This is a genomic window from Leptospira mayottensis 200901116, assembly GCF_000306675.2.
Lineage (GTDB): Bacteria > Spirochaetota > Leptospiria > Leptospirales > Leptospiraceae > Leptospira > Leptospira mayottensis.
Genome location: NZ_CP024871.1, coordinates 3,577,501 through 3,677,500, shown reverse-complemented (window position 1 = coordinate 3,677,500; position 100,000 = coordinate 3,577,501). Strand labels below are relative to the sequence as shown.

Here is a 100,000-nt window from a genome sequence, read left to right as displayed (position 1 = left end):
AAGTTTCACTTTCAAGACGGGATCCAAGCCGATTCTTTTTTTGTGCGTAAGGACGTCACAGACGAGATCATGCTCAAAGAAAAAGAAACGATAGAAATCGCCCGTTCTTTATACGACCTTCTTTCTAGAAAAAATCTTCCTTCTCGTTTTGCGAGTAATCTGTGTTCTCATCCGAGAAACTGTTTGTATCCGGAAACCTGTTTGACTCCTAACGTTCCGGGAGACATTTTCACTCTTCGTGAGGGAAAAGAAGAATCAATAAGATTTTACAAACAAGGGATTCTGAACCTGAAAGATATTCAACAAACAGAAGGCCTGACTCCTCGTCAAAAAACTCAGATTCAAGTGATGAAAACGGGAACTCCGTTTACGAATCGAAAGGTTTTTACCGAATTTTTTGAAAAACTTCATTATCCGATTTATTTTTTGGATTTCGAATCTATCAATCCTCCGATTCCGATTTATCCGGACTCCCACCCGTTTCAGCACGTTCCATTTTTGTTTTCGTTGCACGTTATACGGGAGGATCTTTTTGAAGAACCCGAAAGCTTTTATTATATCGATGACGGAATTGAAGACCCTAGGAAAAAAATATTAGAAAAATTGCAAGAATGGATTTTACCCGGAGGGACCATTCTATGCTACAATGATAAGTTTGAAAGAAGATGTCTGGAGGAATCTGCGGCGGTTTTTTCCGAATTCAAACCCTGGCTCCAATCAATCCAAGAGTATTTCGTCGATCTTTCGAAACCTTTTTGGGAATACGATTATTATCATCCCGATCAGAAAGGAAGTACATCGTTAAAAACCATTCTTCCCGTAATTACAGGTCGAGATTATAAAGATCTTGGAATCCAATCGGGTCAAATGGCGAACTTCGAATTTTTGAGGATAAAAACGGAATTTATGACGGAATTCGAAAAATCGGAGATCGAAAAAAATCTTATCGAATACTGCAAACTTGATACATATGCGATGATTCTCATTCTTCGTAAAATCAAAGAATGGATCGAAACGCCATTATAATTCTCTAAAACCCTGTTTCAGAATCGGGAAAATCCGGTTGTCCACAGACCTGGATCGATTTTCAGTGTTCTCAGAATGGCGCAAAGTAAACCTGTTAAAAAAATCGTCCTCGCTTATTCCGGCGGTTTGGATACGTCGGTAATTCTTACCTGGTTGAAAGAAACATATAGCTGCGAAGTAATCGCTTTTACTGCGGATGTGGGTCAAAAAGAAGAACTTTCCGGTTTGGAAGAAAAGGGAATTAAAACCGGAGCTTCCAAAGTTTATATACAAGACCTTCGTTTGGAATTCGCTCGAGATTTTATTTTTCCTGCCATTCAAGGGAATGCACTTTATGAAATGCGTTATCTTCTCGGAACTTCCCTTGCCCGGCCTCTTATCGCGAAGGCGATGGTGGAAGTCGCTGAAAAGGAAGGTGCTGACGCCTTCGCTCACGGTGCGACCGGTAAAGGAAACGATCAGGTTCGTTTCGAACTTGGCGTTAAATCGTTAGCTCCCGAAAAAACAATCATTGCGCCTTGGAGAATCTGGAATTTCGGCGGCAGATCGGATCTGATTGAGTATGCAAAGTCCAAAGGGATTCCGGTTTCCATTACCGTGGAAAAGCCGTATTCTATGGATAGAAATCTTATGCATATTTCTTACGAAGGTGGAATATTAGAAGATCCTTATAGAGAACCGGATGAAAAAATGTTTCTTTTGACAACTTCTCCCGAAAAAGCTCCCGATGCCCCCGAATATTTGGAACTTGATTTCCAGGAAGGAAATTGTGTCGCGATCAACGGTAAAAAATTGAATCCTTACGAAGTGATGGAGACCCTCAACACGATCGCGGGCAAACACGGAGTGGGTAGAGTGGACATCGTCGAAAATCGTCTTGTGGGAATCAAGTCCAGGGGCGTTTATGAGACTCCGGGCGGAACTGTGTTATTTTTAACTCACAGGGATTTGGAATCGATCACGATTGATCGGGACACACAACATCATAAAGATAAACTTTCCATCGAATTCGCCGAACTTATCTATAATGGCCACTGGTTTTCCTCAAGAATGAAAGCAGTTCGAGCTTTTATTACTGAAACTCAGAGATACGTAACCGGCACCGTAAAAGTAAAACTCTACAAGGGAACTTGTTCAATTGTAGGTAGAAAATCTTCCGTTTCTCTGTACAATCCCAAGATGGCAACCTTTGAAAAAGAGGAATTATATAACCAAAAAGACGCGGAAGGGTTTATCAATATCTATGGTTTACCCGCACAAGAAACGGCTAGGCTTCGTAAAAAATGAAACATTTGGCGATTTATCCTGGTTCCTTTGATCCGTTAACGAACGGACATTTGGATATCCTTCAAAGGTCCTTAGGACTTTTCGATAAGGTGATCATTGCCATTGCGGTTAATTCTAACAAGTCTACTTTGTTCTCAATTGAGGAAAGACTTGAATTTATCCATAAAGTCACCCAAGGATTGAAGGGTTTGGAGATTGATACTTTTCAAGGTCTCACCGTGGATTATTGCAATAAAGTCGGAGCGAACAGTATTATTCGAGGACTTAGAGCGGTTACCGATTTCGACTATGAATATGCCATTTCTTTAATGAATAAAAAATTGGCTCCGAATGTGGAAACCGTTTTTCTAATGTCTTCCAGCGAGTATTCTTTTATCTCTTCAACAATCGTCAAGGAAGTCGCAAGACATGGAAGAGATGTTAGCAATCAGGTTCCTGAAATTGTCAGCAAAGCATTACTTAAAAAACTCTCTCAATAAGGAAAAAAAATGTCCAAAACGTTTATCATGATCAAACCCGACGGAGTAAAAAACAAACACGTCGGAAATATTCTTGCAAGGATCGAAAAAGAAGGATTTAAGATCCTAGGTTTAAAGTATCTCAAGCTATCTCTTGAAGATGCTAAACAATTTTATAAAGTACACTCCGCGCGTCCGTTTTACAACGACTTATGTAACTACATGTCTTCCGGTCCGATCGTTGCCGCTGCTCTAGAAAGAGACAACGCTGTTCTTCATTGGAGAGAAGTGATCGGAGCAACCGATCCGAAAGAAGCGGCTGCTGGAACGATTCGTGCTCTGTATGCGGAAAGTAAGGAAGCGAATGCAGTACACGGTTCCGATTCTGATGAAAACGCAGCTCTTGAAGTTTCCTTCTTTTTTAAGGGAAACGAGTTATTCTAAAATAATCTTGGAGAGGGGTTCTACGGTTTTAGAACTCCTCTTTTGTATAATATTTTCGAATTTTTGCAATGATAGATTCTAATTAGAGTTTAGAATATTTTAAAATTAGGTGATTTTTTAGTTGTACTTTTTAGGAAAGAAATTATTAATTATTTTCTAAAATCTGTTATAAAACGGTTTTTTAAACCGACAATTTGAATATGAACACAAACACAAGAGAACAGTTTCAAAAACACAACGAAATCATGAGACAATATAGAGCTAATGATCCTTTTGGGGACCCAAATCATGGAACTCCGGACTGGATGGATGATGTGATGGAACTTATTTATTCCAGAGAAGAATTTCTTGTGGATTCTGAATCAGACTTTGAGGTAGAATAATTTTGTTTTAAATCCTTTCAGCTTTCCTTTGTAAATCGATAGATTTCTTTTAGCCATTTTGTGGGCGTCTTTGTAAAATTCTAAAATAACAATTCTAAAGTCAAATTTCTATATAAAACCACCGTTTTGCGGTCATATGTTTTTTACGAATCTGCACAATGATTATAGCCGCAGATTTATTGTAACGAGAATTCGTTTTTTCGTAAAAACAAAATGTGGGAACGTCATGTTTCAAAGTTCAAGACAATAATACTATTATACGTTGGTCTCTTGATGCGCGGTAAGTTCCCGCAGATTTTTAGTGAGTTTATAGGTTTTTAAATTATCTTTTCAACGTTAAACATAATAGGGGTCTTACAATTTTTGAGGTTTTGAGAGGGACGATTGATTGCGCTCAAGGTTTTTAGATAAATACAGAGTGCAAAATCGGAAGTTCATTTTTGTATGGAAGGAATGAGTTCTTATAAAAATCGGGCCAAGGATTTCCGATTATGAGTTTTGAATCGAAAGAACGACCGAAGATTGCAGTCATAGGAGGAGGGGCTGCGGGATTTTTTGGAGCGATTCAAATTGCTTCCGAAGGGAATTGCGAGGTTACTCTTCTGGAAAAAGGAAAACAATTTCTTTCCAAGGTGAAAATTTCCGGAGGAGGAAGATGTAACGTTACAAATCATTGTTTTGATCCGGAAATCTTGAGTAAAAATTATCCTAGAGGTGAAAGAGAACTCCGTTGGGCTTTTGAAATTTTCGGGCCTAGGGACACGATCCGATGGTACGAACAACGGGGAGTCCTATTAAAAGCCGAAACCGACGGAAGAATGTTTCCGATCACCGATTCTTCAGAAACAGTACTTCAAGCATTGATGCAAGAGGCAAAAAAGACTGGGGTGAAACTGAAAGTAGGAATGGAGATTCATTCTGTAAAACCGATCACCGATTCTAAATTTCAAATCAAACTTAAAAGCGAAGATACATTAGAATTTAATAAAATATTATTTGCGACTGGTTCCGGAAGAAAAGCTTGGAATTGGCTCCAGGCACTGGGACATACTATATCGGATCCGGTTCCTTCTTTGTTTACATTTAAAATCGTCGATCCCCGTCTCGAAGATCTGTCGGGACTTACCTTTGAGAAAACGGAGTGTTCTCTTGCCGAATTCGGTTATTCTCAACTCGGTCCTTTGCTTATCACACATTGGGGAGCCAGTGGGCCTGCAATCTTAAAACTTTCCGCAAAAGGTGCAAGGGAATTATTTAACAAAGAATACGAAACAACTCTAAGAGTCGACTTCGTTCCTGGAATGAAAAAGGACGAGGTTCGAAAAAGGATCGAAAAGGAAAAAGAACTTCATCCCTCCAAATTCATTTCCAACACTCCCGTTTTAGGAATTCCGAGAAGATATTGGGAAAGAATATTAAAAATTCATTCTATAGATTCATCCAAAAAGTGGTCCGGCTTATCCTCTAAAGATTTACATGAAATCACCGAAGAGCTTACAGATGCAAGATTTAAGATCTCAGGAAAAGGGGAATTTAAGGAAGAGTTTGTGACCTGTGGAGGAGTCAATCGTAAGGAGGTGAATTTTAAAACTATGGAAAGTAAGGTTGTTCCTGGAATTTATTTTGCCGGAGAGGTTTTGGACGTGGATGGAGTTACGGGAGGGTTCAACTTTCAGAGCGCGTGGACCACGTCTTATATTGCAGCTCGCGGAATTCTCAATTCCGTTTAAAACGGCCAAGGATTCGGATAGGAAGAATAACCCAGAAGATTGCCGTCTGGATCCTTAAAGTATTTTGTATATTCGGTTTCTTGAATCCATTCTGGAAGATTTTTCAAATCCGCAGACTTTAAACAAGAAGTAGAAAAAATCAAAGCCTTGGGGCCTTTTGTGCTCGTATCGATTTCGATCATCAAAATCGTATCACTCGCCCGAAACCAAACCGAACGAAGAGACTGATCCGGATTTTTATTCTCTTTTATTTTTTTCAAGCCGGGAAGGGATTCGTAAAATTTTTCGAGAATGTTTATATTTGGAGAACCAATCGCGATATGATGTATCATCTTACGACCAAATCGTCATAATTCGGATGCCTATTCAAAAAAGTTACGACGTACGGACAACTCGGAATGATTTTTTTATTTAAGGAACGAGCCTTATCCAAGGCGGTTTGTACAAGATCTGCGGCAAGACCTTTACCGCGAAGTTCGGAGGGAACATAAGTTGAAACCAGATTCCAGATATCACCTTCTTCTTTGTACAATAGATAAGATTCATGACCGTCTAGAGAGGTGTAAAACTTGAATTCTAGCTCGGAATGAACGACTTTCGTATTCATTCTTCAATTCTAAAGATTTGAAAGGAATTCATCAAGCTGAAAGAAGAACAAAAGTTAAAAATTGAGATCAAACGTTCTTTTCGGTTTGAAGATAACTCTATTTTACTTTGAAAAAATCGATTCGAAGAATTTTGGCTTTCCATTTATGGGAAATAAAAGACTTTAAGCCACTGAAAAACTTCGATAGGACTGGACTGCAAATGAGTTTAGATTCGACTTTAAAAAGGAAAGAAATTCTTTATGATTACGATTATATCGTAGTCGGCTCAGGTTTTGGAGGAAGTGTCTCTGCGCTTCGGCTTTCGCAAAAAGGATATAAGGTGGCCGTTTTAGAATCAGGCAAACGATGGAACAGCTCCGAATTCCCTAAAACCAACTGGAATTTACGTAAGTTCCTTTGGTTTCCGAAACTTTTCTGCTTTGGAATTCAGAGAATCAACTTTCTAAACGACGTAATGGTTTTGAGCGGCGCGGGAGTGGGCGGTGGAAGTCTTGTTTACGCAAATACGTTGTATGTTCCTCCCGAACCATTTTGGAAAAAAGCGATCGTCCAAAAGATGGGAGGAAAAAAAGGAATCCTTCCTTTCTACGAACTTGCGAAGAGGATGTTGGGTGTCGTGGAAAATCCAAAGACTTGGGAATCGGATCGGTATATGCAGGAAACCGCAAAAACTTTCGGAATCGAGAATACGTTTAACAAAACTCCGGTAGGGGTTCACTTCGGTAAAAGTGGCATCGATCCTTTTTTCGGAGGAGAGGGGCCGGAGAGAAATTCCTGTAACGATTGTGGTGGTTGTATGGTCGGTTGTCGTTATAACGCAAAAAATACTCTTGATAAGAATTATCTTTATTTTGCAGAGAAAGCGGGGGCAGTTGTTCTTCCGGAAACGAAAGTTTCCAAGTTGGTACCGTTAGGTGAAGATGGTTCGGAAGGTTATGAAGTTTATACTGAGAGAACGACTTCTTTTTTTGGTTATCCCAAAAAAATTTATAGAGTGAAATCCGTCGTTCTTTCCGCTGGGGTTTTAGGGACCTTGGGTCTTCTTTTAAAGATGAAAGAGGAGGGAATTCTTCCTAAACTTTCCAAACAGCTGGGACAAGTCGTTAGAACCAACAGTGAATCGCTAATCGGAGTAACACTCAAAGACAAGAAAGCGGATCTATCCCACGGAATTGCGATCACTTCCAGCGTTTTTCCAGATGAACATACTCACATAGAACCAGTTCGTTATTCGGACGGGGCCGACGCGATGAACAGTTTAGCTGCGGGGGTTCTCGTGGACGGGGGGGAGAGTATTCCGAGGCAACTTCGATTTTTGATTGAAGTACTAAAACATCCGATTCATAGTATCAGTCTGTTAAACCCTATCGGGTTTGCAAGAAGGACAATCATTCTTCTTGTAATGCAAACCGTGGACAATAGTATCGAGATTGTTCGTAAGAGAAGATGGATCTGGCCGTTCAAGAGAACACTTTCTTCCACTCAGGAAAGCGGAGAAAAAATTCCTACCTATATCCCGATTGCAAACGAGTTTGCGAGAAGACTGGCTAAAATCTCGGGAGGGATCGCAAGAAGTAGTATCAACGAAGCTTTGTTGGATATTCCCGCTACCGCGCATATATTAGGGGGATGTAATATAGGAGAGACTTCCGAGACAGGTGTAATTGATCTTCAAAACAAGGTTTATGGCTATCAGAATCTTAGGATTTGTGATGGTTCCATGATTCCAGCTAATTTGGGTGTGAATCCGAGTCTAACGATCACGGCTCTTACGGAAAGAGCGATGTCCTTTGTGCCTCCGAAAGAGAAGGAAATATTTAACTTTAAATTCGAAAAGAAATGGGGCGTTATAGGTCTTTTCGGTAAGGTAAAAAATGCCGCAATTACTACAACCGGAGCCCGTAAAAATAAATCCACCCCAAGAGCAAAAAACAAAAAGTAATTAAAATATTCTAAAATTCAAATATTTTCGGAAAGCCGTGGATTTGTTTTCCGCGGATTTCCGAAAAATTTGGATCTTTATTTAAGTTTCTTTTCGATTAGAGAATCTACGGAAGCTTTTCCGCCGCCTTTGATAAAAAGAACTGCAGAAATTGCAATGCAAAGAAGGTGGAATTCATACCCTTCTCCTTGTTGATTCCCGAACCAGTTCATAAAAAATCCGTATGGCGAATGAATTATGGCTGCCGCTATCATAATGATTCCGATTCCGAATGCGGATAATCTTGTAAGAAAACCAAAGATCAGTCCAAGTGCTCCCAGCGATTCCCCGATGATTATGAGAAATGCGATCGGTGAAGGAATTCCTAACCCAACGAAATAGCCCATGGTTCCAGTAAAACCAAAACCGCCGAACCAGCCTAAAAGTTTTTGTGCTCCGTGCGGGAACATTACAACTCCTGCAACTACTCTGAGAATTAGAGATCCAAGATCTGAATCTGTTTTAAAAAATTTTTGAAGCATTTGTTTCCTCCTAAATGATTCCAAAATGTTCATCCATTATTTTTTAATAGTGAATGACTTCAATTTACAGCATTGAAAACGGTTTTTTTACTCGCCTGAATTTTCCAATGAATTTGTTAAAATGTGTGGACTTCCCTTTTATGATATTAGAACTATATTTCGATGTTAAATCGTTTATATTCAAAGTATAGATCTGAAAGAAAAAGTTCATACCGCCTTCAATCCGATTTCCTTACAATAATCACCAAGATCTAAAAGTTGATTTTCCGATAAAGAATCGAATTTATGAACGAGAGAAACCAAAAGATCAGGAAACGCTTCCTGTACGAGCTTTCGTCCTTTGGGGGTTAGGTGAATGATGATATAACGTCTGTCTTCTTTGTTCCGGATTCTTTGAACGAGCTTTCTCTTTTCGAGATTATCTATAATTTGAGTGATGTTTCCTTCGCAGGAGAATAATTTTTGTCCAATTTCCTTTTGGCACATCGGACCTAAATGGATAAGCGTTTCCAAACAACCAAATTGCCCCGTCGTCAATCCGTATTTCGAAAAAACTTTCTCTTCCAATTGGCGAATTGAGTCGGAACAACGGCTAAGCTTGATAAATGCATTCAGGACCGCCGTTTCTCGATTACTTCCTTTATAGTGGGTTCCCATAAATACTTTGAATTTAAACTATTACTTTAAAACGTGTTTTATAGTCAATGAATTTTTTAATTCAAGATTGTTATTGTGAGAAGTTTCCATATTTTGGAACTGTGGGAAGTTATCCATTTAGTGGGTTTTTAGTTTATGATTTGAAACAGAATCCGGGAGATTTTAGGGTCGAAGAAATTCTTCGTCCCGGTTTTATACAAAAATCTGGAAAATGGATGATCTTCCGACTTCATAAATCCGGTTGGAATACACTAGATGCTCTCTTGAAAATTTCCAAGGAATCTAAGATTTCCATTTCCGAGATCGGATATGCAGGCAAGAAAGATCGGCACGCGACCACTTCTCAATATTTAAGTTGTCAAAAGCCTTTGAAAGTTCCCAAGGAACTTGCAAACGTTTTGCAATTGGAAAAGATCGGCTTTAGCGAAAAATCTTTGAGTCCAGAAGCAAATGCGGGCAATCGTTTCGTTCTTATTCTTAGAAATTTGCCCGAAAAGGAAATTGAATCGGTTCGGAACAATTTTGAAAAGATCGGTAACAATGGTTTCATCAATTACTACGATTCGCAAAGGTTTAGCCGATTTCATCTGGAGTTTAGACTCCCCATTTTCCCGTATTTGAAAGGAGATGCTGAAGCTTGCCTAAAATTGATTTTGACCGATCCCTATGCGGGAGAAAAAAAACAAGCTCGGGATCGAAAGAAAAAAATTCAGGCCGCTTGGGGAAACTGGTCTCAATGTAAAAAATGGTCTAACAACAAACTGGAAAATAAAATTTTTTTCAGTCTAAATCGCGAAAAGAGCCCGACTCAAAAAATGTATTCTGCTTTGATTCTTCAGTTTCCTGAAGAAGAACTGCTGATGTTAATCTCATCAATGCAATCCTTAATCTGGAACGAGTTTGTATCCGAGCTTTTGATCTCAGAAGGATGTTTCGGTGTTCGGATCAAAACTAAGACGGGATTCTTATTTTTCCCCGAAAAATCATCCATCGAATCCTTGTCACCTTTTCGAAATCTTTCGGTTCCAGGAGAATCCGGAATTTATAAATTAGAATATTCTAAAAAAGAAATAAACGTTTTAAGAAGAATTCTCAATTCGAACGGATTGGATGAAACAATATTCGACCATTCTCCTTTTCCGGGTATTAAAATGAATTCCTTCGAACGGAAAATGAAGGTGATTCCGGAAAACTTTCAAATGACGGATTTCGAAGAAGACGATTTGCATCCAGGAAAAAGGAAAGTGAAAATATCCTTTCAACTCCCTTCTGGTGCTTATGCGACGATGCTGGTCAAACGATTGATGCTTAGAGCGAATATATAGAACGTAATCAAAAATAACTTATATATTCATGATGTACCATTTGAGATTTTTTAGATGAGTTTGGAGCCCATTCCAAAGTCTTAAAATAAATCGGCTATAATCATTCAACAAGTTTGTAACAAATCACTGGAGTTTCCACAGGTTACGTCTTCTTGAATAAGTTTATGGGTTTTCAAACAACTTTTTTTGTTGTTAAATTCCGAAGGAGTCCCCGCATCCGAAGATTTTGGGCAGACTTTTCATACAGTTTTCGAATCATTAATAAAAAACTTTGTTCTTGTATATGAAGTAAGCTTAGGCCTCTAAATGACTTCGGAAGGATCCCAACAGGTTCTGAAATTTTCATCCAAAGAATTCAGAATTTTCATATCTTCTTCAGAAATCTTAAAGTCGAAAACTTTTGAGTTTTCAATAATTCTTTCTTTTTTTGTGGATTTTGGGATCACCACAATCTTTTGTTCAATTGCCCAACGGATCAAAATCTGCGCCGATGTTTTGTCGTATTTTTTGGCGATTTCTGAGATCTTCGGATCTTCGACTTTTTGTCCGTGAGCGAGAGGACTATAAGCCTCAAGTTGAATCTTATGTTTTTTACAATATTCGAATAGATCGACCTGGTTTAAAAAAGGATGAAATTCCACCTGATTGACTACGGGAGTGATCTGGGAATTTTTTAATAACTCTGTAAGATGAGAAATCGTGTAATTACTAACTCCGATTGATTTACAGAGTTTATCGTGATACGCTTTTTCCAATTCTTTCCAAGAATCCATTCTTTGTGAAGTTACCGGAAAATGAATGAGATAAAGATCTACTTGATCAATTCCTAGTTTTTCGAGACTGGTTTCAAGAGCTTTTCTTGTTTTATCTGACCCTTGATCCGCATTCCAAAGTTTTGTAGTGATGAAAATTTCTTTTCTTGAAATTCCACTTTCTCGGATCGCTTTACCTACGTCTTCTTCGTTGGAATAAATTTTCGCAGTATCGATATGGCGATAACCCGCTTCTAAAGCGTTTAAAACTGCCTCCCTGCATTCTTTACCGGATTTGGTTTTCCAAACTCCAAGTCCTAAGATGGGCATTGAAAGCCCATTGTTGAGTGTAACTGTTTGGTTTAACACATTTTCCATCATAGAATTTCCCATAATATTATGGACGATTCTGAAATTGAGCCAAAACTTTTAAAGATAAAAACGCTACAATAATTCTATGATATCGTGAATAGAAGAATATTCTAAAGACTTCTTGGCAGATTCTTCGAAAGTTTTGCACTTAGTTTTAAAGTATAAATAAGAAATATCCTACTTTTAAGAAGTAAACTAATCTTTATATTCCAAAGTGTGAAAGTAAATTTCCGATTTACAGTGGAGTCTTTGTGCGATTCGCTTTTTAGCAAGTCTAAGTGACCTAGCCCCCGAATTTAGAACCATTTAGAATGTTTGAAATCCTCTCAAGAACATAAAATTTTGGAGGAAAACATGAAAAAACGTTTCAGTGAAGATCAAATTCATAAGATTCTAAAGGAATCTGAATCAGGGATATCGACTCCTGAACTTTGTCGTAAATACGGAATCAGTGGTAACACTTTTTACCGTTGGCGTTCGAAATACGGCGGGTTAGAACTAAACGATCTAAAACGGATGAAGACTTTAGAGGAAGAAAACAGTAGGCTAAAGAAACTGTATGCAGAGTTAGCTTTAGAAAATGAAGCGATCAAGATGTTACTCGAAAAAAAGTGGTGAGCCGTGAGCAGAAACGAGAGGCGCTCCTGTTAATCAAAACGCGGCTTGGAGAACGGAAATCCTGCCGTCTTTTGCAAATCTCCAGAACCGGCTTTCGACATCGTTCCAGGCTTCAGGACAAAAACATGGAATTGAAGGATCGAATTCTCACTTTAGCGTATAAGCATAAAAGGGCGGGATACAGACAGATTCATGATTTTATTCGGCAAGAAGAACGAGTAAACCATAAACGAATCTATCGCTTGTATTCAGCATTGGGCTTAAAATACCGAATCAAACCGAAACGAAAGAGAGTATCGTTACCTGCGATTCCAAAGATTGTTCCTAAGAAACCGGAGGAAAGGTGGTCGATGGATTTCATGTCGGATTCACTCTACTCGGGAAGAAAATTCAGAATATTGAATATCATCGATGACTTTGGACGATTCGCCGTGGCAACGCAGGTGGAATTCTCAATCACTTCGGAACGATTAGTAAGAATTTTGAATGAAGTATCTGAAGTCCGTAGCCTGCCAAAACAAATCGTTGTGGATAACGGTCCCGAATTCACATCAAAAGCTTTTTTACGATGGGCTTTTGAAAAAGGAGTCGATATTCATTTTATTACGCCGGGTAAGCCTACTGAGAATGCCTTCATCGAGAGCTTTAACGGAAAAATGCGAAACGAATGTTTAAATGAAAATTGGTTTAAGAATATTGAAGAAGCACAGCGCCTTGTCGAGGATTGGAGAAATTTCTATAATTCTGAAAGGCCACATAGTTCTCTTGGGGGACTTACTCCGGAGGAATATTTAAGACGCTCTGCTTAAGTGGATTTTGACACTTTACACTGGTACTAAAAACGGGGGCATCTCATAAGTTAAGAATATAATTGTGAGATTAGCGGGAACTCCCCGATTCATCGTGTCCGCAATAGAACCCTCTAGCTGCAGGAGATAATTGAAAAGATAACAGCGGGATATGCCGTGGCCTATAGCAAAAAGTTTTTAAAAAAGCCCAGCTTGTAGAGTTCACCCGAACGTTGATTCGTATCATCTTTCTATTTCTCGGAACAAGGTTCATCCAGCTTTTTTATCGAGACGTTTTGAAGCGGAAAGAAACTTCCCATACGTTTTCAAAAATTGAGATTTTTTTTTGGAAGAAGTTTCAAATCTTTTTCGGAAAAACGAAGCCAGATGTTCTCGGAATTAGAAGAGTAACCGTTTCGGAGCGATCTTCTTGAAGAATCGAACTGATTTTACAATTGGAACTGAGCTCGAATACGGTTTTTGGAAAGAATAAAAACGGACTTGATCTAGCGGGAATTTTATCGAAGTGAAAAAATTTTTTAAGTAAAATAGTTTATATAAGCTTAAGAGTCTGTCCCAAAACCTTAAGAGAAATCAATTACAATGATTCAGTAAGTTCGTAACAAAACGCCCGGGAGGTTCCCACAGATTTAGGTTTTCAAACAGTTTTTTTCACTGCTAAAATTTCCATAGGAGTTCCCATATTCGTAAGATCTTGAGGCAGGCTATTAACGAGATCACGTACAATTCATTTTGAATCACCCGACGAAATCTCCTCATAATCCATTCGACTAAAGTGTTGTATGCCTTTGTTTATCTGATCTGTCCTCTACAACTAAAACGGAGTTGTTATTTGCGGTGCTTTCATTTCCGTCTGCTCATTCCTTTTTTAATTCTTCAATTTTATATTTTGCATCTTTTTTAGGCTTATCGTATTCGGCTGGTGCGGTATCAATAAATTTCTGATAACTTTCAATCGCTTGCTTTTTATTTCCCATACGAGTATAAATAATTCCTAAATTAAAATATGCTTCTGTAATAGAGTTATCTATATTAACTGTCTTTAGATAGTTTTGAAGAGCTTTTTCATTGTTTTGCTGCTTTTGATGAACGACACCGAGATTGTAAAAAGCTCTTGCATAGGAGGGATTTTTTTCGATCGATTGCGTAAAATAAATGATTGCTTGATCTAATTTACCTTCATTCAAGTAAGTAACTCCGATATTATTCGCATATTCAGGATATTGGGGGTGTAACTTCGAAGCTTTTTCGAAAAAGGAACGTGCTTGGATAAAATCTCCCTTGCTCAGTAAGGTAATACCTTGTTGATTAAATTGAAATGCTTTTGACTGTTCTTCCATTGTCGGTAAGGTATCTCCAAAGTAATTTGTAGAAATTCCGAAAATAACCACGAAAAGAATAATTAACTTTCTTTGATTCATAACTAATTTTTAATTTTCCTATTTAACCAACACTGTCGGAGGGATGTTGATTTTCTAATCAATTTTTCGAAAAAGTAATTTTATAAATTTAAGTCTTCTATAAATTTTTCCTTGAAATTTAAAATAAAATCGAACTGCATTTCATAGCACATAAAATATTCTCCCATAAATTGCAGTATTTAAGATGAAAATTGTAGTTTTGAGTTTTTCTTATAGTAGTAAATCTGAATTTTAGGACAGGTCGTAAGAATTTTTCTTCGTTTTAAACAATTTAAATATTAAAGTGAAGCAATTCTAATTTTGGAGAGAATAAAATCGGAGTAAAACGGGATAAAAGGACTTTGAATAAAAAAGCAGGAAACCCTCATTTGTCCAATCGTATCTTTAAAATCCAATATGAGAAAATAACGAACATGGAAAAGATCCGAACTCTCATCCAAATGCGAACCCCCGGGCCGATTTGGTTTGTCTTCATTCTTCTTGGTTTCAACTCCGGTTTACTCCAAGCCGAAGAGAAACAATATACAAGATATGTTCTTACTTTGGAAGGAAAGTTGAACGTAAGGGAAAAACCGATGGACGGAAAAGTGATTTTTCAATTAGAAAGAGGAGAATCCGTAACAGTCAAAGAAGATTCTCAATTGATGGAATGGCAGGAAGTAATCGCTAAGTCTGGTTCTAAGGGTTTTGTATCTTCGGAATTTTTAAGTAAAACGAAACCGGAAGATCTTGAAAACGCAAAACTTTTCGGTTCCGTATCTTCCAATACGGAAGGTTCCTGGTTCCGTTCTTTAGCGATTCGGATTCAAGGCCAATGGCTTTCCGCAAACGATCATTTGGTAGAAGCGCACTTTCTTGAAAAGAGAATACTTCAAACAAAAGAAAAAGCTTTTGCCTATGAAAGAACGGATATCGCCGGAGAATTTTCCCCCGAAGCAAAAGAGGCTATCGGTTGTCAGGAAGTTAGAGTTGTTAAAGGGAGTTTAGCTGCATTCAAAAAAATAAATACTCTTCGGAATTCCGTTTTTGCGATTTTCGGCTCCAAAATCGGAGACAAAGTTCGATCGGATCTGTACAACCCTTCCGAAAAAATTTCCCAATTATTGGATATTTCTACAAAATCCATTTTTAAGAAAAAACATCTTCAACAGTCCGAACTGAAATTCTTAAGGCGGGGAGACTTTTACACGATTAAAACTCCGACAAATGATTTTCTGTTTATTCGATATGCGATTAAGATTGGATCTGAAGAAAAATCTTATTATGTGGCGATTCGCGAATTCAAAAACGGGGAATTAGGAAAAATAATATTCGAAAAATTTGATATTCTTATCGGCGAACAGACAATTTATGGCGGACAATATTACTTTTTAGATGCTTTCGATCTGGATGAAAACGGAGTTCCGATTCTTATTTTTCACCACAATGGCTACGATGGGTACGTAAACGAATTTACAAGAATCAAAAACAATCGCTTACAATCCATGTTTTTAACGGGTGGGGATGCTTGTTGATCCTGGCGTTTCCGTAAAAAAATCTGTCTTTCGATTTGAGACTTTTAAAAGCAGATTTTGTAATTTAGAAAGATTTCGGAACTTAAATTCTCTGTTATCCAAAAATTGCGAAACTAAAGCATCTTAGAAGAGAGAATTTGTTCTATGTGTTCCGCGAAAGTTTCTGATATTGGTCTATAATTAAGACCCAAATCCTTTTTACTGTAAGAATGATCGATTTCAAAGGAAAATCCAACATTACGCGAAATATACGGCCACGATAACCCGAAAAAAGGACCAATCAGATAAGTTAGGAATTTAGGAAGAGAGATTTTGGGAGTCGGAAAACGATTTCCATATTTTTCTCGAATCATTTTTGCAACGTCCAAAAATTTCAACGCAATGGCCGAAACGATGTGACGTCCTTTTGCTGAGGGAGTAAAACCCGCGAGTATATGAGCCTTTGCTACGTCTCGAACATCCACAAACCCGATCATTATATCCGGAACTCCGGGAGCATATTTTCCGTTAATCATAGAAAGCATAAAGTTTACACTTGTTCCATCCGTTCTATCCGAAACGGAAGGTCCCATCACAAACGAAGGATTGATCGTAATGAGATCCCATTTAGATTGAGTACCCGCGATTTTCCATGCTTCTTTTTCCGCAAGTGTTTTGGAATAGGGATATGGCTGATGAGTTAAACTGCTCGTCGTATTCCAATTCTCTTCGGAAATACGATGATTCGGAATGGAAAGAACTTCTACGTTATCTCCCATGACTGCCGCCACACTCGAAGTTAAAACGATCCTTTTGACGGAAGGACTCACATTTGCGGATTCAAGGACATTCTTGGTTCCAAAAACCGCAGGTTCTACGAGTTCCTTTTGAGGATCTTTAATTTTGTCTATAAAAAAAGGAGACGCGGTATGAAGAATCAATTCCACTCCGCCTTTCTCTTGAATCGCGCTTAAAAAGGACCCTTCTTTTAAAAGATCTGCTTCGTAAAGTTCCAATTTTCCGGGAAAACGTTCAGAAAGTTTGAGAAGATGAGATATCTTTTTAGAATCCGACTTATCCCTTACAGTAGCTCGAACTGGAATTCCGTCTTCGAGCAGATATTGAATGATCCAAGAAGCTATATAGCCTCCGCCTCCCGTGACGAGAACTGGTTTAGAACGGTCGATTTCTTTCATAATTTTTTTCCAAAAGAATTTTTTGAATCATTCAAGATCCCTTAATTAGAATTTACTATTATACTTTGGTGTCCCGGATGTACTTGAATTTCCGGAAACTTTGAAACCAGATTTTTTAAAAAGTCCAAACTTATCCTGTTCTTTTCCTGATCTTCCGTAAAATCTCCCGGAGTCACGTTATTCTCCCATCCCCAACTCGTATGACAAGAATCTCCCAAAACAAGCTGATATCCTGATGCACTTTGGACTAAAAATGCAAGACTTCCTTTAGTATGGCCTTCCATATGAAAAATCAATAAAGATTGATCTCCGAAAAAATCAAGGGTACGAAAAGGGGAGGCTTCTTGACTTTCTTGAAAACTTAATTCGTAAAGAGTCGGGTTTTCACCTAATAGTCGATTGGTGGTTATCTGAACGAATAAATTGAGGAACTTTTTATTGGTCGCCTCTTTAGGACCGACATACATAGGAACGTTAGGTTTAAAGTCTGTACTTCCTAAAATGTGATCCAAATGTAGATGAGTCAGAAAAATACCTTCGACTTTTTTCGGATCTTTATTCAGCCATTCGTCCGTAGTCAGCCGAACCTTGAGAGCTTCGGTGTTCATTAAGGACATAATGATCGTAGAGATTGGCCATTCTTTCGGATCTTTCCGAAAAACTTTTGAAATGCCAGTATCGATTAAATATCTCCCAAACTTGGGGTGATCGATCGCATAAAAATAGATTTGGATGGGTTCGTCCCCGGATTTTAGAGCGGACGCCTTCGGGTCTTTTAAATTGATAAGTCCGCTTCGTTTCACAGCCCAGTCGGCGGCGATCATCTTCTGAAAAAGAATAGGGCCTTTTGAAGTCTGGCTCAGGTTTTGCAAGTCAAACGGTTTTCCCAATTTTATTATGTTGGACGGGTGTGAAGTTACTGTACAAGAACCAAAAATAAAAAGACACGAAAGTTTAAATAAATATCTCATGTTTCGTAAAATTTCAAAGAGATAGGAATCGGCAAGATCTATTTGAATCGGAGTAAGAACTCAACATGTTGCTTTTCCTATTGTAGTATAAGATTGTGATACTGCATCGATAATGACTTCAGAGTGCAAATCTTTTATTTCAGAAGTTGAACATTGTTGGTAAGAATATCGGTGATGAGGTGGAATCCGAAGGAAATCCAAGCGAAATCGGCTTTGTGAGTAAACCGCGCGAGAATTACAACGATAGTTCTATAATTTTTTCTTTATGGTAGAAAGTTGAAATTTTGAAATAACTTATAAAACTTTATTTATACGGTATGGTTTGAAATAAGTGCCCGTCTCAAAACTTCAAAATGTAGGAATTACTACAATCTTAAACGACAGGAAAAATCGCCAATGTGAGTAATCTGTAGGAACTCCCACGTTTTTTAGAAACTTGCTGGATCGTTTAGAGATATTTTTTTAAGGTTTTGAGACGGGTTCTAAGTACCTACGACTCATTCTCTTTGAATTTTGGAAAAATAAAAACCGGTTGAAACAAGGGAAATTAAAGTACAAACAAAAAGAAATTTCAGAACGAATCCTATGAATAAAAAGAAAAAGGATATACATTGGATTGTTGCTTTCGAAAAATCTACTGAACAATTTAAAAATAATTCTCAATTTATGAAACGGGACCCTGGGAAAATTCCTCCGTAAAACGAATGGCATAGAATGAATCTTTTCGAAAAGAAATTTACAAAAAGTTTCTCTCGATTTCACTAACAAAATTCAAAAATATATCGGATACGAAACCGATTCAACACAGATTAAGGAGAATCTATGAAATCTGCCGCTGAAGTTACCAAGGAATTTTACGAAGCTTTTCAGAAAAAAGATGCCGCGAAAATGGGTTTACTCTATTCCGATTCTGTAATTTTCAACGATCCTGTTTTTTCCGATCTCAATGCAACTGAAGCCAGGGGAATGTGGCAGATGTTGGTTGCAAGAGGAAAGGATTTAGAGTTAAAATTCGGAGAAATTCAATCCGATGGAAATACCGGAAAAGTAACTTGGGAAGCGACCTATACTTTTTCGAAAACCGGCAAAAAGGTGCATAACGTAATTCGAGCAGAGCTTGTATGTAAAGACGGAAAGATTGTAAAACATACAGATCGATTTGGATTTTATCGTTGGTCAAGGCAAGCTCTAGGCTTGCCGGGTTTATTTTTGGGGTTTCTTCCTTTCCTTCGAAACAAAGTGAGAACGGAAGCCAGGAAAAATTTGGACTTGCATCTTAAAAGACAGAAATAAACCGAAGTTTCTACTAAGAACCTGTCTTAAAAACCTTAAAAGAAATCAGTTACAATGATTCAGTAAGTTCGTAATAAAATATAGAAGTTCCCATAAATTACGTCCCTTTGGTAGTTTACGAGCTTGCGAGCATATTTTATAACTGTTAAGTTCTCGTCGAGGCTCCTAGATTCCGGTTTTTAAGACAGGCTCTGATTAACACCGATGTCGTTTACGTCGGAAAATTAATATTATAAATTGTACCTTTTTCTTTTTATGAATAAATTCGAATTGTTTTGCATGGGAAATTCGGCATTATTCGATCGGCTCGATTTGTTTTATTCCGTTTTGTTCGTGTCTATACTTTGCAATTGCCTCATATGCAACTTTTCTAACACGATTGATTCCTCCTAGGGGACGATGTTCCGGTAAAGAATGCCAAGGATTCAACGAAAGATTTTCACAGAAACGATCCCGTTCTGGTGTTGCAAACTCCTGTATAGGAATTTCTAACTTAGCAACCGGGACAAACGGAGAATCGTTTTCGTTCCAGTGAACTGCTGGGTCTTCGATTGGCATTGAAATCGGATTTTCCTGTTTCTGAATCATAAATTCGAAACAAGCGGATTTTTCTTTAAGATGAGAAATCATAACTTGACGCAGATAATCGTCTGCGGGATTTTCCGGAACCTCAAGGTTTTTTGTTTCGCAAGGTTTTATTGAGTATTTTACTGCATTGGAGTCTTTTCCCAAACGGTACGGAGTTGTGCTCCAATAGCGAATTTCCAAAACGTCTGGAATTTTTTTTCTTCGAATGGAAACGACTTCTTTTAAGGCGGTCAATTTCCAGTTCCAAGGCATTCCCCCAAAAAAATAGGACATTGGTCGTTTTACGAACGCCGCTTTAAACAAGGCCAGATATTCGTCGGGTGCACCTGCGGGCAGAACAGGATGGTTAATCAATAAAAAATCCTGGGTTCGTTTTTCGTCTGTTGCCAATTTAGGACCGTCAACCTCCAAAAGTTTGATTCCCATTCCTCGAATATCTCCTTCCAGATCCGGTTTTTTCGTAATGGAACCGTTTGAAAAACGAATCCAAGCTGGATATGTTTTAGAAGAATTGAATATTCCGAATTTGAATTCTTCGGGAATAGAAGAGGATATTATGAAACTTGCTTTGACACAACCGTGGGCAAACGGATGTGCGTCCCGTTTTGTTTCGCTACCTTGGGGATGTTTTTCTTTGAGGGAAGAAATTAAAAGTGCGAGCGTGTCTTCTGTTATTTTCTCCTCTCCTGGAAAGGTAAATTCCTCTCCTGGTTCTAGATCCTTCGGGATTTTAACTCTGGGTCCTTGTCCCACTCGATAGAGTAGAAGGAACAAAAGGAAAATCCCAAGCGTTATATATCCAATCTTTTTTCCCATCATTACACTCCGATTGATTCAAAGGATCGAATCATAAACTTCAGAAAAGTTCTTCTCTTTTATTTTGAGGAACGATAAATTTGTAGCGTTTTTGTCTTTTCAGAGGGACAGAAAAGAATTCGGCTTTTTAGATTTAAAATTTGATAAAATGAGAATGTAGGGAAGGTAAAACTTTGTAAAAATTGAAAATTTTTTCTTTCAAAAGGGACATAGAAAAAAGCTGAATTCTCAAAAAACGCACTAAAAATCCGATTCAAATTTCGTTTTTTTGTTGAAAAACAAAATTCAAACAGCCACAGAAGTAACGGGACACCTATGGAAATAACCGTACAAGACGATATTCATATCATAAAAATTGCAGGATCCATTCTTCAATCAGATAGTGAAGAACTGGACCGAAACTTAAGTGAGCACAATTTCGATCCAAGTCCGAAGATTATCATCGATTTGACGGAAGTGAATCATATCTGTTCTACCGCGCTGGGTATCATTGTTTCTTATAAAAAGAAATTTAAAAGTGCGGAAGGTGATATCATCATTGTAGTCAATGACGAGGATCTTTTGCAGCTTTTTGAGATCACGATGTTGGATAAGGTTTTTAAAATAGTTCCTAATATCGAAGACGCGTTCGACGAATTTAAGCTGAATCGCTGATCTCTTTTTGAAACGAATCGTTCTTGCCACAAACAATCAGCACAAAGTAAAGGAAATCGGTTTCATTCTTTCCGAGTTAGGAATTCAGGTCTTTACTCCTAATGATCTGAGAATTTCTTTTAACCCCGAAGAAACCGGTTCTACATTTGCAGAAAATGCTCTCATTAAAGCGAGAGAATTGTTTCGTTTGACGAAACTTCCTTCGATCGCGGACGATTCCGGAATCTGTGTCTCAGCGCTTGGAGGAGAACCGGGAATTTATTCCGCGAGATTCGGAGGTCCTGGGCTAAAAGACGAGGATCGTGCCCTTCTCCTTTTGGAAAAAATGAAAGAAAACTCGGACCGTAGAGCGCATTACACTTGTGTTATCGCCTACGTAGACGAAACCACCGAACAAAGTTTTGAAGGCAGATGTGAAGGAATCATTTCGGAAGAATATGATAGAATTGGAATGTACGGTTTCGGGTATGATCCCATTTTTGTTTATCCTCCTTTTCAGAAGCCTTTTTCTCAGGTTCCAGAAGCGGAAAAAAATTCGGTTTCCCATAGAAAAAAGGCTTTAGAAGAATTTTTAAAATTCTTAAAAACGAAATCGTAGAAACATCTTTCATAATTTATCCAAAAAATTCAAAGTTTGTCCCAAAATCTTAAAAAAATCGGGTTACAATCATTCAATAAGTTTGTAATAAAACGTAGGAGTTCCCACGGATTAGTAGTTATGGATTTTCGAACAAACTTTATTGTTGGAGCACTCGTGGGAACATCTACATTTTGAGATTTTAGGATAGGCTTTTAGTATTTTCTAATTCGAATCAGCTTTGTTCGCAAAGAAACAAGCTTTGTAAATCTCTGTCAACTTTCCGCAAGGACCGGGCCGCCGGATAAACGTTTGTAGAATTCTGCGCCTTCTCTTTCTAAGAAGTCTTCGTAAGTTCCTTTGAAATCACGGATTCCTTCGGTGGAAACTTCGATTACGCGAGTCGCGAGCGAGGACACAAATTCCCGATCGTGTGAAACAAAAATTACGGTTCCTTCAAATATAGATAAGGCGTAGTTTAGCGCTTCAATCGTTTCCAGATCCAAGTGATTTGTAGGTTCGTCGAGAGCTAAAAGATTGTCTCCGGAGATAATCATTCTTCCGATGATCAACCTAGACTTTTCTCCCCCGGAAAGAACGTTCGTGGATTTTTTAGCCATATCTCCGCTAAATAACATTCTCCCTAAAATCGCACGGATTTCCTCCATCTCTGTTCCGGGATCGGCGTATCTGTAAAGCCACTCTACAAGCGTATCAGCATCTTCTAATATGCCTTCCCTGTGATCCTGCGGAAAAACGGAAGACGTAACCGAATCTCCCATCGCGACCTTTCCCGAATCGGGCTCGATCTGTTTCATTAGTGTTTTTAAAAGTGTCGTTTTTCCGACACCGTTGGTTCCGATGATCGCAATCTTTTCCCCTTTGGTGATGTTGATCGTAAAATCCTTGAAGATGGGTCTATCGTAGGATTTTGAAATATTTTCTGCTATGATAACATCCTTCCCGAGAGGCTTTTTCATCTTAAAACGAATGTAAGGAGAGACTCTAGATGAAGGTTTGATATCATCGAGTTTGATCTTTTCGATTTGCTTTTGTCTGGAGGTTGCTTGTTTCGATTTACTTGCATTCGCGCTGAAACGGTTTACGAAGTCTTGAAGTTCAGCGATTTTTTCTTTCTTACGCTTGTTTTCGTCGAGCAGCCTTTCGCGAGCCATCGTAGAGGCTTCCATAAAATCGTCATAATTGCCCGGATAAACGGTTAAAGATTGATAGTCCAAATCTGCGATGTGAGTTGCGATCGAATTGATAAAGTGACGGTCGTGAGAAATCACGATAACGACCCCACGGTAGTTGGTTAAGAACTCCTCCAGCCAGTGAATCGTCTTGATATCCAAGTGGTTGGTAGGCTCGTCTAAAAGAAGAACGTCTGGCTTTTGAAACAATACTTGAGCCAAAAGAACTCGGAGTTTAAAACCTCCGGTTAAAAACGCAAGAGTTTGAGTATGACTCGTCGTGGGAATTCCTAATCCTTCTAAAAGTTCTCCTGCGGTACTTTCCGCTTCGTAACCTCCGAGTTCTCCGTATTTTTCTTCGAGTTCGGAAACCCGCATTCCGTCTTCATCCGACATTTCCGGTTTTGAGTAAATTGCTTCCCTTTCTTGAGAAACTTCCCAAAGTTCTTTGTTTCCCATGATAACCGTATTGAGTACGGTTTCGTTTTCATATTCGAAGTGATCCTGTTTTAAGTACCCGACTTTTATTCCCGCATCAATCGAAACGGAACCGTTGGCGCCTTGTTCTATTCCCGCGAGAATTTTCATAAACGTTGACTTACCGGAACCATTCGCTCCGATCAGTCCGTATCTGCAATTTTCCTTAAACTTCACCGTAACGTTCTCAAAAAGAACTTTTTTACCGAAGTTTAGGGTTAATCCAGAAGTACTGATCATTTGAGAATACCTGCCAGGGGAGAATCATGACCATGATTTTCAAGATAGGGTTTTTTGCCAAGAAAAAGTAGAATTAAGGACTTTCGAAATTTTACCGAAGTTGAAAACGTATGCGCTCTAAACTTCAAGTAATACTGACTTTGTCGATCTTGGGTTTTCCTTTTTTCATAGGTCTTAAGGCCAAGGATTCCTCAAAGAAACTCGGTGACGCGGCTTCTTGGATCCCGGTTCGTAAACAAAGTTCCCTTCAATTCGCATCGCAACAGGAGAAACCGAAAAACACAACGGCAAACATTTCCGGCCGCGAAACATCAAATGTAGAAATTGGCTATAAATTATTGACAGGAAGGATACTCCAGTTTGGAAAATTGCTCAGTACAGAAAACGCATATATTCCAATCGAATCTAATGAGATTACTTCGGAACTTTCCAAACTCAATGATAAAACCGTAAGAATCCTCTGCAGTATGAGGGGTTCCACTTGCAATCCGATTCGTTACGAGATCTATCCGTTTCTTAACTCGAAAGAGATCGAACCTTGGACGATTAAAAAAATTCCAGATTACGTAAATCATAATATTTTTGCATTCAATCCGACTGTTTCCCCGGACGGGAAATATCTTTTCTGGACCGCTTATATCAAACGGGGAAAATCGGGAACTCAGAAGATCTGGTATTCAAAACTAGACGAGAAAGGATTTTGGGAAGACGGAAAAGAAATGAACGCACCTTTGAACAACGAAATGCCTTCCGCCGTTATTTCCGCATTGCCGGGGGGAAACGAACTTTTCGTTTTCGGAACGTTCGGCGAAAAAGAGCTTCTAGACGAACTCGGAAAAGACTTCGAAACAAAGGGGGAATTGGCGGCGCGTTCCTCCAAAAACTCCAACGAATACAGAAAAAGGATCGAGGAACTTAGAAGCGAATACGACGAAAAAACGAAGCAGATCACAAGAAGGGTTCCTCTTTATAAAAGTTTTAAGGAAAAGGATTCCTGGTCTAAGCCAAGTATATTAAAGTTTCCTGATTTTTATAATCTCTACAGAAAGAAAAACGATTCAAGCCAGGAAGTTTTCGGGGGCTCCACTCTTTCTTCTTCGGGAAGAATTTTGATCTATTCTTCCCAACATAAGGATTCCAAGGGGAAACTGGACCTTTATGTGAGTAAAATGTTAAGCGACGGAACCTTTCCTTTGGGAACAAATTTAGGTGAAGTTATTAATACGGATCACGAAGAGATGGCTCCGTTTTTAGCAAGCGATGATAGGACTCTTTATTTTTCCAGCGACGGACGAAAAGGGATTTCCATTTATATGACGAAAAGAATCGGAGACGGTTGGGATCAATGGACAAAACCGGCCGAAGTTTCGGAGAACCTGAAAGGTGTGAATTTTTTTTCGATTCCCGCGAACAGCGACTGGGCTTACATCAGTAAAGACGGTCAGTTGTTTATGGCCTACCTTCCCAAGGAGATGCGTCCTGAAAGAGTAGTGGTTGTAAATGGAAAGGTGACCGACACCGATGAAAATCCTCTCTTTGCCGAGATATATTACGAATCTTTAAAGTCTCATGAGAAAATTGGAAGCACAAAAAGTGATCCTTCCACCGGAAACTTCTCTATTATTCTTCCTTTCGGAGAAAATTACGGCTTTTACGCTCAGAAGAAGGGATATCTTCCTGTATCACAAAATTTGAATTTAAGTTCTAAAAAGAATTTTTCTGAAAAAGTGGAGGTTCTTTTGCAACTTCCTCCTATTCAAGAACGTGGAACAATTCAAATTAATAATTTATTTTTCGAATCCAAAAGTTTTCGAATCGTCCCAGAATCGGAGCCGGAACTTAATCGTCTCGCCGAGGTTATGAAAGAAAATCCAGATATTAAAATTCAAATCGAAGGCCATACAGACAATGTTGGAAAGAAAAAGGATAATCTTCTTCTTTCTGAAAAACGTGCGATAGCGATCGCCGAATATCTTTCCCAAAAACATTCGATTCCTATGGAAAGAATCAAGACCCGAGGTTTCGGAGACAGTGTTCCATTGAGTAAGAACGATTCCGAAGAAGGTCGTAGAAAAAATAGAAGGGTGAACTTTACTATTCTCAAAAGGAAATGAAAATACGTTAATTTACAAAATATCTGAAAGCTTACTAGTGCAATTTTGTTCTCTATTTCGCGGTAAGTTAATATGGTTTTGGAAATTTTAATCATAATGTCCGGATATATTCCGCAGAAAATAATTCTGCAAAATAATGTGGATCTTTTTGAAGAAAAGCAGACCTTATATTAATTCTGAATCAAGGAAGAATGATATCCTTCCGGAGTTTCATATCCCATAACGTCTAAAATTGTGGCCGCAACATTTGCAAGACCCGCGTTGAGAAGATTTGAATTCAATTGGATTTTCCTTTCAGGATCCAGAACGGAAAAAGGAACTGGATTAAGCGTGTGACTCGTCTTAGGAATAGGTTTCCCTTGAGAATTTTTTTCCACGTTTCCCTTTTTATCCAATTGATACATCTCATCTGCATTACCGTGATCGGCTGTAATCAATAAGACAATATTCTGTTTTTTGCATGTTTTCCAAAGACGTTCCAAACAACCGTCTAGAAATTCCATTGCTTGAACTGTGGCCGGATAATTTCCCGTATGACCCACCATATCCCCATTGGCGTAATTAACTCGATAAAAGTCCTGCTTGTTTTCATTTAGGGCTTTTTCCAAAGCTTCTGTGATCAGAAGGGCTTTCATTTCCGGGCTTTGATCGAAAGGAATCACATCAGATTGGATTTCACGATATTCTTCCGAATTTTGATCAAAGTAACCGCTCTTGTTTCCGTTCCAAAAATACGTTACATGTCCGTACTTTTGTGTTTCGGATAACGCGTACTGCGCTATTTCTGAGTTGGCCATGTATTCTCCTAACGTCCGATCGATCGCAGGGGGGGCGACTAAAAAGCGCTCCGGAATTTTTAGATCTCCGTCGTATTGCATGATTCCCGCATATACAATATTAGGGAGAGAGCCACGATTGAATTTATCGAAGTTTTTTTCGGTGAACGTCAAAGAAATTTCGATCGCTCTATCTCCTCTGAAATTCGTAAAAACTACAGAATCACCGTCTTGAATTTTACCGACGGGATTTCCGTTTTCCGCAATTACAAAAGAAGGCAGATATTGATCGATTACTTTCGGATCTTCCGCACGAAAGGTTTCTATGGCCTCTTTGGCAGAGGAGAATTTTCTGCCTTCTCCTTTTACATGAATTGCCCAGCCTCTTTCTACCATCGACCAATCCGCTTCGTAACGATCCATCGTAATCGTCATCCTTCCGCCTCCGGAAGCGATACGAATGTCAGTTCCGTTTTTTCTAAGAAAATCCAGCCAGGTTTCGAAAGGATTCAGATAATCTAATGCGGATTTTTCGGGAACATCTCTCCCGTCCAAAAGAATATGAAGTCTGATTTTCATAACTTTTTCGGAGATCGCCCGTAAAATTAACGCCTTTGTATGATCAATATGGGCGTGAACGTTTCCGTCCGAAAAAAGACCTAACAAGTGTAAGGTGGAGTTATTCTTCTTTGTGTTATCAATAACTTCTTTCCAAGCTTGACCTTGGAAAATGTCTCCTGATGCAATCGAATTGGAAACTAATTTGGCTCCTTGGTCGAAAATTCGCCCCGAACCGAGAACATTGTGTCCGACTTCCGAGTTTCCCATATCCTCATCGGACGGCATACCGACGAATTTTCCATGAGCTTGGATGTGAAGAGTGGGAAATTGATTCCAAACTTGATTTAAAAATGGAAGCTTAGCACCCGCTATCGCGTTTCCAAACTCCGGGCCTTTAGGGGAATAACCGACACCGTCTAGGATAACGAGTAAAACCTTTCTAGATCGAAAGGTATATTTCTTTGAAAGCTTCATGTTAGATTCATGGAACCAGCTGACTATATGGAAAGTCAAGAGATTCAAATATGAAAAAAACTTGGAAATTTGCTTTTCTTTCCTAAATCGAATGAAAAATAAGAATTCATTCTAAGACTGGTTTTCAGTAAGATTTATTCATTGAATTTGGAGTAATGTAAGTGGTTCAAATTCTACAGTCTTGGGTCGATTTTGTAGTGGAAAACTTGAGTTTGGAACTAGTTGTAAAACTTTTTCATCTGAAAAGCTTTTTGAAAAATCTGGAAATAATTTTAATAGTTTAAACAGTGGAGAAGCGATGAGCAAACCGGTTTTAAATCAAGCGTTTGGTGGAGGAAATCAAACGCAGAACTTTTTAAAAGTTAAAAAAATCAATGAAGTAGTTAGTTATTATTTAAACGATCGCCTTACACACTCCGTTTATAAGGCGATCGTTTCTCAAACGAGCCATAAGAACGTTAAATCCCAAAATTTATTTCAAGTAGAATCCAGAGTTCCCGAAGCTTCCGAACTTACGGCTGCGGAAGTGGTGTTTCACATCAAGCGATTATTGGAAGACGAAGTTGTTCTTCAATTCGCGTACTTTTACATAGACCCTGCCACATCCGATTTAAAGTTAAAACCTTGTTACGTCGCTTATACAGATGCAGAGCCTGGCGATCTCACACGTATTTATCTTTCTTTGATTGATCTTTCTATCAATTCGATTTTATCGTATTTGGAAAGCAGGCCGCCCCTTGGAAAAGAAGTCTTATGGGAAGATCTAGAAACGGATTTTAAGGGCGAGAATCTACAGAAGTTGAAACTTTTCTTTAATCCTGAAAGTTTTTTTCAAGCACCGAATATTAGCATTCCCTTAAATCCCGAATATGTAAAAGATATGTTGATTGAGATTACGGATGGATTGATTAAAAAAGGAAGAATTAGGGAAATACCAGAATTTGGATATTTGGTCGTAAGAATCAAAGAACTTCAGATGTTATTTGAACTAGTGGATGAATTCCATTTTAAAAAAGTATTTCCAAAATACAAATGGGCTTTGTCGGATTCGTTTGCCACGATCTCTCATGAAGAAAGGATGCATACAAACGATCCATCCGCAACTCCGACGACGCTCTTCGGTAAAAAAAGGGCCAAAGCGGTCGGGAAAGTTATAGAATCCGATTCAGAAAGAAAATCGAAGCGTAAATTCATGGGAGTCGAACTGATACAGAGTTTAAGTGAAGAGGTTGAAAGTTCGCTTAAAGTTTCCTATCAAGAACAGATTCGAAACCGTTTTCACGAGATGACCGATCATCTTTCCAAACAAACCGGGCGCTGGGATAGACTCGTGTTATTCATATCCGATGAAGAATTTAAAACTTATCCTGCTGGATTGAAAAAACTTTTTACGGAAGATTCACATATCGCTTATTCACCTTGGGAAACGAAAGGAATTACGATGCATTCTTTTATGAGGGTCGACGTGGAAACCGTTAAGTCTGTCATAAAATCGTTAACGATGGCGGCTAACGTAGATGCGTGGAAGGTATTAAGTATTCGTAATTTGATCGAACTTAACGAGGATGCCATACAGACCGTTTTTAATGACGAAGAATTTGTAAAGAATTACGGAAAAGTTCTTCGAAAAGGATACGTAAAGTATTTTCCGTGGTACTTTGGAATTTTGGATTTTGTAGGAGTTGCAAAATTGATTCAGGATATTTTCTTTCAAGCGGCTAAAGAAAAAATTCGATCGGAACAATCATTTTTCAAGTCAAAAAATCGAGATATAGCTTTCAAGTTGGAACAAAAGGAAATCCAGGAAAAATTAAAAGAAGATGAAAAAATCAAATCTTTAGAACAAAAATCCAAACTTTCGGAAGCTCTCAATCAATATTATTTTGAAAAAAATATTCCGCCGGTGTTGAAGGATATTCTTTACGAAGTTCCTGGGTATTCCCCTGAATTGATTCATCAGATTATAGAGCGTGATAAATTCATTCTGGTATCGGATTCTGATCCTGCAAAAGACAAAACGGATTTAATTTTGATTTATCCGGAAGATGAATCCTTTCGTTTCAGGGCGAAAGAAATCCATAAAGTCTTATCGGAAAAAAAGAAAAATTTAGAATTTAAATTGAGCAACAAAGAGGAAGATTTTCAAAAGGAAAAAATTACTAAAATTTTAAAATATTTGGATTCTTGGTTTTCTTCCAAGCCGGAAATTTCTAAAGGTACGAAAAGTGCTTCCGCAAATTCAAACGAAGATCCTTATGAAAATTTTCGAAAGGAAATTGTAAAAATCAAAGGGAAAGAGAAAATTTCCCTATAATTCTAATTGGTCACTTCAAGAAGTTATTTCAGAGATAATTTATGATGTGTTCAATGATCTTTTAAAACAGAGTAAAGAATGCTTTTAAACGAATCTAGAGTTTATGTACTTCCGTCCAAAAAATTAAGGTGAACGATTTCTAGCGAGAACCATTAAAAGTCTGTCTAAAAACCTCAGATGTAGTAACTCCCTATGGGGTGTTTCCAAGGATAAAGTCCATAAGCCGCTAAAAAGACGTAATCTATGGGAACTTCTACGCTTTATTACAACTTTGATTGTAACTGATTTTTCTTTGGAGATCGACTCTAAGAAAAAAGTATATTGTTATAATGGGTTTAGAAATTTCTGATATAAGAGAAAAATACTTACAGTTTATCTTTCCCCGAAACAAAATCTATCTTTTAAGAAAATCAAAATTTAACCGTGTAAACAGCAGTAGGTGTGATTTCCGTAAATCCGTTGATTGGACTTTTTACGGTAACGGCTGAAAATTTCCATCCCTCGGGATTTGAATCGAAAAGTAAGGTTTGTATTTTTTCGTAATCCTTAGCAAATAAAAATGCGTGAATCAATTGTAAGCCGTAAACTGCACCTAACAGCCATTGGGCTTGGTTGTATTGGGATGTCGCGCGATCATAGTTGCTGAAATAAGGATTGGTTATTGTGGCCGTGGTTAAAATTCTCGTAACTAAGGTGGTTGCACGAACCGTTTCGTCAGAACTGACCGGGTTTAAACTTGGATCCATGAAGGCGGCAATAGTGATTGCGGCAGAATTGGATTTATAGTTGTTTTCTTCCGCCGAGGCTTTTTCTTTACAATTATTGGCGTATAACGCCGCGCCGGTGAACAACAAAAAGCTGATAACCGCCCATTTTTTTTGTCCTACTTTCCATTGACCCCAACCAGGAAGAATTGCGGATCTACTGGATATGGACCATTTCGTTTCTTTCCAAGAGGATGAGATTGCTGTTTGTTCGATTTTGTCGTTGGTTTTGGATGGTGGTTTCGTAGTGACTTTTTTTGGCTCATTCTTTTTAGGATCTTTTAAATTGATCTCGGAAATTTCGGTTTTGGGAACGATCTGTATTTTTCCGTTAATTTCTATTTGGACTTCGGTTCTTGATTGGTTTACAATTTTACCCTGAAGAGTTTTTCCGTTTTTAAGAACGATCGTGCTTGCCGACAACGGTAAAGAAATTAGAATTATTAAAGCGAAAATTCCCGAAGAAGATGTAAGTTTAGATATTCGAGACATAGGATTATGGGTGCTTTTTGTTAAGTCTAAAAATGAAAGTTGGTTAGGTAAAATTCCCGTTCAGATTACAATTGATGAACTGGTTTAAATTCATTGAATAGAAAAAATCTTTATGACTCTTAATCGCGAAACTTTAGAATCTATCTTTTTATACAACAAATTATCTTTTTGCTTGAAAAAACAAGTACGAATCGGCGACCCTTCATTACTGTGGCACACACTTCCGAGTTAGAAAAACTCTATAACCACAATAAAGATGATTTATTTCATTATATAAAAAAATCGTTTTACGACGAAAATTCTGCGCAAGATATTTTGCACGATTCGTTTCTAAATTTTTTTCGATATTATGAAGATAAAAGCATTCCTGATCCGACTTCTTGCAGGATGATCCTTTTTAGAATCGCGAGAAATTTAATGATTAACCATGCGAAATCCTATTATCAGCGGAATGTATCTTTGGTAGGCGAAGATGTGAGCAGTAATTTTACATCTAAAACGCCAAGTCCTGAATTTTCCGTATTGGAAAAAATTGACCAATCGGATGTTAAAAATATCATCGATTCTCTTTTAGATACAATTTCCCCGGAATATAAAGAAGCTTTACTTTTAAGATACCAGCAGGATTTAAAACTAGAAGAGATTTCTAAAATTCTTGGGATGAGTATATCGGGCGTATCTAGACTCATCGAAAGGGCCGAAAAAGCTTTGGCTCAAGAAGGTAAAAAGATAGGTTTCCAACCTGAAAATTACATATAGGATATTTTTTATTACGTCTTATATTTTAAAAAAGAAAGAATTCGGACTATTGATGATAAAAAAATCAGAAATGAAAAAAAAAGCTCAAATTGATTTCTTTTAGTTTGTTTAGCAAACAGGAAGCAGGATAGAATGAATCGTAGACCCGGGAAACGTAAATATGGAAAATAAGACGGATACTCCCGAATTTGAAGGATACGCAAGACTCCTTAGGGAAAAGGGGACCGTATCTCAACTTCCGGCTTTCGATCCGAATTGGGTCGGAATGAAACCTCGTTTTAACGTAGAAGATAAAATCATGAGTATTCCTACGAATATTCTTCGTTTTCCGAAGACAGTTTGGTTAACGGCAGCGGCCGTTTTATTACTTATGATTGGCGTTTGGTCTAGTTTTCGGATTCCGAAAGCTAAACCTGAAATTGTTCAAGGGACTCCTCTTAAAGCAGTAGTAGTTTTTGTAAAGGGTCAAGCTTCTATTATGAGGGATATTCAAACAGAGTTACATCGCGGCGACCTTTTGAATGAGTCCGATATTATTCTTACCAATGCCGGAGGAGTCGTGGACATCGGCTTAACCGATTCCAGTGTAATTCGCGTAAAAGAAAATAGCAGATTGATTCTGAAAGAATTGAGAGAAAACAACGGCTCTCAGATCAAAATAAACTTAACCGCAGGTAGATTGTTAAACGTAGTCGAAAAAGAAAAAAAAGGAAGTAATTTCTATGTGGAAACTCCTTCTGCGGTTGCAGGTGTGAGAGGAACTTCTTTCGAAGTAAATGCGTCCCAAAACGAATCCATGGTATTTGTAGTGGAAGGGACGGTGGAAGTGATTTCTTTAAATACTGCTGGGAAAATATATACTTTAGAAACGACTAAGCTTATAACCGTAAATAAAGACGGAGAAATTGAATCGATCAATCTCCCTAAGCTGAATTCTACTCTCCCGGAATATAAAGATATGAGGAAGAATCTTGAAAATCTGGGTAGAGAACTTTTTTTAGATTTGCGGGATTTGAAGTCCGCAAAAACTGAAGAGGAATTGAGTAGAATTTATAACCTTAACATCGAGCATATCATCATGAAAGATGGGAGAGAATTGAGAGGTGTCGTTGTTTCTCAGAAAAAGGGAAAACTAGTGGTCCAAACTCTGAAAGGTACTTATATTCTAGACGAGAACGCTGTAGATAAGATTAAGTACTAATTCAATTCTAAACTTTCTATCTCCAAATAAAATAAGCCGTTTGATCTAAATTTCAAGCGGCTTTTTTTATTTCCCAAAACAAAAAGTAAAACGGAGCAATCCAGAAATTCGAAACCTTTCTGAACAAGGAAAATGTTCTAAAGTTTTCTCATACGTTTAAGAGAAATAGAGAAGTTCAACTTTGTGATTCAGTTTAAAACTCTCAGATAATTTCGGTCAAGTTTTGGTATATTCATCTTTTCTAATTAGGAATCGATGTGATCGTAGATCCAGGAATCTAAAGACCAGGCGCCACCTCCGAGAAGAAAAAGTGCGATTCCCATGGAAACTGTGAGAATGTGATATTCAAATCCTTCTCCGCCTTGATTACCGAACCAATTCATAAAAAAGCCAATTTCTTTGTGAGTCCATCCGGCTATTGCCAAGGTACATGTGATTCCAAACGCCGCTAATCTTGTACAAAGTCCCAATAGGAGGGCAATGGATCCGAAAAATTCCGATAGAATTGCTAATATGGCCAAAATGGTCGGAAATTCGGCGGTATTTACCAGATAATCCATAGAAGCTTCATAACCCGCACCTTCGAACCAGCCTAAAAGTTTTTGGGCACCGTGGGGAAATATGCAGATTGCAAGACCGAATCGAAGAAAAAGAATAGAAAAAAATTCTTGGGTTGAGAAGAAACTTTGAATCATGATGTGCTCCGAGAACTTCATCCTTTATGAATTTTCGAAAGAAGGAAAGAAATAAAAAATTCAAGAAAAAAGCATTTGTAGAAGCTCTTGTTCCTTATAAGCGTTTGATTGTTGGTAGATAAGAATTTGGCAATTTGTTGAAAAATAGGAGTTCTTGCATTTCAGGAATCGATGAAAGTATCTTAAACATTTTTATTTGGCATTCTTAAAGTTTGTCCCAAAACCTTAAAAAAATTGGTTATAATCAAAGTTCGTAATAAAACGTAGAGTGATTTTATCCGAATTTGTCTTGGAATCTTTCGGGGCCACGCCAGTGTATAGTTTGTTCGTAGTAAAGACTTTAAAAATCTATAAAGTAGATAGCTGGTTATTTCAATTGCATAATAAACAGTGAATTTCATTCTCTTCTATTTTTAGTTTTTCTATGAATTTCTTGATCCGAGTCTGTTCATATTTTATCTGTTGTTCTTTTACTATTGCTTTCGATTTGTTCGTCGAATAGTAGATACTACTGATCGCTACATAAAGGAGCGCCGTCAGTTTAGTGAAAATCTCCGTTTAAAAGCAGAATTTTGAAAACTTCATTATAAAAGATCAGTAATCGTTTTTTGTGTAATCCTACATATATTTTTCTTTTCACTCCAATTTCTTCTGTCGATTTTTTGTCTTGTGGTTAACGTATTTCTTGATTTAACTCACGCTTTTCAAGCCCAGAAGGGTGCATTTTGTCTAAAGTTATTTCAAAAATAATCTTTTATGTCCTAAAATGACATTTCAAGATAAAGGAAGTGGGTTCTAAAAAAATTTTCTCTTTTTTCAATACCTTGAATCCAGTTTCCGAAGAAAATTATGTCTTATTTGATCCAGAGATTAGGTTCTCTCAATAAGAATCTTCTTATTCGATGGAGTCCAAATGTTGGACGAAGTGAAATGTTTACGATTTTAATCTAAAAAAGTTCCATTTTCGGTTCTTTGCAAAAACAGAATTCGAACTGGAATTGCAATGGTTGTTTAGGATGAGGGTTTTTAGATATTATTTTGATCGTGTCGAACGATACTTGCCCTTAAAATCGGTTGTCGGATTCCCCTAATTCTAAAAATCTGGCATAAAATTATTTAGCGGGATATCCATGTCTGAAGAAACTCAAGAAAAGAAAAACAAAAAGGTCAACAAAATGACTGTGGCGGAAATTAACGCTGCAATTCAAACTTCGAAAGAAAAAATGAACGGTTCTTCTAGCAAATATATTTTGCATCTCAATGCAAGATTGGAAGAACTTGCGGCAAAAGGTAAGAAGTAATTTCCTTTTTTAATCTGTCGGTTTTCGATGGATTTGGTCTGCGTCGTTTTTACCTCTTTGAACTTTTCGATCCTTGCTTCAATTTATCGATATAAAACATCAATACGCTTCAGCTGTATTGTTTAGCGGATTTTCCTGGCATATAAAACCTGGCTCTCGTGTTTGCCTTGTGGGTCCAAACGGTTCTGGCAAATCTACTTTATTTAGAATTGCAGAAGGGAAATTTATTCCGGACAACGGAACCGTAGCAAAATCAAAAAATACCGAAATTTCAGTTTTTCAACAGATACCGGACTTCGATCCAGAAGCTTCGGTCGTAGATACTGTATTAGACAAACATAAACATTATCGCCAGTATTCGGAACGATTGAGGGAAATCAATTGTAAGTTCGATCTTGTTTCCCACGATTCGAAAGAATTTACAGCAATCCTAGACGAACAAAGTGCTCTGGAAGAGTACGCCTTTACGTACGGAATTCACAAGATAGAATCCAATGCCCGTAAGGTTTTAGGGGGATTAGGATTTTCTAATGCTCAGATGGAAATGAAGGTTCGCGAGTTCTCTCCTGGTTATCAACACCGTCTTGGTTTGGCGATAACTCTTCTGAATCCAGGTAACTTACTTTTGTTGGACGAACCTACGAACCATTTGGATAACGCATCTAAGGAATGGCTTGCAGGTTATCTGAATTCCACAGGACAATCCTTTGTGCTTGTGACTCACGATCCCGAATTTTTGAATGCAACCTGCGATACAATTGCAGAACTTTCCCCTTCCGGAGTCATCGAATTTCGGGGAACCTTGGAAGAATATTTCGAACATAAAAATGAATTTCAGGAAAAGCTCCAAGCCCAATTCGAGAAAGAGGAAGCTTATCTTAAAAATAGAATGGAATGGATAGAGCGATTTCGTGCGAAGGCTACGAAGGCAAGACAGGTCCAATCTGCGATCAAAAAACTTGAAAAAAGAGATAAGGTGGAAGCGCCTCAGGAATCTTTCTGGAATTCCAAGTCCGATTATCGTTTTAATTTTATTTCTTCAGGAAAAATTACCGTAAGAATCGAAAACGGGGCCTTTTCGTATTCCGGTAAAGCTCCTTATATTTTCAACAACGCTGATTTAGAAATCTCCGCGGGAGATAAAATTGCAGTTGTCGGTCCGAATGGAGCTGGAAAGTCTACGTTTCTTCGTTGTCTATTAGAAATTCATAAACTAATTTCGGGAAAAATTTATTACGGACCGAAAACAAAAATCGGTTACTTCTCGCAAAATCATCACGAAGAACTGGATCCTTCCAAAAATTTGCTTCAAACCGTTATGTCCGCTTATCCCGATCTTACGGAACAACAAGCTAGAAGTCTTCTCGGTTATTTTTCTTTTTCAGATGATTCCGTTTATAAACAAACCAATCTTCTTTCGGGTGGGGAACAAAGTCGTCTTCGTCTTGCAATGCTCGTCCATTTTCCGGCCAATGCAATTTTCTTGGACGAGCCTACAAACCACCTGGATTTAGTCGTTCGGGATAATTTACGTCGAGCATTGATGGCTTATGAAGGTTCCCTTTTGATCATCTCTCATGATCCAGAGTTTTTAAAAGATCTCTGTAACCGTACCATTTCGGTAGATAACGGAGAGATCCGTGATTTCAATTGTACTTTCTCTGATTATCTGAATTACAATTTACAAGAAACAATACATCCTAAATTACAAAGAGACAGTTCTACCTTGAAAAAGGGGGAGACCCGTTCTAAAAAAAATTCTGACAAAAATCGAATCAAAAAAATTCAGAAAGAATTAGAGCAGATAGAAACCAAAATCGAACTTTTGGAAAAATCCAAAAAGAATTTGGAAGAAGTGTTGGCTGATCCAGGCTTTTTTAAAAATCGTAGTTATCAATTGGAGATAGACAACTTAAACGAAGTCAAAAATGAAATCACACATTTGACGTCTACATGGGAATCGCTTCAATTTGAGTTGGAAGATCTTTCAGAAAAGTCTAAGTTGTAATTTGATTGGAATTATGAATTCGAGTTACTTGAATTTTAAGTACGATAAGCTGACAAGAAACGGCTGATTCGGCGAATATCACGTTCTATTTTTATATTGAGGAATATTGTCGTATGACCCCTAAAGAACTGAAGTCGAGATTGGATTTGAGAGAAATGAAAAAGGATTCGTTTTATCTTCTCGATGTGAGAAATCCGAACGAGTCGGAAATTTGCACGATCAAAGGAACCGATCTTTTGATTCCTGTAGGAGAACTTCCAAGCAGGCTTCCCGAAATCAATTCTTGGAAAGAATCTGGTAAAGATATGATTGTGTATTGTCGTTCCGGAGGACGTTCTGCCATGGCTTGTGGGATTTTAAAACAATCTGGTTTTACAAGAGTACATAATGTTGAAGGGGGAATTTTACTTTATTCGGACGAAATTGATCCTTCTATTGCTAAATATTAATAAGACTACGCCAAAATCTCAAGTGTAGCGGGAAAACTATATAGTCGTCCCAAAAATTTTTACGAAAAACCAGTTGATAAATCCGTAATAAAAGTGGGTTCCGTATTTTTGTGAAACTCGGATGTCTCGCTTCTATTGGTGCTCGATGGATTTTGGGACAAGTTTTTAAAAGGTGGTTTATCTATTGGAGTTCACGTGATTTGAATTTTACGGTAAACTTAAAATCAGGTTGAAATGAACGTTGTGACGAATCCTAAATTCAAAATTCGATTGAAAATGTCTTAAAGTTCTTTATCTCCTCTGAAGCTTAAATCGTCAATTCGGGGAACCTATTAATTTCGAGTTTTAAAATTATGTGTCGTTTTTTATCAGAGCTAATATATTGTCGAATGATTTTGTTCTTAAAAGTATATGAGAAAAATACGATTTTATATTATAATAATTTTACTTTTTATCGGAGTCAATTGTCTTTTTATTGAAAGGTATTGGGTCCGATTCCAAGAATACGAATTCAAATCCGGTAAAGTTGCAAAAGATTTCGACGGTTATAAAATTGCAGTCGTTTCCGATCTTCACTACGGTTTTTTAAATCCTGAATTTTGGATTCGATGGGTTATAGAAGAAATCAATTCTCGTAACGTGGATTTAATCGTAGGCTTGGGAGATTATGTAAAAAAGCGGGATACGGATGCGGAACTGTTAAAAGTTTGGCCTATTTTAAAAGAACTCAAGGCAAAGGACGGCGTTTATTTTGTTAACGGAAATCATGATCATTGGGCAAACGACGGACTATCGCTTGAACTTTTAGAAAAAAGTGGTCGATCCATTAGAAATAAAAACGTAGTGATACAACGAAAAGTGTCAAGATTGATCTTGGCGGGAATTGGAGATTTTTTGGAAGATCGGACTGACATCGATAAAGCTTTATCCGGTACCTTTCATAAAGATTTCAGGATTGTGCTGTCTCATAATCCTGACGCATCCAATACAAAGCATGAAGAAAAAGTGGATTTGTTTCTGACTGGACATACTCATGGAGGACAAGTAAGAATCCCAATTTTTGATATTTCACCGATTTTACCTGTAGAGGATTTCAACTTTGACGTCGGATTTAAAAAAAATAAATCCGGCGAAGACGTATTTATTTCCGCGGGTATCGGCTGGTCGATTTTACCGATTCGATTTTTTTGTCCCGCGGAGGTTCCATTGATCGTATTGCGTTCTCCATAGAGATTGGATCTTGGTCATAAATGAAAATTTGCCTGAATTTCTTCAAAATGGATTAGAATTATATTATATTTTAAAACATGGAACCTTGAGTTTTTTTCGGGGTTTCGAACTTATAATTAAAAAGCTTATTACTCCTAAAAGAATTTTCTGGAAATAGGAAAAACCTTCTAACAAGGATCGTATTTTCTGCCTTGATGATGTTTAAGTATTATCTTCAGTTGGATTTTTAGAAAAATGAGGAAATGAAATTCTTCTTCCATATTACTTCTGTCTTCATAAGAACGATGATTCTATCCAAAACAATCAGTATGGATTTAAGACAAAATGGCGCCCCTTCTGGGCTTGAAAAGCGTGGGTTAGATGCAAGCATTTACCACAAAACAAGAAAACCAACAGAAGGAACGTAATGAAAAGAAAAGTATATGTAGGAATGGATGTCCACAAAGAAACGATTAGAATTGCGTGTTTAACGAACAATACAAAGGAAATAGTAAAAGAACAGCAGATAAAACATAATGAGGTTCAGATCAAAAAGTTCGTCAATAAACTAAAATCAGAATGGAACGAGATACATAGTTGTTACGAGGCGGGAGTAACCGGTTATCCACTTTACAGAAATCTAAAGTCTTTGGGAGTGAATTGCATCCTTGTAGCGCCAGGAAAGATACCAAGACAAAGTTCGGATAAGATCAAAACCGATAAAAGAGATGCGATCAAGTTAGCAAAATTATTACGAAGTGGAGAATTAGAATCGATTCATGTACCGAGTGAAGAGGACGAAGCGGTAAGAGATTATTTGAGATCCCGTGACAGCCTTCGTTTGGATTTAGGAAGGAATCGTCAAAGGTTAATGAAATTCTTATTAAGAAAGGGTATAACTTACTCAGCAACAAAGTATTGGACAGTCAGTCATAACAAATGGTTGAACAATCTACAGTTTAACAACGAGATCCTTCAAGAGACATTTAACGACTATTATAGTCGGGTAAGAGTTCAAGAAGAGAATTTAAAAGCGATGGATAAGAGGATACAAGAGATAGCGGAAAGTGAACCGTATCGAGAGAAAGTGGGAGTATTAAGATGTTTCCGAGGAGTGGATTATCTAACCGCAATGTTTTTACTTTGTGAGGTTTGTGACTTCAAACGATTCAAAACAGCCGGTTCGTTCATGAGTTTTTTAGGACTTGTTCCGGGAGAATATTCCAGCGGTTCCAAAAGAAAACAAACAGGGATAACAAAAACTGGAAGTCCCAGACTTCGAAGAATATTGACAGAAGCAGCTTGGCAACATCGTTTCCCTGGAACAGGAAGTAAGATTGTAACCGCACGTAGATCGGGACAACCTGCGTTAGTTGTTGCTTTGGCGGAAAAAGCATCTCTCAGATTACACAAGAAGTTTCGTAATCTACAGCAAAGAGGAAAAACTCCTCAGGTAATGATAACGGCAGTTTCAAGAGAGTTATCCGGATTTCTTTGGGCGGCGATGAATCTGGTTGCATAGAGTTAGAGTAATGTTTCATCCAATAATTGAATTCGTTAGAGAAGATGTACGATAAAGGAGGAATACTTGTTGGCTCAGTGTTGAAGCAAATTTGAATTTCAAATTTGACCTTCGTTTTAAGACTAAGAACGAGGGTGTCGTGTCGATTGTGTAAATGACTTGTGAATAACCAAAAAGTAACAAGGATAAACCCAATATGAGCAAACCCAAAAATCGAGCTGAAGAGCTACTCGATGAATTAATCAAAGATAAGAGTCCTGAAGATCTACTGGGAAATGAAGGCCTCTTAAAGCAACTAACGAAATCACTGATAGAGCGAGCGATGCAAGGTGAGATGACGCATCACCTTGGATATGAGAAGAATTCCTCGTTGGGCAATAACACAGGAAATTCTCGGAATGGCAAAAGTAACAAAAAGCTCAAAGGAGATTTTGGAACAATCGATTTGGAAATACCTCGAGACAGAAACGGCAGTTTCGAACCGCAGATCATTCAAAAAGGACAGACACGCTTTACCGGCTTCGACGATAAGATCATTTCGATGTATTCACGCGGAATGACCACACGAGAAATTACCCAACATCTCCAAGAAATCTATCAAGTGGAAGTCTCAGCGGATCTGATCTCAGAAGTCACCGATTCGGTACTGGAAACGGTGATCGAGTGGCAGAATCGCCCCTTGGATAAAGTATATCCAATTCTCATCATGGACGCGTTAGTCGTAAAGGTGAGAGACGGCCACCACGTTCAAAACAAATCCTTCTATTTGGCTTTAGGAATCAATCTACAGGGCACAAAAGAGATACTTGGGATTTGGGTGGAGCGCACCGAAGGAGCGAAGTTCTGGCTTCAGATCTTAACCGATTTAAAGAATCGCGGAGTTGAAGATATCTTAATCGCCTGTGTTGACGGGTTAAAAGGATTTCCGGATACGATCATATCAGTTTTTCCTAATGCACAAGTTCAACTTTGTATCGTTCATATGGTAAGGAATTCTTTGAAATGGGTTTCTTACAAACAGAAGAAAGAGTTGATGATTGATTTAAAGGCTATCTACAAATCTCCGTCGGCAGAGATTGCTAAGAAAAGCCTTGATGATTTTTCAACCAAATGGGACAGTCAATATCCGATGATCAGCAAGTCCTGGAGAAACAATTGGGAATCGGTGATTCCTTTTTTGGCCTATCCACCTAACATTCGTAAGGCGATTTACACCACAAACGCTATCGAATCTATGAATATGGGGCTAAGAAAAATTATCAAGAATCGGGGTTCGTTTCCTACCGATGAAGCGGCTATCAAGCTTCTTTATTTAGCTTTGAATAATATGTCTAAAAAATGGACCATGCCTATTCAAGATTGGGGAAAAGCAATGAATCAATTTTCGATTATTTTCGGCGATCGGTTGAAGTTCGATTCGTTTTAAGATATGTCATTTACACAGGAACGCTGACACCCTCCTAAGAACAGCTCCCGATGTATAGATTATCCTGCGGTATCCAACCCGCGAATATCAGTCTGATCAATCGTCGCGAATGCTTTTCTCTAACGAGTTAAATTATTGGGTGATTAAAAAAAATGCGAAAAAATATTTACGGCTCCGGATGGGGGCGCCATATCAGAGCCGGTCTTAAAAACCTTAAAAGAAATCAGTTACAATGATTCAGTAAGTTTGTAATAAAATATAGAAGTTCTTACAAATTACGTCCTTTTGGTAGTTTACGAGCTTTCGAGCATATTTTATAACTGTTAAGTTCTTGTCTAACTCCTATATTCCGAGGTTTTTAAGACAGGCTCTTAATAAGAAAAATTTTGCAAAAACATTTCGGGAACTGAAAGTTTTTTCCTAACGGTGATTGAACATAAAATTTTCTACGCCGATGTATGCAAAAAGAAGTTTAGACAAAAATGGATTCTATATAGTCACTAAAAAAATGAAATTAAAATGAAACTCATATCAGGCCGTCTTATTTTTCTTTAATAACCGATGTTTATTATCAAATGAGAATGATTAAAGAAAAAACAGAAAAGAATTCCTACTTTCCAAAATAGGCTTTTTTTGAGGAGTTGGACGAAAATGAGTAGTGGCAGATCGTTACTTTTAAGATTTTTTCTAGTTTTGTAGATGGCAAAGACGATTGTGAGAAAAAATTGTGGGAATTCCCGTATTTAAATCTTTTTGGGAAATAGTTTTTAAGGAATTTGTAGGAATTCTTCTACATGAACAAAGGATTCGTCTTCTTTTGGAAAATCAGGATCCTTTGAACTAAAAAAGAATATAAAAAAGATTTCGGACGAATTACCTACAATTTTATTTCGAGTCAAAGATCAACGAAAAAGGAAAGTGCAACTGTGCGATTTCTAAAGAAAATTGGATTTTACTTGGATCAAAGAAAAAGATCTGACTAAGATTTGCTTTTTTTGTAAATGATAGGAATTTTTTTATGTAACGGTTTTGGCGAAAAGGTTTACTTTTCGATTAAGACGGAAATACCTGCTTCGAAAATTTTCCAATGGGATCTACGGGTGCAATGTGTCGGATAAGGTGTAGAACACTGCAAAGCGAAAGAACATTCGTGAATTAGAATATTAAAGTTATTAGGAGTAATTATGGAAGAGGCGGTCATCCTGGACGGAATTAGAACCCCGTTTGGAAATTTCGGAGGAACTTTAAAGGACCTTAGTGCGGTTGATTTGGGAGTTTTGGTTTCGAAGGCGATTTTGGAAAAAACAGGAGTTTCTCCGGACGGAATCGGAGAATCAATTTTTGGAAATGTAATTCCGACTGGAAAAGAGGCGATTTATCTCGCTCGCCATATCGGTCTGAAATCTGGTCTTCCTTTGGGGATTCCGGCCTTGACTTTGAATCGTCTTTGTGGTTCCGGTATGGAAGCGATCATTCAGGCCGCAAAGAAGATTTATCTTGGAGATGCGGATGCGGTTCTTGCAGGTGGTGTGGAATCTATGAGCAACGCTCCTTACGTAGTTCGAAATGCACGCTGGGGCGTTCGTTATGGCTCTGCTGAATTCGAAGATACATTGGAACAAGGTCTTACCGACCAATACGTAGGTTTGATAATGGGACAGACTGCGGAAAATCTTGCGGATCAATATAAAATTTCCAGACAAGAACAAGACGAATGGGCTGCAATCTCTCAGACCCGTGCGGAAAAAGCGACTGCGGAAGGTCGTCTTAAAGATGAGATCTTTATCGTTACGATTCCCGGTAAAAAACCGGTTACATTAGAAAAGGATGAGTTTATTAAAGGTGTTGCCGGAATTGATAAACTTGGGACTTTGAAAGCTGTTTTCCGGGACGGCGGAACCGTAACTGCGGGGAATGCATCCGGTTTGAATGATGGGGCGGCCGCTACCATCGTAACTTCTTCTTCTTATGCAAAAAAAATCGGTAAAAAGCCCCTCGCGATTATCCGCGGCTATGGTCACGCTGGCTGCGATCCTGCTAAGATGGGAATCGGTCCCGCACTTGCAATTCCTGCCGCTTTAAAAAAAGCAGGTCTAAAACTTTCAGATATGAGTCTTGTAGAAATCAATGAAGCTTTCGCCGCTCAGTATCTTGCCGTTCAAAAGGAACTTGGTCTTAATCCGGAGATTACTAATGTAAATGGCGGGGCCGTTGCCATCGGACATCCACTTGGAGCTTCCGGTGCCAGAGTTACGATTACTCTAGCATACGAACTAAAAAGAAGAAAAGCGAAATACGGTGTCGCTTCTCTTTGTATTGGAGGCGGTCAAGGAATCGCGCTCGTTTTGGAAAATCCGGAAGTGTAACTAGAAGTTTCGCTTCATATTCTATAAAAGGCTCGGAAAATTCCGGGCCTTTTTATTATAGTTTGTATCAATCCAATATATTATGTTTTTTAAATATTATAGAAAATTTTATTTTATGTATGGAAAGTGTGCGGATCGAATCGGAAATTGCAATTATTTGTATTGCCGATTTTTAGTTGGATAAATTTTTCTGAATGTTCTCTGCGTTATCGAATTGTTTATGTGGAGTGACGAAAATGTAAGGTAAAAGAGAAAACCTATTTTTGGACGTGCGATACAAGGTCTATTTCAATTGTTTGGGCTGGAGGATTAAGAATTTAAAAAAATGAATTATTGGTTTTTATAAAAAATTACGAAAAAATTTCTTATAAAAACGGCGATCCTGCAATGTCAAATAGCTCGTTCTATTGACTGAATGATATCTTAAGGATGTGTATTTTCCTGTTGTGCCCGTTGTATAGGCCGAATGGGAAGTTTTCTATTTTATTTTGAGCTTTTCTCAAAACTTCAAAAAATTACGACTATAATTGTTCGGTCATTAGTAGTAAAACGCGGTAGTTCCTATCGATTACGTCTCTTTGGGAATTTATGACGGACTCTTACTTGCCTGTCAAACTTTCGTAGGAGTCCTATATTCCGAGGTTTTGGGACAGACTTTTAACAGGAGTTCCCTAAAATTAAAACGGTTGGACCTTTTTATAAAAGGAAATAATTTGAAGGTTAGGTTTAAAGGGTAAAAAATTCAAATACATTCCAGTTCAACCCGGTCGGGGTTGGATTCAAGAGGAGTAAAGGTAAGGTGGGAATCCGTTCGTACCTTCTTGACGGTAAATGATTCCCTTCGAATCTTGCATACAGAGCTTTATTCTAGGTTTCGATACCGATTTCGAAGAGCCGTACCGGAAAGTAAATCCCGGCATCGACGATCCCAAGCGGGGAATGCCAGGAACCATCGGATGAGTTCAATTTCGACCAAGGTGTACTATAAAAATGGAATTTGCCCTTTCTAGTGAACAGAAAGAATTGCGTGATCTCGCCAGAAAATTTGCTAAAGAAGAAGTTCGTCCAAAGGCAGAGCATCACGACCGTACGGGGGAATACCCTCTTGCAATCTTAAAAAAAGCTTGGGAAATCGGGCTCATGAATCTTCATATAGAATCCAGATTCAACGGAGCTGATATGTCCGAACTGGACGGTGTAATCATCGGAGAAGAACTTTTTTGGGGATGTTCCGGTGTGGCGACCGCAATTCTTGCAAATAACCTTGCGTTGGCTCCTGTTATTCTCGGAGCAAGTGATAAAATCAAAAAAGAATTTATTCAACCAATGACGGAGGAATTTAAACTCGCGGCTTATGCGGTGACCGAACCGGGTGCTGGATCAGACGTCGCGGCAATTCGTACCTCTGCAAAAAAAGTCGGAGACGAATATATCATCAACGGTTCCAAAATGTGGATCACGAATGCCGGATACGCAGATTGGCTTTTCGTTCTTGCAAAAACCGATCCTTCCGCAGGTCATAAAGGAATTACCGGATTTATCGTAGATGCAAAATCTCCTGGAATCATCGTAGGAAAGAAAGAAATCAACATGGGGCAGAAATGTTCTGACACGCGTGCAATCACATTCGAAGACGTGAAAATTCCCTCGTGGCAGATGATTGGGCGAGAGGGGGAGGGTTTTAAAATTGCAATGGGAGCTTTTGACCGCACTCGTCCTGGAGTTGCAATCGGAGCTGTCGGGGTTGCGCGTGCTGCGATGGAACATTCCGTCAGCTATGCAAATACTCGTAATACTTTCGGTCGTCCGATCATGGAAAACCAAGGAATCTCTTTTATGATCGCGGAGATGGCTCGCGACATCGAAGCCGGAAGACTTCTTTGTTATCAAGCGGCTTGGATAATTGATAACGGATTTAGGAATACATACCAAGCATCGATCGCAAAAATGTTCTGTGCAGATATGTGCATGAAAGTTTGCACGGACGCTGTTCAAGTTCTCGGCGGATACGGATTTAACACGGAATATCCGGTTGAAAAGTTAATGAGAGATGCGAAAATTTTTCAAATCTACGAAGGTACTTCTCAAATTCAAAGAATGATCGTTTCTCGTTTTCTTGCGGATGGAAAGGGAATCGAGGGGCCGAACTCCTGAAAGAGTTTTCTCTCACATTCGAGGAATTCTCCGCGCTTGCAGAGCGTGGAAATTTGATTCCTGTTTTTAAACAGGTTTTTCTAGATATGGAAACTCCGGTTTCTCTGTTTGCAAAGTGGGGATGTGAATCTTCACAGAATTCCTTTCTTCTGGAATCTGTGGAAGGCCGTGAAAAACTGGGAAGAAATTCTTTTCTCGGCAAAACTCCCTCCCGCATCCTTCAGGGAAAGAATGGTCTTTTTTATATCACCGTCGAAAACGAAACTTCGACGGAAATCATCACTTACGATCCTTTGGTTCTTTTGGAGAATCTTCTCGGAGACGACGTTTACGTCCAAGACTATCGCCTTCCTTCGTTTGCAGGCGGGGCAGTAGGATTCGTGTCTTTTGCAGCCATTCGCTATTATGAGAACATTCCGGATACAAAGCCGGAAGATGAAAACGCCCCCGATTGTTATTTTGCGATCTACGACGAACTTCTTGTGGTCGATCATATTGATCATATTTTAAGAATTGTTGTCAATGCAAGAATCCGAGAACATTCTTCCTTAAAAGAATGTTACGATTCTACAATCAATAAAATCAATTCTATCGAAAATGAAATCCGAAATGGAATTGTTCCAGAAGAGATCAAAACCCCGAAGGTCGTAAATGGGGTTCTGCAATTGGATCCGAATATTCCGGACGAAGAATATAAGAAAAATGTGGAAAAGGCCAAAAAATATATCCAAGCTGGGGATATATTTCAAGTCGTGCCTTCCAGAAAGTTGAAGTTCAAGCCGGATGTTTCTCCGTTTCAAATCTATCGCGGCCTAAGAACCGTAAATCCGAGTCCCTATATGTATTATCTCCGACTCGGTGAAATTACGATTGTAGGAAGTTCTCCGGAGATTATGGTAAAATATGCGAACAATCAGACGTTTCTTCGTCCGATCGCAGGAACCCGTCCTCGCGGTAAAAACTCGAGCGAAGATAAATTTTTGGAAGAGAATCTTCTCTCCGATCCGAAGGAAATATCGGAACATGTTATGCTTGTCGATCTCGGACGCAACGATCTTGGAAGGGTTTGTAAACCCGGAAGCGTTCGTGTGAACGATTTTAAAGTGATCGAGAAATATTCTCACGTTATGCACATTGTAAGTCAATGTGCAGGAGAACTTGATGAAAATAAGACTGTCTATGATTTGATCCGCGCGACTCTTCCTGCGGGAACTGTTTCGGGTGCTCCGAAAATCCGTGCGATGGAAATCATAGATGAGCTAGAAGCGACTCGAAGAGCGATTTATTCCGGAGCTTTGGGTTATATTTCATTTTCCGGAGAAAGCGATCTTGCAATTATCATCCGGACGATTGTGTTTTACGGAGATACTGCATTTTTACAGGCGGGTGGCGGAGTTGTATATGATTCGGTTGCCGAGTTGGAACTGGAAGAAACAAAAAACAAAATGGCGGCCCTTTTAAAGGCGGTAGAGTTTGCGAGAAACGGACTCAAAGGAGAATGGAAATAATGCTTCTCCTGATTGATAATTACGATTCTTTCACGTACAATCTTTATCAATATTTCTGTCAGATCGGAAACGAAGTCGAAGTTTATCGAAACGACAAAATTACGTTAGGCGATATTAACGAACTTGCTCCTAAGGCGATAATTCTTTCTCCTGGTCCGGGTCGCCCTGAGGATTCCAAAGTTTGTTTGGATGTGATCCGAGAACTCGGTGGTAAACTGCCTATCTTTGGAGTTTGTCTCGGGCATCAAGCGATTGGTCTTGTTCACGGTGGTAAAATTGTATCCGCCCCTTCCATCATGCATGGAAAAATTTCTCTAATCGAACACGACGGGAAAGACATCTACAAAGGGATTCCTTCTCCTTTCGTTGCAACTCGTTATCATTCTCTTGTGATTCAACCGGAAAGTATACCGTCGGAACTTGAAATAACTTCCAAAACTCCGGATGGGGTGATCATGGGGGTCCGTCACAAAACCAAAAAACATCTTTATGGCGTTCAGTTCCATCCGGAATCCATCATGACTAGCGCTGGGCTGGATCTGATCAGAAACTTTTCCTCAATCGTTCAGGGGTTATGAAGTTTTTTTTCAGGCTTTTGTCTTATTCCGTACATTATAAATATCGATTCACGTTGGGGATCGTTTTCGCGTTATTGACAGCCGTTTTAAATGCGGTTTCTCTTACCGCACTTATTCCTTTATTCGATTCTCTCGGAAACGACAAACAAACTCGTTTTCAACTACAAATGACTTTGCCCGAGCAGAGAATTCTTCTCAAACAAAAAGTGTTCGGAAAGGAATCTCTGGACGGACTTGAAAGAACCAAACTTCTTTTAATCGATGCAAAAGAATGGGTCAATAGTAGAACGAAGGGACTAGAACCGAAAGAGGTTGTTTGGTCAATTTGTGTTATAGTAATGCCTTTGTATCTTCTCAAGTTGATAACGTATTTGTTGTCCGTATTCTGCATCGCGACCGCGGGCTATAAGGCGGTACGCGACATTCGACAGGAGCTTTTTGAAAAAAACCAGCTTCTTCCTTTAACCTATTTCTTTAAGGAAAAAACTGGTTTGATGATGAGTAGAATTATCAACGATGTCGAAATTGTTGCAGCTGTGATTTCGAGCAATTTCAGGGATGCAACGATTAACTTTTTTTACGTGATCACGCACTTAATAGTTTTATTATATTTGAATACAGAGTTGTTATTGATTGCTTGTCTTACCGTTCCGGTCATCATCCTTCCTGTGACTTTGTTTACTAGAAAAATCACCAAATCCACCGCTAGATTTCAGGAAAAGATGGCGGATCTGAACGCGAACATTCAAGAGATGATTTCTGGGATCAAAGTGATTCGAGTTTTTAATTCCGAAAAATACGAGCAGGAAAAATTCGGAAAGATCAATCAAAACGTTTATCGCAGGAATTTTAAAGGTCAGTTTTATCTTCAGATTGCCCCTTCTCTCGTCGAGTTGACTTCTTCGATCGTGGTTTTAGGTTTTTTTGCGGCCGGTGCGAGCCTTATTTACAGCGGAAGATTTACTCAAGGCGAATTCATGGCCTTTTTATTGACTCTTCTGTTTTTACTTAGACCTTTAACTCAACTTTCTCAAATGGTGGGGAAGATCACTCAATCCATCGCTTCCGGAAAAAGAATTTTCGAAATCATTGATCTTGAAACCGAAGATCACAGCAAAGAAAGTAAGGTTGTTGCAACTCCTCTCGCATATAACATAGAGTTTAAGAATTTATTTTTCACTTATCCTGGAACCGGCACAGCGGTTTTAAAAGATATCAATCTCAAAGTAAAAAGGGGAGAAACGGTTGCTCTAATCGGTGCTAGCGGTTGCGGAAAGTCCACTTTGATGGACTTGATACCAAGATTTTTTGATCCTTCCTCGGGATCGATCGAATTCGACGGAATCGATATTAGAGACGTCAGTCTAGGAGATCTTCGTAAAAAAATCGGGATTGTAACTCAGGATATCTTTCTCTTTCACGGTTCTGTAGCGGATAACATCGCTTACGGAAAACCGGGCGCAACTCGTAAAGACGTGATTCGTGCGGCTAGGCTTGCGCACGCACACGACTTTATCAAAAAGATGGATAATGGGTATGATAGTATTTTAGGAGTTCGTGGATTGAATCTTTCGGGTGGACAAAGACAGAGACTTGTGATCGCAAGAGCTCTACTTCGAGATCCTGAGATCATGATCTTAGACGAGGCCACTTCTGCTCTTGACGTTGAATCGGAAAGATTGGTCAGTGATGCACTTCGGAGATTGTATGCGAACCGTACTACATTTGTAATTGCCCATAGACTTTCTACCATCAAAGACATTTCAAGGATCGTCGTGATGGATAACGGAAAGATCGTGGAAGAAGGAGATCACAATTCCTTATATGAGAAAAATGGAATCTATCGAAAATTATCCGAAAATCAATTTGCGGCCAATAATGGAGTATTACCATGAAGAAGAACGTCTTAATCGTGGATGACAATGATCGTTATGCGGACAGCCTAAAAGTTTGGTTCCAGAAAAAAGGATTTGAAGTTATAAGAGCCGTAAACGCGGCCCAAGGTTGGGAAATCTACTCCAAGGATAAAAATCTTTTTCATACGATTGTAACTGATATCACTATGGAAACTCAGACTTCGGGACTTTGGATGATCCGAAAAATTCATAAAGACGATTATCGAGGAAATAAAATCGTTGCAACAACCGGTTTTGATTTTCCGGGAGTAATGTTTTTTTCTTCTTTGATACTGCCTTACTTTGCAGGCATCGGTTGGATGGTTCCGAAAGCCCCTTTGAAAGAAGGAAAGGTGGTTTTCCTTTCTACTTCTTTCAAATCAAACGTGTCTTTTGAATCAGTTCTCTAAAGGAAGGCTTTCTTGTGCAGAAGGTTCCTCGTTTTGGCTTGGAGGAGCCGGATCGGTTTCTTCCATTTCAGAAGCGGGAGTAAATTTATAGCTTGGCTTTTTTTTTGGAGATTTTCTGACTTTTCTTCCTTTCGGCTCTTTATGCGGAGCTGTGACCGTTCTGATTTTTAGATATGCTCCGAATATCCAGGACTGAAACGTCTCGTAATAACTTTCCGGATTTTTGGATTCTAAGAGAAGAAGATAATAATAATCTTCTACGAATTTATCTCCGATTTTTTGGATAAATCTGCGATCGTTCTTTTTTAGAATTTTTCCGACTTCTCCGGCGGAAAGATCGCGTAGTTTGCGGGATGTGGGATACGGATTTTCTTGTGAGAAACCGTTTTCCACTTTTACGGTCCCGAATTGATAAAAAGCCTTCCTGAGATATAGTTGCGCTAAAATTCTTTGAGTCAGCTCTTGAGAAGTTGAGTTTTCTAATATTCTAACAAATGAATATGTTCCATAAAGGCTCGTGTTATTGCCAATTGCTTCTATGACGTCTTTTGCGAATTCAGGTTTTGTTTCCAAGGTTTGTTCTAAGATTCTTAACGAAGCGCGGGTTTTATGGATTCCCAGAGCTTCGATTGCGGTTTTTTGAAGTTCGAGATCGTCGGAATTCAGATATGTTTTGAAAAGTTTGAGATCCTCGTTTATTTGGAATGCGGCGAGCCCTAAGATGGAGGACTTCACAATTTCACGTCTGGGAGAACGGATCCCCTGACGTAGTAATGCATCTCTTGCAGAAGGGTCCTTGGTTTTTCCCATTCCTCTCCAAGAAGAAAATTGAATTTCCGGATCGTTGGATTTAATTCCACTGAAAAAATAATTTAGGGAAGAAGGTGATCCGATATCGGCTAATGCTTTGTAGGCCGCTTGTCTGACTGCTTCTCCGTCTCTTTCGATAACACGATGTAGAGTTTTTACTTCCCCTTTGCTTATTCTGCCGATTGCTAAAACCGCCGCGGCTCTAACTCTTGGAATCGGATGAGTAAGAGCGATCCGATTCAGGACTTTATAACGCTTTTCGGTCTCCGCTCGGAAAACGGCAAGGATACCTTTTTTAATCAGTAGATCGTATTCGACTTCTTGTCGTTCTTGCGGTGTAAGATCCTTTCTTTTAATTTTTTCATAGGAGGAGACTCCGTCCGATTCTTCGGTAAGGTTTCTGGGGTCGTCTACGTTTAAACCGTCGGAAGCGTTTTCATTTGTGGGTGATTCTTGCGGATCGGAATTTTCAGCGAAGTTATCTGAGGCGTCGATCTGCTTTGGAAGATCAGCGTTGTGATAAGGAGGAGGATTCGATTCCGCTTTCAAATCGACTAAACTTGGAGAAGAACAAAGGATAATACAAAGATGTAAGTTCTTAAGTTTTGAATATAAAGACATTGGATACCTTTGATATGTAAAGTTTTCTGTAAAGATGCTACTCATAAATTTGACTGATATTTCAGGTTTTTCCTATCTTTTTCCATGACAAGCATGATTTCCAGAAACAGAAAGGAATGCTTGACGAGAATCGGAAAACCTGTTAACTTTTAGCAAAAGGAGAATTTCTCTATTAGTAAGCTCAGCGGTAATCTTAACGGCCTCAAATCCAATCAAATCCAAAGACTGAAAAAAATTTCCGAGAAAAGAATCCGGGAAGATGTAATCATTAGTCAAGATTTTGCGCGCACACTCTGCGAATTATCCTTCGAAATCGGCAAACAAATTGCAATCTTAATCGATCGATCCGGCTACGTTACCCATGTACTGGTAGGTTCTGACAATTCGATCGAGATTCCTTTTTTGGATAGACTTCGCACTTCTGAAGCGAGGCTTCGAGGTCTTAGATTAGTTCATACACATTTAAAGGGAGAATCTTTAAACCAAGAGGATTTAACCGACTTAGCCTTGTTGCGTTTAGACTACATAACCGCTGTGGTCATGGATTCCTACGGAAATCCGAACGGGTATTATTCCGCACATCTGAATCCGGAATCGGGAGACGAGCTTTGGAAGGTTTTACCTAAAAAGTATCCGGGACAACTGGCCGAAGGGATTCTTGAGGAAATTTTAGAAATAGAATCCAGACTTTCCCGTTCGAAAAAAAATCTAAAAGACGCTCAAAAGGAAAACCGCGCTTTTTTGGTAGGGGTTTATCCTGAAAGAAGCGTGGGTAGACATCCTTCTTTATCGATGGAGGAATTGAAGGAACTTTGCAGAACCGCGGAAGTTCATGTTGTGGATACATTCATACAGAGAAAAAATCGTCTCGATCCTTCCACGGTTTTGGGAAAGGGAAAACTTGAAGAGATTATTTTGAAAGCGATTCAGAAACACGTGGAACTTCTCGTATTCGATCTTGAACTTACGCCTTCTCAAGCAAAGAAGATCTCGGATATCGCGGACATCAAGGTAATCGACAGAACGCAGCTCATTCTCGATATTTTTGCAAGGAATGCAAAGAGCAGAGACGGTAAACTTCAGGTGGAATTAGCTCAACTTAAATATCTCAAAGGACGGCTCACGGAATTGGACGATAACATGTCTAGATTGACTGGTGGAATCGGAGGAAGAGGTCCCGGGGAAACAAAACTTGAAATCGGAAAACGAAGAGTCGAGGAACGGATCACGAGACTTGAAGTTGAACTCAAATCTCTCAAAAAACGAAGAGAAATTAATCGAAGACAAAGGAAGAAAAACGAGTTACCTGCTGTTGGCATCGTTGGTTATACTAATGCGGGAAAGTCCACGTTTTTAAACGCTTTAACAAACAGTGAGGTTCTTTCCGAAAACAAACTTTTTGCTACGCTTGATCCGACCACGAGAAGAATTCGTTTTCCAGAAGAAAGAGAAATTATTATCTCCGATACGGTCGGATTTATCCACGATCTTCCGCCTGAGCTTTCCAATGCGTTTAAGGCGACTTTAGAGGAATTGGGAGACTCCGATCTTTTGGTACATGTCGTGGATGTTTCTAATCCGGATTATAAACTTCAGATGGAAGCCGTTGAAAAGATTCTAGAAGAATTAGAATTTTCTCATATACCGATAATCCAAGTGTTTAACAAAATCGACAATCTTGAAAAGTTCAAAACTTGGAAGACTGAAAGTGATTCTAACGGTTATAAAAATTTTTCCCGTTCTTCCGTAAATCATGACCCTGGATTAGAAGCAATCGCGGACTTGAAGGAGGAATTGGGTATTGACGTTCACTCGGATACGGTTTTGGTTTCTGCTTACCAAGGTTGGGGATTGAAAACTTTTCTGGATCTTTTGGAGGAAAAAATCTACAATTTGTCCCGATCAAACTATTCTATTGCAGAAAAGTTGTGAGTCAGCTCTCTGGAATACTCGTTTTGCCGTGGAATATTTTTACCCAGTACAATTTGGCGTTTCCATAGTTCGCTGAACACTGTTTGGCGGCTGACTGGGTTGTTCTCTTTACAATAATGTTAGACTACATGGGCGCTTTTCTTCAAGCTCATTGGAATCTAAGAGCCTGCCTTAAAAACCTCAGAATATAGGAACCTCGACGAGAGTTTAACAGTTATAAAATGTGCTCGAAAGCTCGTAAACTACCCAAGGGGCGTAATTGGTGACAACTTCTATATTTTATTACGAACTTACTGAATGATTGTAATTGATTTCTTGAAAGGTTTTGGGACAGGTTTTAAATTTGCTAAAAATAGAAGGACACTGGTCAAAAAAAGGGAAACGTCTTCTAGACAAGGCACCCACCTGCTAACTTCTAAAACGTGTGAGTTCCTACAATTAAGGTTTTGGCACAAGTTCTAAACACAAACTTGTGGTTACGAAGTCGGTTGTAGTTATTGAGTTTAGAAAGTTTTGCGTGAAGAAGGGTAATTCTTAGGAAGAAAAAGCTTTTTTGGCTTCCTCAATGGAATGATAAATCTGTACTTTTTTCGGAAGTTCCATTAAACGAATTACGTTTTCCAAAAAATGATTGAGACCACCAATTACGATTTTGCCGGAATGTTGATCCACAGTTTTGATCAAGGTAAGAATCGTAGCAACTCCCACGCTGTTGATATATTCGAGATTGGAAAGATCTAAGATAATATTGTAAATCTCCTCTTCGAAGATAAAATGAATTTTGCGGGAAATCTCGAAAGAATTGGAGTTGGTTACCTTTCCGTTGAATATAACGAGTTGGACTTCCTTATCGGGAAGGCTTGTCCTTATCGTCTCAATGTACAATGAATCGAATTCTACTTTCGCCATGAAAATTCCTTTTAATTTTTTCCGGATAAATTTTTCTCTTTTTTCCGAATTGCACCTTCATATTCCAAGTATATGCTTCTATGAGAACATTTTTTTCAAATTCTACCACAACGAACTATTCAGAAAATCCTACAGATCCACATTTAGGTTCGAAAAGTGAAAGAGGATCTTCCTACTCTAATCAAGAAAAATCTAAACCTTTTTCATTTTCCTCGGAATACAAAGATAAGTTAAAATCCTCCGTTCTATTCAAGGAATTCTTAGAGTTTGTCTTCTAATCGAATCGCGACCGAAGTATGCCGGATTAAAGACAGCCCGTCTATGATCTTCAATGATTTTTTTATATTCTCTTCCGTTACAGGATGTGTAATCACAACAACTTCAACGGGTTCTTTTTCAGCTTCATTTTGTCTCACCGAAGAAATCGAAATTCCATGGTCTCCCAGCACCTTAGAAATTTCAGAAAGAACTCCGGGTAAATCCACGGTAGTAAACCTGAGATAATAACGTACTAGGGAGCCGTTAGCTTCCGAGATCGTTGCTTGTGGAAAAAGATTCTTTTCCTGAGAAAGACCTTTGTTTCTCCTCGCTCCATAATAAAGCACATCGGAGATTACTGAAGAAGCGGTCGGTAAAGATCCAGCTCCTTTCCCCACAAACATTCCCGGTCCTGCGTAAACGGTTTGGTAATAAACCGCATTCATCTCGTTCATAATATTCGCAAACGGATGTTTGACCGGAATCATCACAGGTTGAACTCTGGCTTCGATTTGATGAGACAACTTTCGCACCAGCCCGAGAAGTTTAATTCTATAACCGAGTTCACTCGCAAATTGGATGTCTAATTTGCTTATCTTTGTTATACCTTCGATTTGTATGCTCTGTAAAGGAATTTTTTCGGAGAATGCTAAACTTCCTAAAATACTGATCTTGTGAGCGGTGTCGATTCCTTCCACGTCAAACGTGGGATCTTTCTCTGCGAAACCTATATCTTGAGCGATCTGAAGAGCTTCCGAATAATCCAGATGTTCCAATTCCATCTTGGAAAGAATAAAATTTGTCGTTCCATTAAGGATGCCATATAAAGAGAGAAACGAATCAGAACCGAGCGCGGATTTGATCGAGCGAATCACTGGAATGGCTCCTGCTACGGATGCTTCCATTCCGATTTCTAAACCTTGCTCTTGAGCGAGAGAAAACAATTCCTCCCCTTTTTGAGAAAGTAAAGCTTTGTTTGCAGTAATCACCGTTTTTCCATTCTTTAAAGCTTCTTTTACAATTGAATAGGCGACATCCGTTCCACCGACAAGTTCTAAAATCATATCGATTTCAGGATCGGTAATAATCTTTTGATAATCGGATTCCAGTTTACAATTTGGAAAATTTTGGAGTTCCTTTTTGATTTTTTCGGGGGTTCGAGTACAAACGGAGAAAAGAACCAGTTCTATTCCAAATTTTTCACGATATGAGGTACTTTCTTTTTTGAGAATTTCGATAACGCCTGATCCTACGGTTCCGGCTCCGATCAATCCAATACGAATGCGTTCCATGGTTTACCATCTTCGTAGTTTGCAGGGAAGATTCACTCAATTTTCGATGGAAAAGCGCTGTTCTTGGAAGGATTGAAATTTTAATTTACAACGCATCGTTTCTCTGGTACGAATCAAAAAGAAATTCTTAAATTCAAAAATATAGGTCCAAATGGCAAACAAAAGAAGGCCTCCCAGAAAGAAGCATAATTCGAATCAAAAAGGTCCAGGAGGGAATCGGGAAAATACGGATTCCAACCGAGGTGGGAACGAACAAAGAGAAGGAAATAGAAAATATTCTCACCAACAGCGCCAGCAGCAAGGAAAGAATTTTCAAAGAAATCAAGAATTCCATCGCAAAAGCCGGGAACTCGCGATGGAGAAAAATTTCGCTCCTAAGGTAAGAGCACCTCAAGAAGGTGGAAAGTTGGTGGTACGCGTGATTCTTATCATCAGTATTTTGTTGTTAGGAATTTTCAGTTATTTCATTTGCGAAAATTATCATACCAAAATTCCAGTTTATGGAAAACGCGGTTGGGACGATACGTTTCATCGGTCTGCAACTTGGGCAGAAGCAAGGGAGATCTGTGAAGAAAAAGGAAAACGTCTTCCCGGAAAGGATCAACTCAAAACTTTCAGCAAGAGAGCGGAGCAAAAGTTACGAAGCGTGGGGATTTTTTGGTCTTCGAGTCAAGATGGAGAAACGGGTTATTACTTTTCAGTTAATTTCAAAGACGGTTCGGAGATTAGTAGTCCTGGAACGATGAAGTATAATGTGATTTGCGTTAAGTGAAATTGAAGCAATTCCGTTTTGTTTTAAAAAATAAGGTGGAATTTCACTTTTTTACAGACTTTCTTCCGGTTTTATGCAAAGAGATCCTGTATGATTAATAAAATATCCGGCAGAATTGTCACTCACGAGAAGGATTTTTTGGGAACTGTGGAATGGGATTCTAAAACGGGGCTCATTCTCGGAGTTCGGGAACACGCGGAATTGTTTTGGAATACAAGGCCAAAAGAAGATGAAATCCGATTTGATCCCACCGAGACAGTGATATTTCCGGGTTTTGGAGACATCCATATTCATGCAAGGGAAGACGAAAGCGGTAAACACATCTACAAGGAGGATTTTATTTCCGCGAGTACGGCAGCAGTCAATGGCGGAGTTATTCACGTTGCAGATATGCCGAATAATCCAATCCCTCCTGTAGACGAACCTACATATTCAAAAAAACGAAAGTTAGCTGATCGATCTAATATACACATAACGTTATACGCGGGAATTGGGCCAAACACGAAACCTTTAAAACAATCCGTTCCTTATAAAGTTTTTATGGGTCCGAGTATAGGGGAGCTTTTCTTCCATAATAATCAAACTCTGGAAGATACGATCCGTGCTTATGTAGGGGAGAATATAAGTTTTCATTGTGAAGATCCAGAAATTCTTGAAAAACATCAGAACGAAAAATTTCACGAAGACAGAAGACCTCCCGAAGCGGAAACGACGGCAACCGACTTTGCTTTGTATCTGATCGAAAAATACAATCTCAGAGGAAAACTCTGCCATTATTCTACCGGAGAAGGTTTGAACAAAATCAAACTCGCAAAACAAAAAGGACTCAAGATTACTTGCGAAGTAACGCCCACTCATTTGTTTTTCGATAAGTCTATGTTGACTTCCCAGAATCGTCATTGGTTTCAGATGAATCCTCCTTTGCGGGGCAAGGAAGATCGAGAAAGAATGCTTGAGGGAGTTAAACAAGGCTGGATCGATTATCTAGCGACGGATCATGCTCCTCACAGCATCGAAGAAAAACACAAGGGTACAAGCGGAATTTCTCAGCTGGATACATATTCACTTTTTGTAACATGGTTGATTTTGAAGGCGAAAGTGGAATTAAAAACGGTCGCAAGGATTTGCGCAAAAAATCCGGGCGACTTTGTGAACGAATATCTTCCCGAAAAATTCGGCAAAGGTTTCGGTGAGATAGAACTGGGTTATTCGGCGAATTTTACCGTTTTGAATTTAAAAAAGCCCAAAAAATTTCTAAAAGAGGAAATCAAAAGTAAGTCCGGTTGGTCTCCTTTTGAAAACTATGAGTTTCCGGGTTCGATTGAGGCGGTATTTTTCTGTGGTGTCAGAATGAAATGATTGGAAAATTTCTGAATTTTTACGGTTACCCTTTTTCATTTGAACCTGTTAGACAATTAAACAGATTATATCTTGAATCAAAGCTGACTTTCAGAATTTAGATTATAATAACTAATTTCCTTGTTATTCTTAAATGAGGACTTTATGTGTACGTAGTCTAACATAAATTCGACACAAGGATTAGGAACGTAAAACTTTTCCTTTAAAAGATTGCTCTAATTTTCTAATATCGAATTCGCATCCATCTAAAATAAAAATGTAGACTTTCTATGAATTATTAAGAAGTCCAAAGTTTTTACTTCAGCGCACGTAAAATTGTTTTTTGTAAATTCGGTTTAGAAATGCCTAAACTGTACTCCAATGCCTAAGAAAATTTGACTTTTCAAAACCAAACTTTTCATAGATGCCCTTTCCCATCTCGGTTGCGTGTAAAATAATAATCCCTGGAAATTCTTTTCGAATTTCGCCTAATATGCGTTCTATGAATGCAGATGCGTAACCGAAACTCCTATGATTACGATCGGTGGTAATCGAATATAGACCAAAGGATTCTCCGTCGTAATAAGTCATTCCGGTCGTGGTCATCTGTCCGTTTATAAAACCTCCATATAGTCGAAATGAGTTTTGATTCAATAATTTAAGATACAGATTTTGCCGGTCTTCGGATTTGAAAGAATCGTTTAAAATTTTCAGCCAAACTTTTAGATCTTTTTCGGTTTCAATTTTTCGAATATCAAGTTTCATATTCGATTTTTTATTAAGCGAAATAGGATCTCCTTTTAAAAACATTCCGACCTGTTCGTTACAGGAATTATACCCGAGTTCATGAATTGGGATTTCGTGGGTTCTGGTATTCAAAAAATCTAAAATATCAGGATAGAACCCCTTGCTTCTCAGATCTTCGATTTCCGAGCTCAAATCAGAAAGGGATAGGTTTCCTTTGAGGATAACTCTTGTAAACCAATGCGAATCCGGATTCGAATAGAAGTCAAAACTTTTATAATTAAAGATCGGTGCTTTCGTTAATTTGGAAAGCGTTCTGTGAAGTTTTACGTAATTCTCCGTGATTTCTACGACGGTAGGTTTCAATAGAATTAAGCGGGAGCGAGAATCTTTTTCTTCCAGTGATGTGCGCTTTTTCTTCCTTCTTCCATCGCATCCTTTCCGTGTCTAAGCTGATTTGCATCTATGTAAGGAGTTACCGTTTCGACTCTTAATATTTCTTTTTTGTAATGTTTTGCGAGTAATTCTTTTAGTTCTCTTGTTTCATTTTCGATGATTTGAACCGAGGAATGAAAGGCGCGGATCATCGCTCTTTCAGAGTGTCCTTTTTTGGTGCGAACGCTGTGAACTACAATCTTACGGATGGATTTATCTAAAATCAATTCCTTGATTGGTTCTTGATCGGCGACTCCTCCGTCTATAAACTCTTCCTCCCCCAACTTTTGAATTTCAAAGAGGAAAGGAAAGGTCATCGAAGCGAGAATTCGGTCGATCAAATCTCCTTTTGTTTTTAGTTCTCTGATTTGTTTTGTTATGTTTGAAACGGATATTCCCATCGGGATAGGAAGATCTTCTATTTTTTTATGACCCAAATAAGGTTTTAATAACTCTTTGATCTTTTTGCCGGAAAGAATTCCAGAATAATTTTTCAATCCTTTACGGATCGGCTTTACGAGATTTGTGACCAAATTCCCTTCCCAAAAATCTTTTTTCCTTAGGTTTAAAATTAGATCTGTCACAGTATCGATAGGAACTCCGGCTGCAACGAGAGAACCGATCAAGGCTCCCGAACTACAACCCGTAATTTTGGAAGGATAAAATCCGATTTCGGAAAGTCCCTTTGCAAAACCCGCATGTGCATAAAAACCGAAAAAAGCGGAGTTAAATGTAAGAGCTGTAAATTTTTGTTTAACTTGTATTTGCATAATATAATTTTTTTTGAATGTATTTTATTCCGCAATAACCTCGCTGAAAATCCATGAAAAATATTCCCGATTTCCTTCCAATAAAGGAAGACTAACCACGCAAGGTACGGCATAACTATGCAAGGATTTAATCCTTAGGGTGAGTTCTGTCATGAGTTCGCTTTTTGTCTTTAGAATAAGAATGGTTTCGTTGTCTTCAACCAACTTTTTTTCCCAATGATAGATTGACTTTATCTTCGGAAGAATATTTGCACACGCTGCTAATCTTTCCTTTACGACGGTTTTTCCAATTTTAATGGCTTCTTTTTCGTTGCCGACTGTGATGTAAACGAGTCTAGCTTCCATTTCATTCTCCTTAAACGTAAACAAGTAAGAACTCTAATTTTAAATTTCGTCCGGATCATATTTTTTCAGAAAGTTTTTTATACTTTCCTTATGTTTTAGTGAAATTTTACGAAACTATAACTATGAGGACACTTCTGGATCACAATTTGAGATCTGAAATTACGGGTCAGGGATTTCTTAAAATTGCATTTTGCGTTATTTTAATGTCCATAAACTTTAATCCTCCTTTTTCGGAAGGATCGGAAAAATTTCTTTTTCGTTGGAAGTTGACTCCGGGGGAGAACGTTGAGTTAAACGAATATCATAACGTTCGGCTGATAAGCCAAGGAAGGACGATCAAAAGAGAAGATAAGAATCGAATTCTTTTGCAGACTCTCTCTTGCGAAATGAAAGTATGTTTGTTAGAAGGATTTTTTGATACTTACAGTCGTTTTCCGGAAGTTGACTCCGCATTTCGCAAAGATAAGACGTTTAAAAGCAGATTTCAAATTACGGATTTGGGGCAATATAAGGTTCCACAGGAATATAGCATGCCGAACCTACGTTCTCTTCCGAGTTTTTCTGAAAAGCCAGTTTCTGTCGGAGACGAATGGACTCAACCTGCTACGGAGAGTTTTCAATTTCCAGGCGGAAAAGTAATGATTACGGTTTTTGCAAAGTATAAGTATCACGGCGTCGACGAATGGGAATTTCAGAATCTTTCCGATAAAGGCGATCGGATTGAATACAATTATACGTTATATTACGATTCTCAAATGGGACAAGAGGGAATTCCTCTTAAAATTTACGGGTTTGCAAGAGGTATGGTTTTTTTCAATCGCGAACTCGGTCTTCCTCAATATAAAAGAGTTCAGTTGACTTACACTTTCATTTACGCAAATGGAACGGCTCAAGAAATGTCGTTCGACATTCACGGGATATATAATAAAAACGTAAAGCTTACTGATAGCGATAAGGATAAGTTCGCTGAAGAAGTCCGTAAAATTTTGGGCGGAGAACTTCCTACCGGGATCGAATCAGGTTCTGATCCGAAAAAAAATTCTAAAAATCCTCCGAGAGAAACTCTTTTATGGCCTGAGGAAGAGGAGAATAAATCTAAGCAGGAAACGATGAAATCTTCTGGTCCTCCCGTTGAAATTAGAAGAACAGAAGAAGGAATCGCGATTTCATTAAACTCGGTGTTGTTTGATTATAATAGTTCCCAACTTAAAGATGAAGCGAAACTTGAGTTGAGAAGAATTGCATCCGTATTGAAAAAATACGGAGACAGGGAAATCAGGATTAGCGGTCATACCGACAATTCGGGCGGAGACGAATACAATCGAAAACTTTCCAGAGAACGTGCTCTTTCTGTCTTAAAAGAACTTAGAGACGAACAAGGTTTGGAAGAAAAAAGGATGTCTTATGAAGGATATGGAAAATCGAAACCAATCGCCGATAACTCTACAGTCCAGGGCAGACAAAAAAACCGTCGAGTTGACATTACCATCGTGATGGAATAGTTTTAAAATCCGAACAACCCTAAATGAAGTCCTGAGTGGATTTTTCACGTCGACTGATAATAACGACTGATTCCGTGAGAATTGCCGAATTTGAGACAGATTCTAATTTTCTTACGCCCCGGATTTACGTTATTTAAGAGTTTATTTCTAAAGTCTTAGGTGTGAGAGCTCACGCATTTTAACATCTGAAGAAGATTCTTCAAAAACGCGTTATAAGCCATCCAAGGCGAAGTTAATTTGTGGAAACTTCCACATTTATTACGAACTTACTGAATCATTGTAATTGATTTTTGGAATAGGTTTTCAATTCAGAAAGACCGCCAAACACCGATATGGCGGCAAAAGTGACAAAAAAGAAGTTAAAACTTACAAACGAATTAGAACATTAGGAAAGTTTGCGCCGAAACAGCTTTTTTCTTCCGAAACTTTAATTTGCTTCAGCATTTCTCCTTATATTTTTCATTATCTTGCTTTTTGTCGTTTTTTAATACGAACTTTTGTATCAAATTACACATTTCAGGTTAAAAGAGAAAAATCGTTTTTAAGATTTTAAAATAATTTCAAAATTTACTTATTTTATTTTAAATATCTTTTTTGTAAATTGGAATCTATTTTTGACATTATATCGTGATCTATTTATAATAAAGAGTCAATTTTATGTCCAAATAATATAAATTCGCTTTACAAACGGATCCAAAAATGATTTTTCCGGTGACTCAAACAAAAAAGGAAATCGTTAGAGTAGAGTTTTTTTCTTCGAAGAAAAGTATAAGGAGAAATTTCTATGAAGATTGGATTGGGTATTCAGAAAGTTCAAAGTCGATTTAGAAGGATTGTTCTGGTCGTAAGTTTTCTATTTTTTCTGTTTGGCGTAAATTCCATTAGCGCCGCTTATGAAAGGGAAATTCTTACGTACAATTTGGTAGGCCGTGGTTTCAATCCGCTTGAGACCACCTATTATAAGATCAACGTCGTTCATTACCGCAAGCCAAGCGGAGGGCCGATCATTATCAATGGGAAAACGGTTTTGTTCGTTCACGGCTTTGGAGACAATAGCACTTTGTTTGAACCATTGGCTAAGGAATTGATCAACCAAGGAAAAGCGACTCACGTTTATATTATGGATCTTCCGGGACATGGTGCTAGTACTATGACTCGTGGAACTGCGCCTTTGCCGGCTAATGTGAGTCAATTGAGTGTTGGAAATTACGGAGATGCACTTCGTGCTTTGCTTAATCAAATGGTTGGTACAGAGAAGAGAAAAATCACCACCATTGTTGGTCATAGTATCGGCGGTCTAGTCATTCAGATGATCCAGAGTAAATTTCGGAATGAAAACTCCAGCCTTTTGGATACATTCGGTATCGAAAATACGATCCTGATTGCAAGTGATATTCCTTCGGCTTTACCTTGGTTCGGTGGAGATGCTCCTATGAGTGACCCGAATTCTGCTAAAAGTTTTGTTTGGAATTTTAAGACGGAGAAAGTGGTGGAAACTCAACCTTTTCCGCCTCAGGTTATAACGGGTCTTTTTGTAGCAACGCCGGACGATTTTTACATCAATACAAAATTTGCGGTAAACGGTGTTCCAGTGACGGGTGCTCCAACTCCAGCTCAATTGGAGATTATGAGTAATTTGGAGCCGTACACGGCTGCAGCCAATATTGTAGGTTTGGATCCTTCCGGACAAACGACAAATGCTGTTTCGAGGTTATCCGTTTCTTCAAATATATGGAACGGTTTTAATCTCAAGGTTGTATGGTTGGAAAAAGGTGTATTTTTCAGTCAGTCGGAAACTCAAGGACTCGCACAATATCTCAAGACGGGATTGAATGCGATTACGATCTCCGATCCCGAAGCCGTTCATGGTGCTCCGTTTTCTAAGCCGTCTCTTTTTCTTTCTCTCTTCTAGTTTTTTAGCCGACATCGTACCAAATATGGTACGGTGTCGCATAATGATCAAACGACTTTGTTCGTATATGAAATAAATTTAGAATATTCTAGAATAAAAATATTATTTTGTGAGGTGTGGATTTGATTTGGAATTCACGAGATAATATCGTTCGAACATCTATTATTCCTGACTTATCTTTTTTTCCTTTGATAGAATAGAATCATGCCAAAATATTTCAGAAAATTATATAAAGAATCTGTTCCAAGACCTCAAAATGTAGGGACTCCAACGAGAACCTAACAATTATAAAATCTGTTCGAAAGCTTGCAAACTACTAAGAACTTGTTCCAAAACCTCAGAATATAGGAACCTCGACAAGAATTTAACAGTTATAAAATGTGTTCGAAAGTTCGTAAACTACCAAAGGGGACGCAATCTGTAGGAGCCCCTATGTTTTATTACGAACTTATCGAATCATTGTAATAGATTTCTTTTAAGGTCTTGGGGCAGACTCAAAATTCAAGATAGATTCGATCAGATTCATTTTTAAATTTCATTTCGTTACACTGTAAATCGTCTTTGAAATAAATACTTACTTTCTAAAAATTTTGGAAGACTATGGATCGTCTTGATTTTTTCAGAGAAAAAATCTATTATTTGTATTATAATATTCTAATGTTTTAACGATGGCTCTTAGCTCAATCTTTTGAGGGAGACACTCAGGGAGTAGACGGCGACGGCGAGAACGATATGAAAAATATCCACGTTTAAGATAGGTCCTCTGGAACCTGTTGTTCCTATTACAAGTCCTGCGAGGATGAAAAGAATTGCTCCCAAAATTCCATAAAGTGCTGGGATCTTTGTCTCTCCCGAATTTTTACGAATACAAACAAGAATTACCGTAATCATTGCAATTCCTCCCAAAACCGTGGATAAAAGTGGGAAAAGAAAAACATAACCGAAAATTATATAAAGAAAAATAAAAACTCCCGCAACCGGATAAATAAAATTCTTTTCCAATTTCTTGATTCCGATATGGAAGAAACCGGTACCAATTAAAGGTACTCCAACAAAAGAAGCAAACCCTACCGAGAAACGATAGATTGGATCTAGAATCTCGACTCCCAGAAAATGAATCGTTCCTAATCCGGCGGAAATTCCTATCGCAATAAATCCGAAAAAACCAACGACTCTTGGATAAGAAGTTATATTTTTAATTTGAATCGCGACAAAGATAGAGACAAAACTTAAAATAAAATCTGAAAAAGCTGTGCTCAATTGCATGGTAAATAATAATTTTTGAAGATATAAATTTTGCAATTCTTTACTTTCAAGAGTTGAAAAAAAGACCAGAATTCGATTCGAAAAGTTTTTGAGTGATTGGAAATCGGAAAGATGAAAAATTCTGAAAAGAATTCACCTTATTTCCTGTTATAAGTAAGAGTTTCTTAAGATTCATTTAAGAGCGTATCCAAAAGCCTTCTTGTACACATTAATGTATAATACAGATTTGACCAATGAAATCAGAGTTAGGTCATTTAGATATCCCTGAAGGAATTTAGAAACGTCTTCATCCCTTGTTACCCAAGAGAAATCATAATTCACATAAAGGTGGCTGTTCACGATTGGATGATAGAGTAGCCATGGCAGAGATATTTTACCGAGTAAGAACAGGAGTTCAATGGAGGTATATACTTCCCGATGTTCGGTTCAAAATCCAACGTTGTATAGAAGGTTCCAGGAATAGGTAGCAGCAGGAGTTTTTAGAATAAATTTTTACATACATAAAGGTAATGCTTTAAATGGGTAAACAGTATTTACTACTCGAACGCATAAAAATGGTACCAAAAATTAAGGGACAATTTTACAAAGATATAGAAGTCCTCACAAAGTTGCACCGAATCCAAAATTGTTGGCTTTTTTGAAGAAGATCTAACATTCTAACTTTTGAAATAAAGTTATTACAGTCTTTTTTCCATGCGTTCGAGCAGTAAGATAAGTTCTGATAAATTCGGAAGACTCTAAGAAATCAAAATAATTTATCCCAAATATAAATCCCGGTAAAAAACTCCATACCGGCTGCGAGCACGATATGTGCGTAAAGTCCACCTCGAATCGAATGAGTCCTAATACTCAAAGCCCCCATTAACAACCCTCCGAAAAAAGAACTTAGAATTTCTCCTCTCGGTTTTTGGAAGTGAACCATGCCGTAAATTAAAGCCGCCATTCCTACCGCGTGATAACGACCTACGACACTCAAATATCGAATTAGGAATTTTCTAAAAAAGAATTCCGTAAAATAAAAAGTGTAAAGGTATACGATTTCAAAAATAAGAGTCGTGAACCAAGTCGCGTGATACAATAGCCGTTCGTTTGTAATTGGAGCCCTTGGATAAAATTCTTTAAAACCTGGAATAAAAGAACCGATTGCCGAGATTATCACAGCGAGAATTAAAATCGGATAATAAGAAGGATTTCTTCTTTTTTCAAATGGAACAGGATTCGTTTTGTATCTATAAAAGTCGTATAATAGAGGAAAAACTAACAAGGGCAAAGTATGCGTGAATTGTTTAATAATCTTCCAGGTCCAAAAAATCCATTCTCTTGGAAGATATAATAGGAATTTTTCATAGGGAAAGTCAGATAGATTTAAAACAATCAAACTAATCCAAAATACGAAAAGAAAACTGATTATCCTTCCTTTATGGAATCGAATTTTTCTCTTTTTAGGAAGATGGAAATAAAACAGTAATATTAGAATTCCATATAATATAAATGTACTAGCCGCTTTTAGTTTGAAGTTCTTAGAGGTGAGAAGAGGAAATCCGAATTCTTCGTTTAAGAATAGGATTAAAAATAGGCTTCCGTAAAAACCGAATAGTAGAATATAGATTTTGGAATTTTTTCTAAAAAATCCTTTTAAGATCGATACAATTTCCATTTAAAAACCAATTCAAGTTCAAAAGATAAAACTTTCCAATACTTTCTATAAAAGCGGATCAGAAAATTTAATTTTGGGCTTGAGAATGTGGAAATAAAAAAGATTGTAGTGACTTTTTTAAATGGAGTTTTTAATTTTATTCAACTATTACTAAAGTATATTATGATCTCTTTTTATTACTTAAGAACATTATAAAGTACATTTAAACTGTACTTTAGTATTGATCCTAAATAAGTGTTCTAAATTTACGACTGATCTAAATGAGCCATTATAAAAAATGATCTCTAAATTTCTAACGAGAACTTTCTGTAATAAGGAAATCGTCATTAAAATCAAAAATAACGATCAAGACCTTTTCTTAATGCTTTAGAAAGTAGGAATACTATACGAATTTTACAGTGAAGGGACTATTCCGAAAAACCCATAAACTATTTGAGGGGACGTAATTTATTACGAACTTACCGAATGACTAAAACTGAATTCTCTTCGGATTTTGGGACAAATTTTTAATCTCCTTCTTTAAGTTTTCAATAAAAGGTAGGCTTTTGATTAGAACTAGGCTGAAGAAAATTGACCATACGAGTGCCTAATTTTAAATTTTGCTACATTTTTTGAGCTTACTGGTAATATCCTTCTACGGTTGTCATTTCAATTCGATTAAAAACTTTCGATTATCTATATTAATTCGATCAGGATACCGAAGGCGTCCACTGAATTTAAAATCGATCCTAAAGAGTTGCTTTGGAAGTATTTGCGACCTCGACTACCATTGACCTTAACTTCATCGATTTAAAAATATCATGTTCGAAATTGTCTTACGTTCGAAAATATATTAAAAAAGGAAGGTATCTCAAGTTTAATGACACGCTTAAAGCATACATTTTTATAAGGATAAATTTTCAGTAAGATTGAGAAAATGGCGCTTAACAAGGCCTTATATCAAATATAGTTTACAAAAAATCCAATATATAAAACTTTGGTAAATAAATAGTCCCATTTTTCTTAAATCTGGACTATTTCTTGGATCAACCATAAATCAAGCTGGATGCGTAAACCTACCATCCAAGACTTAGGCTATCACGAACATGAGTCCGCAAGAGTTGGAACAAAAACTTGCTCCTTTGAACCTGGAAGATTCCCTAGAATGGATCAATAAAGAGTACGGAGAAACTGCGGCTTTTTCCACAAGTTTAGGCCTTGAGGATCAAGTTATCACTCACGTTATATATACTCGAAATTTAAAAATCAGAATTTTTACTTTGGATACCGGTCGTCTTTTTAACGAAACATACGACCTTCATAAACTTACAAATGCAAGTTACGGTAGGAAAATCGAGACGTATTTTCCGGACACGGCTGCGGTTCAAAATCTAATCAATACGAAAGGCCCCGACAGTTTTTATGATTCTGTGGAAAATAGAAAAGAATGCTGTTACATCCGAAAAGTAGAGCCATTAAACCGCGCACTTGTCGGAACAAAACTTTGGATCACTGGAATTCGTTCGGAACAATCGGATTCTAGAAATTCTCTCTCAAAAGTGGAATTGGACTCTTCTCGGAATATACTCAAATATCATCCTCTCTTGGATTGGTCTTTGGAGCGCACTCAAGACTTTATCGATACGTATCGGATTCCGACTAACGTGTTACACAAGAAAGGTTTTCCTTCGATAGGATGCGCTCCTTGCACAAGAGCCATTCAATCGGGAGAAGACATTCGTGCTGGAAGGTGGTGGTGGGAAGCATCCAATCAAGAATGCGGACTTCACGTCGTCGACGGAAAGTTGATCCGTCAAAAATCCGGTCCTAAAAGAGCAATATGAATTCAACTATGAATAGATCCAGACTTACACATCTCGAACAACTCGAAGCGGAATCGATTTATATCCTTCGGGAAACCGCTTCTCAGTTTGAAAAACCCGCTCTTCTTTTTTCCGGTGGAAAGGATTCGATCACGCTCGTCCATCTTGCGTTGAAAGCGTTTCGTCCCGGAAAGTTTCCGTTTCCTCTCGTTCATATCGATACCGGTCATAACTTTCAGGAAGCGTTGGACTTCAGAGACGAACTCGCTTCCAAGATCGGCGAGAAGCTGATTGTCCGCTACGTTCAGGATTCCATCGATCAAGGCAAAGCGGTCGAAGAAAAAGGAAAGTTCCCGAGTAGAAACGGAATTCAAACCGTGACACTTTTGGATACGATTGCGGAATTCAAATTCGACGCGTGTATTGGCGGTGCCCGCAGGGACGAAGAAAAAGCCAGAGCGAAAGAAAGAGTTTTTTCCGTTCGAGACGAGTTCGGTCAGTGGGATCCTAAACTGCAAAGACCAGAGCTCTGGAATATTTATAACGGTAAAATCAGTCCAGGGGAGAATGTCCGCGTTTTTCCGATTTCTAACTGGACCGAGTTGGACGTTTGGGAATACATCCGTAAAGAGAACATCGCCCTTCCTTCTTTATACTTTTCTCATAAACGACAAGTGATCTATCGCGAGAATCTTCTCTTCCCCGTGTCGAAGTTTATTACGATCGACGGAAACGACCGTGTGGAAGACAAGATCGTTCGTTTTCGCACGGTGGGAGATATGACTTGCACGGCGGCTGTGGATTCGCAAGCGGACAACATAGACGACATCATCCTCGAAATCCAAACGACTCGGACTACCGAAAGAGGTTCCAGACTTGACGACAAACGTTCCGAAGCCGCTATGGAAGACAGAAAAAGAGGAGGATATTTCTGATGGATTTATTGCGTTTTATTACAGCAGGAAGCGTGGACGACGGAAAGTCCACTTTGATCGGAAGACTTCTCTACGACAGCAAATCGATCTTTGAGGATCAACTCGAAGCAATCGAAAAGAACGCGCGCGGAAACAACGGCCAGATTAATCTTGCTCTTCTCACCGACGGTCTTAAAGCCGAAAGGGAACAGGGGATTACGATCGACGTCGCTTATAAGTATTTTTCCACACCGAAAAGAAAGTTTATCATCGCCGACGCTCCGGGTCACGTTCAATACACTCGAAACATGGTAACAGGTGCATCTAACTCTAATTTGGCGATCATCTTGATCGACGCACGCAAAGGTGTTATCGAACAGACTTATCGTCATTCTTACATTGCTTCCATGCTTCGGATTCCTCATCTTGTGGTTTGTATCAACAAGATGGACTTAGTGGAATTCTCCCAAGCACGTTACGAAGAAATCAAAGCGGAATATCTGAACTTCGCGTCCCGTTTGGATATTAAGGATATTGAATTTATTCCGATCAGCGCTCTCAATGGTGATAACGTCGTAGATAAATCCGAAAATCTTTCCTGGTACGAAGGACGCACATTGCTCAGTCATCTCGAAGAGGTTTACATCGAAAGCGACGAGAATATCGAAGACGCTCGTTTTCCGGTTCAATATGTGATCCGTCCTCTTTCCGACGAACACCACGACTATAGAGGATATGCGGGGCAGGTTCGCAGCGGAATTTTCAGAAAAGGCGATTCGATCACCGTTCTTCCGAGCGGGTTTACAAGTACGATCGAAGCTATCGACACCTACGACCGAGAAGTGGAAGAAGCGTTTCCTCCGATGTCAGTCACGATCCGTTTAAAAGACGAGATTGATATTTCCAGAGGAGACATGATCGTTCAGTCTGGTAATCTTCCTGTCGTCTCCCAGGATTTGGAAGCTAATATCTGTTGGATGGATTCAAAGGTTTTATTATCCGGAAATAAATATTTACTTCGTCAAACGACCAATTCCGTAAAAGCGATGGTAAAAGAAATCGAATTCAAGATTGCCCCCGATACTCATGAAAAACAGGACGCATCCAAAGGTCTTACGTTGAACGAAATTGGTAAAATTAAAATCCGCACCGCAAAACCGGTGAGCTTTGACGAATATAGAATCAACCGTTCCACCGGAAGTTTTATTCTCGTGGACGAAGGAACCAATTCCACCGTCGGCGCGGGAATGATTACCGGAGTCGGAGCCTAATCCATGTTAAACGCGGACGCAAGAGAGGATTTTCAACTCGGCAAGGTTTATCTCGTCGGAGCCGGGCCGGGAAATCCGGAGGATCTTACTTTGCGCGCGTATCGAATTCTTACCAAGGCGCAAATTATCCTGTATGATGCACTTTTAGATCCTTCTTTCCTAGAAATTTTTCCAAAAAATGCAATTGTCCATTACGTGGGCAAACGTTCCGGAGCGCACTCGGCGACTCAAGAGGAGATCAACGAGCTTCTTCTTTTCTACGCTTTACAAGGGAAGAATGTGGTTCGTCTGAAAGGCGGAGATCCTTTTGTTTTTGGAAGAGGCGGCGAAGAACTCATCACATTGATCAATCATAATATAGAATACGAGATCGTTCCGGGAGTCAGTTCTTTGAATGCGGGTTCTTCCTTTGCGGGTTTTCCTCTGACTCACAGAGGTTTGTCTCGTCAGGTTTTGATCATGGACGGACATACCGTTCTGAACGAAGAAACCGATTGGACTTGGTTTGCGAAGTTTAAAGGAACAATCGCGCTTTTTATGGGAACTTCTTCCCTTTCTAAGATTGCTGGTTTACTTTTACAACACGGGAGTGATCCGGAGTTGCCCGTGGCTCTTGTGGAAAACGCTTCTTTAGAAAATTGTAATATTCAGACTTGTACTCTCAAGGATGCGGCGGATTCTTGTCTTGAAAAAAAAACCAAAGGTCCTGGAATCATTTATATCGGAAAAGTAGTTCGATTTCTGGAAAACAAAAGATCGACTTCAACTTTCTCTCAAGTTTTAGGAGGACCCCAGTTTCAACAGATTTTCTCCGAGCTTCAAGGAAGGAAAGAATGAGTCGAAAATACCCCGCTTTTTTAAATTTAGAAAATAAGAATATTCTGTTGATCGGTGGAGGGAAAGTGGCTCTTGAAAAGCTACCTCATCTCATCGATTCGGGTGCAAAAATCACCTTGATAACTTTGGAAGCTTGCAGGGAAGTAGCTCAAGTTTTAGAGAAACACCCGGAAATCAAAGTTGAATACAGATCGGTGGAATTTTCGGATCTTCAAGGGAAAACCCTTGTTTTTTCCGCGACTAACGATTCCGATTTAAACCGAAGACTCTGTGACTACGCTCATTCTTGGAAAATATGGATCAATTGTGCGGATGATCCATCCAACTGTGACTTCTATTCCGCCGCGGTTTTAGATCGAGGACTGGTTCGAGTCGCGATTTCCACGGAAGGGAATTTCGCCGGAATTTCTGGAGCCGTCAAAGTCGTTTTAGAAGAACTTATTCCGGATGAACACGAGGAAGAGTTTAAAGAACTCATACAATTGAGAAAAGAATTGAAATCAATTTTACCGAGTCCAGAAAGCAGAAAAAAGATTCTTAAAGAGTTGTTACAAAACCTCAAAGAGGGTTATTTTAAAGTTTCGACCGATTCAAAGAGAATATAACGAAATCATAAATCTGAAAAAGGAAAAAGATCTAAGCCATGTCAGAAACGAAAGAACTATCACCAGTCGAAGAAATTAAATTGAACTCAAAGAATCTGAGAGGAAAAATCGCGGAAGGTTTAGACCAAAACATTGATTCCTACGAGGAAGACGAGAAACAATTACTTAAATTCCACGGACTTTATCAGCAAAAAGATAGAGACCGCAAAAAAGACGAAAGCGGAAACGATATCGAAGCTCCTACCAGCTTTATGATTCGGGGGAGAATTCCCGGAGGAAGACTTACTTCCGAACAATACTTAGTTTGGGACGAACTGGGGGATAAATTCGGAGGTGGGGCAATTCGTTTAACAACGAGACAATCGGTTCAGCTTCATACATTAAGGATCTTTCATCTTCGCGACGTAATGAAAGCGATTCACGAAGTAAATCTCTCCAGTATGGGAGCCTGCGGAGACGTTGTGCGTAATGTGACTCAAGCGGTAAATCCTCTTGGAAAAAAAGAACTTCAGCTTCTAGACGGGGTTTCTCAGATTTTATCCGATCACTTTAAATACAAGACAAACGCTTACGCCGAGGTATGGTTAGGCGACAAACAACTCAACAAAGATGAGGAAGAGCCGATCTACGGAAAAACGTATCTTCCTAGAAAGTTTAAAATTGCAGTTACTCTTGCGGGAAACAATACGGTGGATATCTACGCAAACGATATGGGGTTTGCAGCGACTCTGGACGAAAACAGAATTGATGGTTATTTCGTGTTTGCCGGCGGAGGTTTTGGAATGACTCATAATAAACCGGAAACCTTTGCGCGCGCCGCAAGTCTTCTTGGATGGATTCCCGAAAGCGCATTGATCCCGGTAGCGGAAGCGATCGTAACCGCTCATAGAGATTTCGGAGATAGGACTAATCGGAAACACGCTCGTTTGAAATACGTTCTCGCAGAAAAGGGAGTGGATTGGTTTAGATCGGAAGTGGAATCCCGTTCCAATGTTAAGTTGGATACGGATAAATCCCTTCCAAGCTGGAAGACTCCTTCTTATTTGGGTTGGAACGAAAGAGAGGACGGAACCCTTTCTCTCGGGTTTCATACCCTTGCGGGAAGAATCAAGGATTTTCCCGGAAAACCTTTGAAATCCGCCCTGAGAGAAATCATCGGTGTTTACAAATTACACGTTCAGATTACGGCGGATCAGGATCTGATTCTCATCGGGATTCAAAAATCGGATCGCGAGAAGATCGAAAGAAAATTACAAGAATTGAATGTACCTTGGAAAAGCCCTTCTCCTCTTTATGATCGTGCACTTGCTTGTCCGGCGCTTCCTACTTGCGCGCTTGCGTTGACGGAATCGGAACGTTCTTTTCCCGAGGTTCTGAACGGAATTCAAAAAGTTTTGGATAAACTTGAGCTCAGTGATAGAGCTCCTGTGGTTCGTATGACAGGATGTCCGAACGGATGTGCAAGACCTTATTCTGCGGAAGTGGGAATCGTAGGGCAGCAAGCAGGAGGAAAATACTCATTGTTTTTCGGTGCGGATTCCGAAGGAACCAAGGTCGGCGAATATGTGGCTAAGAAAGTCGCTCTTGCGGATATCCCGGCTCAATTGGAAAAAGCTTTTGTACTCTGGAAAGAAGAAGGGGACTCCGATGAGAAATTCGGAGATTTCGTAAATAGATTCCCTCTCGAAAGATTCAGGGAGGTATTAGGGTCCATGTAAGGATCTTAATATTAGAAAAATTGAATTTCTTCGACTATTGGTTTCATTTTTGCGATTTTGCCAGTGGTCGAAGAAACGAGATAAATATTTCCCGCGTGTTTTAAAACTGCCGTAATTCCTGTGACAGAAGAACCCGAAAAGTCCTGATAATTAGCAATAATATCTCCAAAATCGTTTAACCCGAATATCAAACCTCTGGGTGTGCTTCTGGCAAAGAGAAAATTCGGTAGGCCCATTAGTAGATTTTTAATTTCAGGATACTCCTGGATCTTATCCAAAACCTCGTTTCTAAAATAAGGAATTCCAATCCAAAAAGAACCGGAGTTTCCAGTGATCAAAGCCGGAAGCCCCGGGATGTTCGTAAGAAAAAATTCTTCCACACCTTTTTTCTGGCCTGACAATGGAATGGAGGAAATCCTGTGACGAAACGGTTCCGATACGAGTAAAAATTGTTCGTTGGATGATAATGCGATCCCCGTGGGATAAAACAGACTTTCATTCAGAATTACTAATGAACTAAGATTTTTATCCGCCGTTAAAATCATTCCATTGGATTTGGAGGAAAGCTCTTCTAAAAATGATTCTTTGAAAGAATAAGATCGACTGGAAACAGTGAAATAAATTTTCCCGTTTTTAGTTACATCAATTCCATGCGGAAATCGCAGTGGGGAACCGTCTGGAAGTTTGGAAATCAGAATTCTTTGAGAGCCGTTTTTATTGATTTCTACAATTCCGACTTCTTCCACACAAACCAAAAGATTTCCATTTGAATCGAAAACCATTCCTAAAGGTCTTCCCTCAAGAATCGCAAATGTTTCTACCTTTTCATTAGTACGGATTCGTAAAATTTTGTGATCTGCGGTCCCGGTATAAACAAAACCGGAAGTATCAATTGCAATTCCGTAAGGCTGGTTTAGAGTTTCTTTATGAATCCATTCCGATTCTAAAAGGAAATTATTTTTTCCAGGATCAAAGGGAGAATCGGAAATATATTCGTCCGTATTTTTATTCGAACGTAGAAATAAAAAACCCAAGAAGAATAGGGAAAGAAAGACCAACACTGAAAAAAAGTGAAGAATTTTTTTAAACATGATCTCTAAAGACGGGTCTTTGTCTTTGATTGAATCTTCTGACTTCAAAGTGCAAATGATTTCCCGTCGCTCTTCCGGTTTGACCTACTTCTCCTATCTTTTGACCTTTACTGACTTTTTCGCCGGGACGTACAGAAATAGAACTCAGATGTCCGTATAAGGTTTCGTATCCGAGCTTGTGACTTAGAACGATCAAATTTCCGTATCCTCCCTTTTTATCGGAAAAGTGAACCTCTCCGTCTGCGGAAGCATAAACTGGAGTTCCTTCTTCGGCAGCGATGTCCAACCCGCCGTGAAAGGTTTCCTTTCTGGTAAATGGATCTTTTCTTTTTCCAAAACGGGAGGATACGATTCCCGCCTCACCTAAAGGACGATTAAAAGCCATTCCGTAAAAGAAAGATCTTTCTTCTTTCGGAAGTCCTTTTCCGGGGATAAACCAAAGTCCTTTATTCTCGTCGAAAAAGATAAACTTTCGCACGAGGTTGTATTTCTTAGAAAGTTTTTTTTGAATCGAAGACGAATTCTCCTTTTCCTCCAAATCGTAGATTCCCCGCATGTTGGGAATTAAAAGTTCCATCCCTGGATAGATATCGTAGGGGGATGAAAGGCTATTGACCGACGAGATCGTATCGATATCCATTCCGGTTCGAGCCATGATTTTGAAGAAGTTGTCTTCTTTCTTTACGATATATCGATAAAATTCAAGGGAAGTAAGTTCCGACTTTTCCAGATTGGAAACGGATACCTTTAGGTTGTTTTTGACGTCCTCTCTGAGCCTTTTTATCGATTGATTGTTGTAATCTAAGTTTTTCAGGAGTTCCAGTTTTTGGCGGGAATCGACCGGACTTTTAAAAAAAACAAAGGCTAAAAGCATGGTAGCGAATCCGATTGGATACTTGAAAGAACGTTTCATGGTCTTATACGTGTAGAATCGGCTGATTCTAAAAAAACAATGACGCAAAAAAAGAGACAGAAATGCTTGTAACCAAGACTCCCGATCCAATGGAATCCTTAGAAAATATCGGCAATCCACAAAAGAAACCGTTCGAACCGGTTTTGATCGCGTTTCAACAATTTCTCGTTCTGATTCTTGGAACGTATGTTCTTCTACCTTTAATTGCCACTTCGGTTGTTCTTACTGTTTTGATTTCCAAAGAACTTCCCAGTGATTTTCCGTATTTGGACGGTAATACGAGAGCGGAGATTTATAAACAGACGACTGAAAAATTTCAGAAAGAAATCCAATCTAATAATAAGCAGATTTATCAGCGTTATATTGAAGTGATGGTAAAAGAAAAACCCTGGCTTTTGATTGTGGATCGATTCATCTGGGCACTTTGTTTTATTCTTCCCGCTTATTTTATTTTGGCTCGATTTTTTAAGGCGGAATACGCAGATCTCAGCGATTCTTTCGATCTTAAGACGATGTTCACCGGCGCAGGGCTTGGAGCCTTGGTTTTTCTATTTGTGATCGTCTTCGGTTTTTTTCTAACCAAGATTTTCGGTAAACAAACTCCGAATGAATTTCAAGAAGCACTTTTCAAGGAAATGAAAGGAAACCGGTCTTTGTTACTCTGGTCTCTTTATAGCGTCGGTTTGATCACCGGAATTGTGGAGGAAGTTTTCTTTCGGGGATTTTGTCTGAAACAATTCCAAGGAAGAGGATTGGAAATACCCGGCCTTCTTTTTACATCTGTTGTTTTTGGCTTGGTGCATTACGGTGAGCAGTCTTCCATTAGCGTTCCGATTCTACTCAGTTTTGTGGGAATGTTTTTCGGGCTTTTTTATCTGAGAACGGGAAATATCTGGTATTCCATCTCGGCACACGTTAGTTACAACTCCATTATGTTATTGATCGCTTATATCAAAGGAGGGGAACTTCAGTGAATCGGCATCACAGGCTCCTTCTTATTTTGATTCCTTTTTTCCTAACGTTTCGTTCTATTTTCGCGTCAGAAGTGATGGAACTCGAAGGAAATATTGAAGAAAACAATATGAAAATTTCAGCCGCGTTGAACAAACTTGCGGAAGGTTCTGTAAAGTTCAGTAAAAAGACAAGGGGATTCAAATATCATTATACGAATCCTTGGTATTCTAAATATTCGTTCGATATCTATTTGGGAGAATTCGCAAAACGCGATAACGTGAGCATCATGAGAATCGAAGCTCCGAAATATGGAATGGAAAAAGCGTTTCGAGACTATTTTAAAGAAGAATTGCAGAAGAAAGACGCAACTGGAATTGGCTCGACTTCTGGAACCATGCCTGATGAAAGGATCGAAAGGTTGGAGAAGAAATCCCATTTTGTATCTCAAGGATTGAATTTGATCTCCCCTGCGTTATCCGTTTTTTACAATTCTCGAAAATCTCCGATTTATACTCCAGGAGATACGTTGACAAGGGTTTCTTTTTATATTCTTACGGATTTGTTAATCGGAGGACTCGCCTATTATTTTGCGATGAACAACAATCATAAAAAGAGTATGATGGACAATCTTCTTAATAAAGAAGGTCCTAGCGGAAACGTTTTTGAATCCAAATACGGCGGTGTAGTAATCGCCGCTTTTGTGATTCCAAGATTGTATAGGATGACGGGTTCGGTGGAAGATACCACGACTCATAATCGTTTGTTCGAATTGTCTTATACTTTTAAATATTAGAACTCATTCGAAAATGGCCTATAAAATCTTGAAATGACATTTCCAGACAAATTAGGATTTTGAAGTGTTTTAGAAATTTAAAGTGTCGATCCTGAAAATAAGATCACACTTTAAATTTCTCTGAGAATGACCCACGCAGCTATGAAGATGGAAAAAGTAAAACAACCCATTTTTCGAATCAGCGGCAGAAGATCCTTATACTTTTATTGTATTCTTACTGGAATCGTTTCCGGATTGGGAGCCTTTTTATTTTCAAGAATTCTTGCCGTATGTGAATACTTATTTTTGGATCGTGCGGCAGGCCTTTCGCTTCCACATGCTTCCGGAGAATTTCTCATCGATTCTAGCGACACCTTACATTGGGGAATTCCTTTTTCGGATGAATATAGACCTTGGGTCGTATTTTTTCTTCCAATCATTGGAGGATTATTTACGGGTTGGATCGTAAACCGTTTTTCACCCGAATCGGGGGGGACGGGTTCGGATGCGATGATCGATTCCTTTCACAATCAGGAAGGAAGAATGAATCCCGTTGTTTCGCTCGTCAAGTCCATCGCGACGATCTTTACACTAGCAAGTGGAGGGAGCGGCGGAAAAGAAGGTCCGATCTCACAAATCGGAGCGGGTTTCGGATCCTTACTTGCTACTCTTTTGAAAGCCGGAGCGAGAGCCAGGCGAACACTTTTACTTGCCGGGACGGCAGGAGGTTTAGGCGCGATCTTTCACGCTCCGTTGGGGGGTGCATTAACGTCGGTGGAAATGATCTATCGGGAAGATATTGAAAGTGATTCTTTGATTCCCTGTATTATTTCTTCGGTTTCTGCTTACTTAGTGTATTCCGGTCTGAACGGTTTTAATACGGTCTACCGAGTTACCGACACTGAGTTTTTGAGATATACCGATCTGATTTTTTATTTAGGTCTGGGAGTTCTTTGTTTCTTGTGCGGGGATATATTCATTCGTATTTTCAGAAAGGTACAGAACTTCTCTGCGCGTCTTGAGATTTCTCCGATCTTGAAACCTGCGTTAGGCGGAATTTTTGTGGGAACCGTTGGACTTTTTTTACCGGAGACGATCGGAACCGGAGCAGGAATACTTCAAGTCGCATTGGACGGAAAAGATCCCGTCGGAACATTGGGAATCTTTTCATCGATGTCCCAAAGTACAGGACTTTGGTTGATTGTGTTGTTTTTTATCTTAGCGGGAATGAAAATTCTTACCACTTCGTTTACCATTGGGACCGGAGGTTCGGCGGGAATGTTCGGACCTTCTCTTTTTATCGGAGGAATGTTAGGTGGAGGAGTTGGAACTTTTGCAAAGGTTTTTGTTTATCCCGATCTTTCCGTTACTTCGTTTATCCTGGTAGGAATGGGCGCCTTTTACGCGGGTGTTGCAAGTGCTCCAATTGCGGGGATGATTATGATCTGTGAAATGATTGGGAGTTACATGTTGCTTCCCCCTTTGATGGTAGTTTCGATTTTAACCTTTGTGTTGAGTCACAGATTGAGTTTGTATCGTGCACAGAAAGAAACAAGATTTCAATCTCCTGCACATTTTTGGGATATGAACCGGGACCTTCTGGAAGAGATTCAAGTCAAAACTTGCAAAGATCGGTTGCGAACGATTGCAGTAACTCGGGATCATTTTTTGCTTTCTGAACTTGAGGAAGAGGCTTTAAAAATTCAAGCGAGCGACTATGTGGTTCTCAATAGGGAAAATCGATATCTGGGAATTTTATCTCTTCGAAAAGTAAGACATACTCTCGAATCCAGAGACGTCATCAGCAACTTAATTACCGTTGGAGATGTTACGGACGTTTCGGCTCCGTTTGGAAAACCGGAAGATTCCCTAGCCACTCTTTTAAAGATCTTGATCGATCGGGATCTGGATAAAATTGCAATCGTCGAGAAAAATCAATTTATCGGATATCTTCGTTTTGCAGATCTCATGAAAATATATTTCGAAAATACGTTTCCTAAAAGTACGAAATCATGGGATTTAGCTCCGAAAAGTAAGATATACCTTTAGGATTGTACTAGTTCGATTTAACGTTTCTTGAACTTTTGCGTATCCGTTCATAAAGTAATCCGAGTTTTTTAGAAAGAACTCCAATACAACATATAATTATAATAAAAACTTAAAAATATCATTTGCCTGTAATGTAAAAAATCCGAATTATTTTGCAGCAGTGGGGGATTTGAGTTTCGATAATCTTATTCTGCTAAAACCACCTAACCGTTCGGGAAAAGGGTTGACCCAATTCGAAATCGATGTTTCTTTTTCGTGAATAAGAAATCTGGCTTTCTGGAAATTTAAATCGTATGCGACAATCTATTCTACCGTTGCGAATTGGAAAAAAATTATTTCTAAATCCGATCCTGATTTTTTTAATCTTAACTGCTTCTCCTGCAAAAAGCCAAGACGAGCCGGAAGTCAAAGATCAAAACACGAACGGCGAACGAATTTCAGCCGCGGCCGAAAAAACGGATCCTTCCCGAATTCAATCCGTAGTTTTGTATTCCAGTTTTGCATATGTTACAAGAAATCTTAGAACTAAAATAAAAGCCGGAAGTTCGGAAATTTATCTTGGAGAAATCCCAGACCGAGTTTCGGAAAGAACGATTTCGGTTCGTTTTCCGGATTCTTCCAAGAAAATTAAAATTCGTGGAATCCGAGGTAGGATCCGAGTAGAAAGAAAGGCGAGAACAAAGGAGATCGCTTCTCTTTTAAAAAGGCAGGAGATACTCAATGATCGGATAGAATTTTTGAGTTCGGAAATCCAGGAGTTGATCGAAGAAGAAAAGACGATCGTAAAAATCTCTCCAGTGATCAAAAAGGATCCCGCTCCTCAAGAGGAAATTGCCGATCCAGAATTCCTATCCGGATTTCAAAAACAATATCAAGAACATCTCAATCAGTTATCTTTGCTCCGTCGGAAGAAACTGGAAACCTTAGATCAGATCCGAGAAGAAAGTTTGGTTGTAGATGCTAGTTTGGATCATCTCGGTCGATTGGAAGCGAAACAAAAAAAAGAAATCTATCTTGAGGTCGAAACATCGGAAGATACGGAAACTTCAATCGAATATAAATACTTGATTTCTGGCGCAAGTTGGTTTCCGAGATATTCCCTTCAACTTACGGAAGAATCCAAAAGCGGTTACTTGAGTTGGTTTGCCCTCGTTCGAAACGATACGGGTGAAGATTGGGAAAAGGTGAAACTTTTTTTTACGGCTTCCAATCCGGATTTGGACATAGATCTTCCGATCGTAAAAGAATGGAGAATTCAAACACAAGCTTCGATAGAGGATTCCAAACAAGTTTACAAAGAGGATGTTGAAAGTTATCCCGTTCAACATGTTTCTCCTTCTTCTGGTGGAGCCGATCATGAAAAGTTAAAAGAAGCGGAAGTTTCAAGAAAAAAGAGCAAACGTACGGCTTCCAAATCTGAAATTAACATTCACGACAACATTTCCGGTAAATCCGCTGCGGCTCCTATGGAACAATCCCGTCAGATCATTCAGGAAAATTATTCCAATCGAGCAAATTCTCTCCGCACGGAAGATAATCTCAATCAGCTTAAGACGGATTTAGCGAACCAGCAGGATAGCTTTAACGGCGGTCAATACGACCAGGCGAACTATTACGGACAAGAAGCTCTTAAAAAGTTCTCGAAACTTTCGGATTTTTCCCGTAAGGAGTTGAATTCGATCGAAACATATACGGAAGAATTAATTCGCAAGGGAAGTTTAATTCTTTCTTCCCAAAAAGTTCCGGGCGGTTTGATTCCCCCTTCATCTCCGGAAGGATTTGATTACCAATATGTTTCCGGAATTTTGGAAACAATCCCGTCCGATAGATCTTTCAATAAGGTTTTTTTAAAGAAGAAATCTCTCTCACTGACTCCAGGTTATTTTGCCTCGCCTCTTGCTGGCCCAGGGGCTTATCTTACCGTGGAAGCGTCTAATTCGGAAGGAGAACCTTTACTTGCAGGGCCGATGGAAGTTTTTTCCGGAAATACTCTCTTGGGGAACACTGTTCTCAATACGAGTAAGCCGGGGGAAACGATTCGAATGGAACTAGGTCAGGATCGGGATATTCTTGTGAACCGAAGAGAAACTTCCTTTGAACAAAAGGAAGGAGTAATTTCCTCCCGAACAAAAATCAAATACAAGATAAGTATCGAAATCAAAAATCGTAAAAAAAGAAACGCGATTCTTACACTCATTGATCGTGTTCCGTACACAGTTGATGACAGTGTGGAAATTAAATTCGAATTCGGGAAAGATCTTCCTTCTAAAAACGAAGAAGGAATTTTGACTTACAAGATGGAACTACCTCCTGGAGGAAAGAAAATTATAGAATTTGAATATTCTGTGAGCCATCCGGCCGAGAATCGACTGATCCGGACCCCGGGCTCTGGAGGATACTGAGATGGGTAATTTAAAATACGGAATTCTGTTTTACAAAACACTCCGATTTGGAGTTGAAATTTTCGATTTTAGATTGCGATCGTTTTCTTTGTTTTTCTGTTTCTCCGTTTTTTTGATCTTCCCTTTGAATGCAAAAGAAGTGGAATTGAAAGTGCAAGACGTAACTTTATACGAATCTTCCGCAGGAGTTTTAAGAAGTGGTAAAATCAATTTGGAGCCAGGAATCAACGAACTTATGATTCGAAACTTACCAGTCGCGCTCCAAGACGAATCCTTGGTTGCATCAGTGGAAACAGCGGGAGCTTCCGTAGTAGGTTCTAGTACCTGGATTGAAACGGGGGCTATTATTCACAACGAAGAAGCTTTGGAGCTACAAAAAAAGATCCGCGTTTTGGAAAAAGAAATAGAAGATTACGAAAGTAGAAATTCCAACCTCAGGAATTTGAGAAAGATTCTTATAGATACGAGATTGAAATTGACCGAGATGATTTCCAAAAATCTGTTCTACAAAAAGAACGAGGTCGATTCCAAAAAGTGGTTTCAAACTCTTTCCGAAAATCGACAAGCTATTCAGGTTGTGTTGAGTTCTGATCGGGAAGTCAGTCGTGCCATCAAGGACCTTCGAAAAAAACTTTCCGAACTGCAAGACAAGTTGAGTGTGATTCTTTCCTTATCTGAAAAATCCTCCAGAATTACGAAAATTTTCGTGAGCTTTACCGAAACCGAAAAAAAAGAAGTAAGATTAAACCTAACGTACCGAACAGGAGGGGTTTCTTGGAAACCTTTCTATTCGGTTCGTATGGACGGAAGAGAAAAAATCGAGTTTGAATATCTCGCGGAGATCAATCAGGAGAGTGGGGAGGATTGGAATAATATTAATCTTTTATTATCTACTTCCAGCCCCGACGTAAGTGGAAGGAGACCACGTCTTTCCAGTCAAAGGTTATACGATCAAAAAAAGAAAACGAATAAGGATGGGCTTGTCACTTTTCAAAGCCAAAGTATTGCAGGAGAATCGAATACCGTATCGGAAGTGGAATCTCCCGAAGCCGGAATTGATCCCACAACCGGAAGTAGCGAAGAATCAGGAAGCGGGTTTCTATTTCGTTATTCAAAGCCGATTACCCTTCTTTCTCGAAAAGAATCCAAAAAGTTGTCCTTGGTATCTTTCACGACGGACGCCACATTTACGGCTTTATATGTTCCCGCCTTAAAACATTATCCGCTCATTAAAGGGAGCTTTAAAAACATTTCCGGGTTTCCCATTATTCCGGGAGAGACAGCGGTATTTCGTCAAGCGGGGATGGTGGGAAAGTCCGGCTTCGGTTATATCAGTCCCGGAGAAAAGGCAGAAATATCCTTCGGTTCTGAAAACGAAGTTCGAGCGATTTACAGAAAGGAATCTAATCAAACCAAAGAAGGAATTCTTTCAGGAACGAAGGTCGTTGAAAAGTCGATTCGAGTGGAGCTTGAAAATTTCGGAAAGGAATCCAGAACGATTTCCTTTCAAGAATCGATTCCAGTTTCTGGAGTGGAAAACGTAAAGGTTTCCATCGACTCTGTTACAACTTCGGGTTATGTAGAAGTAAGAAAAGATTCTGGAATTCTCGAATGGAAACTGGATTTGAGGCCGAATCAAAAACAAGAGATCAAACTCAAATATAAGGTCAGCTTTCCCGCCGAATTCGATCTAAACTTGTGACGTCTAATGAAATTCCTCTTCATTCGAAATTCCAAGGGGGGAAGGTATTCCGGCCATGTCCCAAAGTTCTAAAACTCCGATTAAAGAAGTTCGTTTTGGAATTTCAATCGTAATCGTTCCTTTACTTTCAGAAACATCAAAGCAGGAGCTTTCACTGAAAATTAGATTTTCGGGAGACGAAATTCTTTTCGGGCCTAAACTTTGACGGGAAGAATTTGCTTTCTGTTTTAAATTAAACACAACGCAATTTTTAGGATTGTTCCTAGCTTTAAAGCCGAAATCGATCGTGTAGGTAGTTTTAGAATCGGATTCTTGGTCTTTACGAATTTTTTCAAACCAAACCATTAAATCACCGTTAGGTTCTCGGAGCGAATCCTTACGGTTTTTTTCGATAACCGTAGCGGTTTGATTTTTAAGGGAATCGAGAGCCGTATAAAAAGAAGAATCGTCTTCGATTCCGAAATATTTGCCGTTACCTTCTTCCGCGAGAATTTTCATCTTTCGTTCTTCGTCGGGCTTCAAACCTAAGCCGAGGATATGAAATTTAAAATAAATGCCTTGTTGTTTTAATGTTTGGAGTTCTTTTTTGGGATCACCGTAACAACCTTCCACTCCGTCCGTGATTAAGATGATTTCGGTTTCTTTTTTTCTTTGCGAAATCAAGTTTCCCGCGATTCGAATCGACTCTGCGAGGGGAGTTGCACCCGAAGGCGTTAAACTAAAAAGACGATTTTTGAATGTGTCATGATTTTCCCTTTGTAAAGGTTCATATAAACGGGAGGAAGAACAACCCGGAACCCGATTACCGTAAGCTATAAATCCTATTTCCGTTTCTGTAGGAAGAGTAGAAATAAAGCGACTAACGTGTTTTTTTGCTAAATGAATTTTTTGATAAATCCCCAGGTATTCGTTCATCGATCCGGAAGCATCTACGATAAACAATTTAGACCGTTCGTGGTTTTCGGAAGCAACGTAGGTTCCCGTTAATAAAAAAGAAAGAACGATCCCCGTAAAATTTACAATCTTTCGTAAATATACACGATGTCCGAATTTTCGGTTCGTAAATCTAACGTATAAAATACCTTGAACATTAAAACGAGTTTCAAGAAATAAATCGAAAACGCGCTTTGAAAAAAATCGCATGTTAAGGATTCTATCGGACTTTCTCCGAAAAGCTATAATAGGAAAGGATTAAAGATTCCAAAAGATCAATTGGGAAAGGAATTGTTTTCCTTTTTTTTCTACGAAAATCTTGTTTAGAGAGCCGTATTTCAAATCGAAGAAAACCCCCCGTTCCAAGGGAAGGGGATTTCTAAAAGTTTGCACAGAATGGCTCGAATAACCCCTGCGTGAGTTATGATCCCAATTTTTTCGTTTGAAAAAGTACTGAAAACCTCTTCCAAAAATTTTTCGACCCGTTCATAAAGTTCCGAATAATTTTCCCCACCGGGAGTTCGAACATTCACAAAATCCTTTGCCCAGAGGGACGATTCTTTTTCCGGAATTTCAGACCAGAGTTTTTCTTCCTATTCTCCGAAATCTAATTCCATCAATAAATTGGAATATTTTAATTCTGTTAATTTTTTTTGTTTTAGGAACTCGGCTAGATGCTTGCAACGAGAACTCGGACTAGAATAAAGTCGATCGAAAGTCACGTCTAATTTTCCAAGAATGGAACAGAACTCGTAATAAAAATTCGCAGCTAAAGAAACGTTCGTACAACCGTAACAAGTTCCTTGCGGAGTATCCGGAGTTGTGTGTCGAATTAAATAAAGTTCCATGAAACCGTCATTCCCAAATAAAAGAGAAGTTCGGTTCCTTGTTGTGTGAATCCGAGACAATCTCCCGTAAAACCCTCAATCCATTTCTTAAAGTAATTCCGAAAATAAAAAACGAATAAGAATGAGACCTAAAAGAATATTCGGAATCAGATTTTGGTATCGGAATGCGAAGTAAATTGCTGGAAAACATCCGAAGAACGTAGAAAGATCGAAATCAAAAAGGGAAAGTTTTTTTACCATTTGTTTGGACTTGGATAGATCGTTATTCCCCACATAAGGAATCAACATCATTAGTACCAAAGCAAGACATCGACTGGCCCCGTGTGCAAACCAGGATGTGAATAGGAAGATCCTGGGAGAAGCTTGAAAAAGTTTTACGAGTAAAAGATATTTAAGGATCTTGCAAGAATCAACCCTAAGGCTCCGACCCTGCTATCTTTTATGATTTCTAAAATTTTTTCCTTACTCCAACCTGCGCCGAACGCGTCACAAACGTCTGCAAATCTGTCTTCGTGAACTCAAAACACCGAAAATTATTCCGAAAACCACGGAAATTTCAATGGGTAAAATCCAAGAAAGAAAATACGTGCAAAAAGACGCTCCTGCCGAAACAATCCAACCTATCAAAGGAAAATAACGTGCAGGCCTAAAAACGGTAGATTCGGAATAAACATAAAAGGGAGGAATGGGAAATCTTGTACTGAACGTCCAAGAGGCGCAGAAACAATTTCACTCCTCTCGGATCATAGAGAAAATCAAAGTTTTTGATCTACTTTTGCGGATTCAAAGGAAGCCATGTCGTTTAAGAAAGTTACCGCGGATAATAGAATCGGAAACGCGATCGCACACCCGGTTCCTTCCCCAAGTCGGAGCCACAAAATCAAGAAGAGGTTTTACATTCCATTCTTCTAATAGATATATATGACCAGGTTCCACCGATTTGTGACAGAAGATCGCATTTTTTAAGATTGTAGGTTCCATTTTGTGAGCGATTAAGAATGCCGACGTGGCGATAAATCCATCGACTAGAATGATTCTTCCTTTTTTTGCAGAATCGATCATCGCCCCGATCATCATCGCGATCTCAAATCCTCCAAAAGTTTGTAAGACTTCAAAAGGAGTTTTTAACGAAGATTGATATTTACGAAGACATTCTTCCAAGATCGTAATCTTTTTCTAAAATTTTTGATCATTTAAGCCCGTTCCTTTTCCGGTAACTTCTCTTAAATCCTTTTTCAGAACACTTGCGGAAGAAGTATTTCCGATTCCCATTTCTCCGAATCCAATTATATTACAATTATTTGATACTTCTTTCGCGGAAATAAAAGCCCTTTTTTCCAAAGTTTGATTACATTCTTCTTTTGTCATTGTCGATTCCCATTAGGATATTCTTTGTTCCAAATCCTACTTTGGCATCGATAAAATCGGGATGAAGGGTAGCATAATCGTCGGAGAACGAGAAATCTACGCCTGCATCTACCACTTTGAGTCGAATAGAATTTTGCTTGCAAAATGCGTTGATCGCTGCACATCCATTCAAGAAATTGAATACCATTTGATAAGTGACTTCTTTCGGATAAGTACTGACTCCAGAATCGGCAAGACCGTGATCTCCGGCAAAAACCAGGATATGAGGACTTTTTAATTCGGGTGAATCGGTGTTTTGGATTAAACCGATTTGAAGGGCGAGAGATTCTAACGTTCCTAAAGAACCGGGAGGTTTTGTTTTTAGATCGATTTTACTTTGTAATTTTGCGATTAGTTCATTTGAATTCAAACAGAAAGTTCCTCCTTTGTTTCGCTTTTTGTAAAATTCGCTTTCACTTTTAATGCGACTCGGTCTAAAATCCCAAAAAGAATTGAGGTATAAATCAAATCTCCGAGCAGAGTACCGCCAAAATAGGGAATGGCGGCAATATAACAGGTTAATAAACCTTCTGGGGTTTTAGGATAGAGAGTGGAAAAGGCCCAGACCGAAAAATTCGAAAGGACGAAAAATTGCGCGCTCGCAAATAACGATACACCGAATACGGAGACAAATTTATTATTGTTTGTTAGAAAAATTTTTCCTAACAAAACATTTATCAGAAGAGAACAATATACAAAAGGAAGACCCTCATAAAACCAATCGAATCCGTGGATTCTGGAGAGAATAAAATCGGTAACAAGTATCATAAATATCGGGTAAACGAACGATTTCCATCCTTGAATTCTCGCTCCAGAATAAACGGTCATTGCACCCACCAAAGTGAAGTTAGGTGGATGAGGTAGAAATCTAGAAATTCCGGAAAGGATCACTCCAAATATGGAAACTGTGTGTTTCGTTACGAGCTTAGATTTAATTCTTTTTAGAATTTGATCGAGTTTTTGCATTCAATTCTCCTAATGTTATGGGGATAATTGTTTGGCGATTACACCGTCGATATCCGGGTTTTCATTGGCACCGGGGATCGGAAGTAGAGAAAAGATCGCCTTTGCGGAAGTTAGTTTTATATATAGAAATCCGTTAGCTTGAAGTTCATTTCTTAAGGCTACGTTGCAGCCCGATCCCGAATTTCCAAAATTCACATCTCCTAAATCGAATCCGTCTCCTCCTCCGTCCAAATTGAATAAAGAAACGGAATTCATCGGATTTGTAATTTGGTTATAATCCACGTATTTCAATCCCGCAAATCGTAACCAATGTGCCGGATCATTGGAAAACACTCCGCCTTGCGTATAAGTTGGATTCCATCCGCACCAATTGTTTCGATCGTTACCGACCTCGACGATGATCGGTTCTAAAAAAACCGAGTTCGGACTTCCGCCAACTTGAAACGGATTTTCAAAAACGATAAAATCCATACCGATTGTATTCTGAACTTTTTTACCGTTCCAACCTAAAATTAAAGAGGCTCCTGGACCGTTGTTATCCAAAGTAAATACGTCCAGAGAACCGTTAAAATTTCCGAGTCCTAAGACCCCGTCAACCGCACAGGTGGAATCTTGAAATCCGGTACCGGTATTTGCGGGATCGCTTACGATTTCCGTTGCGTTGTATATGCCTGCTCGATCAATTGCAAACCTATCTTTGCAAGGTCTTGAATCGGGAGTTTGTTGTGCTTGCGTCAAAACCAACAAACCGACAAGCGAATTCAGGTCTTCGGATGAGTTTTCTTTACACGAATAGAAAGAAAAAAGCAGAATTAAAAAATTGTAAATAAAGATGTTTTTTTTCATAATTTAAAAGATAGATTTATATCTAATTTATGCGAGCGACTTGAATCGCTCGCATTTGTCCCAAAGTTTTAGTTCGTTTTAATTTCTAAACGGCTCCAAGGAGCGGGATCGAATCCGCTGTTCAAACCACATCCAGAATTTATGTTGTTTATATCTGAAAAAGAATCCAAGTTATCCGCTTTAGCTTGTTCTAATGTGTTTTGATTGTTTACACCAGAAAGATCGGGACAGATATAAGTATAACCGTCTTTCGAAATCCAGCGGTACCAAGAGAACTTTCCTTTTGAAAAAGAGGAATCCTGGGTAAATTGGACGTAAACTGCTTGTTTAGACCGGTCTATTTCGGCGACATCACCGATTAGCTTACTTGCTCCGAAACCGGAGTCCTTTACTTCTCGAGTTATTTTGGTTCGAGTAATAGTATACTGACCTATCAATACAGTTCCATTAGAGTTAAAACCGCCGCCGGGGTAGTCTTTCGTTCCGTTGAAGTAATTCCAGGTTCCTTCTATTTCCCAATAATTTTGAATCGAAATTCCGAGAAGAAGCAATATATTGTTCGTATTTTTATCGTCTTTCGATTTTGAACAGTTCATCATTCCTAAAATAAGAATGATCGCCGCTAAACGTTTCCAGTTTGTTCTAAGTCTCATATTTTTACCTCTAAAAATTTTTCTTTGTAGAAGAGGGGATACGGATTCTAAATTTGGAATATTAAGAATTCGATTTAGAATCGGTTCTAAGCGAAAATAGATTTTTTAATGGATATTCCCGCTCGGACCCCTCTCCGACGTTCGTCTTTCGGGGCCCCATCGCGGCGCATGAAATATGCAAAGGCGAGTTCCAAACTGTCCCTACCTCGAGGACTTTGTTTGCGGGGAAGATCTGGCTTTTCGATTTCAATTTGAAATCGAATTCACAGTTGCGGGTCAGCGTGGGAATTTCACCCAACTTCCTCCCTGAAAGCTTATGGATAAATAAAAATAGAAGCCTTTTCCGAACAAGGATTTTTTTGAGAACTTGAGTGAAAACGGATTTCAAGAAAGTGCTTTCAAAATCTTTCCTACAAAACCAGTTTTTAACCGAAAATAAAGAATGGAATACGACTTTTCCAAATTTAAATCGGACAATCCAATGAAGCTAAGTAGATCGGAGTTTATCAAACTTGGAATTTTGACCGCGGCGAGTATTTCTGGGATAAAATTACGCGCTCAAGGGGTGCTGCCTCGGAAAACAGTAATTGTATTAGGAGGTGGAATTGCCGGTTTGTACACTTCTTACCTCTTGGGTAAAACAGGAATCAAAGTCAAACTCATTGAGGCGACAGATCGATTGGGGGGTAGGATCCGAACGATTGCCGATGTAAGCGGAAATTTTTTGGATTTGGGTGCCGAATGGATTCAGGCTGAACACAAAACTGCTAGGAGTTTAATCCGAGAATTGGGTTTAAAAACGACCGACTTTGAGGTCCAGCCCGATTTGTTTTTCGGATCTTATCGTAAATTCGGAACCTGGGATATATCACTTAAGTCTCAAGAAATTTTAAATAAACTCGTTCAGATGAATTCAAAGATCAATTCTTCGCAGCAACAGGAACTGGATCGGATCAGTTTTTATAATTTTCTAATATATCAAGGGATGACTTCTGAGGATTTAAATCTTCTAAACTTTAAATATTCCTTATATTATGGAGATTCACTTCGTTCTTTGTCGGCTCAAAAGGTTTTATCCGATCTAGTTAATTTTCCGAAATACAATACCAGAGTGGAAGGTGGAATGGAAGCCTTAACAAAGGCGCTTGTGTTGTCTTTGGAAAATACGGAAACGACCTTTATGGATCCTGTTGTTTCTGTTTCTCAGGGAGAAGGTAAGGTGACCGTGACTACGGCGTCCGGAAAACGAATAGAAGGAAACGCTTGCATTTCAACTTTGCCTGCAAATCAATTAACGTCGATTCAATGGGGACCTGAATTGGACAAGGAAAAGAAACTATCGGCATTACGAATTCGATATTCCAGAATTTATAAGACTTTTTTAATGCTTCGGGAGGCTCCTTGGACAAAGGAAAATTTTTCGGCGTATTCAGATTCCGCCGCAGGTTTTATCTATGACGCTGGAACCAAAACGAACTCGGAAGATAAGATTCTCGGAATGATTTCTACCGGAGATCGATACGACGTTTTGGCTTCTTCAACCGATGCGATGAAAGTCGAGTACATACGTCTTGCGCTGGAATGTTTGGGACAAAATAAAGATCTACAGGTTCTTAGGATTCAAAGTAGTGAAACTTCTCAATCCAAGTATGTTCCGACCGGTATCGCAACTTTTCCGCCTGGAAGTTATGGATCGATCCTCTCTTTGTTGAAGCCAGTGGATCGAATATTCTTCGCTGGGGAACACACTGCGGAGTTGAATGGAACAGTGGAAGGCGCGCTTTCGTCCGCGATTCGGGTGGTCAATCAGATTTGAGTTGATTGGTGCGGTCTTTTTTTAGTAGATATCGATTCTTTGAATCTTCTGTTTTAGGTACAATGTTTTGTTAACTGGGTTTTCCGAAACAGAGGGATCTTTTTCCACACAAAATTTGATTTTACGAAAAGAATGTTTGAATTTGTATCCTATGCATAAATAAGACTCTTTCTCAATATTCCAAGTCGCATATTCTCCCGATATATCCGCCGCTTTTCCATAGACATCCATTGCTTCTTGCAACGTACTTTTTTCTAGTGCAATTCCTTTGGAGGTACTTGCTGGAAATGGAGATTTTATTCCTATTGTGAGTATTTTTTGGGAATAGTTGTCAAAAACAAAGGAAAGCCCCAGAGATTCGTAGTGTATTTCTATATCTTCATGATTAAAGTGATTTCGAATATATTGATTTCCGAATTTAGATTCCACCTCTATAAATTCAGTTTTATCTATAACTAGTAGGTCTAAAATTCCAACTCCCTCTTTGATCGTTACAATTGGTGAATTGAAAGCGTTAGTTGGTTTTCGTTTTTCTGGAATTTTTTCCTCTTGGAAATTCTGCTTTTTTAAACCTTCAACCACGTAGATTCGTCTATCAAAATCGTTGAATTTGGTTCTACAGCCAAATCCCAACAAAAAAAAGATCCATACGAATTTTAAAATATTTTTTCGAGTCATAAGTAGAAAAGTCCATTTATTATTGTAGAATTTTATCTATTCTAAATCACCGCCATTGATATATCTACCAAAACTTATGCTGTGATTTTTTAGATCGGAGTGTCTCGGTCCGTTCTGTTTGTAATCTCAGATTTTATCATAAGTTCCACAAAAGACGGGATCTTCTTTAAAGGGATCTTTTCGAAAGGTTCCGCTTTTCCCTAAGTTTTCTAAAAAGAATCGTTTCAGGTCTTCGTCTTTTCCGATCACATTGTAGAATATCTTTTGAATTTCGAACGCTTCGGAATGTCTTCCGGTCAGGCATTCTCTTGTTCCTTCGTATTTGAAATATGCAGTCGCTAGAGAAGATACAATTCCTAAAATACTCGTTTGATCCGAGCCGTTCCTGCCTACCCTAGGAATTTCCATAGGCACAAGGTTTTCTTTTTGAAGTCGACGCATTTCCTTTTCCATAGCGATAAGATCGATACCGGATAACGTTTTCGTAAAAGCTTGGACGTTTCGTTCTTCCGCGTAATATTTAAGAACGGAATAGATCGGATATTTTGTATGAAATTCTTGTAGAGGTCCTTCTATAAGAGTTCTCGATTTGAGTTTTTTAAGAATTCCGTTTCTGTAATTGTCATTGGCGGCCAATGGATAGAGCAGATATTCTTTTCCTTCGGATTTACGTTTTACTCCTAAACTAGAATTGGCTCCGTATTTTAATAAAATCTGTAAAGTATCATTCGATACGGACTCGTCTTCCATTGTAAGAATGAGGAGAGTCGTTTCCTCTTTTTCAATCGGTTTTTCTTCTTTTCTAACTGTATATTTTTCCAATTCCAAAATTCGATTTGGATCCCAGCCGACCCGAAGAAGTTTTTCCAATAAATTAGGATATTTTAATATAGAAATTATGGTTTCTTTCTCAAGTCGATCCAATGGAAAACTATTTGCATTGGTAATGTTTTTCAGAATGATATTTATGGATTGGCTATTTTGACTTTTGTCTGCGCCATCAATGAGCTGGGGGCCTGATTTTGCGGTTTCCGTTGGAAATTCTCGAAACGCTTTTTCGAGAACCGGAGGACGATGGGCGATGACACCGGAAGAAATGGCGGCAGTCCACGCGGTACGTCTCCATTCTTTTTGCAATTCAGGATTTTTTCGAAGGAGGTCATCGATTTCCGTTAAAAGTTCGACTCGATTGTACCAAAGTTCTAAAATTTTTTGAGGTGCTGTTTTAGAATCTCGGTAGGAATAACGATCTCGGATTTGTTCGGATTCTTTTTCGGAATATCTTTGAGCAATTGACTCGAACAAATCAGAGATTTCTTTTTTTTCTAAAAATTCCAAAATCACTTTTTTTAATACTTTAGGATTTTCAATGAGAACCCCGGAAGAAAAGCAGGCTTTCCAAACCGTGTCATAATATCTTTTTTCTAATATTGGATCCTTTCGAAGTTCTTCATAAAGAGTATATACAACTTCAAGCCGATCTCCTGGATTAAAAGTCTTAGGAACAATATTTCGATAAGTTGTTTGTGTAGAAAAAAGAGCGGCAATATAATCTATGATCCCAACCTTATGAGAATAAAAATTGTAGATCCATGAATGTTCATAAGGAAGCAAATCTTCTTCCTGTAAATGCCTGATTTTCTTTTCAAGAGCGACAACGTCGTATAGCTTTAAAAATTTTTGAAGAGCTGTTAAATCGTTGCTGGCAAGAATCGATTTCAAAGCACTGTAAGGTGGATTTTGATCTCGGAAAGATTTTACACTTCCTTCGTATTTTCTATGATACCAACCACTGGACCAAGGTCTTCCGGACTTTACATATATGTAATATGGAAGTGTTCCCGGTAACAGAACCGTATCCGCAATCAGACAAAGAGGCAGATCTAATACACGAACAAGCCAATATTCAAGAATACCCAAATTGCCTTGCTCTGGAAACTTACCAGGTAGGGGCAGGGGCGCAAAGATGAAAAATGGCCAAGACAAAATAATCCCAACGTTAGCAAAGGTTCCTGAGTATGGAAAATACGCTTCTGAGTCGTAACTATTCTGCGATTTCATATAAGCGAAAGTTAGACAGTTAAAATTCAAGGCGATTAAAAGTGAGATAATAATTTTTCGAATCATAAAGAAACCTCAGTGTTTGGTTTAGAATTAATAATTTCATAGCGGAAACTTTGCTTGATATTGAAGTTCATTTTAATTTGACTTAGGCACAAGAGAATTAGAGTTATTGCAAAATTAACTATACCATCTCTAAAATATCTTAGAAGAATCAGAGTCGGCATCTTAAGCAAAGATAAACTATTTTTGAGACGGCTTATAGTTTTTAAGGCTGTCGCAGACTATTTTTTCTTATAAGGAGAATCGATCAATATTTTCCAGTTCTCTAATTGAAACAATAATAACTTTTAACGACTTTATCTTGTGTGAGATCTACTCTGCCAATACTATATAGGTAAACTGCTCATCTGCACCTAAAAAATTTAAATAACCGCTTCCCGAGGAATTTCCCGGATCTTGAACTAATTTGATCGTTTTTTTCCATAGTTGACCGTCAAAAATTGCTCTTCATGAGAAGGATATTGTGCCGTTATTTTGATTCTTAAAAAAGGTCGATTCTTTGAATCTTCTGTTTTAGATAGAACGTTTTGTTAGCTGGATCGTATTCCGGAAAGATAGATGGATCTTTTTTGGCGCAAAACCGAATTCCATCGTCATAATTTTTAAAATTATAACGAATACACCAATAAGAATCTTCCTTAATCTCCCACATAATTCCTCCCCCATAGACGACAGTTGCTTCCTGTAAGGTGTTTTTTCCTAATATGATTCCTTTGGAGGTAACCGCTTGAAACGGAAATTCCATACTTATTTCTCTAAGAAGGATATCCTCATAATCACGAAAAATAAGAGAAATTCCTAACGATTCATAACGGATTCCTTTTTCTCCGGGGTTTAAGTATAGGTAATTTTTAATATACTGATTTCCGAATTTGAGTTCCACATCCGAAAATTTGGTTTTTTCCAAAAGTAGATTCGGAATTCCGATTTCCTCTTGAATGGTAACCAATTGAAGTTGAGAGAGGCCGTTTGGTTTTCGTTTTTCTGGAATTTTTTCCTCTTGAATATTCTGTTTTTTTAATCCTTCAACTATGTAGATTCGTCTATCAAAATCGTTGTAGTTGGTTGCACAACCGAATCCGAACAAAAATAGGGTCCATGCAAATTTTAAAATATTTTTTCGGGTCATAAATAGGAGAGCTCCTTTTTAGGAGAGTTTGGTTTCTTTTTCATGAAAACAAGATAATTATTGACTAATGTATTCCAAAGTTCAGGATATTGAGTTCCCGAACGCCAATAGAAGTGAAACGTTTTAGTTACCAGCTTGATCTTACTGATAAAGCAGAAAACTAAAATGCCGCTCTCTAAGGATTGCTTCCGCAGGTTTTGGCACGCGCTGTAAGAATTAATAACAAAATAGGTCAGGTATTTTATATGAAATTTTTTCAAAGGGTTATTTTTTCCAATCTATTAGAGTTTTCTGTTTGAGTTCTTTGAGAATTGTATTTCCGTTTGAATTGATGTTTGCCAAAGGATAGAGTAGATATTCTTTTCCTTCGGACTTACGTTTTACTCCTAAACTAGGATCGGCTCCGTATTTCAATAAAATTTGAACCGTTTCCATCGGAATAAAATCGTTTTGCATCGCAAGGATGAGAAGAGTTGTTTCTTGTTTTTCAATGAATTCTTTTCCATTCGATTTTATCAGAATCTCTGGGCGTCGGTGTGATTGTTTTGAGTTTTGGGACAGACTCTTATGTTTTTCCCATTCCAAAATTAAATTAGGATTCCAACCGGTCTGAAGTAATTTCTCTAATAAATTAGGATATTTTAATATGTCTGTTACGATTTCTTCTTCCAACTGGCCCAAAGGAAATGTTTTGGCATCCTTTAGATTTTTTACGATGATATCTACGGATTGGCGATTTTTACTTTTGAATGCGGCCACGAATAGATTTGGAGCGGACTTTGCGCTTTCCATTGGAAATTCTCGAAACGCTCTTTCCAGTAATGGAGGGCGATAGGCGATAACTCCGGAAGAAATGGCGGAGACCCACGCCGTGCGTTTCCATTCTTTCTGTAATTCCGGATTTTTTCGAAGGAGGTCGTCGATTTCCGGCAGAAGTTCGACTCGATTGTACCAAAGCTCCGAAAATTTTTGAGTTTCCGTTTTATTGAAAAAGTAATAGGGATCATCAAAGGGGTCTTGGAAGCGTTTGTATTCTTTTTCGGAATATCTTTGAGCAATTGGCTCGAACAAATCAGAGATTTCTTTTTTTTCTGAAAATTCCAAAATCACTTTTTTTAATATTTTAGGATTTTCAATGAGCACTCCGAAAGAAAAGCAAGCTTTCCAAACCGTCTCATAATATCTTTTTTCTAATATAGGATCTTTTCGAAATTCTTCATAAAGAGTATATACAACTTCAAGTCGATCTCCTGGATTGAAAGTCTTAGGAACAATATTTCGAGAAGCTGTTCGTGTAGAAAAAAGAGCGGCGGTGTAGTCTATGATTCCGATTTTATAGTAATATTGCTTTTCCGTCGACTCGTTAAAATTATATGCATGTTCATAAGGAAGTAGATTTGCTTGTTGCAAGGAACGGATCTTTTTTTCAAGGGCGATTACGTCAAAGGACTTTAAAAAACTTTGGAGAGCGGTAACGTCGTTCTGTTCAAGGATCGATTTCAAGGCGACGTAGGGCGGATTCTGACTTTGGAAAGCGTTTAATCTCGCACTAACTTTTTTATGAGACGATACTGCGGACCAAGGTCTGTCGTATTTTACGTATATGTAATATGGAATTATTCCAGGGAGAAGTATTGTATCTAAAACGAAAGAAAAAGGAAGATCAATGAGTCCCCCGATAAATGTGAAAGTGGTACTTTTTCCATAAAATGTTCCGAAAGGTCCCAAAGAAATTAAAAATATATCGGTTAACGTTCCTTCATAAGGAACGTATTCTTTTTGCTTTTGAATGGCTTCTGTAAATACAGCTGTCGTAGCACAATTTAAATTCAATACAATCAGAGATAGGATGACAATTTTTCGGATCATGTTTGTATTAGGGAGAGTGAGAGAAAACTGTCAATCATTTGAGTTTTCGAATAGAACGCACAAAAGTCCTTTTACAATATTTTATTTTGAATTTACAAGACGTAAATGTTTTTTCAAACACGGGCCTTGTATATGGGTCTTAGATAAGTGATTTGCTGGATTTAAATAATTAACACAGATCTTTTATTTTCTAAAAGTATGAACTTGATTTTTCAGAAATAATTTTTCTTTTGTAAAGAATATTTTTCATTGATATTTAAAAATTGCGAATCTCGCTAATTTTTTTCAAAAACAAATTTAACGGATTGAGTTAAGTCTTTTTATAAATTAAAATATTTGAATATACTTTAAATTCGTACAAGAATCAATCTTTATAAAGCTAAATTTTTCGGTAAAAAAATATAGAGGACTGGATTTTGCAAAGCATTTGCGGACAAATGGAAACTTGAGACTTATTTATTATCTTTAATTTTGATACATTTATCGAAAAGAATGACCATCAAGAAAAAATTCTTCTCCGCTTCTCCAGTTGAAACAATAATAATTTTGCATTACGCCACCCGAAAAACTGACCCCACTAATGCTATAATACACAAACTGAGCATCTACGCCTAAAAAATTTAAATAACCGCCACCCAAGGCATCCCCTTGGTCTCGAAATAGTTCGATTTGCTTTTTTCCATAGCGGATCTTCAAAAGTTCATCTTCAGACGCAAACGAATCGAATTGTGCGATGATATTGATTTGGAAATTTTTACAGTCTATTGTTGCGTTTGTAATCCTTGTACCGGGTTCGTGGTTCTCTTTTTGTTGAGCATTCGGATTTTTATTAAAACTTCTTATGCGTATCTCTGGCGATGTACACAGAGTATCGAGATTTTTCGGAACCGGGAGTGTCCGATTGGGTATCGGTTGTTCGTCCGAATCCGAGCAGCCGATACAACTTGAGATTATAATCCCAAAAGTGATACATAGGAGTACAAATAATTTCAAAAGCATTAGTCTTCGATCACACTCATCGCGTATTCGGAAATCGCGTCCCTTCTTTGTTCCGCAAAGTCCTTGTGGAACCAGAGATTCTGAATTTTAGAAGCGTCTTTTTTATTTCCGATTGTGATCTTAGTCATACACTCATCGACCGCGAACTTCATCGCTTCTTTACCGGTTTCTCCGAGTCCTTTGTTTCGTTTTTTGCGGGTAATTTCTCCGCCATTTTTTTCCACACGCTTGATTAGATCTTCGTAATCTTTATCATCGATGCAAAATACGGTTTCTTTCTTCTTATCTCCGAATTTCACGTCCACTTCGTAAAGAGGAGCACTGGAAATATGAATAAAGCCAAGCTCAAAAAGTTCGGGCCAGTATTCGTAAAAAAAGGAAAGCATCAAGGATCGGATCGCGTATCCGTCAAAGTCTGCATCGGTAATGATGCTGATCTTATCGTAGTTTAATTCGTCTACGGATTTTACTTTCTGATCCAATGGTAGACCGACGATTGCGACGATGTTTTTCAATTCTTCGTTTGCGATTGCCTTAGCGATGCTTAAACCTTTACAGTTCAACGGTTTTCCTCTTAGAGGGAATAAGCCGTGCAACTTCGGGTTTCTTGCAGGACGAAGACCTGCGATTGCGGAATCCCCTTCCGCAACGAACAACACTCTTCCTGGATCTCCTGGTTTTCCGGTCGGAGGCATGAGTTTTGGAATGTTCATTCGGCTTGCTTTTTTAAGACCTTTTTGTGCGTCTTCAAAAGCCTTGAGTTGAGTTCGTTTTTCCATCTGAAGTTTGATCTCTTCCAGAAGTCCCGTCTTTTTGATGAACTTTTCAAGATGTTTATCTACGGCGTTGCGGATTTCTTCATTCAGGTCGTTGATGAGATAAGATTTATCCTGAGATTTAAAGCGAGGATTTAAAAGTCTCGCATTCACGTACATGTGAAAGCAGTTTCTCACGTCGTTTCGAGTGGAGCTGGTTTTGAGTTTTTTCTCAAGTGCGACGATCTGACTTTTTTTACGAACCTCGTCGCAGATTCTGTTTTCAAGATATTCGATCGCGGATCCGCCCTGAGGTGCGAAGATCGAATTCACCCAAGTAAGGTTTTTATTCTGACCGATCACGAGATACGTTTCCAGATGCAGTTGAGAAGCAGAACCCGGAGCCGAATAATCCATCTTGTAGTAAATGAGATCCGAGTGGGAAAAAATCTCATCGAGACCTTTCTTGAATTTGTATTTATCCTTCTTGCCTTTAAATACAAATTGAACTTCCAATCCGGGATTTGTCATCGCAATATCCTGAAGATATTGTTTCA

The 100,000-nt window shown here is 38.6% G+C and carries 79 protein-coding genes and 7 pseudogenes (2 of these 86 running past the window's edge); 47 read left to right on the top strand and 39 right to left on the bottom strand.

Annotated features, from left to right (window positions below):
• The 6 genes from LEP1GSC190_RS16865 to LEP1GSC190_RS16840 form a co-directional block, all read left to right on the top strand.
• Positions 1-1,026: the 3' portion of a DUF2779 domain-containing protein gene (locus tag LEP1GSC190_RS16865; protein WP_338034146.1), read on the top strand. The gene continues 231 nt to the left of window position 1, outside the view; only the last 1,026 of its 1,257 coding nucleotides appear in the window; the start codon falls outside the window, past its left edge; its stop codon occupies positions 1,024-1,026.
• Positions 1,027-1,101: 75 nt separating this feature from the next.
• Positions 1,102-2,313 carry an argininosuccinate synthase gene (locus LEP1GSC190_RS16860; RefSeq protein ID WP_002749022.1) on the top strand — a complete coding sequence of 404 codons (1,212 nt, stop codon included), beginning with the start codon at positions 1,102-1,104 and terminating at the stop codon, positions 2,311-2,313.
• A complete protein-coding gene (coaD, locus tag LEP1GSC190_RS16855) occupies positions 2,310-2,792 on the top strand; it encodes a pantetheine-phosphate adenylyltransferase (RefSeq protein WP_002749024.1) in 483 nt (160 codons plus the stop codon). Before LEP1GSC190_RS16860 ends, coaD begins: the two co-directional genes overlap by 4 nt.
• Positions 2,793-2,801: 9 nt before the next feature.
• Positions 2,802-3,215 carry a nucleoside-diphosphate kinase gene (locus tag LEP1GSC190_RS16850; protein ID WP_002619657.1) on the top strand — a complete coding sequence of 138 codons (414 nt, stop codon included), beginning with the start codon at positions 2,802-2,804 and terminating at the stop codon, positions 3,213-3,215.
• 200 nt (positions 3,216-3,415) lie between these two features.
• Positions 3,416-3,598 carry a hypothetical protein gene (locus tag LEP1GSC190_RS16845; protein WP_002749037.1) on the top strand — a complete coding sequence of 61 codons (183 nt, stop codon included), beginning with the start codon at positions 3,416-3,418 and terminating at the stop codon, positions 3,596-3,598.
• A gap of 491 nt (positions 3,599-4,089) precedes the next feature.
• Entirely contained in the window at positions 4,090-5,328 is a 1,239-nt protein-coding gene (locus LEP1GSC190_RS16840) for a BaiN/RdsA family NAD(P)/FAD-dependent oxidoreductase (RefSeq protein ID WP_002749045.1), read from the top strand.
• On the opposite strand, the gene LEP1GSC190_RS16835 is transcribed toward LEP1GSC190_RS16840, so the two are convergent.
• Together LEP1GSC190_RS16835 and LEP1GSC190_RS16830 are read right to left on the bottom strand one after the other, a co-directional pair.
• Positions 5,325-5,660, bottom strand: a complete 336-nt coding sequence (locus LEP1GSC190_RS16835) for a VOC family protein (protein ID WP_002749001.1) — start codon at positions 5,658-5,660, stop codon at positions 5,325-5,327. The genes LEP1GSC190_RS16840 and LEP1GSC190_RS16835 overlap by 4 nt on opposite strands.
• Positions 5,657-5,935, bottom strand: a complete 279-nt coding sequence (locus tag LEP1GSC190_RS16830; protein WP_004282378.1) for a GNAT family N-acetyltransferase — start codon at positions 5,933-5,935, stop codon at positions 5,657-5,659. Before LEP1GSC190_RS16830 ends, LEP1GSC190_RS16835 begins: the two co-directional genes overlap by 4 nt.
• A 200-nt stretch (positions 5,936-6,135) precedes the next feature.
• On the opposite strand from LEP1GSC190_RS16830, the gene LEP1GSC190_RS16825 reads away from it, so the two are divergent.
• Positions 6,136-7,878: a GMC oxidoreductase gene (locus LEP1GSC190_RS16825; protein WP_002748997.1), complete on the top strand. Its 1,743-nt coding sequence runs from the start codon at positions 6,136-6,138 to the stop codon at positions 7,876-7,878.
• A 77-nt stretch (positions 7,879-7,955) separates the two neighbouring features.
• Here the strand turns inward: LEP1GSC190_RS16825 and LEP1GSC190_RS16820 are convergent, their stop codons facing one another.
• Both LEP1GSC190_RS16820 and LEP1GSC190_RS16815 read right to left on the bottom strand, forming a co-directional pair.
• Positions 7,956-8,399, bottom strand: a complete 444-nt coding sequence (locus LEP1GSC190_RS16820) for a DoxX family protein (RefSeq protein WP_002749023.1) — start codon at positions 8,397-8,399, stop codon at positions 7,956-7,958.
• A 207-nt stretch (positions 8,400-8,606) separates the two neighbouring features.
• Entirely contained in the window at positions 8,607-9,056 is a 450-nt protein-coding gene (locus LEP1GSC190_RS16815; RefSeq protein ID WP_002749033.1) for a MarR family winged helix-turn-helix transcriptional regulator, read from the bottom strand.
• A 47-nt stretch (positions 9,057-9,103) separates the two neighbouring features.
• Between LEP1GSC190_RS16815 and truD the strand changes: the two genes are divergently transcribed.
• Positions 9,104-10,381, top strand: coding sequence for a tRNA pseudouridine(13) synthase TruD (truD, locus tag LEP1GSC190_RS16810; RefSeq protein ID WP_002749049.1), 1,278 nt, complete (start codon positions 9,104-9,106; stop codon positions 10,379-10,381).
• A 302-nt stretch (positions 10,382-10,683) separates the two neighbouring features.
• On the opposite strand, the gene LEP1GSC190_RS16805 is transcribed toward truD, so the two are convergent.
• Positions 10,684-11,511, bottom strand: a complete 828-nt coding sequence (locus LEP1GSC190_RS16805; protein WP_051019769.1) for an aldo/keto reductase — start codon at positions 11,509-11,511, stop codon at positions 10,684-10,686.
• Between the two features lie 348 nt (positions 11,512-11,859).
• On the opposite strand from LEP1GSC190_RS16805, the gene LEP1GSC190_RS16795 reads away from it, so the two are divergent.
• Positions 11,860-12,932, top strand: a protein-coding gene (locus LEP1GSC190_RS16795) for an IS3 family transposase (RefSeq protein ID WP_420844300.1) whose coding sequence is annotated in 2 segments (ribosomal slippage) — positions 11,860-12,097 and positions 12,097-12,932 — 1,074 coding nt in all. Because the reading frame shifts where the segments join, the coding sequence is not laid out codon by codon here.
• 75 nt (positions 12,933-13,007) lie between these two features.
• Here the strand turns inward: LEP1GSC190_RS16795 and LEP1GSC190_RS16790 are convergent.
• Together LEP1GSC190_RS16790 and LEP1GSC190_RS16785 are read right to left on the bottom strand one after the other, a co-directional pair.
• A pseudogene (locus tag LEP1GSC190_RS16790) lies at positions 13,008-13,428 on the bottom strand (DUF1564 family protein); the annotation flags it as partial.
• Between the two features lie 361 nt (positions 13,429-13,789).
• Entirely contained in the window at positions 13,790-14,353 is a 564-nt protein-coding gene (locus tag LEP1GSC190_RS16785) for a tetratricopeptide repeat protein (protein WP_002746152.1), read from the bottom strand.
• A 413-nt stretch (positions 14,354-14,766) separates the two neighbouring features.
• Here LEP1GSC190_RS16785 and LEP1GSC190_RS16775 point away from each other — a divergent pair, with 413 nt between their 5' ends.
• Positions 14,767-15,867: an SH3 domain-containing protein gene (locus LEP1GSC190_RS16775; protein ID WP_002746069.1), complete on the top strand. Its 1,101-nt coding sequence runs from the start codon at positions 14,767-14,769 to the stop codon at positions 15,865-15,867.
• A 113-nt stretch (positions 15,868-15,980) separates the two neighbouring features.
• Here LEP1GSC190_RS16775 and LEP1GSC190_RS16770 read toward each other — a convergent pair whose 3' ends face one another.
• Both LEP1GSC190_RS16770 and LEP1GSC190_RS16765 read right to left on the bottom strand, forming a co-directional pair.
• Positions 15,981-17,042: an NAD-dependent epimerase/dehydratase family protein gene (locus LEP1GSC190_RS16770; protein WP_002746138.1), complete on the bottom strand. Its 1,062-nt coding sequence runs from the start codon at positions 17,040-17,042 to the stop codon at positions 15,981-15,983.
• Positions 17,043-17,083: 41 nt separating this feature from the next.
• Complete coding sequence (locus LEP1GSC190_RS16765; protein WP_237578324.1) at positions 17,084-18,013, bottom strand: MBL fold metallo-hydrolase; 930 nt, start codon at positions 18,011-18,013, stop codon at positions 17,084-17,086.
• 822 nt (positions 18,014-18,835) lie between these two features.
• Between LEP1GSC190_RS16765 and LEP1GSC190_RS16760 the strand changes: the two genes are divergently transcribed.
• A complete protein-coding gene (locus LEP1GSC190_RS16760) occupies positions 18,836-19,306 on the top strand; it encodes a nuclear transport factor 2 family protein (protein ID WP_002746020.1) in 471 nt (156 codons plus the stop codon).
• A 294-nt stretch (positions 19,307-19,600) separates the two neighbouring features.
• Here the strand turns inward: LEP1GSC190_RS16760 and LEP1GSC190_RS16755 are convergent, their stop codons facing one another.
• Positions 19,601-20,710: a catalase family protein gene (locus tag LEP1GSC190_RS16755; protein ID WP_002746147.1), complete on the bottom strand. Its 1,110-nt coding sequence runs from the start codon at positions 20,708-20,710 to the stop codon at positions 19,601-19,603.
• Between the two features lie 315 nt (positions 20,711-21,025).
• Here LEP1GSC190_RS16755 and LEP1GSC190_RS16745 point away from each other — a divergent pair, with 315 nt between their 5' ends.
• Both LEP1GSC190_RS16745 and rdgB read left to right on the top strand, forming a co-directional pair.
• On the top strand, positions 21,026-21,364 hold the full coding sequence (locus tag LEP1GSC190_RS16745; RefSeq protein WP_002745976.1) for an STAS domain-containing protein: 339 nt from the start codon (positions 21,026-21,028) through the stop codon (positions 21,362-21,364).
• Positions 21,365-21,371: 7 nt separating this feature from the next.
• Positions 21,372-21,962 (top strand): RdgB/HAM1 family non-canonical purine NTP pyrophosphatase, encoded by a 591-nt coding sequence (gene rdgB, locus LEP1GSC190_RS16740; protein WP_002746004.1) that lies wholly within the window; start codon positions 21,372-21,374, stop codon positions 21,960-21,962.
• Between the two features lie 254 nt (positions 21,963-22,216).
• Here rdgB and LEP1GSC190_RS16735 read toward each other — a convergent pair whose 3' ends face one another.
• Positions 22,217-23,851 (bottom strand): ABC-F family ATPase, encoded by a 1,635-nt coding sequence (locus LEP1GSC190_RS16735; RefSeq protein ID WP_002746080.1) that lies wholly within the window; start codon positions 23,849-23,851, stop codon positions 22,217-22,219.
• 110 nt (positions 23,852-23,961) lie between these two features.
• Here LEP1GSC190_RS16735 and LEP1GSC190_RS16730 point away from each other — a divergent pair, with 110 nt between their 5' ends.
• The gene (locus tag LEP1GSC190_RS16730) at positions 23,962-25,965 is read left to right on the top strand and encodes an OmpA family protein (RefSeq protein WP_002746063.1); all 2,004 of its coding nucleotides are present in this window, start codon (positions 23,962-23,964) and stop codon (positions 25,963-25,965) included.
• A 170-nt stretch (positions 25,966-26,135) separates the two neighbouring features.
• Here the strand turns inward: LEP1GSC190_RS16730 and gpmI are convergent, their stop codons facing one another.
• Positions 26,136-27,776 (bottom strand): 2,3-bisphosphoglycerate-independent phosphoglycerate mutase, encoded by a 1,641-nt coding sequence (gene gpmI, locus LEP1GSC190_RS16725; RefSeq protein ID WP_002746157.1) that lies wholly within the window; start codon positions 27,774-27,776, stop codon positions 26,136-26,138.
• A 298-nt stretch (positions 27,777-28,074) separates the two neighbouring features.
• Here gpmI and LEP1GSC190_RS16720 point away from each other — a divergent pair, with 298 nt between their 5' ends.
• On the top strand, positions 28,075-30,090 hold the full coding sequence (locus LEP1GSC190_RS16720; protein ID WP_002745987.1) for a hypothetical protein: 2,016 nt from the start codon (positions 28,075-28,077) through the stop codon (positions 30,088-30,090).
• Positions 30,091-30,500: 410 nt separating this feature from the next.
• Here the strand turns inward: LEP1GSC190_RS16720 and LEP1GSC190_RS16715 are convergent, their stop codons facing one another.
• Positions 30,501-31,346: an LA_0442/LA_0875 N-terminal domain-containing protein gene (locus tag LEP1GSC190_RS16715; RefSeq protein ID WP_174232264.1), complete on the bottom strand. Its 846-nt coding sequence runs from the start codon at positions 31,344-31,346 to the stop codon at positions 30,501-30,503.
• Positions 31,347-31,556: 210 nt separating this feature from the next.
• On the opposite strand from LEP1GSC190_RS16715, the gene LEP1GSC190_RS16710 reads away from it, so the two are divergent.
• On the top strand, positions 31,557-32,105 hold the full coding sequence (locus LEP1GSC190_RS16710) for an RNA polymerase sigma factor (RefSeq protein WP_002746078.1): 549 nt from the start codon (positions 31,557-31,559) through the stop codon (positions 32,103-32,105).
• Positions 32,106-32,265: 160 nt separating this feature from the next.
• Entirely contained in the window at positions 32,266-33,306 is a 1,041-nt protein-coding gene (locus tag LEP1GSC190_RS16705) for a FecR family protein (RefSeq protein WP_002746085.1), read from the top strand.
• Between the two features lie 245 nt (positions 33,307-33,551).
• Here LEP1GSC190_RS16705 and LEP1GSC190_RS16700 read toward each other — a convergent pair whose 3' ends face one another.
• A complete protein-coding gene (locus LEP1GSC190_RS16700) occupies positions 33,552-34,001 on the bottom strand; it encodes a DoxX family protein (protein ID WP_002746145.1) in 450 nt (149 codons plus the stop codon).
• A 1,130-nt stretch (positions 34,002-35,131) separates the two neighbouring features.
• Here LEP1GSC190_RS16700 and LEP1GSC190_RS19950 point away from each other — a divergent pair.
• The 12 genes from LEP1GSC190_RS19950 to LEP1GSC190_RS16640 all read left to right on the top strand — a co-directional run bounded on the left by LEP1GSC190_RS19950 (position 35,132) and on the right by LEP1GSC190_RS16640 (position 50,827).
• A complete protein-coding gene (locus tag LEP1GSC190_RS19950) occupies positions 35,132-35,302 on the top strand; it encodes a hypothetical protein (protein WP_002746143.1) in 171 nt (56 codons plus the stop codon).
• A gap of 73 nt (positions 35,303-35,375) precedes the next feature.
• Complete coding sequence (locus LEP1GSC190_RS16690) at positions 35,376-37,310, top strand: ABC-F family ATP-binding cassette domain-containing protein (RefSeq protein ID WP_036047742.1); 1,935 nt, start codon at positions 35,376-35,378, stop codon at positions 37,308-37,310.
• Positions 37,311-37,423: 113 nt separating this feature from the next.
• A complete protein-coding gene (locus LEP1GSC190_RS16685) occupies positions 37,424-37,759 on the top strand; it encodes a rhodanese-like domain-containing protein (protein ID WP_002746109.1) in 336 nt (111 codons plus the stop codon).
• A gap of 411 nt (positions 37,760-38,170) precedes the next feature.
• Positions 38,171-38,989, top strand: a complete 819-nt coding sequence (locus LEP1GSC190_RS16680) for a metallophosphoesterase (protein ID WP_002746021.1) — start codon at positions 38,171-38,173, stop codon at positions 38,987-38,989.
• 406 nt (positions 38,990-39,395) lie between these two features.
• Positions 39,396-40,490, top strand: coding sequence for an IS110 family RNA-guided transposase (locus LEP1GSC190_RS16675; RefSeq protein ID WP_117344633.1), 1,095 nt, complete (start codon positions 39,396-39,398; stop codon positions 40,488-40,490).
• 196 nt (positions 40,491-40,686) lie between these two features.
• Positions 40,687-41,916 (top strand): IS256 family transposase, encoded by a 1,230-nt coding sequence (locus LEP1GSC190_RS16670; RefSeq protein ID WP_117344621.1) that lies wholly within the window; start codon positions 40,687-40,689, stop codon positions 41,914-41,916.
• A gap of 1,184 nt (positions 41,917-43,100) precedes the next feature.
• A complete protein-coding gene (locus tag LEP1GSC190_RS16665) occupies positions 43,101-44,282 on the top strand; it encodes an acetyl-CoA C-acetyltransferase (protein WP_002746029.1) in 1,182 nt (393 codons plus the stop codon).
• A 990-nt stretch (positions 44,283-45,272) separates the two neighbouring features.
• Positions 45,273-46,436, top strand: a complete 1,164-nt coding sequence (locus LEP1GSC190_RS16660) for an acyl-CoA dehydrogenase family protein (protein ID WP_002746111.1) — start codon at positions 45,273-45,275, stop codon at positions 46,434-46,436.
• Positions 46,437-46,522: 86 nt separating this feature from the next.
• Complete coding sequence (locus LEP1GSC190_RS16655) at positions 46,523-47,944, top strand: anthranilate synthase component I family protein (protein WP_002746141.1); 1,422 nt, start codon at positions 46,523-46,525, stop codon at positions 47,942-47,944.
• On the top strand, positions 47,944-48,522 hold the full coding sequence (locus LEP1GSC190_RS16650) for an anthranilate synthase component II (RefSeq protein WP_002746037.1): 579 nt from the start codon (positions 47,944-47,946) through the stop codon (positions 48,520-48,522). The genes LEP1GSC190_RS16655 and LEP1GSC190_RS16650 overlap by 1 nt, the downstream gene beginning before the upstream one ends.
• Positions 48,519-50,417: an ABC transporter ATP-binding protein gene (locus tag LEP1GSC190_RS16645; RefSeq protein ID WP_002746012.1), complete on the top strand. Its 1,899-nt coding sequence runs from the start codon at positions 48,519-48,521 to the stop codon at positions 50,415-50,417. Before LEP1GSC190_RS16650 ends, LEP1GSC190_RS16645 begins: the two co-directional genes overlap by 4 nt.
• Complete coding sequence (locus LEP1GSC190_RS16640) at positions 50,414-50,827, top strand: response regulator (RefSeq protein ID WP_002746124.1); 414 nt, start codon at positions 50,414-50,416, stop codon at positions 50,825-50,827. The genes LEP1GSC190_RS16645 and LEP1GSC190_RS16640 overlap by 4 nt, the downstream gene beginning before the upstream one ends.
• On the opposite strand, the gene LEP1GSC190_RS16635 is transcribed toward LEP1GSC190_RS16640, so the two are convergent.
• Both LEP1GSC190_RS16635 and LEP1GSC190_RS16630 read right to left on the bottom strand, forming a co-directional pair.
• A complete protein-coding gene (locus tag LEP1GSC190_RS16635) occupies positions 50,816-52,258 on the bottom strand; it encodes a HEAT repeat domain-containing protein (RefSeq protein WP_002746067.1) in 1,443 nt (480 codons plus the stop codon). The two genes, LEP1GSC190_RS16640 and LEP1GSC190_RS16635, sit on opposite strands and share 12 nt — an antisense overlap.
• A gap of 41 nt (positions 52,259-52,299) precedes the next feature.
• Positions 52,300-52,480, bottom strand: a pseudogene (locus tag LEP1GSC190_RS16630) (hypothetical protein).
• Between LEP1GSC190_RS16630 and hflX the strand changes: the two are divergent.
• Complete coding sequence (hflX, locus tag LEP1GSC190_RS16625; protein WP_086004807.1) at positions 52,430-54,190, top strand: GTPase HflX; 1,761 nt, start codon at positions 52,430-52,432, stop codon at positions 54,188-54,190. The pseudogene LEP1GSC190_RS16630 and the gene hflX sit on opposite strands and share 51 nt — an antisense overlap.
• A 534-nt stretch (positions 54,191-54,724) precedes the next feature.
• Here the strand turns inward: hflX and LEP1GSC190_RS16620 are convergent.
• Positions 54,725-55,099 carry an STAS domain-containing protein gene (locus tag LEP1GSC190_RS16620; RefSeq protein ID WP_002746076.1) on the bottom strand — a complete coding sequence of 125 codons (375 nt, stop codon included), beginning with the start codon at positions 55,097-55,099 and terminating at the stop codon, positions 54,725-54,727.
• Between the two features lie 260 nt (positions 55,100-55,359).
• Entirely contained in the window at positions 55,360-56,649 is a 1,290-nt protein-coding gene (locus LEP1GSC190_RS16610) for a homoserine dehydrogenase (protein ID WP_002746087.1), read from the bottom strand.
• 151 nt (positions 56,650-56,800) lie between these two features.
• Here LEP1GSC190_RS16610 and LEP1GSC190_RS16605 point away from each other — a divergent pair, with 151 nt between their 5' ends.
• Positions 56,801-57,421: an LIC_10572 family protein gene (locus LEP1GSC190_RS16605; RefSeq protein ID WP_002745959.1), complete on the top strand. Its 621-nt coding sequence runs from the start codon at positions 56,801-56,803 to the stop codon at positions 57,419-57,421.
• A gap of 90 nt (positions 57,422-57,511) precedes the next feature.
• Positions 57,512-58,780 carry an amidohydrolase family protein gene (locus LEP1GSC190_RS16600; RefSeq protein WP_002745964.1) on the top strand — a complete coding sequence of 423 codons (1,269 nt, stop codon included), beginning with the start codon at positions 57,512-57,514 and terminating at the stop codon, positions 58,778-58,780.
• A 345-nt stretch (positions 58,781-59,125) separates the two neighbouring features.
• Here LEP1GSC190_RS16600 and LEP1GSC190_RS16595 read toward each other — a convergent pair whose 3' ends face one another.
• The 3 genes from LEP1GSC190_RS16595 to cutA are packed head-to-tail and all read right to left on the bottom strand — an operon-like array spanning position 59,126 to position 61,053.
• Positions 59,126-59,869, bottom strand: a complete 744-nt coding sequence (locus LEP1GSC190_RS16595; RefSeq protein ID WP_002746129.1) for a GNAT family N-acetyltransferase — start codon at positions 59,867-59,869, stop codon at positions 59,126-59,128.
• 5 nt (positions 59,870-59,874) lie between these two features.
• The gene (locus tag LEP1GSC190_RS16590; protein ID WP_002746121.1) at positions 59,875-60,708 is read right to left on the bottom strand and encodes a patatin-like phospholipase family protein; all 834 of its coding nucleotides are present in this window, start codon (positions 60,706-60,708) and stop codon (positions 59,875-59,877) included.
• A 24-nt stretch (positions 60,709-60,732) separates the two neighbouring features.
• On the bottom strand, positions 60,733-61,053 hold the full coding sequence (gene cutA, locus LEP1GSC190_RS16585) for a divalent-cation tolerance protein CutA (RefSeq protein ID WP_002746009.1): 321 nt from the start codon (positions 61,051-61,053) through the stop codon (positions 60,733-60,735).
• A gap of 122 nt (positions 61,054-61,175) precedes the next feature.
• Here cutA and LEP1GSC190_RS16580 point away from each other — a divergent pair, with 122 nt between their 5' ends.
• Together LEP1GSC190_RS16580 and LEP1GSC190_RS16570 are read left to right on the top strand one after the other, a co-directional pair.
• Positions 61,176-62,555, top strand: coding sequence for an OmpA family protein (locus tag LEP1GSC190_RS16580; RefSeq protein ID WP_002745990.1), 1,380 nt, complete (start codon positions 61,176-61,178; stop codon positions 62,553-62,555).
• Positions 62,556-63,339: 784 nt separating this feature from the next.
• Positions 63,340-64,467: an alpha/beta hydrolase gene (locus LEP1GSC190_RS16570; RefSeq protein WP_002746061.1), complete on the top strand. Its 1,128-nt coding sequence runs from the start codon at positions 63,340-63,342 to the stop codon at positions 64,465-64,467.
• A gap of 675 nt (positions 64,468-65,142) precedes the next feature.
• Here the strand turns inward: LEP1GSC190_RS16570 and LEP1GSC190_RS16565 are convergent.
• Positions 65,143-65,733 carry a DUF6962 family protein gene (locus LEP1GSC190_RS16565; protein WP_036036298.1) on the bottom strand — a complete coding sequence of 197 codons (591 nt, stop codon included), beginning with the start codon at positions 65,731-65,733 and terminating at the stop codon, positions 65,143-65,145.
• A 293-nt stretch (positions 65,734-66,026) separates the two neighbouring features.
• Between LEP1GSC190_RS16565 and LEP1GSC190_RS16560 the strand changes: the two are divergent.
• Positions 66,027-66,193, top strand: a pseudogene (locus tag LEP1GSC190_RS16560) (transposase); the annotation flags it as partial.
• A gap of 285 nt (positions 66,194-66,478) precedes the next feature.
• Here the strand turns inward: LEP1GSC190_RS16560 and LEP1GSC190_RS16555 are convergent.
• The gene (locus LEP1GSC190_RS16555) at positions 66,479-67,390 is read right to left on the bottom strand and encodes a CPBP family glutamic-type intramembrane protease (RefSeq protein WP_002746038.1); all 912 of its coding nucleotides are present in this window, start codon (positions 67,388-67,390) and stop codon (positions 66,479-66,481) included.
• Between the two features lie 1,085 nt (positions 67,391-68,475).
• Between LEP1GSC190_RS16555 and LEP1GSC190_RS16550 the strand changes: the two genes are divergently transcribed.
• Genes LEP1GSC190_RS16550 through LEP1GSC190_RS16525 form a run of 6 tightly spaced genes read left to right on the top strand, consistent with a single transcriptional unit; the run spans position 68,476 to position 74,537 of the window.
• On the top strand, positions 68,476-69,213 hold the full coding sequence (locus tag LEP1GSC190_RS16550) for a phosphoadenylyl-sulfate reductase (protein ID WP_002746052.1): 738 nt from the start codon (positions 68,476-68,478) through the stop codon (positions 69,211-69,213).
• An 8-nt stretch (positions 69,214-69,221) separates the two neighbouring features.
• The gene (cysD, locus tag LEP1GSC190_RS16545; protein WP_002746103.1) at positions 69,222-70,127 is read left to right on the top strand and encodes a sulfate adenylyltransferase subunit CysD; all 906 of its coding nucleotides are present in this window, start codon (positions 69,222-69,224) and stop codon (positions 70,125-70,127) included.
• Positions 70,127-71,377, top strand: a complete 1,251-nt coding sequence (locus LEP1GSC190_RS16540) for a sulfate adenylyltransferase subunit 1 (RefSeq protein ID WP_002746116.1) — start codon at positions 70,127-70,129, stop codon at positions 71,375-71,377. Before cysD ends, LEP1GSC190_RS16540 begins: the two co-directional genes overlap by 1 nt.
• 3 nt (positions 71,378-71,380) lie before the next feature.
• Complete coding sequence (gene cobA / locus LEP1GSC190_RS16535) at positions 71,381-72,214, top strand: uroporphyrinogen-III C-methyltransferase (RefSeq protein WP_002746131.1); 834 nt, start codon at positions 71,381-71,383, stop codon at positions 72,212-72,214.
• Complete coding sequence (locus LEP1GSC190_RS16530) at positions 72,211-72,819, top strand: precorrin-2 dehydrogenase/sirohydrochlorin ferrochelatase family protein (protein WP_002746126.1); 609 nt, start codon at positions 72,211-72,213, stop codon at positions 72,817-72,819. The genes cobA and LEP1GSC190_RS16530 overlap by 4 nt, the downstream gene beginning before the upstream one ends.
• Positions 72,820-72,857: 38 nt before the next feature.
• Positions 72,858-74,537, top strand: a complete 1,680-nt coding sequence (locus tag LEP1GSC190_RS16525) for an NADPH-dependent assimilatory sulfite reductase hemoprotein subunit (RefSeq protein WP_002746122.1) — start codon at positions 72,858-72,860, stop codon at positions 74,535-74,537.
• A gap of 11 nt (positions 74,538-74,548) precedes the next feature.
• On the opposite strand, the gene LEP1GSC190_RS16520 is transcribed toward LEP1GSC190_RS16525, so the two are convergent.
• Together LEP1GSC190_RS16520 and LEP1GSC190_RS16515 are read right to left on the bottom strand one after the other, a co-directional pair.
• Positions 74,549-75,628 carry an NHL repeat-containing protein gene (locus tag LEP1GSC190_RS16520; RefSeq protein ID WP_002745977.1) on the bottom strand — a complete coding sequence of 360 codons (1,080 nt, stop codon included), beginning with the start codon at positions 75,626-75,628 and terminating at the stop codon, positions 74,549-74,551.
• On the bottom strand, positions 75,621-76,541 hold the full coding sequence (locus tag LEP1GSC190_RS16515) for a M23 family metallopeptidase (RefSeq protein ID WP_051019798.1): 921 nt from the start codon (positions 76,539-76,541) through the stop codon (positions 75,621-75,623). The genes LEP1GSC190_RS16520 and LEP1GSC190_RS16515 overlap by 8 nt, the downstream gene beginning before the upstream one ends.
• A gap of 62 nt (positions 76,542-76,603) precedes the next feature.
• Between LEP1GSC190_RS16515 and LEP1GSC190_RS16510 the strand changes: the two genes are divergently transcribed.
• From LEP1GSC190_RS16510 to LEP1GSC190_RS16490, 5 genes are all read left to right on the top strand, one after another.
• Positions 76,604-77,515 (top strand): CPBP family intramembrane glutamic endopeptidase, encoded by a 912-nt coding sequence (locus LEP1GSC190_RS16510; protein ID WP_002746159.1) that lies wholly within the window; start codon positions 76,604-76,606, stop codon positions 77,513-77,515.
• Positions 77,512-78,288: a hypothetical protein gene (locus tag LEP1GSC190_RS16505; RefSeq protein WP_002746149.1), complete on the top strand. Its 777-nt coding sequence runs from the start codon at positions 77,512-77,514 to the stop codon at positions 78,286-78,288. The genes LEP1GSC190_RS16510 and LEP1GSC190_RS16505 overlap by 4 nt, the downstream gene beginning before the upstream one ends.
• Positions 78,289-78,429: 141 nt before the next feature.
• Entirely contained in the window at positions 78,430-80,316 is a 1,887-nt protein-coding gene (locus LEP1GSC190_RS16500) for a chloride channel protein (protein WP_002746050.1), read from the top strand.
• A gap of 293 nt (positions 80,317-80,609) precedes the next feature.
• Positions 80,610-82,718 (top strand): DUF4139 domain-containing protein, encoded by a 2,109-nt coding sequence (locus LEP1GSC190_RS16495; RefSeq protein WP_002745992.1) that lies wholly within the window; start codon positions 80,610-80,612, stop codon positions 82,716-82,718.
• 1 nt (position 82,719) lies between these two features.
• Positions 82,720-84,420 (top strand): mucoidy inhibitor MuiA family protein, encoded by a 1,701-nt coding sequence (locus tag LEP1GSC190_RS16490; RefSeq protein ID WP_002746096.1) that lies wholly within the window; start codon positions 82,720-82,722, stop codon positions 84,418-84,420.
• Positions 84,421-84,423: 3 nt separating this feature from the next.
• Here LEP1GSC190_RS16490 and LEP1GSC190_RS16485 read toward each other — a convergent pair whose 3' ends face one another.
• From LEP1GSC190_RS16485 to LEP1GSC190_RS16445, 7 genes and pseudogenes are all read right to left on the bottom strand, one after another.
• Positions 84,424-85,563, bottom strand: coding sequence for a vWA domain-containing protein (locus LEP1GSC190_RS16485; protein ID WP_002746135.1), 1,140 nt, complete (start codon positions 85,561-85,563; stop codon positions 84,424-84,426).
• 48 nt (positions 85,564-85,611) lie between these two features.
• Positions 85,612-86,201, bottom strand: a pseudogene (cobC, locus tag LEP1GSC190_RS16480) (alpha-ribazole phosphatase).
• A pseudogene (locus LEP1GSC190_RS16475) lies at positions 86,186-86,888 on the bottom strand (adenosylcobinamide-GDP ribazoletransferase). The pseudogenes cobC and LEP1GSC190_RS16475 overlap by 16 nt, the downstream one beginning before the upstream one ends.
• A gap of 68 nt (positions 86,889-86,956) precedes the next feature.
• A pseudogene (gene cobT / locus LEP1GSC190_RS20490) lies at positions 86,957-87,978 on the bottom strand (nicotinate-nucleotide--dimethylbenzimidazole phosphoribosyltransferase).
• Positions 87,975-88,574 carry a DUF6580 family putative transport protein gene (locus LEP1GSC190_RS16455; RefSeq protein ID WP_002746148.1) on the bottom strand — a complete coding sequence of 200 codons (600 nt, stop codon included), beginning with the start codon at positions 88,572-88,574 and terminating at the stop codon, positions 87,975-87,977. The pseudogene cobT and the gene LEP1GSC190_RS16455 overlap by 4 nt, the downstream one beginning before the upstream one ends.
• Before the next feature lie 15 nt (positions 88,575-88,589).
• Complete coding sequence (locus LEP1GSC190_RS16450; RefSeq protein WP_002746043.1) at positions 88,590-89,420, bottom strand: LIC_13355 family lipoprotein; 831 nt, start codon at positions 89,418-89,420, stop codon at positions 88,590-88,592.
• Between the two features lie 68 nt (positions 89,421-89,488).
• Positions 89,489-90,073, bottom strand: a complete 585-nt coding sequence (locus LEP1GSC190_RS16445) for an LIC13354 family exoprotein (RefSeq protein WP_002746155.1) — start codon at positions 90,071-90,073, stop codon at positions 89,489-89,491.
• A gap of 481 nt (positions 90,074-90,554) precedes the next feature.
• On the opposite strand from LEP1GSC190_RS16445, the gene LEP1GSC190_RS16440 reads away from it, so the two are divergent.
• Positions 90,555-91,889 carry a flavin monoamine oxidase family protein gene (locus LEP1GSC190_RS16440; RefSeq protein WP_036047745.1) on the top strand — a complete coding sequence of 445 codons (1,335 nt, stop codon included), beginning with the start codon at positions 90,555-90,557 and terminating at the stop codon, positions 91,887-91,889.
• A 21-nt stretch (positions 91,890-91,910) separates the two neighbouring features.
• Here LEP1GSC190_RS16440 and LEP1GSC190_RS16435 read toward each other — a convergent pair whose 3' ends face one another.
• The 7 genes and pseudogenes from LEP1GSC190_RS16435 to LEP1GSC190_RS16405 form a co-directional block, all read right to left on the bottom strand.
• Positions 91,911-92,567, bottom strand: a complete 657-nt coding sequence (locus LEP1GSC190_RS16435; protein ID WP_002746146.1) for a hypothetical protein — start codon at positions 92,565-92,567, stop codon at positions 91,911-91,913.
• A gap of 126 nt (positions 92,568-92,693) precedes the next feature.
• Entirely contained in the window at positions 92,694-94,694 is a 2,001-nt protein-coding gene (locus LEP1GSC190_RS16430; protein WP_002746156.1) for a hypothetical protein, read from the bottom strand.
• A 262-nt stretch (positions 94,695-94,956) separates the two neighbouring features.
• Positions 94,957-95,221 (bottom strand): annotated as a pseudogene (locus LEP1GSC190_RS20485) (hypothetical protein); the annotation flags it as partial.
• Positions 95,173-95,820, bottom strand: coding sequence for a hypothetical protein (locus LEP1GSC190_RS16420; protein ID WP_002745971.1), 648 nt, complete (start codon positions 95,818-95,820; stop codon positions 95,173-95,175). The pseudogene LEP1GSC190_RS20485 and the gene LEP1GSC190_RS16420, both read right to left, overlap by 49 nt.
• A 264-nt stretch (positions 95,821-96,084) precedes the next feature.
• Positions 96,085-97,689 (bottom strand): YceK/YidQ family lipoprotein, encoded by a 1,605-nt coding sequence (locus LEP1GSC190_RS16415; RefSeq protein WP_002746016.1) that lies wholly within the window; start codon positions 97,687-97,689, stop codon positions 96,085-96,087.
• A 480-nt stretch (positions 97,690-98,169) separates the two neighbouring features.
• Positions 98,170-98,643 carry a hypothetical protein gene (locus LEP1GSC190_RS16410; RefSeq protein WP_173380599.1) on the bottom strand — a complete coding sequence of 158 codons (474 nt, stop codon included), beginning with the start codon at positions 98,641-98,643 and terminating at the stop codon, positions 98,170-98,172.
• A gap of 44 nt (positions 98,644-98,687) precedes the next feature.
• Positions 98,688-100,000, bottom strand: partial view of a toprim domain-containing protein gene (locus LEP1GSC190_RS16405; protein WP_002745985.1) — the 3' portion only. Its footprint extends 823 nt past the window's final position; the window shows 1,313 of its 2,136 coding nt (coding positions 824-2,136); its start codon lies beyond the right edge, outside the window; its stop codon occupies positions 98,688-98,690.

What these genes read in the sequence shown, in the direction of transcription:
- LEP1GSC190_RS16540 (WP_002746116.1), top strand. Translation starts at nt 70,127, where the DNA reads ATGGATTTATTGCGTTTTATTACAGCAGGAAGCGTGGACGACGGAAAG.
- LEP1GSC190_RS16675 (WP_117344633.1), top strand. Translation starts at nt 39,396, where the DNA reads ATGAAAAGAAAAGTATATGTAGGAATGGATGTCCACAAAGAAACGATT.
- LEP1GSC190_RS16765 (WP_237578324.1), bottom strand. Translation starts at nt 18,013, where the DNA reads ATGAGATATTTATTTAAACTTTCGTGTCTTTTTATTTTTGGTTCTTGT.
- LEP1GSC190_RS16830 (WP_004282378.1), bottom strand. Translation starts at nt 5,935, where the DNA reads ATGAATACGAAAGTCGTTCATTCCGAGCTAGAATTCAAGTTTTACACC.
- LEP1GSC190_RS16745 (WP_002745976.1), top strand. Translation starts at nt 21,026, where the DNA reads ATGGAAATAACCGTACAAGACGATATTCATATCATAAAAATTGCAGGA.
- LEP1GSC190_RS16735 (WP_002746080.1), bottom strand. Translation starts at nt 23,851, where the DNA reads ATGATCAGTACTTCTGGATTAACCCTAAACTTCGGTAAAAAAGTTCTT.
- gpmI (WP_002746157.1), bottom strand. Translation starts at nt 27,776, where the DNA reads ATGAAGCTTTCAAAGAAATATACCTTTCGATCTAGAAAGGTTTTACTC.
- LEP1GSC190_RS16430 (WP_002746156.1), bottom strand. Translation starts at nt 94,694, where the DNA reads ATGATTCGAAAAATTATTATCTCACTTTTAATCGCCTTGAATTTTAAC.
- LEP1GSC190_RS16550 (WP_002746052.1), top strand. Translation starts at nt 68,476, where the DNA reads ATGAGTCCGCAAGAGTTGGAACAAAAACTTGCTCCTTTGAACCTGGAA.
- LEP1GSC190_RS16825 (WP_002748997.1), top strand. Translation starts at nt 6,136, where the DNA reads ATGAGTTTAGATTCGACTTTAAAAAGGAAAGAAATTCTTTATGATTAC.
- LEP1GSC190_RS16485 (WP_002746135.1), bottom strand. Translation starts at nt 85,563, where the DNA reads ATGCGATTTTTTTCAAAGCGCGTTTTCGATTTATTTCTTGAAACTCGT.
- LEP1GSC190_RS16805 (WP_051019769.1), bottom strand. Translation starts at nt 11,511, where the DNA reads ATGGAAAATGTGTTAAACCAAACAGTTACACTCAACAATGGGCTTTCA.
- LEP1GSC190_RS16785 (WP_002746152.1), bottom strand. Translation starts at nt 14,353, where the DNA reads ATGAATCAAAGAAAGTTAATTATTCTTTTCGTGGTTATTTTCGGAATT.
- LEP1GSC190_RS16450 (WP_002746043.1), bottom strand. Translation starts at nt 89,420, where the DNA reads ATGAAAAAAAACATCTTTATTTACAATTTTTTAATTCTGCTTTTTTCT.
- LEP1GSC190_RS16530 (WP_002746126.1), top strand. Translation starts at nt 72,211, where the DNA reads ATGAGTCGAAAATACCCCGCTTTTTTAAATTTAGAAAATAAGAATATT.
- LEP1GSC190_RS16445 (WP_002746155.1), bottom strand. Translation starts at nt 90,073, where the DNA reads ATGAGACTTAGAACAAACTGGAAACGTTTAGCGGCGATCATTCTTATT.
- LEP1GSC190_RS19950 (WP_002746143.1), top strand. Translation starts at nt 35,132, where the DNA reads ATGTCTGAAGAAACTCAAGAAAAGAAAAACAAAAAGGTCAACAAAATG.
- LEP1GSC190_RS16490 (WP_002746096.1), top strand. Translation starts at nt 82,720, where the DNA reads ATGGGTAATTTAAAATACGGAATTCTGTTTTACAAAACACTCCGATTT.
- LEP1GSC190_RS16655 (WP_002746141.1), top strand. Translation starts at nt 46,523, where the DNA reads ATGGAAACTCCGGTTTCTCTGTTTGCAAAGTGGGGATGTGAATCTTCA.
- LEP1GSC190_RS16720 (WP_002745987.1), top strand. Translation starts at nt 28,075, where the DNA reads ATGAGCAAACCGGTTTTAAATCAAGCGTTTGGTGGAGGAAATCAAACG.
- LEP1GSC190_RS16685 (WP_002746109.1), top strand. Translation starts at nt 37,424, where the DNA reads ATGACCCCTAAAGAACTGAAGTCGAGATTGGATTTGAGAGAAATGAAA.
- LEP1GSC190_RS16860 (WP_002749022.1), top strand. Translation starts at nt 1,102, where the DNA reads ATGGCGCAAAGTAAACCTGTTAAAAAAATCGTCCTCGCTTATTCCGGC.
- LEP1GSC190_RS16660 (WP_002746111.1), top strand. Translation starts at nt 45,273, where the DNA reads ATGGAATTTGCCCTTTCTAGTGAACAGAAAGAATTGCGTGATCTCGCC.
- LEP1GSC190_RS16815 (WP_002749033.1), bottom strand. Translation starts at nt 9,056, where the DNA reads ATGGGAACCCACTATAAAGGAAGTAATCGAGAAACGGCGGTCCTGAAT.
- LEP1GSC190_RS16665 (WP_002746029.1), top strand. Translation starts at nt 43,101, where the DNA reads ATGGAAGAGGCGGTCATCCTGGACGGAATTAGAACCCCGTTTGGAAAT.
- LEP1GSC190_RS16760 (WP_002746020.1), top strand. Translation starts at nt 18,836, where the DNA reads ATGAAATCTGCCGCTGAAGTTACCAAGGAATTTTACGAAGCTTTTCAG.
- LEP1GSC190_RS16610 (WP_002746087.1), bottom strand. Translation starts at nt 56,649, where the DNA reads ATGGAACGCATTCGTATTGGATTGATCGGAGCCGGAACCGTAGGATCA.
- cobA (WP_002746131.1), top strand. Translation starts at nt 71,381, where the DNA reads ATGTTAAACGCGGACGCAAGAGAGGATTTTCAACTCGGCAAGGTTTAT.
- LEP1GSC190_RS16570 (WP_002746061.1), top strand. Translation starts at nt 63,340, where the DNA reads ATGAAGATTGGATTGGGTATTCAGAAAGTTCAAAGTCGATTTAGAAGG.
- LEP1GSC190_RS16565 (WP_036036298.1), bottom strand. Translation starts at nt 65,733, where the DNA reads ATGCAATTGAGCACAGCTTTTTCAGATTTTATTTTAAGTTTTGTCTCT.
- LEP1GSC190_RS16515 (WP_051019798.1), bottom strand. Translation starts at nt 76,541, where the DNA reads ATGAAACGTTCTTTCAAGTATCCAATCGGATTCGCTACCATGCTTTTA.
- LEP1GSC190_RS16525 (WP_002746122.1), top strand. Translation starts at nt 72,858, where the DNA reads ATGTCAGAAACGAAAGAACTATCACCAGTCGAAGAAATTAAATTGAAC.
- LEP1GSC190_RS16670 (WP_117344621.1), top strand. Translation starts at nt 40,687, where the DNA reads ATGAGCAAACCCAAAAATCGAGCTGAAGAGCTACTCGATGAATTAATC.
- LEP1GSC190_RS16635 (WP_002746067.1), bottom strand. Translation starts at nt 52,258, where the DNA reads ATGTCTTTATATTCAAAACTTAAGAACTTACATCTTTGTATTATCCTT.
- cutA (WP_002746009.1), bottom strand. Translation starts at nt 61,053, where the DNA reads ATGGAAGCTAGACTCGTTTACATCACAGTCGGCAACGAAAAAGAAGCC.
- LEP1GSC190_RS16650 (WP_002746037.1), top strand. Translation starts at nt 47,944, where the DNA reads ATGCTTCTCCTGATTGATAATTACGATTCTTTCACGTACAATCTTTAT.
- LEP1GSC190_RS16420 (WP_002745971.1), bottom strand. Translation starts at nt 95,820, where the DNA reads ATGACCCGAAAAAATATTTTAAAATTTGCATGGACCCTATTTTTGTTC.
- LEP1GSC190_RS16455 (WP_002746148.1), bottom strand. Translation starts at nt 88,574, where the DNA reads ATGCAAAAACTCGATCAAATTCTAAAAAGAATTAAATCTAAGCTCGTA.
- LEP1GSC190_RS16495 (WP_002745992.1), top strand. Translation starts at nt 80,610, where the DNA reads ATGCGACAATCTATTCTACCGTTGCGAATTGGAAAAAAATTATTTCTA.
- LEP1GSC190_RS16770 (WP_002746138.1), bottom strand. Translation starts at nt 17,042, where the DNA reads ATGAAAGAAATCGACCGTTCTAAACCAGTTCTCGTCACGGGAGGCGGA.
- LEP1GSC190_RS16700 (WP_002746145.1), bottom strand. Translation starts at nt 34,001, where the DNA reads ATGATTCAAAGTTTCTTCTCAACCCAAGAATTTTTTTCTATTCTTTTT.
- LEP1GSC190_RS16620 (WP_002746076.1), bottom strand. Translation starts at nt 55,099, where the DNA reads ATGGCGAAAGTAGAATTCGATTCATTGTACATTGAGACGATAAGGACA.
- cysD (WP_002746103.1), top strand. Translation starts at nt 69,222, where the DNA reads ATGAATAGATCCAGACTTACACATCTCGAACAACTCGAAGCGGAATCG.
- LEP1GSC190_RS16845 (WP_002749037.1), top strand. Translation starts at nt 3,416, where the DNA reads ATGAACACAAACACAAGAGAACAGTTTCAAAAACACAACGAAATCATG.
- LEP1GSC190_RS16680 (WP_002746021.1), top strand. Translation starts at nt 38,171, where the DNA reads ATGAGAAAAATACGATTTTATATTATAATAATTTTACTTTTTATCGGA.
- coaD (WP_002749024.1), top strand. Translation starts at nt 2,310, where the DNA reads ATGAAACATTTGGCGATTTATCCTGGTTCCTTTGATCCGTTAACGAAC.
- LEP1GSC190_RS16500 (WP_002746050.1), top strand. Translation starts at nt 78,430, where the DNA reads ATGAAGATGGAAAAAGTAAAACAACCCATTTTTCGAATCAGCGGCAGA.
- LEP1GSC190_RS16415 (WP_002746016.1), bottom strand. Translation starts at nt 97,689, where the DNA reads ATGATCCGAAAAATTGTCATCCTATCTCTGATTGTATTGAATTTAAAT.
- LEP1GSC190_RS16580 (WP_002745990.1), top strand. Translation starts at nt 61,176, where the DNA reads ATGAGGACACTTCTGGATCACAATTTGAGATCTGAAATTACGGGTCAG.
- LEP1GSC190_RS16645 (WP_002746012.1), top strand. Translation starts at nt 48,519, where the DNA reads ATGAAGTTTTTTTTCAGGCTTTTGTCTTATTCCGTACATTATAAATAT.
- LEP1GSC190_RS16715 (WP_174232264.1), bottom strand. Translation starts at nt 31,346, where the DNA reads ATGTCTCGAATATCTAAACTTACATCTTCTTCGGGAATTTTCGCTTTA.
- truD (WP_002749049.1), top strand. Translation starts at nt 9,104, where the DNA reads ATGAATTTTTTAATTCAAGATTGTTATTGTGAGAAGTTTCCATATTTT.
- LEP1GSC190_RS16755 (WP_002746147.1), bottom strand. Translation starts at nt 20,710, where the DNA reads ATGGGAAAAAAGATTGGATATATAACGCTTGGGATTTTCCTTTTGTTC.
- LEP1GSC190_RS16775 (WP_002746069.1), top strand. Translation starts at nt 14,767, where the DNA reads ATGGAAAAGATCCGAACTCTCATCCAAATGCGAACCCCCGGGCCGATT.
- LEP1GSC190_RS16600 (WP_002745964.1), top strand. Translation starts at nt 57,512, where the DNA reads ATGATTAATAAAATATCCGGCAGAATTGTCACTCACGAGAAGGATTTT.
- LEP1GSC190_RS16640 (WP_002746124.1), top strand. Translation starts at nt 50,414, where the DNA reads ATGAAGAAGAACGTCTTAATCGTGGATGACAATGATCGTTATGCGGAC.
- LEP1GSC190_RS16435 (WP_002746146.1), bottom strand. Translation starts at nt 92,567, where the DNA reads ATGACTCGAAAAAATATTTTAAAATTCGTATGGATCTTTTTTTTGTTG.
- LEP1GSC190_RS16840 (WP_002749045.1), top strand. Translation starts at nt 4,090, where the DNA reads ATGAGTTTTGAATCGAAAGAACGACCGAAGATTGCAGTCATAGGAGGA.
- LEP1GSC190_RS16835 (WP_002749001.1), bottom strand. Translation starts at nt 5,660, where the DNA reads ATGATACATCATATCGCGATTGGTTCTCCAAATATAAACATTCTCGAA.
- LEP1GSC190_RS16605 (WP_002745959.1), top strand. Translation starts at nt 56,801, where the DNA reads ATGGCAAACAAAAGAAGGCCTCCCAGAAAGAAGCATAATTCGAATCAA.
- LEP1GSC190_RS16590 (WP_002746121.1), bottom strand. Translation starts at nt 60,708, where the DNA reads ATGCAAATACAAGTTAAACAAAAATTTACAGCTCTTACATTTAACTCC.
- LEP1GSC190_RS16520 (WP_002745977.1), bottom strand. Translation starts at nt 75,628, where the DNA reads ATGTTTAAAAAAATTCTTCACTTTTTTTCAGTGTTGGTCTTTCTTTCC.
- LEP1GSC190_RS16705 (WP_002746085.1), top strand. Translation starts at nt 32,266, where the DNA reads ATGGAAAATAAGACGGATACTCCCGAATTTGAAGGATACGCAAGACTC.
- LEP1GSC190_RS16820 (WP_002749023.1), bottom strand. Translation starts at nt 8,399, where the DNA reads ATGCTTCAAAAATTTTTTAAAACAGATTCAGATCTTGGATCTCTAATT.
- LEP1GSC190_RS16440 (WP_036047745.1), top strand. Translation starts at nt 90,555, where the DNA reads ATGAAGCTAAGTAGATCGGAGTTTATCAAACTTGGAATTTTGACCGCG.
- LEP1GSC190_RS16555 (WP_002746038.1), bottom strand. Translation starts at nt 67,390, where the DNA reads ATGGAAATTGTATCGATCTTAAAAGGATTTTTTAGAAAAAATTCCAAA.
- LEP1GSC190_RS16850 (WP_002619657.1), top strand. Translation starts at nt 2,802, where the DNA reads ATGTCCAAAACGTTTATCATGATCAAACCCGACGGAGTAAAAAACAAA.
- LEP1GSC190_RS16510 (WP_002746159.1), top strand. Translation starts at nt 76,604, where the DNA reads ATGCTTGTAACCAAGACTCCCGATCCAATGGAATCCTTAGAAAATATC.
- LEP1GSC190_RS16730 (WP_002746063.1), top strand. Translation starts at nt 23,962, where the DNA reads ATGCGCTCTAAACTTCAAGTAATACTGACTTTGTCGATCTTGGGTTTT.